The organism is Rhodococcus sp. NPDC056506, assembly GCF_042794945.1.
In the GTDB taxonomy this organism is placed as follows: domain Bacteria; phylum Actinomycetota; class Actinomycetes; order Mycobacteriales; family Mycobacteriaceae; genus Rhodococcus_F.
In genome coordinates this window covers 1-92,567 of sequence record NZ_JBHTSW010000022.1, presented here as the reverse complement: position 1 = coordinate 92,567, position 92,567 = coordinate 1, and the positions used below count along the sequence as shown (strand labels likewise).

Sequence of the window (92,567 nt, the reverse complement as noted above, 5' to 3'; positions counted from 1 at the left end):
ACTCAGGAAAGCTTGGAAACCCAGTCGCTGCTGCGCGTGTCAACAATCTTGCCGTTCGCCACTACGGTGGGGGTCCCGGTCGATCCGGCATCCTTGAGCGCCTGGCTCGCGGCTGCGGCGTTTGTTGCGGCGGCCTCGACGTTGGTGCCGGAAGAGATGCAGGTTGCCACATCCTCGGATGCTCCCGCATCCCGAGCGATCTGGGCGAGGTCGTCGTTGGTGTGATCGCTGCTGCCGCCCTCCGCAGGCTGCGTGTCGGTCGCGAAAAGCTTTGTGTGGAATGCGGAGTACGCGATCGCGTCGCCACCCTGAGCGACGCACAGCAGAGCGGCGCCGGCCCGTGTGGAGTAGTCACCGCTGCCCGACGCCCGATTGAGGAAATTCAGCATGTGGTAGCGAACGGCGACGTCACCGTTGTCAACGGCAGCCGAGAGCGCTTGGCCACTGAGGTGCTCGAGAGCAGCACAAGCCGGGCACAGCGGATCCTCGAAGAGATCAATGGTCGTTGCGGCGCTGGGCTTGCCGAGCAGCACCACGCCGTTATCCTGCACTGTGACGGCAACTTCGGAATTCTGCACGGAGCCGTAGCCGTCGTTCTGGGGCTTGTTCTTGTTGTTCGTCCACAAGACACCGCCGATGACGAGGGCCGCGATCACGAGCACTGCGAGGCCACCGATGATGTAGGTGGAGCGGCTCGAGACCGGTTCCGGCGAGTATTTGTTCTTGCTGCTCTTGGTGCTCACGCTGATGCAGTCCTTCGTGCGTCGAAACGATTTACCGATTGCTTACCTTGCCACTGAAGACTGAGTATCCACTGAGAACGCCGCGCGTGATCCGGGGCCCAATGCCAACGGCGAACGCGGGAACACGAGCAGCCACACGGCAAGCGCCATGAAGCCGAGGTCCCGGAGAATCTCCTTCAGATAGTCCCAAGCACCGACGTCAGCAGCACCGCCGCCGCCGAAACATCCACAGTCGATGGACAATCCCCTGGCCCACACCGAAATGATCACCGCGATGAGGACCGTGAGAATCACCACCGAGACTGCGGCGGATACTCGAACCGCCAGACCGACGAGGATCAGCAGTCCCAGGACTATTTCGACCAGAGGAAGAGCCGTCGCCACCGGACCCACCAGTGACTCGGGCAACAGTTGATAGGCACGCACCGCGATCTTCGTCTGCACGGGATCAAGGAACTTGAGCCCGCCGGAAATCAGCCAGACGGCCGCCAAGCCCAATCGGGCTACAAGACTCACGATACGAATTGCCACCCGATCGAGAGTACAGAATGCCCGGTCAGTCCAGGTTTGTCCGCGCAGGCGTATCCGTAAGCACCGTCACATCAGTCAGATCTTCGACGACGGATTCGACTGTCTTCGTTCGCGACGGGACGAACAACCAACCCGTAGCCGACACGACGACGACCGCTCCCATCACCGCGAAGGCCGCAGAGTACGACACATGCTGGGCGATCAGCCCGGCACAAATCGGCGCCACTACCCCACCGATGTCCGACATCATCTGGAATACCGCCAGGACGGGTCCGCCGCGAGCCGTCGACCCGACCACATCGGCAACCGCTGCTTGCTGAGCCGGGCTCATGAGCCCTGAACCGACGCCCGTCACGGCAGCGATGACAAAGAACACCACGAGGTTGTCCGTGAATCCCATCGCGATGGTGCCCACACCACAGATGAGCAGGCCGCTCACGACAAAGGGCTTGCGTCCGAAGCGGTCCGAGAGTCGTCCGGAAACGATCAACACCAACGCATTGCCGACGGCGAAGATCGTCAGGGCGTAGGCCGCAATCGACGGATCCCGATCGAGGAACTCCACGACGAACAGGGGGACCATGGCAACGCGAACTCCGAAGATGACCCCGCCGAAGGCGAGGTTCGATCCGAGCGCTGCCCGGTACACCGGCGACTGGAGGCCTTCTGTGAGAGTCATCGACTTCACATCGACAGCCTTGTCCGGTGACGCCAAATGAGATCCACGCAGGCTCACGAAGACAACGAGCGCGGCGATCACCAACGCAATTGCGTAGATGATGAACGGCATCCGGAGACCGAACTGCAACAGCGCACCGCCGACCAGCGGGCCGCCGATCGATCCCATGAGAAAGCTTGTCGCGTACAGACCCGACACGCGGCCGCGACTGTCCGGCGGTGACATGCGAATGATCAGCCCGAGAGCCGACACGGTGAACATGGTCGACCCGATGCCGCCCAACGACCGGAACAGCAGAAGTTGCCAGTACTCCCCCGCGAAAGCGCACGCGCCGGTCGAGACCGCGACGATCAGAAGGCCGACGATGTAGACCGGTCGCTCACCGAGTTTCTGTACCAAAGAGCCGCTCATCGGCGCGAACACCAATCGCATGAACGCGAAAGACGAGATCACGATCGTCGCGGCGGTGACCGATACGTCGAAGCTTCGCGCGAACTGCGGTAGCGCCGGAGCGACCAATCCGAATCCGAGGGCGATGACGAAGCTGGCGGCGACCAGTACCCAAATTTCCTGTGGCAGCTTGGCTGCACGAGTTTTCATGTCGCCCGGAATTCTAGCCGGGCGACATGAGGGGTCCGCGGGCTAGTTCGCCTTCAAGACTCCGGACACCAAGTCCTTGGCCGCTGCCTGAACCTGAGCCAGATGATCGGTGCCCTTCATCGACTCGGCATAGATCTTGTACACGTCCTCCGTGCCGGACGGCCTCGCTGCAAACCACGCATTTTCCGTCGTCACTTTGAGACCACCGATCGCCGCACCGTTTCCGGGCGCCGCTGTCAGTGTCGCGGTGATCGGCTCACCCGCCAGTTCGGTTGCACTCACCTGATCAGGAGACAGCTTTGCCAGGACTGCCTTCTGTACGCGTGTTGCGGGCGCATCGATACGTGCGTACGCGGGGCTCCCGAACTTCTCGGCCAACGCGGCGTAGTGCGCTGACGGAGACTTTCCCGTCACAGCGGTGATTTCCGATGCGAGCAGCGCAAGGATGATGCCGTCCTTGTCCGTCGTCCAGACAGAACCGTCGTGTCGGAGGAAGGACGCGCCGGCGCTTTCCTCGCCGCCGAATCCCACAGACCCGTCGAGCAATCCTGGAACGAACCACTTGAACCCGACCGGAACCTCGAGCAATTCGCGGCCCAGGCCGCTGACCACACGGTCGATCATCGAGGAACTCACGAGGGTCTTGCCGACCTTGGTATCTGCGCCCCACCCTGGCCGGTTCGCAAACAGATACTCGATGGCAACGGCGAGATAGTGATTCGGGTTCATCAAACCGCCGTCGGGAGTGACGATGCCGTGGCGGTCGGAGTCCGCATCGTTTCCGGTCGCGATGTCGTAGCGATCTCGAATCCCGATCAGCGACGCCATCGCGTCGGGCGACGAGCAGTCCATGCGGATCTTGCCGTCCGTGTCCAGCGTCATGAACCGCCAGGTCGGATCCACGAGAGGATTCACCACTTCGAGGTCGAGTCGATGAGTGTCGGCGATCGCGCCCCAGTAGTCGACACTTGCCCCGCCGAGGGGGTCTGCACCGATCCGGATTCCGGCGTCGCGGATCGCATCGAGGTTGAGGACAGAAGGGAGATCTTCGACGTAGTAGCGGAGGAAGTCGTAGCGTTCGACGCGGTCCAGCGCCTGCGCTGCCGTGACGCGCCTTACCCCGGAAAGCCCTTTGCGCAGTAGCTCGTTCGCTCGGTCGGCGATAACCGACGTCGCATCCGTGTCCGCGGGTCCGCCGTGCGGCGGGTTGTATTTGAAGCCGCCGTCACGAGGCGGATTGTGTGACGGTGTCACGACGATACCGTCGGCCTTGGCCTCCGGCCCCGTCGAGTTGTATCGCAAGATCGCGTGGCTCACAGCCGGGGTGGGCGTGTAGGCGTCGCGCGAGTCGACAAGAACGACGACGTCGTTGGCGACGAGGACCTCCAACGCGGAGAGCCAGGCGGGTTCGGACAGCGCGTGTGTATCCCGGCCGATGAACAGCGGACCGTCGATACCCTGCGAAGCGCGGTACTCGACGATCGCCTGGGTTGTCGCCAGGATATGAGCTTCGTTGAAAGCCGAGTCGAGACTGGAACCGCGATGTCCGGAAGTGCCGAAAAGTACCTGCTGCATCGGGTTCTCGGGATCGGGAGTGCGCGTGTAATACGCGGTGACCAGATGAGGAACGTCGATCAGATCCTCTGGCAGAGCCACTTGTCCTGCTCGTTCGTGCGCCACGAATCCCCCTCGGCCCGGTGGTCGACCACTGTGTCGACGCGACTGTGGACAATTGTCTACCCTGGCCGCGTGGCGTGCACGCTCGACGCCGAATACGTCAGTCCGTGATCTGGATTCCCACCCACGCAGCGGACAAGCCGACGATCAGACTGACGACGATGTAGATCAGCGAAAGCATCGTCTGACGCCGCTCGACCATGCCCACATTCTCGGTCGCGAAGGTCGAGTAGGTGGACAGGCCGCCGCAGAAGCCAGTCGCCAGGAGCGCGGCCATCTCGGTGGAAAGAGCTGCCCCGGTGAACAATCCGAGCAGAAAGCAGCCGATCACGTTCGCGGCGAAGGTTGCAGCCGGGAATCCCCTGTAAGCGGGCACATACCGCGCCAACAGGTACCGGCCGCTCGCACCCGCGCCGCCGCCGAGTGCCACCAGGAGAACCGTCATGCCGACACCCCGTCCCGCGCACGGATCCAGCGTTCACCGAGCCCTTTGCCCAGCGCTGCGGCGAGGATGGCAGGAATCAGCGTCCCGAGTACATAGAGAATCGATCGCCACGGACTCTCCGTCACCGCGTGAACCGCGAATGACGAGAAGGTCGTGAAGCCGCCGCAGAACCCGGTGCCGAGAAAGAGGTACCCCACCTTGTTGTGGACCAGCAGGGCCGCGAGTATGCCGAGAACGAACGAGCCGACGACGTTGATGACCAGCGTCGTCCAGATGTGGGGGAACAGCTCTCCCAGACCGTATCGGCTCAGTGCCCCCAATGCTCCACCGACGGCAACCGCGCTCACTGCAGCCGGCAGCTTCAGATCACCCATGCTCTCGCCTCATCCGAAAGAGCCTACGTCCCGGATCGGGCTTTCGGCGGGCGCGGAATGAAGTAGCTTGTCCGCTGCTGATATTCGCGATAGCCCGGGCGCTGTTCCATGTGTCGCTCGAGCAACCGCGCTCCGGTGGCGAAGACCAGGAAGTACGTCATCGCGATCGGCGAGAGGACGGTCAACACCCCCGGCCACACCGAGGCCGAGACGAGGAAGATCCCCCACCACACGCACGCGTCGCCGAAGTAGTTGGGATGACGCGTCCACGCCCACAAACCTTGATCCATGATGTGGCCACGGCTGCCCGGATCGGATTTGAACTCCTCCATCTGCCGATCGCCAACCGTCTCGAACGTGACGCCGACAATCCACAGCGCGATACCGAGTACAACAAGAAGCCCGAAGCTGCCGTGCGAGACCGCAGCGACCTGGATCGGCAGGGAGACGAACCACAATGAAATCCCCTGCGTGAGATAGATCTTGCGGATCGCGTAAAGCGTTCGATTGCCCGTCGTCCGTCCGAGCATTTCCTCGTACCGCGGATCTTCACCCTTGCCACGCGATCGGATCGCCATGTGCGTCGCCAACCGCAGACCCCAGATCGCCACCAGCGCAAGCATCAGCAACCGGCGCCAGAGGTCGCCGGTTCCCACTATCGCGGACACGAGCGCGATGAGAACGAAGCCGGCGCCCCACGACACGTCGACAACATTGTGGCGCCCGATCCGTACACCGATCGTGGCTGTCACTGCCATTCCGATGGCGATCGCCAGCAGACTCGTGAGCGTGACCACTCCGAATGCGCCCCAGTCGAATCCGTTCATCGCCGCGACACCCACTGCGGCCGTACCGGTTCCATACCCGATCGACCATCACCGAGCGGCCGGACCGACAAAATCTGATCGACGCCCATCCTGCCGTCGCGAAAAGCCATTCCCCCGCCGACGAGGTAGAGACGCCACACCCGAGCGACTTCGACGCCCACGAGTTCCACGACGCGGTCCCAATTCGATTCGAAAGTCCCGATCCACGCGTCCACCGTTCGCACGTAGTGCTCACGCAGGGCGTGGACGTCACGGACTTCGAGTCCGCCTTCCTCGATCATCGCAACGGTCCGGCCCACAGGCCTCATGTACATGTCCGGCGCGATGAACGACTCGATGAACGGACCTCCCCCGGGATGCGCGCCCGTGCGCGACATCTGCTGAATCAGAACACGCCCACCCGCAATAACATTGTCGTGGAGCGCTTTCACGTACTTCGAATAGTTGCCTTCGCCGACGTGCTCACCCATCTCGATCGACGCGACCGCGTCGAACGGGCCGTCGGGGATCTCGCGATAATCTTGTAATCGGATCTCGACCCAGTCTTCCAAACCGAGTGCGCGGATCTTCGCGTCGACAAATGCCTTCTGCTCAGCCGAGATAGTGATGCCGACGACCCGAGCGCCGTACTCCCGCGCTGCATGCAGGCTCAGCGAGCCCCAACCACAGCCGACGTCGAGAAACCGCAGGCCTCGCGCCCGATCAAGACCGACTTTGCGGCACACCAGGTCCAACTTGTCTGTCTGCGAGTCTTCGAGCGTGTATTCCGGTGCATCGGAAGTCCAGTATCCCGAGGAGTACGCCATGTTCTCGTCGAGAATCAGCTCGTAAAAATCGTTCGACAAATCGTAGTGGTGCCCGATCGCCTCGCGGTCGCGAGCGAGACTGTGCAAGCGGCCCTTCACTTGGGCCTGCGACGCCGGTGGAGCCAAAGGTCTCCCGAAAGCATCGAAGGACCGCGCGGCCTTGACCGCAGCGAGGACGAGCGACGGCGTCGGGGTGATCGACCCGAGTCCCCGCTCGGCAGACACCTTCCACACGTGTGTGAGCGCATCGCCCAGATCACCCTCGACGTCGAGTTCGCCGAGAACATATGCCTGCGCAGCTCCCAACTCGCCGGGATTCCAGAGCAGGCGTCGCAACACGTTCGCGCTGTAGAGCGTCACCTTCGGAGCGTCCTCCGGTCCTGCTGTGCTGCCGTCCCACGCAGTCAACCGCACCGGAAGCTCGCCGCCGACAAGTGGACTCAGAATTTCCGACAGTCGGCCCGCAACACCGGTGCCTTGGATCGCTCGATCCATCGTGGCGGTCATCGCTGGTTCCTCCGATCGAGAACAATTTGCTGAACGTCGAGATACCCCGATCGGAAGCCCGCCTCGGAATAGCAGAGATAGAAATGCCACATGCGCGCGAACACTGCGTCGAACCCGAGTGCAGACGCTTCGTCGGTGCGAGCGCTGAAACGCTCGTCCCACAGCCGCAACGTCTGCGCGTAGTGATCGCCCATCGACATCCGCTCACGCACCCGGAGCGTCGTCAAGCGTTCGGTGACATCCTCGATCGCCCGCACCGACGGGAGAAATCCACCGGGGAAGATGTATTTGTGCACCCAGGTATAGGTGTTGCGAGTCGCGAGCATTCGATCGTGCGGCATCGTGATCGCTTGAATCGCCGCGCGCCCACCCGGCGCCAACAAAGCGTCGATCGTCTGGAAGTAGCTTCCCCAGTATTGGTGTCCGACGGCCTCGATCATCTCGACCGACACAACGGCGTCGTACTCCCCCTGCACCTGCCGATAGTCGAGGAGGTCGACCTGAACGCGATCTGCCAGTCCCGCAGCGCTTATCCGCTTCGCTGCCAATTCCTGTTGTTCGACCGAAAGGGTCACCGAGCGCACCGTTGCGCCGCGCTGGGCCGCCCGGATCGCCAATTCGCCCCAGCCTGTGCCGATTTCGAGCACTCGCGAACCTGGACCGACGCCCGCGCCGTCCAGCAGGCGATCGATCTTCCGGTGCTGAGCAGCTGCGAACACATCCCACGACGGGGATGCTCCTACCGACAGATCCTCGAAGAGTGCACTGGAATAGGTCATCGTGTCGTCGAGGAACAGTTCGAACATCTCGTTCGAGAGGTCGTAGTGCCTGGAGATGTTCGAGCGCGTGTTCTGCGTCGAATTCCGCTCACTGCGAGGCTGCTTCGGAATGTACAGGCCTCGCAACCGCTGCAGGAAGTCGGGAATCAGCGTCGCGACGCGGGAGGCGAAGACTTCCAGGACCGCAGTGAGGTCGGAAGCTTCCCAGTCGCCCGCCATGTACGACTCGCCGAATCCGATCAAACCACTGTCTCCCACACGAGCGGCGAAGTCGTCCGGGCGATGAATGACCATCAACGGCGAATCCGGACTACCACCGCCGGAGAACTCACCATTCGGCATCTGAACACGCAGCGGCAAGCGCGCGACCGCCTTGTGGAACAGAGAGCGGGCAACCGGCGACGCAACCCGCACTTTGAATCCGCTGGGCACTGTGGCAACGCCTGGCCACCGCTCGGTTTCGATCGTGTGAGCGGGAGGTTCGGTGCCGAGGGTAGTTGTGGTCATTGCACTGCCTCCTGCGGGTGATGTTGCGGTCGGGGAACGATGGGTAAGCGCCTGGCCCACAGCCGGATTCCTTGAAATCTGATCTGCGCGGCGACTCGGAGCGGAGCCAGCGGGACGGAGAGCGCACTGCGGACGATCTCGCGCGTCGTTGCGGGCACGCATCGACCTGACACCGTGGCTACGAATGGCGCCTTGCCGTCTCGGGCCAGAACTATCGAAAGCGCGAGCGCGGTGTCGGGTAGTGGGAGTCGCATCCGGTACTCGCCGTCCAGATCGTTGAACGGAGACACGTAGAACTCTTTGGACGTGCGAGCGGCGCCACGTTCGTCGGGTTCGAGCAGGTAACAGTGCCGCTCGCCGTAGGTGTTGTGAACCTCTGCGACAACGCAACGCTGAGTTCCGTCGTCGTTCAAGCACCAGAACACGCTCAGCGGGTTGAAAACATGGCCGAACACACGTGCGTTCGCAAGCATAAGGATCCGGCCGCCGGAGAAGTCGAATCCGTTGGTCGCCAGAAAAGTCTCGACGTTGGTACGAATCGATCGGGTGGGGTCGCCGAGGTGATCCCCGGCGTCGAACGTAGCCAAGGGGCGCAATGCCTTCGGGAGCTCGGGCAATTCGTCGACGTCGACCAGCCAGCTGTAGCTGCGGTACTCGAACTCGTTGTGCAACGGCTGCGTTCGTACATGCCGAATGTTCGTGTGAACGATGGACGGTGTGATGGGTGCGGACGGCGTGATGGGTGCGGGCGGTGTGATGGGTGCGGTCACGGCCACCGACCTCCGACGCGTTCGGCGGCGCGCAGGCCCGACAGTGCACCGTCCTCGTGAAAGCCCCATCCGTGGTACGCGCCGGCAAACGCGAGTACGTTCGAGTCCAACTCGGGAAGCCGTCCCTGAGCTGCGACGGAAGTCGGCGTGTACTGCGGATGCTCGTAGGTCATCTGATCGATCACCGACTCCGGCGACACCATCTCGCCTCCCCCCAAGGTCACTATGTATCGCCGGCCCGTATCTGGGAGCCGTTGCAACCTCGTCATGTCATAGCTGACCAGAACGTGATCGGGCTTCGCGTTGCATTCCGGGATGTAGTAGTTCCATGACGCGCGCGCATTGGTGTTGTCGGGCAGCACATTTTCGTCGGTGTGAAGTTGGGTGTGGTTGACGGAGTACGGCATTGCGCCGAGGACCTGCGATTCGACGGCCGTCGGTTCGGCCAAGATCTTCAGCGCTTGCTGCGGATGCGTTGCGACCACAACTGCGTCGAAGGTCTGGATTTGGTCGTCGCCGTCGCGAATGTCGACGCGATCGCCGAACCGGTGGATGGCGCGCACCGGGGTGTTCAGCCTGATGTCGCCGATACTCTTGGCAACCAGGCGAACGTATTCAGCCGATCCCCCGGTAACCGTCCGCCAGGTCGGAGATCCCGTCACGCTCAACATTCCGTGATGATCGAGGAACGAGAACAGATACCGCGCAGGATATTTCAGCGCCGAGCCGGGATCACACGACCAGACTGCCGACACCAGCGGCGTCATGAAATGAGCGGTGAAGTAGTCGGAGAACCGGCCGCCGCGCAGAAACACTCCCAGTGTCTGGTCGGGTGCCGACGGATCCGTGTTGTCGAGCAAAGCACGGGCACGGCGATGGAACCGCTTGACCTCCATCAGCATCGACAGAAAACTGCCATTCACCAGCAACCCCGGCGTCGGAAGAACGCCGCGCAACCCTTGCCCTCCCGAGTACTCGAGCCCGCAACCCCCACACCTGACCGACATACTCATATCGGATTCCTGCGTAGGCACGTCGAGTTCTGCGAACAATCGCAACAAAGTCGGATAGGTGCGATCGTTGTGGACGATGAACCCCGTGTCGATGGCGAGGCTTCGCCCTTCCGGGTCGGTGACCGAATGGGTGTCCGCGTGCCCACCGAGCCGTGAATCCGCTTCGTAGAGCGTCACGTCACTGTCCTTACTCAGCACCCACGCCGCTGTCAGACCCGCGACGCCACTGCCGACGACTGCAACCCTGCGCTTGTCGGAACTCATCGTCGTTCTCCCGTCTTCGTCGCGGCTACCCCGCGGCTCATCCCTGCAACTGCATCGGCGACGAGGCGATGCCAGGTCGCCGCCCGGCGGAGCATGAAGTGCCCGGCGCCGTCGATGCCGAACCATTCGGCGCTCTTACCAGACTTCTGCAGTTCGTCAACTTTCCGACGAGACGCTGCCGGGTCAGTCCAGGAGTCGGCCGTGCCGTGGAGCACCACCAGTGGTGTGTCGGAACGCAGATTCACCGATGTTCCTTCGAGCGTTCCTTCCGGCCACCACGGCGCCAGCGCAACCACACCGACCACCGCCGGATCACCACACAGTTCAGCGGCAACTCGTCCACCCATCGAGTGCCCGAGCAGGATCACCCGAGCTTGTGCATCACGTCTCGTGATCGCGTCGAGTGCGGCTCGGGCATCGGTAACCGGACTGCGCTCGGCGCCGTTCCAACCACGGACCCGGTACCGAACCTGCACCGCTGTCACACCGGAGCGGCGAATCCGAGCAGTGAACGGGCGCATCCGAAGGTTGGACAGGTGCCACGCGCGGGCAGGGCGATGGCTCGAGACCTTTCCTCCAGGCAGCACGAGCACCACCAGGTGCTGGTCACCGTCCTGCTCTTGCCGTCGGTTAGGCGTCATGCAAGGCATTCGGAGCCGAAAACCATTTGGATGGGGTTCGTAGAATTTCTTTTGTGAATCGCGAAGCACCCGTCGGCGACGTCCTCGTCGCCATGGACGCCAACTTGGTCTCCCATGCCTGCCACCTGCATCAACACTTACCGACGGCGTCGGTCACTCTCGCTGCAGATGTTGTCGTCGCAGACAGCGGCCTCGCCGACGACACTTTCAACATCATCGCCGGCGCTCGCTTAGCCGTACCTGATGAAGGCCCTGATGAAGGCCCTGATGAAGACCGACGACTGCTCGACATTCTCTCGTCGATTCGAGCAACGGGACGTCCGTTCTCCTGGTGGACGGGTCCGCGCGACAAGCCCTCAGACCTCGGCGCTCGCTTGTCAGCCCTCGGCTGCGTGCGCTCCGAGGAAGAACGCGCGATGACGGCAGACCTAGACGTCGTCCCGCGCCCAACGCCTGTCCCAGAACTCTCCGTTCAGCGAGTGACGACTCGTTCACAGCTCGCCGACTATGCCGCCGTGATGGCCGCTAATTGGACGCCGCCCTCGGCGGCAGTAATTGGCTTCTTCGAAGAAACTGCCCATGCCGTCCTCGATGAGCGTTCGTGCAGTTCGTTTGTCGTCGGGTACGCGAACTCCCAGCCCGTCGCCGGAGCCGAGGTCCATTTTGCTGCCGGCGTCGCCGGACTGTACGGCGTCGTCACACTCGACGCGGCCCGCCGACGCGGATTCGGCTCGGCGGTCACCCTTGCCGCGCTCGACATCGCCCGCGAGCGGGGCGCCCGAATCGCCGTACTTCAGGCGTCCAGCGACGGCGCCCAGCTCTATCGAAACCTCGGCTTCGAGGATGTCGGCACCTACGCCGAGTACTCGATCGGCTGCGGTTAGACGTCCCCGCGGGGACGCTTTCAGTCCGCATCCATGGATGTCGGTACCCACATCTAGTATCGAACGTACATTCGAAACGATGTCGGACGCGAGCCGGGGGCAACCATGAACGCAGCACTGATCAACAACGCAGCACTGACCGATGAAGAGACGCGGGGTTCCGCCCGAGAGGATGTGGAGGAACTCGGCTCCGAAATCTGCGCTCTCGCCGGCCAGATCGCCGCGGCCACCGCCCGATTCCTCACCCTCCTGTCGAAATTCGACGAAGACCGCGGCTGGACCGGCCCTGGACTGCACTCGTGCGCCCACTGGCTGTCGTGGAAATGTGGAATGAGCCTGCATACCGGCCGGGAATACGTTCGCGTCGCCAAAGCACTCCGACCATTACCTGAGATGCGGAAGGCCTTCGAGCAAGGCCGGCTGTCCTACTCGAAGGTTCGCGCACTCACTCGGGTCACCACGCCGTCCAACGAAAAGCAGATGGTTCGGTTCGGCTGTGAAGCACCCGCAGCCCAGATCGATCGCCTAGCCGCCGGTCTGCGTAAAGCAACCGACAACGAATCCGGTAAAAGCAAAGCACCCGAACACCTTCAGGTCCGGTGGCATTGGGACCCGGATACGGGCGAATTTGTCATCAAAGGACGCCTGCCCGCGCAGGACGGCGCCCGAATCCTCGCAGCGCTGGCGGTGGCGGAACGCGAACGCACCCGAACCGCTGCCATCCGCCCTGTCGACGAGACGGCCACAAAGAACCCAGTCGGAAACATCGGGCCAGGCCTGGTCGCCATGGCCGAGCTCGCCACCACCGTGGTCGCAGACCGCGCGTCCAAAGCCGCCACCAACGAAGTTGTGTTCTTCCACGAAGCGAACACCGTCCGAGTACCGAGTGGACCCGCGCTCCCACGAAATGCCGCCGAGGAAGTGCTCTGCAACGCGAAACTTCGTCTGGGAACGACAAAGGAGGGATGCGTTCTGAATCTGGGCCGACGGACCCGTGTCGTCAGCGCCAAACAAATGCTGGCATTGAATTATCGCGACGGGTGTTGCCGCACACCAGGTTGCGGGCGGACTCGTTTCCTGCACGCGCACCACGTCAAATTTTGGGGACGCGGCGGCACCACGGATCTGGACAACTTGATCATGCTTTGCGGAACCTGCCACCGCGCGCTGCACGACGGCCAGTTCACCATCACTGCACTCGGCGAGCAGAAGTTCGAGTTCCTTTACGCCAATGGTGACGTCATCGACCCAGCACCGCCGACCGAAGGATTCGCCGATGGCCTACTGCGCGGAGAGATACCCGACGATGCGATCACCGCGACATGGGACGGCGAACCTCTCCACCTCGATCACGCGGTCAGCGTCATCCTCGACGGCTGGGCCGCCTGAGGAAACATTGGTCTAGTCCAATCTGAATCTGCCGTGAACAGCAGGACAACCCTCACATCCAGGTAGTGCAATTGGTCTAGTCCTATCGCAAGATGCTTAGCGTGACCAAGAAAATCGCACGCACCTCAGCCGCCATCACACTCCTCCTCGCCGGAGCGGTAGCAGCCGGAACTGCAACCGCTGCAGCAATTCCCGGATCATCCGACCTCAATCCGTCGGCCGCCGAGAAGACAGTTGTCATCGGCCTCGACGGCACCATGCTCAGCCACATCAAGACCGCCGACGCTCCCCGTCTCCAGAGGCTGATCGCCGAAGGAACCAGCGGAGAATCTTCCATCCTCGGCCACACCACCATCTCCGGACCGTCGTGGTCGACGATCCTGACCGGAGTCTGGGACACCAAGCACGGCGTCAAGGACAACACGTACGCGGGCGCCCGCTTCGACCTCTACCCGAGCGTCTTCACCCGATTGGAAACAGCAAAGCCCTCCCTCCTCACCGAATCGATCTCCACCTGGGGCGGCATCGACAACATCGCTTCCAGTGGGACACCGAAAGCTGACGTTGTCGTGACCACTGCCGATGCAGGTTCCGAAGCGGCCACCGACGCTGCAACGGCAGACGCCGTCGCCCGGGACATCACCGACAAGGGACCTGACCTGATCTTCACCCAACTCGATCAGGTGGACGGCGCGGGGCACAGCGGCGGCACCAACGGCGCTGCGTACGACGAGTCGATAGCGTCGGTCGACGCCCAGGTGGGCAAGATTGTCGATGCTGTCGATCAGCGCGCAGCGAAGACCGGTGAGAAGTGGACTGTACTGGTCACTGCGGATCACGGGCACAAGCCCGCCGGTGGGCATGGCGGTCAGACACCGGCGGAAGCAACGACATTCGTCATTGCACGCGGCGCGGGATACGCGGCTGGCAAGACCACCGACGCGTACACGATCGCCGACATCACTCCGACAATCCTCCAGAGCTTGGGCGTTGCATTGCCTGCCGATCTGGACGGCAAGCCACTAGCCGAGGAAGCTCCCGGCTTCGTCGGCTCGGTCGACCTGGGATTCTTCGGCTCCTGATCGCAAGAAGTCCCGAGCGCGGCAGCAAAGCGCCGCAACAAAACAGCAGCAAGGCAACAAAAAGGTCGGACCGGAGAGCGTGTGCTCTCCGGCCCGACCTGTTGTGGAGCTGCCGGGAATTGAACCCGGGTCCTACGTTGAATCGCTAGGGCTTCTCCGTGTGCAGTTCGCTAAGTCTCTACTTGGATCTCCCAGTCTCGCGAACAAGCCAGGATGACGATCCCAGTCACTGTTTGATGTCCCATTCGACTCCGTGACCGAGCCGAACAGTAAAGCCCTCTAGCTGATGCCAGGAACCGGGTCGAGGGCAACCCCGGGCTGACAGACACGCTTCGCTACTTAGGCAGCGAGAGCGTAGTCGCGCTGATTGGAATCGGCGCTTATAGGTTTGCAGCGACGCTTACGGTGGTCTCTTGCCTGCACCGACACGCTTCCCCTAACTCAACACACGCAGTCGAAACCGTTCAGCCCCGTGTGTGCCCCGCGTCTTTCGTGGGGCTATTCACTATAACGCGCCGAAGTTCGGAAGTCATACCAATTAATCGGCGGCACTTTCCGTGTCCCTCGCCCCAGCCGTGTCCTTCGCCCCAGCCGTTTCCTGCACTGCAGCCATCTCACGCTCGGCAGCACCGGTGATGTTGGTGATCATGCCCTGAAAGACAACTCCGTGGAAGGGCAGGATCGAGTACCAGTACGCCCGGCCGGCGAGCCCACGCGGAAAGAAGACCGCCCGCTGATCGAGGTGCGAACCCACCGGTCGGCCGTCCGCGCCCGTCGGACCTTCCGATACTCGCAACTCCAACCATGCCCCGCCGGGAACCTTCATCTCGGCGCGCAAACGGAGCAACTTGCCTCGATCGATCTCTTCGACGCGCCAGAAGTCCAGGGCTTCACCGGTGTTGAGTCGCCGGGGATCGCGTCGACCTCGGCGTAGGCCGACACCGCCAACTGCTCGATCCATCCACCCCCGGATCGCCCACGCCAAAGGGAATGAATACCAACCATTCTCACCGCCGATCGACTCGACGACCGACCAGAGGGTTTTCGGATCGGCAGCACAGTCCCGTTCGCGATGATCGACGTAGACCGCTTCACCAGCCCAATCCGGGTCGGATGGAAGAGGATCGGAGGGTGCTCCCGCGATCGTTGCACCGGACCACGCCGTCTCCACCTCACCGGTCTCGATCTTGTGAAGTGCCAAACGTACCGCTTCCCGATAGGGCGTGAGGCCACCGGCGGGAGGCGGGATGAACTCGTCGATGTCGTGATTGTGCATCACCGCGTCGTTCTGCAGTGACTCGATCAACGGCATCGCCAAGCCTCGTGGGATCGGGGTGACCAATCCCACCCAGTGACCTGCCAGCCTCGGCGTGAGAACAGGCAAGACGAGGATGCGGCGACGTACCAGTCCTGCAACGTCGGCGTAGGTGTTCATCATCTCGCCGTACTGCATGACATCCGGCCCACCGATGTCGAAGGCGCGGTTGACCTCCGGCGTTGTTGCCGCGGCTGCGGTCAGATAGTGGAGTACGTCACGCACCGCGATCGGCTGGATGTTGTTGTGCACCCACTTGGGGGTGGTCATCACCGGAAGTCGATTGGTCAAGTGGCGCACCATTTCGAAGGACGCCGAACCCGAACCGATCACCACTCCAGCTTGGAACACAACCGTCGGAACCTCGGAGTCGAGCAGGATCCGACCGACTTCGAGCCGAGACTGCAAGTGAGTCGACAGCTCTCGGTCGGACGGATGAAGACCACCGAGGTAGACGATCCGGCGCACCCCCGCATCGCGTGCGGCGGCGGCGACGTTCTGCGCACTCCGCTTGTCGATGTCAGAGAAAGAGCCTCCCCCGCCCATGGCGTGAACGAGGTAGTAGACCACGTCGATGTTGTCGAAAACACCTGTGAGTGAATCACTGTCGGTCAAATCCCCGCGTTTGATCTCCACCGAATCATGCCAGGGCACATCGCGAAGCTTCTCGGGACTTCGCACCACCACCCGCACGTGGTGTCCCTCTTCAACCAGGCGAGGGGCAAGACGTCCGCCGATGTATCCGGTCGCACCCGTGATCAACACTCTCACTGCGTCCATCACCCCACGCTACGCAGAATTCAGCTCCGAAGCGCGAGTGCAACCTCGAGGTCGTCGTTCGTCAGCATCATGTTGATCCCCGCCCCGGCCTTCGCCCCGGCGGCTGCGGCCATGATGACCTGGGCACCCGGATCGACGACGTTGCCGGCGGCGAACACGCCGGGCACACTTGTGGCCCCCATCATGTCGACAGTGACGAAATCGCCCATCATCGTCTCTGCGCGCTGCGCGCCGAAGGTACGCAAGATCGCATCGTTGGGATCCATCGTGAGGACGCCGCCGACAAAAACCGCCGAACGCGCAACCACAGTGCCGTCCACCAATCGCACGCCCACCAAGCGATCGTCCTCTACGGCAGGACCGGCGACCTCACCCTCCACGATCGAAATATCTCGGGCTGCAAGCTTTTCCCGATCTTCGGCACTCAGTTCGGTGATTCGATGGAGGAAGAGAACCACGTCGTCGGACCACTGGCGCACCATGAGTGCCTGGTGCATCGCAAACTCCGCGCTCTTGGCGATCACGCCGAGCGGCTGATCACGCACGCTGTACCCGTGGCAGTACGGGCAGTGCAACACGTCGCGGCCCCATCGCTCACCGAAGACTTCGAGTTCTGCCGGTAGACGGTCCGTCAGGCCCGTTGCGACAAGGACTTTGCGTACCTGAATCTTGCTGCCGTCAGCGAGTTCGACGGAGAAATCGGCCGAAGGATCCTCACTGTCCCGTGTCACGGAGACGACCGTGCCGTCGTGGAACTCGCCGCCGAATTTGCGGACCTCACCTCTGCCGATGGTCAACAGTTCGGCTGGGTTCATGCCGTCACGGGAGAGGAATCCGTTCATGTGGTCGGCGGCCGCGTTTCGTGGCGATCCGTTGTCGAAGACGATCACGGACCTGCGTGCCTGACCGAGAATGAGTGCGGCGTTGAGGCCTGCCGCACCGGCTCCGATTACTGCTACGTCGAATGAGTTCTGCGTCATGAATCCAGAATGACAAGAGAACGCAATCTTGACAAACACTGTTGCCACTTTGGCAAAATGAATGCATGACCGAGACATCGTTCGAAGCCGTGCTAGCCGGCATCGGCCCTCGCCTACGTGCGCTGCGCCAACAGTCCGACATGACCCTGGCCGATTTGTCGGAGGCCACCGACATCAGTGTGAGCACACTGTCGAGACTCGAATCAGGTACTCGCCGAGCCAACTTGGAGCTTCTGCTGCCGATCGCCAAGGCACACGGCGTCCCGTTGGACGACCTCGTGAACAGCAAGATCAAAGATCCGCGCGTGCGAGAAGAACCTCGGACGGTCGGATGTATGACGGTCATTCCGCTGACGAGCCAGCCCGGCAATCTGCAGGCCTACAAGATGATCATCTCCCCCACCGACGACGATCGCGAGCCAGGATCTCACGAGGGTTACGAGTGGGTCTACGTTCTGTCCGGGCGCATCAGACTCCAACTCGGCGACCGTGATTTCATCATGGGTGCCGGCGAGGCAGCCGAATTCGATACACACATCCCGCACCGCATCAGTGCTGCCGACGGTCGACCGGCCGAGGCGATCAGCCTCTTCGGAAAACAAGGCGAGCGGGTTCACCTACGCGCTGCACCGGCCGACAGACGCGGCTGAAACACTGAGCCTGAAAACGCTGGGACGGAAAACGCTGGAGCTGAAAAGAATCTAGGCGCCCGCGACGGCAATCATGCCGACTGCCGCGAGCGCCAACAGCATTCCCGCTTGTTGCACGCGGCTGACCCGCTCGCCCAGCATCACCATCGCGAGCAGAACCGTCGCAGCCGGGTACAGCGAACCGATCACGCTGACGAGCGAGAGCATTCCGCCTTGGAAGGCGTAGATCATCGTCCCGTTGGCGACGACGTCGAGGACGCTGACGTACACCGCGAGCTTGAGTGGCTCACCTCGCGGGAGAACGAAGTGACCGGCCGCCAACGCGACCAACCACACCACGACGGTCGCGGCGCCGCGAGATACGGCCAACGCCCACAGCCCACTACCCTCGCCGATCTGGTGAAGTGCGATGAACGAGAGTGCAAAAGCCCCACCGCTTCCGACGGTCAGCAGCGCCACCTGTCTGGTGAAGCGGAGAGTGATTCCGCCGGCAACTTCACCCGCGGTGTCGTCGGGCGACTCGCGACTGACCAGAACGACGGCGACCAACGCGACGGCGATACCCAGGTACGCGATCAGTCCCGGCCGTTCACCGAAAGCAAATCCGACGAGCACCGGAATACCCGCCACCAGAACGGCGGTGAGCGGCGAGACCACTGACATGGGGCCGGTCGCCAACGCGAGATAGAACCACCACACCGCCAGACCACTCGTGATGCCGGCGATCGCACCCCAGATCAACCCGTTCAGCGTCAGCGTCCCGGAAACGAAAGGTGCTGCGATCAACACGGTGACGAGCGAAAGCGGATACGAGACGATCACCACGCGCAGAGCGGCAACCCGTCGTGACGCAACTCCACCGACGAAGTCGCTGACTCCGTAGGCAACTGCCGCCACGAGGGCAAGCAGGATGGAGGTCAGCGCATGCCCTTGATACGACGACCGAGCTCGCGAGTCACCTCGCGCTCGGCGGTGCGCTTGGCCATGTCCTGGCGCTTGTCGTAGTCCTGCTTACCCTTTGCCAGCGCGAGTTCGACTTTGACCTTGCCGTCGTTGAAGTACATCGACAGCGGGACCAGCGTCTGGTTTCCCTCGCGGGTCTTGCCGACGAGGTGCTCGATCTCACGCTTGTGCAGCAGGAGCTTTCGGGTACGACGCGGCGAATGGTTGTTCCACGTGCCTTGCGTGTACTCCGGAATGTGCAACGAGCGCAGCCATACTTCGCCGTTGTCCACGGTTGCGAAGGCGTCGACGAGCGATGCCTTGCCCTCACGCAAACTCTTGACCTCGGTCCCGACGAGAGCGATGCCGGCCTCGTAGGTGTCGATGATCGTGTAGTTGTGGCGTGCTTTGCGATTGGTCGCAATGACCTTGCGGCCCTTTTCCTTCACTGTCCGGGCCTCTCAGTCCGCTGTCTTGCTGTCGAATACTGTCTTACCGTCAAATACAGTTCCAGCATAGAAGCTCGTGCAAACCGATTATTCGCGGACGTACAGACGCAGCGTCACATACGCCGTCACCGCGGCCATTCCGACTCCGGCAAGCACGAGGATCGGCGAGACGAACAGCACGTCGCTGTTGGAAATCCGCGCCACGATGTTGGCTTCGTAGACGTCGGCCAGGACCCCGTCGATGAAGACGTTCTTCGCGGTGAACAGTCCGGCGATGGCGAGCACCGCACCGATCAAGGCCGCGACGACGGCTTCGAGGAGGAACGGAAGCTGGGTGTACCAACGCGTCGCGCCGACCAATCTCATGATGTTGACCTCGGTCCGACGCGTGAACGCCGCGATCTGGACCATGTTGGCGATCAGCAGGATCGCTGCGATCGCCTGGACGATCGCGATCGCGAATGCCGCGTTGCGCACTCCGCCCAGCACGCTGAAGAGTCGGTCCACCAACTCGCGCTGATTGAGCACACTCTCGACGCCGGGCCTCGAACCGAAGGTGTCGTTGATGACGCCGAACCGCTCCGGGTCACTGAGCTTGACCTTGAACGACGCCGGGAAGCTGTCCGGGCTCACCAGCGCTGCCAGTTCGGGCTGGTCCTTGAACACGCGCTCGGTGGCGTCCTTCACCGCGTCTTCACGGTTGAGGTACTGAACCGCGACGACGGACGGAGTCTGCTCGAGTTCCTTGCGCAGCGAACTGCAGATCTCCTGCTCGCAACCGGGATCGGCCGAAGAGATGTCGTCGGTCAGGAAGATCTGCACCTCGACGCGTTCGAGGAAGATCTGCTGGGTCTTGCCTGCCATCTGCACGACCAGCAGACCACCGCCGAAGAGACCGAGGGAGATCGCCGTCGTCAGGATCATGGCGATGGTCATCGTGATGTTGCGGCGTAGGCCGGTCAGTACTTCGCTGAAAATAAAGCTGGCGCGCATCGGGGAATCCGATTCCTTTTCGAGAGGCCGGTTGCTTCACGACAACCGGTGGGCGTACGGGACGTGTGGTCGTAGTCGGCGCTACCTGCCGACGCCGTACACACCCCGCGCTTCGTCTCTGGTCACCTTGCCGAGATCGAGTTCGATGACGCGTCGACGCATGGAGTCGACGATGTGGTGATCGTGGGTCGCCATGACGACGGTGGTGCCCGTGCGGTTGATCCGCTCGAGCAGCAGCATGATGTCCTGGCTCGTTTCGGGGTCCAGGTTGCCGGTGGGCTCGTCGGCGAGCAGGACGAGTGGGCGGTTCACGAATGCACGAGCGATGGCGACGCGCTGCTGCTCACCGCCGGAGAGCTCGGTGGGCAGTCGGTCGGCTTTACCGGCCAGACCGACCATGTCGAGCACCTCGGGAACAGTGCGCGCGATGACGTTGCGGGGCTTGCCGATGACTTCCAACGCGAAGGCGACATTCTCGGAGACCGTCTTCTGCTGAAGCAAGCGGAAGTCCTGGAACACACAGCCCATGCTCTGACGTAGCTTCGGCACACGGCGGGCCGCCAACTTGTTGACGTGGAAATCTGCGACCTCGATATCGCCGGACGTGGGCGACTCCATCTTGAGCAGCAACCGCATGAACGTCGACTTGCCAGAGCCGGAGGGGCCGATGAGGAAGACGAACTCCCCCTTCTCCACCTCCACGCTGACTTTGTCGAGCGCCGGCCTGGTGGAGGCCTTGTAGGACTTCGACACATTCTTCATGCTGATCACAACTAGCCAGTCTAGCCGTTATCTAACGGTGACCTTGGCGCCACGCGCGAGCACCCTCGTCCTTATCCGGTACCGGTGGTCGCAGGTGACTGCGGCACCGAGGTCGGTGCCTGCATCGCCGCGCCGGGTTGCGGGACGGTCGTCGTCGCAGGAGTGGTCGGCACGGTGGTCGCGGACTGTTCGGCGTTGCCCGGCGCAGGCGCGGGACCCGAAGTCGGCGTCGGAGAACCGGAACTGCCCGTACTCGTTTCCGAGGACGGGGTCTCGGAGGTGGTCGTCGGCTCGGTCGACGACGGTGCCGGGGTTGTCGTCGACGGCTTGACCGACGGAGCGACGTACGGCTCGGTCACCGACGTGTCTGCGCTCGGTGGCGGAGTCGCTGCCGGAACTTCCGGATTGAGGTACGTGTACAGCAGATACGTCAGTATCCACGCCACGATGAGGATGAAAGTCGAAGTTCGCATCCGGCCGCCGAAGATCCGTGACGGTAGCCAGTCCAGGTGAATCAGTCGGTCGAGTCCGCGACGCGGTTCCTGATCGGTCATTCGCTCGCCTCCTCGGTCCGTGCGGTGTGCAGATCCGGTGACACCGTGATCCCCTGACGTCGCAGCGCTGCCGCGACGCGGACGCGAAGTGCGCGTCCGACCTGGAATTGTTTGCCAGGAAGCGTGCGCGCAACCATCCGCACGTTGACCTGATCGACCTCGAGGCTTTCGACGCCCATGACGGTGGGCTCGTCGAGCAGGAGTTTCTTGAGTCCGCGGTCGGCCATCGCGTCGACTCCGACCTGACGAAGTACCTCGTTGACCCGGGTGAGGTCGGCAGTCGCCGGTACCGGAACGTCGATGACGGCGCGGGCCCAGTCCTTGGACAGGTTGGTCGCTTTCACGATCTGGCCGTTGGGGACGGTGATGACCTCGCCGTCGGAGTTACGCATCCGCGTCACTCGCAGGGTCACGTCCTCGATGACACCTTCGGCGTCGTCGGAGGATCCGGTGATCGCAAGCCGGACGGTGTCACCGAAGCCGTACTGGCGTTCGGTGATGATGAAGAAACCGGCAAGGATGTCCTGCACGACGCGCTGCGCGCCGAAACCGAGCGCCGCACCGAGAACGGTCGCCGGCGCGACGAGACTACCGATCGGCAGGTTCAGTTGGTCGAGAACCTTCAGCGTCGCGATCACGTAGATGAACGTGATGACCACCCAGGTGATGACCTGCGCGACCGAGTGACGATGCTTGGTCGCCTCCGAGCGAACCAGCGCATCGCCCAACTGATAGTTGGAGTCGATCTGGTCGGTGACCTTGTTGCCTCCCCAACTGACCAACCGGGCGAGAATCATCGCGCCGAGCACGGTCATGAGGACGGACAAACCGGTGGTTTGAAGCCAATCGAGCAGGTTCTGCCCAGGTCTGAGTAAAGTCATCGTGCCTTTCGATATCCGAACGCTATGCGGACTGGTTCTCGCTCATGCGCCAACGGATGCCGGCCTCGAGGAACCCGTCGATGTCACCGTCGAGCACTGCCGACGGGTTGTTGACCTCGTACTCGGTACGCAGGTCCTTGACCATCTGGTACGGATGAAGGACGTAAGAACGCATCTGGTTGCCCCACGAGCTGCCGCTGTCGCCCTTGAGCGCATCCATCTCGGCGCGCTCCTCCTGGCGCTTGACCGCGAGCAGCTTGGCCTGCAGAACGCGCATCGCCGACACCTTGTTCTGGAGCTGCGACTTCTCGTTCTGACAGGTGACGACGATTCCCGTCGGGATGTGTGTGAGTCGAACTGCGGAGTCCGTGGTGTTCACGGACTGACCACCGGGACCGGACGAGCGGTAGACGTCGACTCGGATGTCGTTCTCGTTGATCTCGATGTGGTCGGTGGTCTCGACGACCGGCAGGACCTCGACCTCGGCGAACGACGTCTGGCGGCGGCCCTGGTTGTCGAAGGGACTGATCCGGACGAGCCGGTGAGTGCCCATCTCGACGGACAGCGTTCCGTAGGTGTACGGGCCCTTGATCGCGAACGTCGCGCTCTTGAGTCCGGCTTCTTCGGCGTACGACGTGTCGTAGACCTCGACGCCGTAGTCGTGCTTCTCAGCCCAGCGGATGTACATGCGCATGAGCATCTCGGCCCAGTCCGCGGCGTCGATTCCGCCGGCACCGGAGCGGATGTTGATCAGTGCGTCGCGCTCGTCGTACTCGCCCGAGAGCATGGTCTTGACTTCCATCGCCGCGATGTCTTCACGCAGGCTGGCTCGCTCGGCGTCGGCATCGGCCAGCGCGTCTGGTCCTTCGTCTTCGGCCAATTCGTAGAGGATCGGCATCTCGTCGAGCCGCTCGCGCAGTGCCACGATGCGCCGCAGTTCGGCCTGCGCGTGGGAGAGCTGGCTGGTGACCTGCTGGGCGTGTTCCTGGTCGTTCCACAGACCCGGGTCGGCTGCCTGGTGCTCGAGCTCGTCGATGCGTCGGCGCAGCTCCTCGACGTCCACAACCGATTCGCAGGTGCGAAGGGTGGTGTCGAGGGCGTTCAGGTCTGCAATTACGTCGGGATGCACGGTTCTCAAGGCTACCGGGTGCCGACCTCGGCTCTGCCGTGCGTCACCTTCTCAGGTCCACCGCGCGTCACGTATTGAGATCACCGGGACTCGAAGCCTTGCCAACGTCGGCCTGAGGGAACCTACTGGAACGATGACTGTCACCGACGAATACCTGCAGAACAACGCCGCCTACGCCGAGCAGTTCACCGGACCGCTCCCCCTCCCACCCAGCAGACACGTCGCCGTTCTCGCCTGCATGGACGCCCGCATCGACGTCTATCGGGTGCTAGGAATCAAGGAAGGTGAATCGCACGTCATCCGCAATGCGGGTGGAGTCGTCACCGACGACGAGATCCGATCCCTGGCCATCAGCCAGCGGCTGCTGGGAACCACCGAGATCATCCTCATCCATCACACCGACTGCGGAATGCTGACGTTCACCGACGACGACTTCAAGCGTTCGATCCAAGACGAGATCGGCATCAAACCCAACTGGGCCGCCGAATCGTTTCCCGACATCGACGAGGACGTTCGTCAGTCGTTGAAGCGCATCGAGAACAGTCCGTTCATCACCGCGACGACGTCCCTCCGCGGATTCGTCTTCGACGTCGCGACCGGAAAGCTGAAGGAAGTCCTCCCCGTTTGAGCCGGTAGGTTGTGTACCCGTGACCGATCGCGCATCCGACCTCGCACTCGCCCTCCGTATCGCCGACGAGGCTGACGCGATCACTCGCGCCCGCTTCGGCGCACTCGATCTTCGAGTGGACGACAAGCCGGACCTCACCCCCGTCTCCGACGCCGACCTCGCTGTCGAGCGGGCAGTGCGCGCGACGCTCGGTGCGCATCGGCCTGCAGACTCCGTGCTCGGCGAAGAATTCGGCGGCGACGCAGTCTTCGAGGGCAGGCAGTGGGTGGTCGATCCCATCGACGGGACCAAGAACTTCGTCCGCAACGTACCGGTGTGGGCCACTCTGATCAGCTTGCTCGAGGACGGCGTCCCGGTCATCGGCGTCGTGAGCGCACCGGCACTGAATCGGCGATGGTGGGCTGCAACAGGATTGGGCGCACATACGTCTTTCGGAGACGGCGATGCGCGGGCAATCCAGGTATCCGCCGTCGATCGCAGCGAATCTGCGAGCCTGAGCTTCTCGAGCCTGTCCGGCTGGAAGGACCGCGGAATTCGCGACCAGTTCGTCGAACTCACCGACCATGTGTGGCGCGTGCGCGGTTACGGCGACTTCTTCTCCTACTGCCTCGTCGCCGAAGGTGCCGTCGACATCGCTGCCGAACCCGAGGTTTCCCTGTGGGATCTGGCAGCGCTCGATGTTCTGGTCCGTGAGGCCGGCGGTGCGTTCACTGATCTGGACGGCGGCGCGGGTCCTCACGGCGGCAGTGCGGTCGCCACCAACGGCCTGCTGCACGAAGACGTTCTGACCCGCCTGCGGTAACCCCGGTACCAGAACATCCCACCCGCCGCAAGGGTCCGAGGGAGGAGTCCCGACAGGCCCGTCGGCAGGATTCGGCAGCGCGCCGCGACCCGTTGACTGGAAGTAGTTGATCACGCACTACTTCCAGGAGAACGATGAACCGGATTTCCAGGCGCACGATTCTGTTCGGTCTTGCCGCCGCGCCCCTCGGGCTCGCAGTGGGCTGCGGGGCCAACTCGGCAGCACGAAGCGCCGCACAGGCGGTACCCGGAACCTCTCGCCCGCTACCGGTTCCGCCGCTGGCCGAATCGACGGTCGACGACGCCGGCGTTCGCCACTTCACACTCCGCGCCGGAGCCGCAGCCACCGAGATCGTCGCGGGAAAGATCACCGACACTTGGGGTTTCAACGGATCCATCCTTGGACCGACCATTCGAGCCACACGCGGAGAATCTGTCGCATTCACGATCGACAACACACTGGCCGAGCCGACGACCGTCCACTGGCACGGCATGCATCTGCCGGCAAAGTTCGACGGTGGCCCGCACCAGACCATCGAAGCCGGCGGACGCTGGGAACCAGCGTGGACGATCGACCAAGCGGCTTCGACGCTCTGGTATCACCCACACCCGCACGGATCCACCGAGCGGCACGTGCAGCGCGGACTCGCCGGACTGTTCCTGATCGACGACGCCGATACCGACAGGCTGGACGTCCCCAAAACCTATGGGGTTGATGATGTTCCGTTGATCATCCAGGATCGTCGATTCCTTGGCGACGGCAGTTTCGACGAGTCCGACCCGACCGACATCGGCCTGCTCGGCGACACGATCGTCACCAACGGCATCTCCGACGCCTACCTCGACGTCACCACCGGGATCGTCCGGCTGCGCATCCTGAACGGCTCTTCCGGTCGTCTTTACAACCTGGGGTTCCCCGACGACCGGACCTTCGATCTGATCGCCACCGACGGCGGACTGCTCGAATCACCGATTGCGGTCAAGCGGATTCAGCTCAGCCCCGGTGAAAGAGCTGAGATCGTGGTTCGAGTCGACCCCGGTGCGACGACCACATTGGTGTCGTTCCCGATCGAGGACGGCGGGGGCGTGAACTCATCGGACGCAGAGAACTTCGGCATGAACGACCGCTTCGACATCGTCGAACTGCGGGGCGTCGGCACTCGCGCGTCGCGGTCGACTCTCCCGCCGCAACTGGCCGCCCTGGCGCGCCTCGACCCGTCGAAGGCACGCGTTTCCCGAACCTTCGATCTGCAGTGGTACATGATCAACGGGCAACGAATGGACATGAACCGCATCGACTTCGAGGCCGAGGTCGGCGCGATCGAAGTGTGGACGATCACCAACAAGGACAACTGGCCGCACAACTTCCACGTCCACGACGTGCAATTCCAGATCCTCGACGTCGACGGCCGCACTCCTCCGCCTCACTTACGCGGACCCAAGGACACTGTATACACACCGCCGGGCAGCAGGATTCGCGTCGCGCTGCAGTGGTCCGAGTACACCGACCCCACCTTCCCGTACATGTTCCACTGCCACCTGCTGATGCACGAGGACCAAGGCATGATGGGCCAATTCCTCGTCCTCGAGCCGGGACAGAAGGCGGCTCCGATGCAGATGGACATGCCGATGGACATGCCGATGCCGTCTTCTGGTGCGCACTCCGGTCACTGACGGTTCTGCAGGTGGTACACCGCGAGGCGAACCCGATTGTCACAGCCGGTCTTCGACATCAGGTTCGCCACGTGCGTCTTGACCGTGGTCACACCCAGATGGAGCGCGTCCGCGATCTCCTGATTGCTCTGCCCTTCCGCCACCAATGCGAGGACCTGTGATTCGCGCTCGGTCAGCGGAACCTTCTCCGTCACAGCAGTGTCGGCGTCTGCGCCGATCACCGCCCGATCCACGACGCGGCGGAGCAGTTCCGGGGAGAACACCATCTCTCCCTCGGCGATCCGTCGAATGGCGCTGAGCAACTCGGTCGGTTCGGTGTCTTTCACCAGAAACCCGGATGCCCCGGCGGCGAGCGCGGGATACAGGTGATCGTCGTCGTCGAAGGTTGTCAGCACGAGAATGCGTGCTCGCCGACCGGCCTTGACGATCTGCTGTGTGGCACCGATCCCGTCGAGCCCGGGCATCCGCAAATCCATCAGGACCACGTCGGGATCCAGTTCGGCAGCAAGCGCTACCGCCTCGACCCCGTTCGACGCCTCACCCGCTACGGTCATGTCTTCGGCTGCCGTGCACAACATCCGTAAACCCGCACGCACCAGTCGCTGGTCGTCGACGATCAGCACCCTGATCACGAGGCACCGCCTGTGGTGACGAGTGGAATACTCACGTGGACTTCCCATTTCCCGTCGCTGTTGATGCCGGCAGTCATCTCGCCGCCGACCAGTTCTGCACGCTCACGCATTCCGACCAGTCCGTGTCCGGCACTCCTTGCCGATCCCTCGCAGCTGTTGATCACCCTTACGTCCACCCGACCGTCGAGACGACGAACCGAGACCGAGACCGACCCCTTCCGATCGCCATGCTTCATGACGTTGGTCAGTGATTCCTGAATCACCCGTAACAACGTCAGCCTGCCGATCGCATCGAGATCAGCTGCGCCTGACTCGACATTCCCCTGAACATCGAAGTCGGCCTGCACCTCGAAACCCGCTGCACGCACACGATCGACCGCCGCCGCGATTTCCGCGTCGACGGCATCCGGCTCGACCAGAGCAACCTCGCCGAGCGAGGGATCACGAAGGGCTATCAGAAGGCGACGAATATCGGTCAGCGCATCCGACGCCGTGGCACGCACATCCGCGAGGACCTCACGCACGGCCTCGTCCTGGGGCGCCAAGACATGCTGAGCCACACCGATTCTCAAAACGATCGACGCCATGTGGTGCGCAACGAGGTCGTGGAGTTCGCGGGCGAGCGCGCTCCGCTCCGCAGCGCGGGTCTGCGCAAGATTGTTCGCGGCCAATTCACGCTGCGAGCGCAAATACAGCCCGAGCAGCAGCGGCAACCCCACGTAAGCAAGCACTTTCACAGCAGTGGTGACCGACCAGAGTGCTTCGTGAGATTCGAACCAGATCCCCGCGAGCACCGAACCGCACCAGCCTGCTGCCGAAACGGCGACCCACTCTCTGCGATCGGCCCGCATCGTGACGTCGACAACCGCTACCGCGCCGAGGTACGGGACAAGTTCGGACAGCCCCCAGGCGTCGGCGACGAACATCGGAATGGCCAGCGCCGAGACGATCAGGGACGCGAGGACCGGCCATCGACGGCCGGCGACGAAGACGAGCGCCGCCAGCATCGAGAAGATCCAGTAGGTGAGTGGGACTCGATACTCCCCGGGATACGTGCTGGCGATCAACAGGCACGGAACAACCACCAGCGGCGCGTAACGCACGTACCGCTGTATCCGATCTGGCACCTCTGTCCGGTTCACCCGTCGAGCCTATGACGCGCATCATTTTGCCGTTTCTCGACAACAGACCTTACTGATGAGTAAGATAAGAATCGTCCAACACCCCAACACCGAGAAACAGCTGGTGATCATGACCAAGCAAGACAGTGTTGCCCCCGACAAGAGCGCTCAGCGCAGCGAATCGGGCGCGCAGCGCGGCGGCGCCAAGGGTGCGCCCCGCGACACGTCCGCCGTCGGCCTGAACCCGATCAAACGCGACGCCATGGGCGCAGCCATGCGCGTGCTTACCAAGATCACCGGTTCGGAACTGGCCGAGAAGTTCAATCTGCGTCAGACCATCGATCGCGTGACCTACGAGGGCACCAAGACGGGCTTCAAAACCCTGGGCGCCGCTACTCGCGGATTCCAGAAGGTCTCGGGCAACGGTGCACCCAAGCGCCTCCCCGACAACCCGAGCAAGAACGCCGACTACTTCGACCTCACCCCGGACGACGATCAGAAGATGATCGTCGAGACCGTGCGCGAGTTCGCGGCCGAAATTCTGCGTCCCGCGGCCTATGACGCCGACGCTGCAGCGCAGGCACCCGCCGATCTCTCCAAGCGTGCGGCCGAGCTCGGTATCACGCTGATCAACGTTCCCGAAGAACTCGACGGAGCGGCCGCCGATCGTGGCGCGGTCACCAATTCTCTTGTTGCCGAGGCACTTGCGCACGGAGACATGGGTCTGGCACTGCCGATCCTCGCACCCAGTGGTGTTGCAGTCGCACTGACCCAGTGGGGCACCGACGCGCAGCAGAAGACCTACCTCCCGGCGTTCACCGGCGAGCAGGTACCCGGCGCAGCAGTGGTGGTCAACGAGCCCCGCGCTCTGTTCGACCCGTTTGCCCTGCAGACCAAGGCAGTTCGCTCGCCCAGCGGCTACAAACTCAACGGCGTCAAGAGCCTGGTGCCGGCAGCGGCCACATCCGAGCTCTTCGTCATCGCCGCAGAACTCGACGGCAAGCCGTCCTTCTTCATCGTCGAGTCCGACACCAAGGGACTTGTCGTCGAGGCAGATCCCAGCATGGGTCTGCGCGCCGCCGGTCTGGGTCGCCTGATCCTCACCGACGTCGCGGTGCCGGAATCCGCACTGCTCGGTGACGGTGACGCCGATCAGCGCAAGGCCGAATACGCCGACGCGATTCGCCTGGCCCGCCTCGGTTGGGCGTCCATGGCCGTCGGAACCAGCCAGGCAGTTCTCGACTACGTGATTCCGTACGTCAACGAGCGCGAAGCGTTCGGCGAGCCGATCAGCCACCGCCAGGCGGTTGCCTTCATGGTCGCCAACATCGGCATCGAACTCGACGGACTGCGTCTGGTCACGCTTCGCGGCGCTTCACGCGCCGAGCAGGGCTTGTCCTTCGCCCGCGAATCCGCTCTGGCCCGGAAGCTGGCTTCCGAGAAGGGCATGCAGATCGGCCTCGACGGTGTGCAACTCCTCGGTGGACACGGGTTCACCAAGGAACACCCGGTCGAGCGCTGGTACCGCGACCTCCGTGCCATCGGCGTTGCCGAGGGCATCGTCCTCATCTGACGCCGCTGAACTTCCAGGAGAACCACGATGATCAACCTCGAACTTCCCAAGAAGCTCAAAGCATCAGCGAACCAGGCACATCAGGTCGCGGCGCAGATCTTCCGACCCATTTCACGTAAGTACGATCTGGCCGAGCACGAGTATCCCGTCGAACTCGACACCATGGCCGCCATGGTCGAAGGCCTCTCCGATTCCGGTGGAGACATCGGCGGTGCCAGCGGCGGACGTTCCGACGCGAGCGCCAAGGGCGGCAACGCCAACGGCGGCAACATGTCCGCGCTTCTCAACTCGCTCGAAACATCTTGGGGCGACGTCGGACTCATGCTCTCGATCCCCTACCAGGGACTCGGCAACGCCGCGATCGCCGCAGTGTCCACCGACGAACAGCTCGAACGTTTCGGCAAGGTGTGGGCCTCGATGGCCATCACCGAACCGAGTTTCGGTTCCGACTCCGCTGCCGTCACCACCACCGCTGTTCTCGACGGCGACGAGTGGGTCCTCAACGGCGAGAAGATCTTCGTCACCGCTGGTGAGCGTTCGACGCACATCGTCGTGTGGGCGTCGGTCGACAAGTCGAAGGGCCGCGCGGCCATCAAGTCGTTCGTCGTACCGCGTGACGCCCCGGGCCTGAGCGTCGCTCGTCTCGAGCACAAGCTGGGCATCAAGGCTTCCGACACCGCCGTCCTCCTACTCCAGGATTGCCGCATTCCGGCAGACAACATCCTCGGCAGCCCGGAGGTCAACGTGGAGCAGGGCTTTGCCGGCGTCATGCAGACGTTCGACAACACCCGCCCGCTCGTTGCAGCCATGGCCGTCGGCGTCGGACGCGCAGCTCTCGAAGAACTGCGCGCCATCCTGACCGAAGCCGGAGTCGAGATCTCCTACGACACACCGGTCTACAACCAGCATGCAGCTGCAGCCGAGTTCATCCGTTTGGAAGCCGACTGGGAGGCCGCATACCTGCTGTCTCTGCGCGCGGCGTGGATGGCCGACAACAAGAAGCCGAACTCGCTCGAAGCCTCGATGTCCAAAGCGAAGGCCGGCCGCACCGGCACCGACGTGACGCTCAAGGCAGTGGAGTTGGCCGGCACATACGGCTACTCGCAGCGCCCGTTGCTCGAAAAGTGGGGCCGCGACTCGAAGATTCTCGACATCTTCGAGGGCACCCAGCAGATCCAGCAGCTGATCGTCGCACGCCGCCTGCTCGGAAAGTCGTCCGCCGAACTGAAGTGACGGTCCCGTAGGTCGAATACCAGAAAAACAACATCGCACACGCTCCGCCCCGCCACCTTCCGAGATGGCGGGGCGGAGTCCTCGGTCGCCATCCGGAAATTCCACCACCGAGCCGTGTTTGCGCATTAGTGTGTAATCAGTCCTACAACGACGCTCGGAAGAGGTTCACGTATGCCCGGATTGGTCACCAAGGTCACTGACACCATCGGCGCGGCGGGGGTCATGTTCCGAGCCGGGCTCGTTCCGTTCCCTCGCCTCGATCGCGGACTCAAATCCATTGCAGCGGTAGACAAGTACGGGCCCTTCGCCGGGCCGGTCCACGCGCACGCCGAGAACGGCTACGACGCGGTGGCGATCATCGACGAACGTGGACCCATCACCTACGCCGAACTCGAACGTCAGAGCAACGCGTTGGTCCGAGCATGGCAGGCGGACGGCATCACGTCCGACTCCGTCATGGGCGCGATGTGTCGCAACCATCGTGGCTTGGTGCTGACCATGCTGGCTGCGGCAAAGAACGGAACCAAGCTCGTACTCATGAACACGGGCTTCGCTCGGCCCCAACTTGTGGACGTCGCCGCGCGCGAGAAGGTTGTCGCCTTCGTCTACGACGACGAGTTCGCGAACGTCGCCGATGCCTTGCCAGGCGACGTCGTCCGGTATCGCTCGTGGCCGGAGACGGACGCGTCGGCCGAAAGCTCCTCAGCGACGACTCTCGACGAGGCCATCGCCGGTCGCACCACGTCGTCGGTGCCGGCTCCCGAGAAGAACGGTGGCTTCGTTCTCCTCACCAGCGGTACGACTGGAACTCCCAAGGGTGCGCCGCGTGGCCACACCTCCCCGCTCGCTTCGGCGCAGTTCCTCGACCGCGTTCCGTTGCGCCGCGGACAGACCATGATGATGGCCGCCCCGGCCTTCCACGGCACCGGCGTCTCGCAGTTCGCTCTCGCCTTGGCGCTCGGGCAGACCGTGATCATGCATCGAAAGTTCGACCCGGAGAACACGATCAAACTTGTCGCGCAACACAAGTGCGACAGTCTGGTAGTGGTCCCGACGATGCTCGCTCGTATCATCGACCTCGGCCCCGAGGTGCTGTCCAAGTACGACACGTCGAACCTGAAGATCATCTTCTCGGCAGGTTCGTCGCTCTCCCCCGACTTGTGTAAGCGAGTCACTGCCTCGTTCGGATACGTCCTCTACAACCTGTACGGATCCACCGAGGTCGCCGTGGCTACGGTCGCGACTCCCGAGGACCTGACCATCGCTCCGGGAACCGCGGGCCGAGCTCCAGTGACGTGCCACGTCGAACTCTTCGACGAAAACAACAAGAGAATTACCACTCCCCACACGATCGGCCGAATCTTCGTCGCGAGCGGACTGAGCTTCGAGGGCTACACCGACGGACGGGACAAGGAACGTATCGACGGACTTCTCTCCACCGGCGACGTCGGACACTTCGACGCCAACGGCCTCCTCTTCGTCGACGGCCGCGACGACGACATGATCGTTTCCGGCGGCGAGAACGTCTACCCCCTCGAAGTCGAGAACCTCCTCGCCGACCGCGAGGACGTCCTGGAAGCCGCCGTGATCGGAGTCGAAGATGCCGACTTCGGCCACCGCCTGCGAGCCTTTGTCGTCGTCGCTCACGGCGCCGAGCAGAACTCCGACGAATTGAAAGACCACGTTCGGTCCAACCTGGCCCGTTACAAGGTTCCCCGCGAGATCGTCTTCATCGACGAACTTCCCCGAAACGCCACAGGAAAGTTGTTGCGCCGCGTCCTCATCGAAATGGAGGTCAGTGAGGACTGAGCGCAGTCACAATGCGCTGAGCGTCCGGATCAATTCCACCTCGTCGACGCGGGTCGAATGCCCGTCGCGAATCACGACCTCGCCTGCAACCAACACCGTGTCTACGATCTGACGACTTCCCGTCGTGAGAATGGACGCACCCGGATCTCGTACCGGGAGGCAACCGAAGTCTCGTTCGAACCGAATCATGGTGAGGTCAGCGGGATCACCGACGGAGATTCCGCCGGACCTGGCGGGCAGACCGAGCGCTGCGTTCGCGCCGCCGGACGCGATGTCGATCATGGCTTCGAAGCCTAACAGGTCGGCGCGACCGCGGGCGGCTCGCTGCACGTAGGCGCCCGTGCGCAGCGTCTCCAGCATGTCCTGGGTGTCGTTGCTGGCCGCACCGTCCACGCCCAACCCCACCGCGATCCCCGCGTCGAGGAAGCTCGGGACCGGTGCGATCCCACTGCCGAGGCGCATGTTGCTGACCGGGTTGTACGACACTCCGACGCCGCGCTCCGCCAACACTTTCTGGCCACGGTCGTCGAGTTCGACGCAATGGACCGCCAGCACCCGATCCCACAGAAATCCGTGGGAATCGAGGTAGTCGACAGCGTTCACGCCTGCATGTTCGGTACACATCGTGTTGTCGGTCTGCGTCTCGAGCAGGTGGATCGAGACCGTCATGTCGCGAGACTGCGCGAATTCACGCACTGCCGACATCCCCTCCGGGGTCAGCGATCGCGGATTCGGTACCGCCACTGCCACGTCGACGCGGGAACCAGTCACGTCGTGCATCATCTGATCTGTATGTGCGAGAACATCTCCGAGTGGCTGCATCAGCCGTGGATCAAACCCCCACTTCCTCGTCGGATCCGCCCTGTCTGCGGCCCCGCGCCCCAACACTGCTCGAATCCCGGTGTCGCGCAACGCCCGGATCACAGCGTCGTGAACCTCACTGGACGGGTGCGGCCACATGTGTTCGACCAGGGTCGTCGTACCGCTGCGCAACGCTTCCAACGATGCTGCGACGGCGGCCGCGTACGCGCGCTCCGGAGTGATCTGGACGGACTCTTCCGCGACCGCAAGCAACCATTCGAGAAGCGGTGTCCCTTCGGCGATCCCACGCATCAGTGACTGTTGAAGGTGCGTATGGGTGTTGACGAACCCCGGGATCAGATACGCCCCCGATCCGTCCACACTGCCTGCGCCGGCGCTCCCGGCGGAAACCTCGATCGATTCGACAACGCCGTTCGAGACGACGACATCGCGGCCGCTCAGCCATTGGCCGCCGCTGTAGAGCGTGACGTCCGTGACGATCGTGTCGGCCGAGTTCCGGTGTGCGGTAGTCATCGACAATTCTCCTGAAAGTGTGTGACGGAACGGGTGCGGATCAACGTGCGAAGTTCGCGCGTACTCGCTGGTCGATGTAGCCCTCCGCGGTGATCGGAGGGTACTTGCCCGCGGGGCCCTCGATGGTCACGTCGCGGTTCGCCTGAGCGAAGAACGCGAGACTGTAGCGAGGTCCCCGGTAGTCGGTCACGCCGGGACTCTTCACCCGATGAAAGTTCGACGGCAGGACGTCATCACTCCATCTCATCAGCATGTCGCCGATATTGCAGGTGATCGCTTCCTCGGCCGGCACCACCGACGTCCATTCCTGGGTGTCCATCTCCTTGCCCGGGCACAGTTGCAAACCACCCTGACCGTCACGCTGGAAAAGCAAAGTCAGGCAATCGAAATCGGTGTGCGCACCGGCGCGCCACATCCCTTCGACATCCGCGTCGGCGGCAAGGGGGAAGTAATGCAGCAGCCGCAGTGTGCTCTGGTAGCTCGCCACCGACGGATCGTGCGCCTTGGTGAAGAAGTCTCGTTCGAATCCGAGCTTCTCGGCGAAGCACGAGAGCAGATCCATCGCAATGCCCCAGCACTTGGCTTCGAAGTCCAGGATCGTCTCACGGAACCCGGCCAATTCGTCTGCTGTGGGCCACAGATCTCCCATATGCGGGCGGGTCACCTGGTAGGACTCTTTCTGATCAGGTGTTCCGATGGACGGACGCACCTGCGTCATACTCTCCCAGCCGGAGTTGAAACCCTTCTTGAGCGGATACTGCGCTTTGACCTCGGCGGGGAGCGCAAAGAATCCCTCGGCCGCCGCGAAAGCCTCGCGGACCTGGTCCAGATCGATTCCGTGATTGACGATTTGGAAGAACCCGATGTCGGTCGCTGCCGACCACAACTCCTCGGCGATCTCGCTGCGCCGGTTCTCGAAGTCCGCGAGATCGATTCTTCGGACCTCGCGGTCAGTCGTCTCGGTACCCAGGCCACCCATGCGGGTCTCGCGGTTGAGTTCTGTCATGTCGTAAGTCATTTACTGTCAGCTCCTTCAGCGGATTCCGATGGACGGATCGGTGAACTTGTCGGTGTAGATATCTTCCGCGGTCAGTGACTGCGGTATCGCCGCACCCCCGGCGATCAGGATGGGCTTGAGTTCTTCGACGGTATGGGCGACTCGGGTCATGTCGAACGTCCCGACGGAGCCGTCCGCCTCATTCGCGATCAGGCCTTTCTCTTTCAGGAGCTGGGCACTGAACGCCGCCTCACCCTCGGTGTACGGCGAGAACGACACGTCCTGCGAGACGACGTCGACAATGGCGGCATTCGCGGTATCCGGCGCGGTGATGTAGTCGGCCGTGGCCTGCTGAATGATCGGAACCAGCTTGCTCAAGCACGGCGAGAGTGTCTCGACCTTGTCGGCACGGACGGAAACATTGGAGGCATAGATGTCGAAACCCGAATCCTTCAGCAGGTCATAGGAAACCGGCTTGTCCCATGCCGGCGTCTCCTTCTCGTACGTGTACGGTTCCGAATTCGCGAATCCTTGCTGAGCAATGGTCGGGTCACCGACAAAGCGCGACGGAGCTCCGTCGTAGCTCGTGTCGAGCTGGGACTGCTTCAGTAGTCCTTTTGCCACGAGCCACTGCGGGAAGAGCTGTTCCTTCGAAACGACGACACTCGCGTCGGACTTACCGATATCGGCGACACTCGTCCAGTCCGGATAAGACTCTTTGTCCCACATGAGGATTGCCGGACTGTATTTGAGCAGTGGAGTAACGGCCACGACGGGCTGACTTGCTGCCGCCGCAATCACCTGATCGCCGTGCACGAGTCCGAGGGTGATCGAATCGTCGACGTACATCTGGGAGCTCACGGACTGGAACCCGATTGCCGGTCCCCCGGCTCGCAAGGTCAGGTCGACTCCGGTGTCCTTCCCTCCCGCAACGAGAGTTCCACTGACCGACTTGTCATCGGTGTCGACCGAGTACCCGGGACCCAGCATCTCGAACAGTGCTCCCATGTCCGACTGTGGCTGCCATTGAAGTTGAACCACAACGTTTTCCGGACAGAGCCCCGCCAGGTTCTGAGCCTCGGCGGCGGGTTCGAGCGATTCGGCTGTGGCCGTATCGGCTTCGCTGGAGCTGCAAGCAGTCAATCCGATGGCCGCACACATGGCCAGTGCCACGCCGGCCACTCCCACACTCTTGCGATTGGAATACACCTTGCGATTCGAATACACAGCGTCTCCTTCGTGAAAACAATTGGGATGGGGGCGAACCAAGAAGGGTGATCCGATGAGCACACTCTGCAGCACTTGGATTACATGCAATCGCCTGGTTGTTTCCATCAGGTAACGCAGGCCAAGATCCTTTCCTTACCTGCAATGTCACCTCACATTTACATTCAGCAATCTCGACGACATACATGCAATCCAAGATATGTCGTAGATCTTGAAGAACGTTTGCATGCATTATTGAACCGGAGGCTCAGATGGAACTCGCGAACACGATGCAGGATGCCGACGCTCGCAAACTCACCGCGCCGATGCAGATGGTCTTTTCCGACGTCGTCAAGAAGTTCGACACCGGCACAGTCGCGCTGGACGGCATCGATCTGGACGTGGAGCGGGGAGAATTTGTCGCCGTGGTCGGACCCTCCGGCTGTGGCAAGTCGACCTTGTTGCGCATGGCGGCCGGCCTCGAACGACCGACGAGCGGCGCGGTTGCCCTCGACACCGAATCAGTAGGCTTCATCTTCCAGGAGCCGACCCTTCTCCCCTGGCGGAATGTGCAGGCCAACGTCGAATTGTCAGCCGAACTCGGTGGCGGCGACAAAGCAGCGCGAAAGTTGCGCGCCGACGAGGCAATCCGCGCGGTAGGCCTTGCGGACTTTGCACAGCAACTGCCCAATGCGTTGTCCGGCGGAATGAAGATGCGCGTGTCGTTGGCTCGCGCCCTCACGCTCGCACCCGCTGTGATGCTCCTCGACGAACCTTTCGGCGCACTCGACGAGATGACCCGCCTGGAGATGCAGGTGGAGCTTCAAAGGTTGTACACCGAAAAAGGATTCACCTCGATGTTCATCACGCACTCGGTATCCGAGGCCGTGTACCTGGCAAGCAAGGTGGTTGTCATGACCGCCAGGCCCGGACGAATACATTCGGTCGTCGACATCGATTTCCCTTACCCACGTAGCCCGGAACTGCGCTACGACGCCCGCTACACCGAATACGTCGCCGATATCTCGGCCAGTCTGCAAGGGAGCCTACGATGACCGAAGTTCTTGCAGTTGGGCGAGGCAACACCACACGCACGACCGCGGTTCGCTCTGACTCTGCGACCACCACACAAGCAGAGGCACAGAACGGACGGAACTCGCGAATGAGAGCGCTCGGCGCCCTCGTCCTTTATCCGCTGCTCTCCCTTGCCGGCGCGGTCGCGGCCTGGTCGATCGTCAGCTATCTCGTCCTCTCTCCTGAACGTCGGTTTCTCCTCCCGCCACCGAGTCAGGTGCTGACCAAGTCGCTGCTCGACTGGAAACATCTCTCTCCCATGCTCGAAGCCCTCGCCGTGACGGCGCAGGTTGCGCTGGTCGGCTTCGTCGTCGCGGTGGCAGTCGGCGTCGGAACCGGTGTGCTGATGAGCCAAGCCAAGTGGATCGAGCGGATCGTCTATCCGTACGCCGTTGTGCTGCAAGTCATTCCCATCCTCGCCGTCGTGCCCCTCATCGGCCTCTGGTTCGGCTACGGCATGACCGCTCGTACTCTGGTGTGTGTTCTCATCGCAGCCTTCCCGATCATCACCAACACACACTTCGGATTACAGTCGGTCGATCGCGGATTGCACGAACTCTTCACCCTCGGACGAGCGTCGCGGTGGGATCGACTGGTGAAACTCGAACTGCGAGCGGCAATGCCGGCCATTCTCACCGGTATCCGTACCGCATCCGGCCTCGTTGTCGTCGGCGCCATCATCGGCGACATGTTCTTCGCCAAAGGACAACCCGGGATCGGAACGCTGCTCGACGTCTACCGAAGCCGCCTTCAGTCCGAGGATCTGATCGCCGCGATCGTGATCGCGTCGGTGTTCGGCGTCCTCGTCTTCTCTGCCTTTGGATTCCTCTCACGTGTGCTCGTCGGTAAGTGGCACACGTCCGGCCGCAAGGACTTTAAATGACCCACGAAACTCCTGTCTTCGAAATTCCTACGATCGATATCAGCCCGTACCTCCGCGGCGAGGCAACGGTTACAAACGCCACCAACAGCACTGCCTGTGCGGAAGTGGCAGCTCAACTCGATCGCGCGTGCCGGGACGTCGGCTTCATACAGATTGTCGGACACGACATTCCACAGTCAGCGACCGACGGCCTGGCCGACGCCCTCGACGAGTTCTTTGCGCTCCCACTTGCGCTCAAGAACAACTATCGCCGCCCCTCGTCCGAGAACCGTGGCTACTCACCGCCGAAGTCGGAATCACTCAGCATGAGCCTGGGCGTCGCGTCTGCAAACCAGATGAACGACTTCTACGAAGCGATAGTCGTCGGTACGGAGGTGAGCGATTATCCGGGCGTCGAGCTACCCGAGTCCAGCTACGCCGCCAACACCTGGCCCGACGCTGCGCCCGGCTTCCGACCGGCAATCGAAGAGTATTTCCGCCAGGCACAGAGTTTGGCACGAATCCTGATGTGTGCCTTCACCGACGCCCTCGGATTGCAGCCCGGGTACTTCGATTCGATGCTCGACCACTCGATCGACGCGATGAAGATGAACAACTACGCACTGCCCGAGGGCGAGATCCGGATCTCCGGCGACATGACGGGAATGGGCGCTCACACCGACTTCGGAATCTTGACCATCCTGTGGGCAGATCAGGTTCCGGGCCTACAAGTTCTGAGTACCGACGGCGTGTGGCACGACGTCCAACCTGCCGACGGCGCACTCTTGATCAACCTCGGTGACGCGATGGCGCGCTGGACGAACGACCGATGGCGCTCGACAGTGCACCGAGTCGACCCGCCGATCGTCGACGGCCAGATCATCCGACGTCGCTCTGCCGCATTCTTTTTCGACGGAAACTACGACGCCGTCATCGAAGCACTGCCAGGAACTCTCACATCGGGCGAAGTGGGATACCCGCCGATCACGATCGCCGAGAACATCGCGGCCAAGGTGGCCGGACTGAAAGGCGCGACGGCGCCCGAGGTCGACCGTCGCAGCGCTGACCGGGTGCGCGCCGCCGGGTGACGGTGCCGGGTGGCGCTCCCGGGTACCGTCGATATCGTGCAGGATCGAAGTGAGGACAAGATGACCACCACCGAACGAGCGTTGCTCACCGAGTCCGTGCACGAGACGCTTCGCGAACTGATCTTTTCGGGAGAGCTGGCGCCGGGGACACCGCTGAGTGTTCCCGCGCTGGCGAGCAAACTCAATGTCAGTAGAACGCCGGTCCGCGAGGCCGTGCAGCAGTTGATCTACGAGGGCATCGCCGTCCACACCCGAAATGCGGGTGCAAAAGTCGATTCGCTGGACGCGGAGTCGCTGCGCGCTGTTTTCGAGGTGCGTGAGGTGCTCGACGGTCTCGCAGCGTTCAACGCGACGGCGAATGCCACTCACGAAACCGTCTCGCAGCTCAGCAAGATGGTGCAGGTGCAACGCGAACTTCTCGAGAGTCCGCCGGATCAGCGTCGGGATTCGAAGCTGGACCTCGAGTTCCACACGTTGATTCGTGAGACTGCATGCAATCACCCACTCAGTAAAGCCCTGCACCGTCTGGATGGGCAGTCACATCTCTACCGTTCGGACATGTGGAGCCTCGAGCTCAATCGCCGGATCGCTGTCACCGAGCACGCTCGTATAGTCGCGGCCATCGAATCTGGTGACGCCTTGGGAGCGAGAACCGCCGCGAGCGCGCACGTGGCCGGGCTACTCGTCCGAACAACCCGGACCTGAAGCTTTACCGGAAGGACGGGAACAACGTGTCCGGCCACGTGATGTCGCCGTCGTTCTCGTCCACGAAAGTGCCGACACAGTCGCGCCCCAACGCGCTGATCGCTCCCGAGATCACCTCGGGGTGCTCGAGCTCGGTCAGGTGGTCTGCTCCGGTTCCGGAACCGGGAACGCCATCGACGTACACCCGGCACTGGCCCCCGTCCAGCCGACCGTCCGCCCACTCGCCCGAGCTCTGCACCACCGAATAGTAGGCAGGACCAGGAGTGTCCTCACCTGCATTGAGCTTGGTGAGAACTTCGGAGAACATACAGGTGTCGTAGCCGTCGGCGGGGCCCTGCACGCAGCCACCGGGGCTGCCGTACTGCGGAGCGCCAATAGCGACGTATGAATCCACGATGTCCGAGCCACCGAAGAATTTCGCGTAATACCGGGCGCTCAGTCCGCCCGCACTGTGCGCGACTACGCCGACGTATGTGGCGTCAGCAGCGTAGGTGCGAATCGACTCGGCGATCAGTTCGGCATCTTCGGCAATCGTTTTGCCGGGTGCATCGACGAAATGCGTCTCGTAGCCCGCATCCTGCAGTGCCTCGTCGAGGGCGCGGTAAGGCGCTTGATGGGCTTCACCTGAGCTGTAGAGCTGCTGGCCCGGAACGATGAAGACCACGCGCTTCCCCGCCTCGACCCATCCACCGGCTGCAGCATTGCTCGCAGAGAGCACCGACGCCGCAATCGCCAGAAAAGCGGTGACGACCGATAACAGGGGCACCTTCGAGAATCGCACGTCGCAACCCTACGACGGACGCACGCAAAAAAGGACCGCCGCACTGGAATCCAGTACGGCGGTCCTTTTCTAGTAGCGGGGACAGGATTTGAACCTGCGACCTCTGGGTTATGAGCCCAGCGAGCTACCGAGCTGCTCCACCCCGCGATGCATGGACAAAGTTACACGAGCAGATGAACGGAACGCAAATCGCCTGCGCTGGAGTGAAATACACGCCTGAAAGTCGCAAATCCGAGTGACTGGCTTCACAAAATGCCCGTGAGCATCAACACATAACAGGCATGTAACGAACGTACCTCGAAACCGCATCGGAAAGGCTCTACCAGCGTAAACGTCGGAGTTCGCCAGTGGGAGCAGACCAGAAGGTCCGGAAATTTGCGAATCGACCCTCGTTCAGCGCTCCCGTACGGTCGGTCCCGGCCCGAATCAACCGGGCGAACGCCGACCCGCCGCTGCTCGACTCTGCCCCGCGGGATCGGAACCCCCGAAACCTTCGAGGGGCAGAGACACGGAGAGACAAGCGCCCGGGAAAGCCAGCACCACCGCCGACCCGCAGGCCCGCCGATGTCAGCAAGCGCGGAGAGGATTTACCCCGACATGACGTACACCAGCATCAGCAAGCGTGCACTCGGCACATTGGCAGTAGCCGGCGCACTTGTCGCAGTGCCCCTCACCATCAGCACCGGCACCGCTTCCGCAGCCACCCACAATTGGGACGGCGTCGCACAGTGCGAGAGCGGTGGCGACTGGAACATCAACACCGGCAACGGCTACTACGGCGGCCTGCAGTTCTCGCAGAGCACCTGGACCGCCAACGGTGGCAGCGGCTCGCCCGCCAACGCTTCCAAGGAAGAGCAGATCCGCGTCGCCGAGAACACCCTGCAGAGCCAGGGCCCCGGCGCATGGCCCGTCTGCGGCCAGCGTCTGACCGTCGCGAGCGAGCCCGCAGTCGAAGAAGCTCCCGCAGCGGCACCGGCTCCCGTCGCCGAGGCACCCGCAGTTGCACCCGCCCTCGAGATCCCGGCCGAGCTCAAGCCCGCCGCACAGCAGGCCTACGACACCGCTCGTGACCTCGCCGGCCAGTACGGCTTCGCAGCACAGTTCCAGCAGCTCTCCGATGCCAACGCACCGATCGTTGCAGCACTGCGCTGATTCAGCTCGTACAGTTTCACCTGAGCACACAAGAAGGCCCACCATCCGAACGGATGGTGGGCCTTCTGCTGTTCACGAACTGACGCTGTTCACGAACTGACGCTGCTTACCTCGGCAGCGCCTGGTACGCGTCAACAGCCTTCTGCAGGCGGTCGAGCGCAGCACCGTAGCTGGTGAAGTCACCGCTCTGTTGCGCCGACTTCAATGCCGCCATTGCCGAATTGACCTCGGCCAGTGCCTTCGTGACGTCGTCCGAAGAAGCCGGCGGGGCCGGTGCCGTCGGAGTTGTCGGCGTTTCCGGTTGCGCTCCGGTATCCGGATCGGGTGCCGGCTGGGTGACCGTCGCTGCCGAACCCGCGCCCGGCCAAATCTGACTGATCGCCTCGGAGACGGTCGGTGCATAACCGATCCGAATGCCGTTGGTGTCGCTGAAGCTCACCAGCACACGCGCCAACTGAGGGAACGCGTTCTGCGAGTTTCGCTGCGAATACAAGGGCTCGACGTAGAGGATTCCGCCCTCGGCAATCGGCAGAGTCAGCAGGTTTCCGTACTGAATCTTGTTCGACTGCTTGAGTAGTGACACTTCCGAAGCAACACGCGAATCCGACGTCATCGCCGACTGCGCCTGCTGTGGACCCTGAGTCTGCGTATCGGTTGGCAACTGCAGCACCGTGAACTTGCCGTAGTTCTCCTTGTCGTTCGCCACCGAAATGTAGGCCGACAGCAACTCACGACTGAACCCGACCATCGGACTGGTCAGACGGAAATCCGCCTTCGCGGTGTCCTTGTCGCCCACCAGCACGTAGTACGGCGGCTGGTTGGCGGTCGTGTCGATCGTCGGATCGCTCGGAACCGACCAGAACGCGTTGTTGGTGAAGAACTCACTCGGATCGTCGACGTGGTACTTCGCCAGCATCTCGCGCTGGACCTTGAACATGTCTTCCGGGTACCGGAAGTGCGCCTGCAGGTCGTCCGAAATTTCGCTCTTCGGCTTGACCGTGTCCGGGAAGACCCCCATCCACGCCTTCAGAACCGGATCCTGCTCGTCGACCTGGTACAGCGTGACGGTGCCGTCGTAGGCATCGACCGTGGCCTTCACGGAGTTGCGGATGTAGGAGAACTCCTGGCGCGGAATGAGGCGCCCGGTCGTCTGGTCGATACTGTCCTCGACCAAACCGTCGAGCGAACTGCGCTGCGCGTACGGGTAGTCCTGGGCAGTGGTGTAGCCGTCGATGATCCACTGCATCTTGCCGTCGACCACTGCGGGGTAAGCAGCGCCGTCAGTCGTCAGCCAAGGCGCGACCTCCTCGACCCTTTCCTTCGGATCACGCTTGAAGATGATCTTGGAGTTCGAGCCGATTGCACTCGAGAACAGGATGTTGCGCTCGGTGTACTTCGCCGCGAATGCAAGACGGTTGAACCAGTTGCCGATCGAAACGCCACCCGAGCCTGTGTAGGTGTACTTCGAGGTGTCGGTGTCGTACTCCCGCGGTCCCTCACCGTCGACGGAACCGACGATCGAGTAATCGGCATCCGACTGACTGATCACCTCGCCGTAGTACGAACGAGGATTGTCCACCTTGAGGTTCTCGTTCTCGGGTGTGGTCGTCAGGTCGCTCACCGAGTAGATCGGGTAACCACCGGTGTTGTTCTGACTGTCGCCCTGCACGGCCGTGACTTCGTTTGCCTGGGCCGCGACGAAGCCGTTGCCATGCGTGTAGACCGTGTGCTTGTTGATCCAGTCCGTCTGGTTGCCGGAAAGGTTGTTCGGCGACAGCTCACGCGCTGCGACAACGAAGTCGCGCAACTGTCCGTCTTGTTCGTAACGGTCGACGTTGAGCGTCTGCGGGAACCCGTAGAAGTTCTTGAGCTGACGCTGAGCGGTGAACGTCGGCGACAGGATCGTCGGATCCAACAGTCGTGTGTTCGCGATCGTGGTCCGGTCGGCCGGAACATCTTGGGGCTGCTTGGTGCCGATGCCCGGGTAGTCGACGTAGTCGACGTTCTCTTCGGTGATCCCGTACGCCTGACGAGTCGCTTCGATGTTCCGCTCGATGTACGTGCTCTCCTTCTGCGCCGCATTGGGCTTGACGGAGAACTGCTCGACGATCATCGGGTAGACCGCACCGACGAGCACCGACGAGAGAACCAGGAGAGCGACTGCCATGGCCGGTATCCGAAGATCCCGCGTGAAGATCGACGCGAAGAACGCCAAGGCGCAGATGACTGCGATGGACAACAGAATGAGCTTCGCCGGCAGCACCGCATTGATGTCGGTGAAGCCCGGACCGGTGAACGTCGGTTCCTTACGACTGCTCGACATCAACGAGTATCGATCGAACCAGTACGCAACCGCCTTGAGGAGCACGAAGGTTCCGGCGATAACTGCGAGTTGAATACGAGCGGCAGTGGTGAATGTCCCAGCGCGCCCGGCCAATTTGATTCCACCGAAAACGTAGTGGGTGATCAGATTCGCCACGAATGCCAGCAGGATCGAGACGAACAACCAGTTCAGAACGAAGCGGTAGAACGGCAGATCGAAGGTGTAGAAGCCGACGTCCAGATGGAACTGGGGATCGGTGATGCCGAACTGCTGACCGTTGAGGAACAACTGGATGGTGACCCAGTTGGCCTGCGCGATGAGACCGGACAGGATGCCGATCGCTACCGGAATGATCACGCCGAACAGACGAAGTCGCGACATGACGGTGGTGCGGTAGCGCGCAATCGGGTCATTGGGTCCGGAGACCGGGACGAACACCGGACGTGCACGGTACGCGAGAAGCATCGCGAGCCACACGATGGCTCCGACGACAATTCCGACAACGAGGAAGAGAACGAATCGTGTCAGCAGAACCTTGGTGAACACACCACGGAAGCCGACTTCGCCGAACCACAACCAGTCCGTGTACATGCCGATCAGTCGCGGCCCCACGAGCAGCAAGGCCGCCACAACGACAGCCACCACCAACAAGATTCGACTGCGTCTGGACAGAGAGGGTAAACCTGCGGGGGGCCGCATGCCCACGTGCCACGCTCCAAGATTTGGCGACGCCGTGGCGTCGCAACCGATTGCATCGATCACTGCGGCCACGCCCGAGTGGACTTGGCCGTTTCCGACCACTCTACGTAACAACGGTCACGGGTTGACAACACGGAGAGCGGGAAGCCAGGCAGAAGGTGCGAGGATGAACGTGTGAGTGAAGAGAATATGAGCAGATCACCGAGTGCCCTCGCCCGGTGCGTTCATGAAGTAGTCGACCACATCGACGCCGAAGGCTGGGATCAACCGCCGAAGCTGTACGCGTTGGTACCCACCGAAATGCTCGCCGCAGCCGAACCCGGACTGCTGGACCAACTCGCCGAGGGTGCCGAATACACACCGATCGAGCAGGAATCGCTCCCCGAGGACATCATCGGCGGTTCACGGGCACTCGACGAGTTCCTGGCAACGACGCATTGGCCCGAGTCTGTGCAGGGTTGCATCCTGGTGCAGGAAATCGTCGTCCTACCGCCCGAGGCGGAATCTGATCTCGACCACGCCACAGCGCCGGTGTTGACCGATCAGCACGCGGCGGACGAGGTCGCTCGACTGACTGCCAACGCGCATCCCGATCGACGCGAAGCTCGACTGTTCGTCGGCGTGCTGCGTGACGGTCCTTCGCTGTCGCTGTTGCAGATGCGTCCCGACGAAGATGCGGATCCGTACGGCGACCTGGAACTGCTCACCTACGACGGTCTCGCACCTCACCTCGTGCACGCGCTGTACGCGACGCTCGACGAGGTCGAAGAAGACTGACAGGGACTGCTTTCAGCAGCGGGGTGCGTCGCCGCCGGTGTTGAGGCTCTCGAGTGAGTCCACTGCGCCGGGCAGGTTGTCGACCTTGACGAGTCGAAGCCCGTCCGGCGCATTCTGTTTCGCCTCGTCACAATTCTGGGCCGGCACGAGGAACGTCTCCGCACCTGCTTCGGACGCGGCGATCAACTTGTACCTGATACCGCCGATCGGACCCACTTCACCGGCGGAGTCGATAGTGCCCGTTCCGGCCACGAACTTTCCGCCGTTGAGCTCCCCCGGAGTCAGCTTGTCCACCAAGGCCAGCGTGAACATCAGTCCGGCAGAAGGACCACCGATGTCGGCGAGGTTGAACTGCACCGTGAAGGGGACGTCCGGGACCTCGTTCGGAGTGACGCCGAGGTAACCCGATTCGGGCTTGTTGGGCCGCGCCCCGACGGTGACCGGCACAACGGTCTCCACGCCCGCGCGAATGACGGTGACGTTGATCGGAGTGCCGGGCGCAATCGCCCCGACCGTGTCCTGCACGCCGCTGATCGTGGTCACCGGAGAGTCACCGATCTTGACCAGGACATCACCTTCTTGCAGCGCACCCGCAGCGGGACCGTCGGGGGTCACCTTCGAAACAGTCAGTGCCACCGGCTTGCCGAGATAGTGGAGTGCGGCCAACTCGGCACTGTCCTCGGACTGCTGGAAGTCGGCGGTGTTGGCCTGCTGGATCTCTTCCTTCGACTTCTCGGGCGGATAGATCTCCGAGCGCGGGACGAGTCCGTTGCTGCCACTCGCCCACAGTCCGAATGCTTCGAAGATGTTGAGGCCGTCGCGAACAGACACCGTTGTCATGTTGAGGTTGCCGTCGGTGGGATCGACCTCGGCCCCCTGGATGTCGACAACGGGCTTACCGTCGACGTCGCCGAGCGTGTTGAAGGTGGGGCCCGGACCGAGCGCGACATAAGGAACAGTGACCATTGTTCCGACGACTCCCAACACGACGATGGGTGCGAGTGCGGCCAAGAGCGTCACTATCCGTCGATTCACCTGATCCAGAGTAAAGCGCGAAGGCGCCGGAGCACCGATCGCACCGCCTGAGCGCACTGCGTGTTCGCCGTCAGCGTGACTCGGAGGGCGACTCCGACCGCTCGAGCCTTGTACCGTTGAGGTATGAGCAATATGCCGTTCGGCTTCTCCAACTCCGACGACGATCCCGATCGCGACAAGAACGCGGCGGGTGGCAATCCGTTCGGGGGTGGTGACATGCCGTTCGGGTTCGGCGCGGGCGGTGAGGGATTCGATCCGGCTCAACTCGGCCAGATGCTCACCCAGTTCGGTCAGATGCTGAGCGGAATGGGCTCGTCGATGGGCCAGAGCGGTTCGTCCGGCCCGGTGAACTACGACATCGCCAAGAAGCTGGCACGCCAACAGATCGGGTCGGTCACACCGATCACCGAGGGCAACGTCAAGGCGATCGCCGACGCAGCGCACCTGGCAGAGATGTGGCTGGACGCCGCGACAACGCTCCCCGCCGGAGCGAGCCGGACCCTCGCATGGACTCCGAACGACTGGCTCGACAACACGATCGACACGTGGAAGCGACTCTGTGATCCGGTAGCCGAGAAGGTAGCTGGCATGTGGGTCCAGGGACTTCCCGCGGAAGCACAGCAGATGGCGGGCCCGATGCTGGGCATGCTCGGCCAGATGGGCGGACTCGCGTTCGGCTCGCAATTGGGCCAGGCACTGGGTCAATTGTCCACCGAGGTGCTCTCCTCCACAGACATCGGCTTGCCCCTCGGACCCGAAGGCACCGCGGCCCTTCTCCCCGCTGCGGTTCAGGCTTTCAGTGAGGGCCTCGAACAGCCGCATCAGGAAGTTCTCGTGTTCCTCGCCGCGCGGGAAGCAGCTCATCAGCGCCTCTACAGTCACGTTCCGTGGCTGCGCCAGCGCGTCCTCGCGACAGTCGAAGAGTACGCCCGCGGGATCACGATGGACTTCTCGGCGATGGAAGAATTCGCCAAGGACCTCGACCCGTCTGCTCTCACCGATCCGAGCAAGCTCGAAGCGCTGATGCAGCAGAGCACGTTCGAGCCGCAGAACACACCGGAGCAGAAGGCCGCCCTCGAGCGTCTCGAGACACTGCTTGCGCTGGTCGAGGGTTGGGTGGAGACGGTTGTCACCGCCGCACTCGGCGAGCGACTGCCCGGTGTCGCCGCGATGAGCGAGACGTTGCGGCGTCGCCGTGCCACCGGTGGACCGGCCGAACAGACCTTTGCGACGCTCGTCGGACTGGAACTTCGTCCTCGTAAGGTCCGTGAAGCGGCCGGATTGTGGCAGAAGCTCACTGCGGAAGCCGGTATGGATACTCGTGACGGTGTCTGGTCACATCCCGACCTCATGCCCGATTCGAGCGATCTCGACGCACCGGACGGGTTTGTCGCCCGTGTCCTCGGCGGCGGCGAAGCCGGCAATTTCGACGACCCGATCGCCCAGCTCGAAGCCGTCGAGGCAAAAGAGCGTGCGGCTGAGGCAGCGATGGACAAGACCCGCGAGGACGACGAAGAGAAGTAATTCCTTCTCGACACATTTTCGCAGTTCAGCCAAGCTGACGGCCTGTGGATAACTGCCGCTGAAGGGGACTCGCCGGCCGCGCGTCATGCCAGCATCGAGCGATGACCGGTGACACGCAGAACAGCGCGATACACAACAGCACGACACAGAACACACAGCGATCCGTGGGACCCCGATGGGATCCACGGATCGCTGTTCTGTCACGCCCGGACGGTCGGCTGCAGCTGGGATGGACACCGGGACGCGCCGTCCTGCTGACGCTGCCTGTCGGGGTCGATGCGCGGGCGGTGAAGTCGATCCTTCGCACGATGGACGGCTCGAGATCACGCGCCACCATCCTCTGGGAAGCGTCGAAGCGCGGGATTTCGACGTCGGTGACGGAGGCGTTGCTCGAGCAACTCGCCGATTCCGGATTCGTCCACACTGCCGGCACAAGCGCCGCGTCCGTCCGGATCCACGGCGTCGGCCCTCTCTCGGACGCCGTCGAGCGCGCCCTCGTCACCGGCGGGATCAGCACGCGACGTTCGCGGGGCTACCGCAATACCGACGTCGTGCGCACGTGGAACGAACAACTGGTGGTCTTGGCCGACGACGTCGTCACAGATCCTCGCTTGGTCAGCGATCTCGTTCGATGCGGACTCCCCCACCTTTCCGTCCGCATCCGGGACGGCAACGGTGTGGTCGGCCCTCTAGTCCTGCCGGGTCAGTCGAGTTGCCTGCGGTGCGCCGACATCATCCGATCCGAACTCGACCCTCATTGGCTTCACCTGTCCGCGCAGCTACTCGGCAGCGCGGGCCACGCGGAATCGGCGATGATCCATGCAAGCGTCGCGCTGGCCCTGGCCGAGATCGACGCGGCTCTCGGTGTGGCGGACCGGCGCGGTGCTTCATCCGCAGCCAGTCTGTCCTCGACGCTCGAGATCGCGCTCCGTCCGTATCGAATCACAACGAGGCGCTGGCCTCGGCAAATATCCTGCAGTTGCCAATACCTGGCACCTGTTTCGGGCAAAGGGCGCCCCAGTCAGACATGATGGTGTGGTGTCCGAGATCCCACGCAAGAGTTCTGCCCGTACTGCCAAACTCGCGAGCATCCCCCTGGGGATGGCCGGTCGCGCCGCCATGGGCTTCGGACGCAAGCTCGCCGGCGGCGACAAAGGAGAGATCGACGCACAGTTGAGCGCGAAGGCTGCCGAGCAATTGTTCGCGGTGCTGGGCGAACTCAAGGGTGGCGCGATGAAGCTGGGGCAAGCGCTCAGCGTCATGGAGGCGGCTATTCCGGAGGAATTCGCGGAACCGTACCGCGAGTCGCTGAACAAGCTCCAGGCCGCTGCCCCGCCGCTACCGACCAAGCAAGTACACAAGATGCTCGACCAGCAACTCGGAACCAAGTGGCGCGATCGATTCCAGTCGTTCGACGACGAACCGACCGCGTCGGCAAGCATCGGGCAGGTTCACCGAGCCGTCTGGGCGGACGGCCGTGACGTAGCTGTCAAAGTTCAATACCCCGGCGCCGACGAAGCTCTTCGCGCCGATCTCAAGACCTTGGGCAGATTTGCCGGCCTGTTCGGTTCGGTCATGCCCGGTGTCGACGTGCGACCCGTGATCGAGGAGTTCACCGCCCGCACGGAGGAAGAACTCGACTATCGGATCGAGGCGAACAATCAGCGAGCATTCGCGAAAGAATTCGACGGGGATCCGCAGTTCGTGATCCCGCACGTCGTTGCGAGCGCGCCGAAAGTAGTCGTGACCGAATGGATGACGGCAACCCCGTTGACCAGAATCATCGAGAGTGGAACGCCGGATCAGCGCAATGCTGCCGGTGCGCTACTCGCCGAGTTCCACTTCGCGTCTCCGGCACGCGTCGGCTTGCTCCACTGTGATCCGCACCCCGGCAACTTCATGCTTCTCGAGGACGGCCGACTCGGCGTCATCGACTTCGGTGCTGCAGCGCCGTTCCCGAACGGACTGCCACGGGTTCTCGGGACGATGGTGCGCTTGGCGGTCGAGGAACAATTCGACGAGTTGACGGAGTTGTTGCGCGCCAACGGTTTCGTGATCCCCGGGCGCACGGTGACCGACAAGGAGATCGCAGATTACCTGCGCCCGTTTACCGACCCGATCCAGACCGAGTCATTTCACTTCACTCGGTCATGGCTGCAAAAGGCCGCCGGAACCGCCACTGACTTCAACAGTGCGCAATTCCGAACGGCCCGTGCACTCAACCTTCCGGCCGAGTATTTGATGATCTTTCGTGTTCTTCTCGGTTCGGTCGGCATATGCGCCCAGTTGGACGCATATGCCCCGTACATGGAAATCCTGACTCGTTGGTTGCCAGGGTTCGCGGAGCCGGTTCTGGATGAAACCGGCTCCGCCGAATAGAGCTCTCACGCGCACACGAGTTGCTTGCGTGGGCGCCCCCTCGGCCTCTTGCGCGCTATGACGGCCCCCTGATCGAGGATTTCGCCTCCCCACACCCCCCAGGGCTCGGCGCGGTCGAGAGCCGCACTGAGACAACGGGAACGGATGGGGCACTGCGCGCACAGTGCCTTGGCCTGCTCGAGTTCGGCCGGAGCTTCGGCGAACCAGAGATCGGGGTTGGATGCCCGGCACGGCAGGTCGCGGCGGGTGGAGGCGACCTCGATGAATGTCACTGCAGCCGAAGTGACGTCGGTGGATGTTGCTGCAGTGGTGGAGTTTTCGGATTCCACGCGGATTGTCTGGGCAGACAACTCGGTCTCCTAGTGCTCGGATGCGAAACTGTGTCGCACGATATGGGTTCGATGGGTGCGAACCTGAGCCGAGTCGGAAACCAGATCAAGAGGGGTATCCAACACAAAGGCCACGGTCCGCAGGGGCTGCGGGTCCGTGGCCGTAAGTGAACGGATGTGTCCTACCGAGAAATACCTCGATGGCTTAAGAACACGGACTCGACAGCTGCTTTCTTTGCTGCTGCTTGAGGGCGCAGGCGGAACGCATGCTGCGCCCATCCCGCTGCACGCGGCAGCATGGGGGCGGCAACAGCGAACTTTGCGCTTGCGCACGCTTCGTAAGAGATCAAGTTCGTCATTTATTTGCCACCTCCATTTCGTGTCGGTCCGGATAGTTTCTGCGCACAGGTTGCCCCGTAACACTGAAAACCAGAGTAGAGAATCTCTCGAATCTGCACAACCTATTTTTGACCTGCGGTTATGTAACTCACGGTTGTCGATTCAGATGTGTTGTCAGATATCGAGTGTTGCCGCTCGCAGTTCGCCGCGAATGACAGCAAGGACGTCTTCGCCGAAATTGTCGAGTTTCTTCGGCCCGATTCCGGGAATCGAGACCAGTCCACGATTGTCTTGTGGTCGTTGTTCGGCAATAGCCATCAGCGTGTTGTCACTGAAGACGACATAGGCCGGAACTTTGAGTTCACGGGATTTGTCCAGACGCCAGGCCTTGAGATGTTCGAGCAATTCCAGGTCGACATTGGACGGGCACTTCTCGCAGCGTCCGAGCATTGTCGCCGACGTCCCGATCAGCGGTTTACCGCACACGCGGCAGCGCGGACGCTTCTTGTTCCCCGACGACGGCGCGGCGACGCGTGAGGCAGGCGAGTCCTCCGGGATGAGTCCGTTGAGGAATCTCGACCGACGACGCGACTTGCGTCCGCCCTCGTTGCGCGCCAGCGCCCACGACAGCTGCAGATGCTCACGAGCGCGGGTCACCCCCACGTAGAGAAGCCGACGCTCCTCCTCCACCGCTACGTCGTCGGCGCCCGAATTGGCGTCGCCGAGAACGTGTTGGATCGGCAGGGTGCCGTCGTTGAGGCCGACCAGGAACACCGCATCCCATTCGAGTCCCTTGGCCGCGTGGAGCGAAGCCAGCGTCACACCCTGCACTGTCGGTGGGTGCCGCGCCTCGGCTCGGGCCGTGAGCTCCTGCAGGAGCCCGGTGAGCGTGAGTTCGGGTTCGTGGACGAGTTGTTCTTCGGTCAGCGCCACGAGAGCCGAGAGCGACGCCCAGCGTTCGCGTGCCTGAGTACCCGAAGGCTCCTCGTTGGTCAGGCCGAGCGGAGCGAGCACGGCGCGAACGAGTGAGACCAGCGCTTCGCCGTTGTCTGCACCTTCGGGGAGGTCGTCGCGTCCGGCAGCCTGGCGCAGCGCCGCCACTGCCTGACGGACCTCGGTACGGGTGAAGAAGCCCTCTCCACCGCGCACCTGGAACGGGATGCCGAGCTTGGTGAGCGCCTGCTCGTGCGCCTCGGACTGGGCATTGATCCGGTACAGAACAGCGATCTCGGCGGCGGGGGTGCCTGCCGCGATCAGCCGTTTGATCGCCCGCGCAACGCCGAGCGCCTCGGCCGGCTCGTCGTCGAACTCCATGAACTCCGGCTCGGGCCCCGGTGCGCGCTGCCCGATCAGCTGCAGACGCGTCCCGGCGATCCGCCCGCGCGCCGCACCGATCACGCGGTTCGCCAACGACACGACCTCCGGTGTGGAGCGGTAGTCGCGTTCGAGCCGGACGACGGTCGCCTCGGGGAATTTGCGGGAGAAGTCCAACAGGTAGTTCGGGGTGGCTCCGGTGAAGGAGTAAATGGTCTGATTCGCATCGCCCACCACGGTCAGGTCGTCGCGGTCCCCCAGCCAGGCGTCGAGCACTCGCTGCTGAAGTGGGGTGACGTCCTGATACTCGTCCACGACGAAGCAGCGATAGCGCTCGCGGAACTCGTCGGCGACCGTCGAATGCTCTTCGAGAGCTGCCGCTGTGTGAAGTAGGAGATCGTCGAAGTCCAGGAGCATGCCGTCCTGGCCGCGTGCCTTCAGCTCTTCGTATGCTGCATAAACCTGGGCCACCTTGGTGGCGTCGACCGGTGCCTCACGGCGAATCTTGGCGATCGCCCGTGGGTAGTCCTCCGGCGCGATCAGCGAAGCCTTCGACCATTCGATTTCGCTGGCGAGGTCCCGGACGCTTTCAGTGCTGGTGGACAATCCCACCCGAGCTGCGGCGCTACTGACAACTGCGAACTTTCGGTCGAGCAGACGCCAGGGCGTGTCACCGACAACCTGCGGCCAGAAGTACTTCAGTTGCCGGAGAGCAGCAGCGTGAAAGGTTCGAGCCTGGACCTGCGGCCCACTCCCGCCGACGCCCAGTTCACGGAGACGCCCACGCATTTCCCCGGCCGCACGAGCGGTGAATGTCACGGCAAGCACCTGACCGGCCGACACGTGACCGTCGGCAACCAGATGAGCGATCCGACGTGTAATGGTGCGGGTTTTGCCTGTTCCAGCGCCCGCGAGAACGCACACCGGGCCGCGTGGCGCGAGCACGGCGGCCGATTGTTCTGGATCCAGTCCGGTGTCCGCAGGCATGGGCACCATCATGGCAGGACGTTCCGACACTCCAATCGCCGCGCCCGACGGTATGTGCGCAAGAGAACACGGGCCGATACGGAACAACGCTCTCGGTCGTGGTGTTATATCGGCCGTGACTTCTACCGAAAACGCGCCTGCCCTGACCATCTACTCGACCACGTGGTGCGGCTACTGCCGCCGCCTCAAGACTCAGCTCAACGCGTCGGGGATCGAGTACACCGAGATCGACATCGAGAACGATCCGGCAGCAGCTGACTTTGTCGGCAGCGTCAACGGTGGCAATCACGTCGTTCCGACCGTGAAGTACGGCGACGGCAGCGTCGCGACCAACCCGTCGCTCAACCAGGTCAAGCAGGCTCTGGGTCTGTAGGTCTTCTCCGGCTGCTACTTGACCCAGCCCTTATTTGACCCAGCTCTCGAGCATTCCGCGAGCGATGGAGATCGATCCGGGCAGCAGCAGTGGCGCGTCCGCTTCCGAACCCCAGTCGCCGAGTTCGAGAGCGGCGCGCACCTCGTCCTTGGTGAACCAGGTGCCCTCGGCGATCTCGCCGTCTGCGAACAGCAGCGGAGCGGCGGGATCGCCGATTGCGGCAAAGCCCAACATCACCGATCGCGGGAACGGCCAGGGCTGGCTGCCGAGGTATCGGACGCTGTGCACGTCGATACCGACCTCTTCCTTGATCTCGCGGACAACACACGTTTCGAGCGACTCCCCGGCCTCGACGAATCCCGCGAGAATCGAGAAACGCCGCTGCGGCCAGGTCGGCTGACGCGCGAGCAGAACTCGATCGCCGCCGTCGTGCACCAGGCAGATGACCGCCGGATCGGTTCGGGGAAACTCCTCGTGGCCCGTGGACGTGGAGATGCGAGACCAGCCGGACATGGTGGGCTCACTCGGTGCGCCGTCGAGAGCGCTGAATCCGGCACTGTCGTGCCAGTTGAGAATCGCGACGGCACCGGTCAACAGGCCGGCGTCCGCGTCGTCGAGTGTTCCGCCGAGCATCCGCAATTCGGACAACGTGCCCGCCAGCAGCGACACCCGCACTGCCCACACGTGGCGATTCTCGCGAATTCCCAGGAACACCGCACCGCGCACCGGTTCGGGTCCCAACTCGGTTGCCTCGGCGAAGACCAATTGACCTTCCGGCGACACCTTGACCTGACCCCGTGAATTCACCCGTAGAAGCAGCGCATCCGCCCACCCCGTGGTCAGTGCAGCGGCGTCCGACCGCAATTCCTCGGCGCGGCCGACGCTCGAACGTGAGAGCAGAGGTGTTTCGGTCAGCTGGAAGTCGTTCACGCTCACGACATTACTGCGCGCACGAAGCTCGGTAGCACTCAGTTCGTGACGCGGCGGATGTACAGCAGGCGATCGTTCTCCTCGACGGCGTCCACCTCGGGCGAACCGACGCGAACCAGACGACCGTCGCGAACGACGCCGAGCACGATGTCGGAGAGATGACGCGGAGAGCCACCGACCTCGTCACGCTCGACAGCACGCTCGGCGATCGCGAATCCGGCTTCCGGAGTCAGCAGGTCTTCGATCATCTCCACGACGGTCGGCGTCGTGGTCGCGATGCCGAGGAGTCGGCCGGCCGTCTCCGACGAGACGACCACCGAGTCTGCGCCGGACTGACGCAGGAGATGCGCATTGTCGGCTTCACGGATGGCTGCGGCGATCTTGGCCTTCGGCGCAATTTCCCGAGCTGTCAGCGTCACGAGCACTGCGGTGTCGTCGCGGTTGGTTGCCACGATGATCGACGACGCATTCTGCGCGCCCGCCAACCGGAGTACATCCGATTTCGTAGCCGAACCGAATACCGTCACCAACCCCTTGCTGGCAGCGGAATCCAGCACGGCCTGATCGGTGTCGACGACCACGATCTCCGACGCCGGCACACCGTCCCCGAGCATGGCTTCGATTGCCGTGCGTCCCTTGGTTCCGTATCCGACGACGACGGTGTGATTACGCACGTGCTGCCTCCAACGCTGAATTTTGAACGCCTGACGCGAACTCTCGGTCAGAGCTGAAAGTGTGGTGCCGACCAACACGATCAAGAAGAAGATTCGAAGTGGCGTGATCAACAGGACGTTGACCAGGCGCGCGGACGGCGTGAACGGGGTGATGTCGCCGTAGCCGGTGGTCGAGAGCGAAACCGTCGCATAGTAGATGCAGTCGAGCAGGGAAAGTTCGTTGTCCTGAGCGTCACGGTAGCCCGCACGATCGATGTACACGATCAACACGGCGGCGCCGAGAGCACCCAATGCGATGAGAACTCGCTTGTAGATCGCCCGAGCTGGACTGGTCTGCAGCTGGGGAATTCGCAGCACCCCGACAAGGGCGAAGTCAGGTTGATCGGTCAATGCTTCCGACCTGGTCAAACGCGCCCGGAGCTTACCGGCCATACATCGACTCTCTCACTCGAACTTACGAAATACCTACACGGACATCGGCAGGCAGCGTAACCCTCGAAGATCGACTTCGGAACTCGGGCGCCGAATAGCGGACCGGTAGTGGTGCCGTTACTGGCAAGAAGGTCCACTGTGAGGCAGGCTGGGCAAATGCCTTTCACCAGTTCGACGTCCACTCCCAGCCAAGCAGCCGCTCTTCGTTTGTCGGCCATCCTTCTCGGCGCCGGGACCATGCATTTTGTTGCGCCCTCCTTCTTCGACAGCACCGTTCCCCGCCAGCTTCCCGGTCAGGCGCGCACCTACACGCAGGTGTCGGGCGTCGCGGAATTGGCGATCGGCGCGGCCTTGGCCGTGCCGAAGACTCGCAAGCTCGGTGCGGGCCTTGCCGCCGCGCTCTTTGTTGCCGTCTTCCCCGCCAACATTCAGATGGCGATCGACTGGTGCCGAAGCCCGAAGACGTCCACACCGCAGAAGATCGGTTCGATCGCACGTCTCCCCCTGCAGGTTCCGCTGGTGACCGAAGCGCTCAAGGCTCGTCGAAACGCCGGCTAGTCCTGCGCGCCTGCCGTTCGGATGAGGTGCGCGAGAGCCTCACCGTCCGGCAGGTTCTCGGGGGCGATGGTGCGACCCGATCGCACGTAGTGAAACGCCGCGCGCACCTTGTCTGCCGGGAACTGTTCGTTGCGCCCCGCCGAACGAGCTCTGGCCGACATCAATTCGGCCCAGGCCACTCGATACGCGGCCAACTGCATGACAACCGCATCCTCGTTGGCGGCCGAAGGTTCGGCACCGGTCTTCCAGTCGATCACCGTCCAACCGCCGTCGGGGTCGGCGAACACGGCATCGATCCGGCCCCGCAGTACCGTTCCCGCGATAGAAGTCTCGAAGGGAACCTCCACTTCGATCGGGCTGCGATTGGCCCACGGGGACCGCAGGAATGCATCTTGAAGTTTCACCAGATCGGTCTCGGGGCCCGCGCCGGTATCCGCGGCGCCGGGTAGTTCGTCGAGATCCAACAGCCGGGTCGCACCGAACCTTCGCTCGATCCAGGCGTGAAAAGCCGTGCCTCGCCGAGCGAGCGGATTCGGTGGGTACGGCAGTGGTCTACGCAGTCGTGCCGCGAGTTCGTCCGGGTCGGCTTTGAGGTCGACGAGCTGAGTCACCGAAAGCTGTGCGGGGAGAATCACTTCGGCACGCGCGTTTGCCCGGGCTTCGCGCTCGGCCAAGAGAACGTCGACATCCGATGCCCAGTTTTCCGGATCGTCCTCCGGTTCTTCAGTCTCTTCGCTGTCTTGCGGCAGCGAAGCGAGAGCGGACAGGACGCTCGCGGCTCCCGCCTCGACGGCCCCGCGGCGCGCACCCAGCGGATCGGGTGGCCACTGCGCCGTCCGGGGCGTGGAGGCCAACGGGTTCTCGGTGTCGGGTTCCGGTGCCGGCGCCCATTCCTCCACAACGCCGATCGCACCGCGTGAACCGTCTTCACCGGCGTCGTTTTCGGCAGTGACCATCTGATGCAGCTCGTCCAGGAACTCCGAAGGCCCCTTCGGTTCCGAACCGGATTCCGCCCAATGATGAGCCGAGATGAACAGTGCCCGTTCGGTTCTGGTCAGCGCGACATAGAACAATCGACGGTCCTCGTCCAGTCGACGGTTGGACAGTGCCTTCTTGTGAGCCGCTATCGCGTTCTCGAGGTCCTTGCGGTTGTACAACTCCTCGAGGTCGAGCACTGGCACGCCGTCCGCCGAATCCGCGTCGACCGCCCGGTCACCGCGCAACGACGGTGGCAGTTCGGCGAGCGCACCGAGCCAGGACCCGGACGCGGTGGACGAGGGGAACACGCCGTCGCTGACATGCGGGATCGCGACCACTTCCCATTCCAGCCCCTTCGCCGAGTGCACGGTCAAGATCTGCACGCGATCTGGCGCCACCTCCACCTCGCCCGGGGTCAGGCCCTTCTCGATCTGTTCGGCGGCCGCGAAGAATGCGAGCATCCCGGTCAGATTGGCCGTCGGACGCGTCGCGTAATTGGCGACGACGTCGGCAAACGCGTCGAGATGCTCACGGCCTGCGGTGCCGACGACACCGACTCGGGTCCGCGCTCCCGCCTCGATTCCGATACCGAGCACCCGCTCGACCTCCGCCACCAATTCGGTGAGCGGTTGGCCGATGCGTTCGCGCAACGACGCCAACTCTGCTGCTATCGCGTTGATGCGTGTGTACCCGAGGGCTGAATAGCGTTCTGCCGGACCTGGATCGGAGATCGAGTCGACCAAACCTGCTTGCTCGGCGTTCTCCCCCGGCAATGCATCGTGGACCGCCGAGGTGAGCGCCTCGGCATCAGTGACCGCACCTGCCGTTCCGTATCCCGCGGAGATGGCGAGCTCGCGGGAGCGTTGCGAGAGTGCGGCGAGGTCCTTCGCCCCGATTTGCCATCTCGCTCCCGTGAGTAACCGAACCGCTGCGCTGCCCGCCAGTGGATCGGCGACCACTCGGAGCATGGCGATCACGTCCGCCACCTCAGGTGTGTGCAGAAGCCCACCGAGGCCGACCACTTCGACCGGCAGACCTTTGGACCGCAGAGCTTCGGCCAGCGGGGCAGCGTCCGCGTTTCGGCGGATCAACACCGCTGCCGTGGGTGTCGGGCGGTCTTCGGCACGTGCCGCCTCGTATTCTTCGGCGATCTTCTCCGCCACCCACTGACGTTCCTGTTCGACGTCACCGAGCAACGCCAGTCGAACATCTCCGGCGACGGCTCCTGGCCGCGCACGAAGAGTGCTGACGGCCACGCCGCGTCGACGCAACGGCGCCGAAGACAGGTTGGCCAGCTCGAGAGCCTCCGGCGGGTTGCGCCAACTGGTGAGCAGTTCGAGTGTCGGAGCCGGCTTTCCGTTGGCGAGCGGGAAATCGGTTGCGAACCGAGGCAGGTTGGCCGCCGACGCGCCGCGCCAACCGTAGATCGACTGCATCGGATCGCCGACGGCCGTCAACGCCAACCGGCCGTCTGCTCCCCCACCGAACAACGACGACAACAACACTCGCTGAGCGTGGCCGGTGTCCTGGTACTCGTCGAGAAGAACCACCCGAAAGCGCTCACGCTCGGTCTGCCCGACCTCGGGGTGCTCGGAAGCGACCCGCGCCGACAGCGACATCTGACTTCCGAAGTCCAGTGCTCCTTCGCGCCGCAACGTCTCGCCAAGCCGGGCGACGAGGAGCAGTAGCTCGATGCGTTTGTGTTGCACATCAAGGTAATTCAGTAATTCCTTACTCGGTCCGCCCCGCTGTTTCGGACCGGCAGGCAGAGTGTGAATCAGCTTGTCCAACTCGGTGTGGGCCTCGAGCAGCTGCTCGGGATCGACCAGATGCTCCGCCAACTGACCGGCAAGGGCCAGAACGGTTTCGGTGATCGACCCCGGATTTTTGTCGGTGTCCAGATCGCTGTCCCAGCCACTCACGACGCGGTGCGCAACCTGCCACAGTTCGGTCTCGGACAGCAGCGTCGCCGAGGGTTCGATGGGCAACAGCAGTCCGTGTTCGGACAGCAACCGTCCCGCGTAAGCGTGGTAGGTACTGACTTCGGGTTCCCCGGCCAGAATCCGGGAACGCACTCCGCCGGTCGGGTCTAGTGCCCGCAGCACGTCCGAACCCGCCAGTCGCGCCAAGCGCTTGCGGATTCGCGACGTGAGCTGTTGCGCCGCTTTACGCGTGAAGGTCAATCCGAGAACGGCCTCGGGATCGACGAAGCCGTTGGCCACCAGCCACACGACGCGAGCAGCCATCGTCTCGGTCTTACCGGCACCGGCACCGGCGACCACCAATGTCGGACCGAGCGGTGCGGCGATCACTGTCGCCTGTTCCGGCGTCGGCGGGTGTTGGCCGAGCGCGACCGCGAGGTCGACAGGGTCGATCTTCGGTCGGCGTGCCCTCTGCGTCACGGCAGCCACTTAGTTACTCACCTGTCGTCCCTCGTCGTGTGCCGGGCAACTCGAACGCACCGGGCAATGTCTACATCCGTCGTTGACCCTGGCCAGGTACTCGGGTCCTTGGGTCGCTGCCGCGGCGTTGTGAATGACGTCACGCCACATCTCGACGGCTTCGGCAGTCAACGGCGGCTGAACTCGCTGCGCCGCACCGTCTTTCTTGTTGGACTTGGCCACGAATACCAGGCGTGCGCCGCCGGGTTGTGTCGCCGGTTCGCCTGCTATCGCGCCCTCGGCCGCTGCGACCTGGTACGCCGCCAACTGCGCGTGAGATTGGGCGGCCTCGTTGCTGACGGGATTTCGCGCAGTCTTGACGTCGACGACCACCGGGCGGCCTTCGGTGTCACGCTCGAGCCGGTCGATCCGGCCACGAAGCTTGACTGCAGGCGCTCCTTCTTCGCGCGGTTCGAGGACCCCCTCGACCCCGACCTCGACGCCGACTTCGGTCAGTTCACCGCGAGTCGCGTTCATCCAGGCAGTAAACGTCGCCAGCATCTCGCGCGTTCGATTGAGTTCGCGGCGCGAGTACCACTGCGAACCCAGATCGATCGACTCCCAGGCATTTTCGAGTGCTTTCTCGACCTGCTCCGGTGGAATCCGGCCGGCCAGCGCCTGCACCAAAGTATGGACCAGGGTGCCGGCGATCGCGTGAGTGTTGTCGCCGTCACTGCCCCCATGACGCTCGAACACCCATCGGAGAGGGCAAGTTTCGAGAAGCTCGATGGTGGACGGCGAGAGTGATACCGGTCCGTCCTCGGGTTGCCACATGGGAGCAGCGGTGCTCGGCTCGGCTGTGCCGTACCACTGATCCGGATGAGCGCCTCGTACTCCGGCAGCAGCCAGACGCGCCAACTGGTGTGCGGCACGGGAGTGCTTCTCGGGGTCGAAATGCGCGATGTCGGGATCACACACCACGCTGCGAAGCTGTGCGACCAGCGCCGGCAGCGACAGAACTCGGGTATCTCCGGTCTCCGGTGCAACGACGTCGAGATCGGAAGTCGGGTCGTCCGAGTACGCGTCACCACGGATCAATTCGTCCACGAACCGCGAAGGCACCAGATCGGTGTCTCCCGAAGCCGATTCGACTGCGGTGATCAGCAGACGGCGACGAGCACGGCTGCAGGCGACCAGGAACAACCTGCGTTCTTCGGCCAGCAGGGGCGCGGTTCGCGAGAGTCGTTCAGCAGCCGAGTCACTACCGTCCGAGACTCCGTTGACCAGGTCGATCAGTGCTTCGGTGCGCAGCAGCGATCCGCGTGCCCGCAAACTCGGCCAGAGCCCTTCCTGCACACCCGCCACCGCCACGACGGCCCATTCGCGACCCGCCGCGGCGTGAGCGCTGACCACGGTGACGGCGTCCGGAGCGATGACCGATCGGCTCCGCGAGTCGGTCGGTATCTCCTGGCTGGTCAAGTAGTCGACAAAACCGGCGAGTTGCGAACGCGGCAGCCGGTCGACGTAGTTGGCGGCCGCGTCGAAGAGTGCGACGACGGCGTCCAGGTCGCGATCGGCTTGTGAGCCGATCGGACCCCCGCGCGCCGACGCAGCCGCCCAGCGCCGTTCCAGTCCCGTCGCCTGCCAGGCCGCCCAGAGAACTTCCTCGACCCCGAGACCACGCTCGAGAGGTACCCGGGCCTTGCGAAGGACCGACAGCACTCGATTCAGGGCGGCAGCCTCGACGTCCGTCAGTTTGCCCATGAGCCGCTTGGACTGCGCGCGATCCTCGTCGATCAGGATCAGCCGCAACAACTCCGACGAGTCCCGATCACTTCCCGAGGCCAACTCGACGCGGCGCAGACCACGGCGCAACCGGCGCAGGGTGACCGGTTCGGCGCCGCCGATGGGGCCGGCCATCAGGGCCAGAGCGTCGTCCCCGGTGAACTGATCGCCGCCGAGCGCCCGAAGGACCAGGAGCAGGCCGGACACGCCGTGTTGTCTGGCGAGCGGCAATTCGGTGGCAGCAGTGGTGACGGGTACCCCCGCTGCGAGCAGGGCCCGCCGGAGAGGGGCAAGGGTGCGCGGGACCGACCGCACGACGACTGCCATGTCGGACCACGCAATCCCGTCCAGCAGATGCGCACGGCGCAAGGTATCTGCGACAACTGCCGCTTCTTTGGCCGTCGTGCCGAGAACACGCACCGACGCCCGTCCGGGGTCGTCATCGGTGAGATCGGACGGAACCGCGATGCGGTGAGCGAGGTTGCCGGGCAGCCGCGCAGCGATCTTGGCCGAGATCGACGCGACGTCGGCATTGTTTCGAAACGTGGTGGGCAGGACGATCTGGCGCTCGTCTCCGCGCTCGGCGAGTCCGAGCAGGAACGCCGAATCCGCACCGCGGAACCCGAAGACCGACTGATCCGGATCGCCGGCGATGACAGTGCCTGCGGTTCCGGTTCCGATCAGTCGAACCAGTTGCGCCGCCTGAGGATCCAGGTGCTGCGCGTCGTCGACCAGGAGGTGCCGGATACGGGCGCGCTCGGAGCGGAGCAGCTCGGGGTCGGTGGCAAACGCGGTCAGCGCGGCGCCGATCAACTCAGCTGCGTCCAGTGCCGGCGCTGTGGCCTCCGGAGCCTCGACGCCGACGCTTCCGCGCAGCAGCACACCCTGCTCGTAAGCCTCGGCGAACCGGCCGGCCGCCACCCACTCTGGTCGGCCGCGCTTCTTACCGAGTTTGACCAGATCTTCGGGGCCGAGTCCGCGTTCGTTGGCACGCAGCATCAGGTCTCTGAGTTCGACGGCAAAGCCGTTCAAGCCCAGCGCGGGTCGCAGGCGCTCCGGCCACCGGAGTGCACCGTCTTCGATGTCGCCGCGCAACATCTCTCGCAGCACCGAATCCTGCTCGGCGCCGGTGATCAGGCGCGGCGGCGCGTTGCCGTGTGCTGCGGCTTGAAGTCGAAGAACGGCGAAGGCGTAGGAGTGAACGGTGCGGACCAATGGCTCACGAGTTGCCTGCGGTCCGCGTTCTTGTTCGTACCCGAGCAATCCGGCTGTGATCTGCTCACGGACCTGCGTCGCTGCCCGGCGTGACTGGGTGAGCACGAGGACCGATTCAGGATCTTCGCCACCGGAGATCTTCTGCACTGCCAGATCCACGAGAAGGGACGTCTTGCCGGTTCCTGGGCTGCCGAGCACCTGCCAGGGATTCCAGGCGGCTGCCGAGCCGAACGCGAGCTGGAACAGATCTTCTGACGGCGGAGCGAACAGCCGCGCCGTCCCTTCGTCCCACGTTCGGGGTACCGGAGACGGCGCAGTTCGGTGCACCAACCGCGCCCGCGGAATGGTGACCTTGCTGCGTGTTGCCGTCTCACTCACCCAGGCATTCCACCAGAGCGCACCGACAACTCATGCATCGCCCACATCCGGCATGATTGCTCGTGTGTCTGCACTCCATACGTATCTCTACGGACCCGTCGGGGCGCCGGAGATCCTTTCGCTGCACGGCCTGACCGGTCACGGCCGGCGTTGGCAGTCGATGGCCGAGAACCAACTGCCCGAAGCGCGCTGGATCTCGCCCGATCTGCGCGGTCACGGGCGTTCCACCTGGGCTCCCCCGTGGAACATCGAATCCCACGTGGCCAGCCTGCTGGAGACGCTCGACGAACATGCCACCGGACCGGTGGTGATCCTCGCGCATTCGTTCGGCGGAATGCTGGCGCTGCACCTCGCGGCCACCGCACCGGAACGCGTTCGTGGGCTCGTCCTGCTCGACCCGGCGATCGGTTTGGATCCGACTTTCATGCAGGAAGTGGCCGAACTCACAATCGGCTCACCGGATTACACCGATGCGGCAGAGGCTTACTCCGAGAAGATTCACGGCTCGTGGGGTGAGGTTCCCGCCCCGGATCTCGACATCGAGATGGCCGAGCACCTGATCCAACTGGGCAACGGGCGCGTCAATTGGCGCCTGTCCACCCCTGCGATCGTGACCGGGTGGGGTGAACTCGCTCGCCCGATCGTGCTGCCACCGTCATCGATGCCGACCGTGCTGGTTCAGGCAATGAAGGTTCAGCCTCCCTATGTCACCGACGAGTTCCGCTCAGCGCTCACCGAACGCCTCGGTGAAAATCTGACCAGCGTCGAATTCGATTGTGACCACATGGTCCCGCACGTGCGGGCCGACGAGGTGGCGGCCCTCGTCCGGACAGTGCTCTGACGAGGCCCCGATGGCAGCCACCACGGAAGAGCAGATCGAAGAGGTAAGGCGACTCATCGCCTCGATTCCCGCCGGCTTCGTGGCGACGTACGGCGACATCGCCGACGCCGCAGGACTTTCCAGTGCTCGTACGGTCGGCTGGATCATGCGGACCGACTCTGCCGATCTGCCGTGGCATCGGGTTCTCGGTGCCTCCGGCAAACCGTCGGCGCACCTGGCCCATCGTCAGATCGCCAAGCTCGAACTCGAAGGCGTGCCGATCAAGGACGGTCGGATCGACCTGAAGAAAGCTCGGTATCACTTCTGATTCACGTGTCACCGGTCGTCGTGACCCGGGCGATGGGGCAGCATGGAGGTATGACCATCACGCCGCCGACCGCCGCCGTCATTCTGGCGGGTGGTCGCGGGACAAGAATGGGTGGTGTCGACAAACCTGGCCTGCTCGTTCACGGCCGCAGGCTCCTCGACATCGCGCTTTCAGCGACGGCGCATCTGGACGCCGTCGTCGTTGTCGGTCCGCATCGACCCGAACTGGATGCGCGCATCACCCAGACCCAGGAATCTCCGATCGGCGCCGGACCCGTTGCGGCGATCTGGGCGGGGTTGTCCGCGACCCGATTACCCGACGACGCCGTGGTGGTCATGCTGGCATCCGATCTACCGCACGTCGGGGCCGAATCGGTCGACGCGTTGATCGCTGCGACGTCGACGGACAATCCGGTCACGTGCGCGGTGGACGAGACCAACCGAACCCAATTCCTGTTCTCCGCCTGGACTGTTCGTGAACTCCGAAAGCGCCTCGCCACTTTGCGTGAAAGCTCAGGGCTCGAGAACCAACCGATGAAAGCAATTGTCACCGAACCGTTCTCGACCCTGCGTGTGGCTGGTACCACCGACTGCGACACACCGGCGGACATCGATCGCGCGCGAAGGCATCCGCGCCTGACGATCGATCAAGCCCGCATCGCCGTCGCGAACGCCTTGACACCGCTGTCCCCGCACCGGGCCGACCTCGCCGACAGTCTGGGAGCGACCCTCGCGCAGCCTCTCGTCGCCCTGGGTGATCTTCCTCGATCCGATGTCTCGGCGATGGACGGGTACGCCGTCTCCGGCGAGGGTCCGTGGCGGGTGCGTACCGAGATTCGCATCGCGGGCGCTGACGGGCAACTCGAACTCGGCGAAGGCGAAGCGATCCGCATTGCCACGGGAGCGCACCTGCCCACCGGTGCCACCTCGGTGGTCCGGGACGAGTACCTGTCCCTCGACGAGCCAACTCGGATACTGCGACGTCTGCCGGATGCGCCGTACCGCAACGACGCTCGCCCGCGAGGGGAAGACTGGACCACCGGATTCACGATTGCCCCGACTGGCACCGCGGTGACCCCGTCGGTGATCTCGGCGGCTGCCAGCGGCGAAGTCTTCGCCGCCCTCGTCCGTGGTCCGGTCCGGGCACGCCTGATAGTCACCGGCGACGAGATCCGGCAGACAGGCCCACTGCGTGAAGGTCAGACCCGCGACTCCGTCGGCGGAATTCTTCCCTACCTGCTCGAACGCAACGGCGTACGGTGCGAGTCGAATTCGCACCTGCGCGACACGGCGGACAGTTTCGAGCGTGTGCTCGCGGATGCGACCGAACAGGACCTGATTGTTGTCATCGGTGCGACGGGTGGCGGCGCGGCCGACGAAATGCGCAGTGCACTCGATCGACTCGGCGCTCGCACGATCGTCGGCCGGGTTGCCTCGCGCCCGGGCGGATCTCAGATAACGGCGGTCCTGCCCAGCGGTCGGGTGGTTCTCGGCCTCCCCGGCAACCCCTACGCCGCGGTGACCACCCTGTTGACGATGCTGCCTACCGTCGTGGCCGCCCTGACCGGGCGCGAGACGCCGCCGCCGCTGCTCGGCATCATCGAGAACGCTGCTGCGGTGAGTTCCGATGCGGTACGCCTACTTCCGGTCACACAATCCCCCGACGGTGGCTGGCGAGCCGATCCGTCCGTGCGTACCGCGCACCTTGCAGGGTTGATCGGACGCTCGGCGTTTGCCCTCGTGCCGGCACACGCACAGAACGGCGCCGTTGCCGAATTGATCGTCCTCCCAGACTGATCGGGGCAACACCCCGCAGTCAGAACTCCTGGAGGACGACGCCGCCGGGGCATCGCTGACCCCGAGACTGTTCCGGCGCCTACGCCGGCCGACGCCCGCCAGCACGATCACGGCGACACCCACCGCGAGTACCAGCGAATACACGCCCCACAGCACCACGAACAGAAGCAGCCAACCGGCATCGACGGTCTGACCGCGCGGCCCGACGCAATACAGGGTGAAATTGGTGGACGTACCGTCGCCGTCGGTAAAGGTATCCGAGACGACCATCGCGCTCGATGTCGGATCTTCACAGAAGATCGGCGCCAAGTGAGCCACCTGCCCGGGCCAGATCACCGAAGACAACAGTGCGGCAAAGATTCCCACGACCACAATCACCACCACCGAGATGACCAGCGGAACAATACGGCGGCTCACAGCGGCTGCACCAGAAAGGGAGTTCCGTCCGGGTCGAAGACCACCAGCACCTGAGAGCGTGGGGATTCCACCATCACGGAGGCGTGTATCGCCTCGGTGCGACCGACCGAGATCCCGGTGACTTCACCCTCGTCGATGCCGCTGCTCGCCAGCGCGTCGTCGACCAACTTCTCGACGTTCGCCAATGCCGGCACTTGATCCAACGTGAACGATCGTGCATCAAGATTTTCGGTGACGCTCACTTGCACAGGGCTCGGCTCGCCGAGAATGGCGCCGTCGAAAGAGAACCGGTCGAGCTGCGACGGCTTCCCCGGGTCTCGAACGGTGACGCCGAGCGTCTCGATCGGACTGATGTCGACGCTGGTCACGGACACCGCGTCGACGCCGTATCGCTCTGCGAGGCTGTCGAACCCGTTCCGCACCAGATCTGACGTCATCCCACCGCCACGTCCACGCATCTGACCTTCGAAATCCATCCGGTCGACGGCACCGATGCATCCGCTCAGACTCGAGGCCGTCAGGGCGAGGGCCGCAATCCACAGCACCGGCCGCACCCGCGAGGACGCCAATTTCATGAGCGGAGGGTACCGCGAGTGTCCGGTTCGATCAGGTCGACGGGTTTCTGTCGGCGACTCGTGGGATCATCGCGCCATGAATCGTGTCGACGAAGGATTCGAACCGCCGGACGCATTGGTCGAGTGGTGCCGCTCCCGCACCTTTCCACTGCACGTCCTCGACGACGAAGCGACCGTCGACCTGGACTGGTGGAACGCGCACCTCGAGGATGCCGGCCACACGATCAGCCTGCGCGGGCGCGATCTGGACGGCAAGGTGATCACCGAAGGCCGAGCCATCGTTCAACGCAACGACCTTCGCCCGTCGAGCGATCTCGTCGTCGCCCAGCACGACGGTCTCGGACTGCTGTTCCTCTGCGCAGCCTGGCAGGGCTCGCACGAGAGCAGACGGTTCACGCGGCGGTTCCCCAACGTCTTCAACCCGCATCACCGCGAGGACGAGGATCCGCTGACCCAGATCACAGCCATTCTCGATCACTGTTCGAAACACAAGTCCATGCCCGTCGTTCGGCGTGACACCTGGTCGGGTTGGCCACTCACCCCCGGCGTCGGGGTATCGCTCATAGCCGCATTCATGTGGGCGGTGGGCGTACAGGACGAAGGCCGACGCGCTCAGATGATCGACCAGTACGGCGTCTCGACGCTCATCCACGAGGGCTGGCTCGAGGATCCTTCCGTCACCGGATTCACGACGCGCCGCTACCGCCGGTACTGCGAACTGCTCGACAGTTGGGCCTATGCCGCCGGCACCCAACCCGAGATCGTCGAGATGTGGTTGGTGAAGCGGTGGAGTGCGCGACTGGCCCAAGCGCGCAACGACGTCAGCGCCCCCACCCTGTTCTAACTCTCAGAAAGGCTGTATCTCAGAAAGGCCAGGCAGGCAGGGTAGGCAGCCCCACTCTCGTCGGCCTCCCGACCAACCACGCCAAGGTCTCCGCGTCGGACAGTGACGGCACTCGTACACCCGGAACAGCCGTCTCTAGTGCGCCCAACTGACTGGCGAGTGTGAATTCCACGAACGCGGCCGGCCAATCGTGGCAGGTGTAACCGATGTCGAGGTCGAGCAAGTGAATCTCGATTTCGTTCCAGCGCAGGATCGGAAGATCGAATGCAGAGACAGGTTTGCGCCACGGAACCGGCGTGTCCAGTCGATCTGTCGGGACGTCAGCCAATGCGTCGACCAGTCTCGTCCCCGAGAAGCGATAGTCGAGTGCCAACAACTCCGCCGGGCGATCGGCACCTTCGTCGATTGCAGCGTTGCGCGCGTCCGGTCCCCCGGGGTACATCTCGCCCGACTGACCGCTGTGCACTCCGGCAACAAATCTGCCCAGCGCATCGGCGTTGCGCGAGAGGTGGGTGACGACGTGGCCCCGGCTCCAGCCGGGTAGCCCCGACGGCTCACGTGCCTGCTCTTCGGTCAGCTCACCGATGAGAGCCTGTGCCTTGACGTCGGATTCACGAACCGCTGCGACCAGGTCGGCATACGTCGGTGTTACGGAGTGAGACGTCATGCAGCGATACTAGTTCCCCTCGCGCACTCTCATACCGATTCACGACAAGGTCCACCACTCCTTGGTCGACACCGAGCGGTTCGGTGACACCGTCGGATCCCGCAGCGTGCAACCTTTCGTGAAAAAGTCCGTGCGCGAGGAGGTACGAGGCGACAAAAACTCGCTTCGCGCCGCGAACGCGTGCTACTGCAACAACATCGGCTACCTTCGGCTCTCCGGTCGCGATGTACCCGATATCCACGCGATTTCCCGCCACTTCGGCGAGCATCAGCGCAGCACGCTCGACGTCTCGTAGGGCGCGGGCATCGGAGGACCCGGCAGCAGCAAGCACTATCGCCTCACCCGGGTTCCACCCCGCCTCGGCCAATCGTCCGAGCAGTACCCGCGCCAGGGCCGGATCGGGTCCGAGAGCAGGCGTCACGGTCACGGCCGCGTGCTCACTGATCGCAACTTCGCGTCGAACGTCGGTGTGGACGTGATAGCCCGACGCCAGGAAAGCGGGAACGAGAATCGCTCGGCCCGGAGTGTCCCGGAGAACTTCCGAAGGAGACGGACCGAGCACGTCGACGAAGGCAACGCGAGTACGCCCGACGCGTTTGCCGACGGCTTCGGCAAGTGCGGCAACCATTTCCACGCCGCGTGCACTACGCGTGCCGTGAGCTACCAGTACGAGTACGTCGTCATCGCGTTGCATAGTCACCTGAATTCTGTACGTAGTCGCCGGGGTCGAGGGCAAGTCGGTAGCCTCGTTTGACCACGGTCTGAACGGCTTTGGGTGCGCCTAGGCACGCGCGCAATCGGGCGACGGCGGTCTCGACGGCGTGGGTGTCGCCGCCGCCACCGGGAAGTGAGGCGAGGAGCTCGTCGCGGGAGACGACTCGGCCGGGACTGGCCCCGAGCGTGCGGATCAACGACATTGCCGCCGGCGGCAACTGCTTCACTTCACCGTCTACGACGACGCATCCTCCACGGATACTGATCTCATGTTCACCGGCTTGAATCTTGTTGGCTCGCTGCGGGAGTTCGTCGACGATATGACGCGCGAGCGCCCCGAGACGCGCTCGCGCCGGAGCCGTGGTCGGCACGTTCAACGCCTCGAGCGGCGCTGACGTCACCGGGCCGACGCACATTGCCGCCACCGGACCTCGCATCGCGTCGAGGATGTCGCCGAGGTCGCCGGTCTTGTCGGCTCGCATCAACATCGAGGCTACGGCCGGTGCACTGGTGAAACTGACGGCGTCGATTCCGGCTGAAGCGATGGCGTCGATCATCCGGTCGAGCAGCGTCGGATCCTCCGGCGGTTCCCATCGGTAGACCGGCACCGCTATGACCTCCGCACCCGCCTCGCGCAACACCTGACAGAAATCCGGAATCGGCTCCCATTCGGTGGTTGCACCGTGCAGCTGTACGGCGATTCTCTTGCCCGAGACACCTTCTGCAAGAAGATGTTCGAGCACTTCGGCGGACGACTCGGACGCCGGCGACCATTCTTCACGCAGGTCGGCTGCACGGATTGCGCCTTTGGCTTTGGGGCCGCGAGCAAGCAGACGAGCCGAGCCCAAAGCGGATCCGAGATTTTCAGCTTCGCCCCACCCGTCGGCGGCTTCCAGCCAGCCACGGAACCCGATGCCAGTGGTGGCGACGACCACCTCGGGAGGATCCGAGATGATCTGTTGTGTCACCCTTTCGAGCTCACGGTCGTCGGCCAACGGAATGATTCGAATCGCCGGAGCGTGAACGACATCGGCTCCCCGACGAGTCAGCAACGTCGCGAACTCCTCGGCGCGGCGCGAAGCGGTGATACCTACCGTGAATCCAGCCAACGGCATGTCGTCACTCACGAGACTGCATCGGGGACAGTCGAGCGAACGCCCTGCATTTGTAGGCTGTGTACCTGAACCACACCGGCCCAGACGCGGACCCCGTATATCGGCAGCGCGACTGACGAGTCGTCCAGCGCTCGGCCGTCGAACAGCGAGAACGCCTGCTTGAGCAGCGGCGAGACCACGATCGGTTCACCGTCACGGTCGCCGACGAGTCCGCGCGACATCACCGCGGCGCGTCCGTACGGATCGAAGTTGCTGACGGCTCTCAGTGTGCCGTCCTCGAGCAGGAACAGCGCCACCTGCTCGCCGCCGCGAAGAAGTACGGCGACCCCACGTCCAGGGATGAGATGGCTCAGCGGGCAGGCCGACGTCCATTCGAGTCGATCAGAATCCAGCTTGGCGATCTGCGCATCGATGACACTCATCGAAGTCCTCCTGTCGATCCGGCGACAACGTCGCGCGGGTTCTTGTCTACGTTTCTACGGACCCCGTGTTTCCCACGGGTTACGCGACTATTACCGGCGCGTAGGGATGCTCGGCATACCCATCAGGACTGGAACCTTGCGCACTCCGGTCTCGTCGAACACAACCGTCGGGTCGGCTTCTTCCGGTGCGTTGACAAACGAGACGAACCTCGACAACTTCTCCGGATCACCCAGCACACCAGCCCATTCGTCCTGGTAACCCTCGACGTGCTTGGCCATCAGAGCCTCGAGTTCTTCGCCGATTCCCAGGCTGTCTTCACAAATCACGGCCTTGAGGTGGTCGAGCCCGCCTTCGAGTGATTCGACCCACGGCGCGGTGCGCTGAAGGCGATCGGCGGTGCGGATGTAGAACATGAGGTAGCGGTCGATGTACTTGACCAAGGTCGCGTCGTCGAGGCCGCCGGCAAGCAACTGAGCGTGTTTGGGCGACTGTCCGCCGTTACCGCCTACATACAGATTCCAACCGTTCTCCGTCGCGATGACGCCGACGTCCTTGCCGCGCGCTTCGGCACATTCACGGGCGCAACCCGAGACGCCGAACTTGATCTTGTGCGGCGAACGCAGGCCGCGGTAGCGGTTCTCGAGATCGACGGCCATGCCCACCGAGTCCTGGACGCCGTAGCGGCACCAACTCGAACCGACACAACTCTTGACGGTACGAAGAGATTTGCCGTATGCCTGGCCCGATTCCATCCCAGCGTCGACGAGACGCTTCCAGATCGCCGGCAACTGTTCGACGCGGGCGCCGAACAAGTCGATGCGCTGACCGCCGGTCACCTTCGTGTACAGGCCGAAGTCGCGCGCCACCTCGCCGATGACGATGAGCTGCTCGCCCGTGACCTCTCCGCCGGGCATCCGCGGGACGACAGAGTACGTACCGTTCTTCTGGATGTTCGCCAGGAAGTGATCGTTCGTGTCCTGCAGCGACGCCTGTTGCCGGTGCAGAATGTGATCGGAATCCGTCGACGCCAGAATCGAGGCGACAACCGGCTTGCAGATATCGCAGCCGGCTCCCTTGCCGTACTTGGCGATCAGAGCCGAGAAGGTTCGGGTCTGCGTCGACTGCACGATCTGGAACAGCTCAGCGCGTGACTGCGCGAAGTGCTCACACAACGCCTTCGACATCACGACGCCGGAATCGGCCAGCAGCTGCTTGACCGTGGGAAGACAACCACCACAGGTGGTTCCGGCGCTGGTGCACGCTTTCACCGAAGCGATGTCGCAAGCACCGGCTGCGATAGCGCCGCAGATGGCACCCTTGGTCACCGCGTTGCACGAGCACACCTCGGCGTCGTCGGGCAGCGATCCTGCACCCGGCTTCTCGCCTGCAGGCGAGATCAATGCCGCCGGGTCGCCGGGCAATTCGCGACCGACCAGCGGGCGTAGCGACGCATAGGCTGACGCGTCACCGACAAGAATGCCGCCGAGCAGGATCTTCGCGTCGTCGGAAACGACGAGCTTCGCGTACGTCCCCTTGGATGCGTCACTGAGGACAACTTCGAGAGCGCCCGGCGAGGTCGCCATCGCGTCACCGAAGCTGGCGACGTCGACACCCATGAGCTTGAGTTTGGTGGACATGTCGGCGCCCGGGAAATCCGCGGCACCGCCGAGCAGGCGGTCGGCAACGATCTCGGCCGTCGTGTAACCGGGAGCAACCAGTCCGTAGCAACGGCCTTCCACCGCAGCACATTCGCCGACTGCGTAGACGTTCTCATCCGACGTCACGCAGCCGAGGTCGGTCAGGATACCGCCGCGCTCACCCACCGCGATGCCGGCGTCGCGGGCCAGCTGATCGCGCGGCCGGACTCCCGCCGAGAAGACGAGCAACGACGCGTCGATGGTGGAACCGTCGGACAGCTCGACCACAATTCCGTTGTCGGCCTGAGAGATTCCTGCTGTGCCGACACCGGTGTGGACGGTGAGCCCCAGCTCGGTGACGAGCCGGGCGAGCAGCGCGCCGCCGCCCTCGTCGACCTGCATCGGCATCAGTCGCGCATTGTGTTCGACAACGTGTGCCGTCATTCCCATGAGCGAGAGCGCATTTGCCGCCTCGAGTCCGAGAAGACCGCCACCCACCACGACGCCGACAGCGCCAGGGCCCGCCTTGTCGGCGGCAGCCCGGATACCGTCGAGGTCGTCGAGAGTGCGGTAGACAAAACATCCGTCACCGTCGTGCCCCGGTACGGGAGGTACGAACGGATACGAGCCGGTCGCCATCACCAGAGCGTCGTAGGAGATCGTGTTGCCGGTGGTTGTCGTGACCGTGCGGGCGTCCTTGTCGATCGAGAGCGCGCCCTCCCCGACCCGGAGATCGACCAGGCTGTCGCCGACGTAGTCGTTTCCGGCCAGTGCCAATTCCTTGGGGTCCCACGCTCCGACGTACGAGGACAGCCCGACTCGGTCGTACGCTGCGTACTTCTCGTCGCAGAGCACGGTCACCGACCAGTTGTTCGCTTCGTCGCGCGAACGCAGTGCCTCGACGAATCGGTGTCCGACCATTCCGTGTCCGATGACAACAACCGACTTGCTCATGACGCCTACTTCCTGAGGTACGAGAGAGTTCTGAGATTCTGCGGAGCGGTCGTCATGCCGTGACGGCGACCTTCGTGTCGTCGACGTCCGTGGTCAGCGTCGACGGCTTGCGCAGGAAGACGAACCAGGTGACCGCGATGCAGGCGATGTAGAAGGCGAGGAAGACCCAGAAGGCCATGGTCGCCGACTTCGCGGGGCTGCTGTACGACGCGCGCAGGACCAGGTTGATGCCGACACCGCCCAAACCGCCTACCGCACCGGCGAATCCGATGAGCGCGCCGGAAATGCTGCGCGACCACGTTGCCTTCTCGCTGCGATCCATGTGGTCGAAGCTCTGAGCCTTCGCTTCGAAGATTGCCGGGATCATCTTGTAGACGGATCCGTTTCCGATGCCCGAGAGCAGGAACAGGGCGATGAACCCGAGAACGAACGTCACCATGATCCCGGCACTCGCGACGCCCGCGGTGTTGTCGTCCATCGTTCCGGCCGTCACGAGGATCGATGCCGCGAACGCCATGGCCACAAACGTCCACATCGTGATCTTGCCGCCACCGATGCGGTCGGCCAGTTTTCCGCCGAGGGGGCGAGCGATCGAACCGAGGAGCGGTCCGATGAAGGCGATCTGTGCCGCATGCAGTGCCGCCGCTGCCGGAGTGGCACCGCCGGCGAGGAAGTTGATCTGCAGAACCTGACCGAAGGCGAAGCTGAATCCGATGAAGGAACCGAACGTACCGATGTACAAGAAGCTGATCACCCAGGACTCGGAGAACTTCAGCGCCTTGGCCATCGAGCGCAGGTCCGACTTCTGGTTGCCCAGGTTGTCCATGAACAGTGCAGCGCCGACGGCAGCGGCCGCGATGAACACGAGATAGACAGCGCACACGATCCACGGAGCTCGGTTACCCACGGTGGCGATCACCAGCAGGCCGATCAGCTGGATCATCGGCACACCGATGTTGCCGCCGCCTGCGTTGAGCCCGAGCGCCCACCCCTTGAGGCGCTGCGGGTAGAAGGCATTGATGTTGGTCATCGACGACGCGAAGTTGCCGCCACCTATGCCGGCTGTGGCCGCCACCAACATGAACGTGGTGTACGACGCGCCCGGATTCATCATCAGGTAGAGGGTGAGAAGTGTTGGTACGAAGAGGAACAGCGCACTCATGACCGTCCAGTTGCGACCGCCGAAGCGTGCGGTGGCAACCGTGTACGGAATTCGGAGGACCGACCCGACGAGTGTGGGCACTGCGACGAGGAAGAACTTGCCGGCCGCGTCGATGCCGTAGATGTCCGTCGGCATGAACAACACCATCACGGACCAGATCGACCAGATCGAGAAGCCGACGTGTTCGGCCACCACTGACCAGATCAGGTTTCGCTTCGCGATGTCCTTGCCGCCGGATTCCCAGGCGTCGACGTCCTCTGCATCCCAATGCTCGATGTAATGACTCACCAGGGCCTCCTGAATATGTTGGAGACCCAAAGGTAGAAAACTGTTATTGCGCCGGTGCTGCGCGCGATGACCGCGAAGTCAATTGATCCTCACCCGGTAACAAGGCCGGGTGTGAGCTAGTTTTTCGCGGGTGCGTGCCAGGAATCCTCGAGCATCCGAGGCTTACATGCCTGGTAGGCGCCCAGGAGCACCACGATCACCGCGACGACGAGCAAGCCGAACGGCGCAGCGTATCCACCGGACACGTCATGGAAAACGCCGAACAGGAGCGGACCGAGGCAGGCAACGGAGTAGCCGATGCCCTGGGTGAAACCGGACAGGGCGGAGGAGCCGATGTGCGAACGTGTGCGCAGATTGATCAGTGTGAGTGACATCGGGAACGTACTCGGGCCGAGGCCCAGGACGACAACCCACACGATCGGTGCCGCCATCGGGGCGAAGTAGAGTCCGCCCATTCCGACGAGGTAGCAGACGGCACACGCGATCACGACGGGGAACGGATTGGCCATGCGGGCGCACAGCGTCGGTGCCCCGAAAGCTGCGACGAGCCCGATCACCGAGAACATACCGACCATGGTTCCGCCGAATGCGTCGCTGGCGCCGGCATCACGAAGGATCGAGGGAATCCACGTGAACATCGAATAGGTGATCAGCGAAGTCATGCCGAACATGCCGGCCATCCCCCAGGCCACGGGCGAACGCCAGACCTGACCGCGCGGCTGTTCCGTCACTGCCGCAACAGAATCCGATGCACTCTCGACGGACCCGGCTTCGTTCGCACGAGCCTTGCGTGAGCGAGCGAGGGTGATCAACCACGGCACTGCGGCGGCGAAGCCGAAGGCCGACCACCAGCCGATCGAGAACCTCCACCCGAAGGCGTCGGCAACCGGAACGGCGACGAACGCCGGAACGATGGTGCCGATCTGCACGGCCACGATGTAGACCGAACTCATCGTGGCGAGGCGATCGGAGAAGTACCGCTTGACCAACGGCGGGATCACGACATTGCCGATTCCCATGCCGGCCAGCGCCAGAGCCGACAGAGCCAGCAACGACCACGTCTGAGACATCATGGCGCGCAACAGCATTCCGACGCCCGCCATCAGCATCGCGACGAGGGCGGTGCGTTCGAGCCCGATCCGTTTCGCGATGGCCGGGGTGATGAGACCGAAGATCGCGAACATAGCCGTCGGAACCATGCCGAAGACGCCGACGATCGAGGCGGAGAAGCCGATCTCGTCGCGAATCTCTGCCGCCAACGGCGAGAAGGAGGTCACCGCAAGTCGAAGTACGAGCGCAGACATCGCAATAGCGGCGAAGACGAGCACACGGCCTTGCACCAACGAGCGGGTTTCGGTTCTCTCCAGTTGAGCAGTCACCGGCAAATCATAGGATGACCGGACGAACTCGCACAAGCGCGGTACTCTAACGTCACATTCACACCACGACCCAGAGTCACAACCCGGACCCGAGGAAACACCACGTGCAACCCGTTCGACGCGCAAGCCTCATCTCGCAGGTCACCGAACAACTCCGCAACGAAATCCGGAGCGGAACCTGGCCGATCGGCTCCAAAATCCCCACCGAACCGGAACTGTCGGAGCTGACCGGCACCGGACGCAACACGGTGCGCGAGGCGGTCCAGGCGCTCGTTCACGCCGGAATGCTGGAACGTCGTCAGGGATCGGGCACCTACGTCGTTGCCATCTCCGACCTCGGCGGCACTCTCGGCAACTACTTTGCCGGCGCCCACCAGCGGGATGTGCTCGAACTCAGGCGCGCGCTCGACATCACCGCGGCCACTCTCGCCGCCGCACGCCGAACCGAAGACGACATCGCCGAACTGACGCGCTTACTCGCGCTCCGCACCGCGTCGTGGGAAGGCCAGGACATCGACGCCGCCACCACTGCGGACGTCGCCCTGCACCGGGCGATAGTCGCGGCCAGCCACAACGAGGTCTACCTGGAGTTCTACGACTCCCTGCTCCCGGTCATCGAAACCACGATTCAACAGCACATCGATGCGACCGGTGAGGGATTTCACTCGCAGCACGCGAAGCTCGTCGAGGCTGTCGTCGACGGGGACACGGTGGCCGCCTCGAACGCCGCACGCGAATTGTTCGAGGGCCTGGTCTCGGACTTCGGTGCAGGTGCGGCCCTCTAGAGCAGCAAGCGCACGATGTCGGACGTGCGAGCCAGTCCCGGAAACGCGTCCGCCGTCGAGCGAGGATGAAGAACATGAACGGCCAAGCGGAACATCACCGCACGTAGAAGCATCTGCGGCCACTCAGGTAGGTCTTCCCAACGGCCGACCAACGCCTCGTCGGCACCGCCCCACGAGATCGCGTCGACCACCGCGACGGCGGCCGCCCACGCTGCCGGACGCCAATACGGCGTGATGTCGGTGATTCCGGGCGCCATACTGCCCGAGAACAGCACTGTCCCGAACAAATCGCCGTGCACGAGCTGGTCGGGACTCTGCACCGGCTTACGCAAAGTCGCGAGCCCGGCAATCAGTTCCAGACTCTTGCGGCCGTCCGGCGTAGGCGTCTCGAGCTGCTCGACGCCCTTCGCGATCCTCAGCGGAACCGTCTCCCACGCCGCGCGATCAGCCGCGACGAATACGTCGACCTCGGCCCACGGCGGCACCGGCGGTTGCGCAAGGAAGCGCGGGCGCTCGAGCGAGGCCGTCGCCGCATGCAGTCGGCAGGACATCGAGACCACTTCGTCGTGACGCGGTTCCGGCGATCCGACGATGAATGTGTCGGCGCGCCAGCCCGAGACGACGTACCGACCGTCGGTCGAACGCACCGGCCGAGCCAGTCGAACACCGTCGACTTCGAGGTTCTCTCGCACCTTCGCCGACCACGCTGCGCGGGCATGATCCGCGACTGCTGAAAGGACGACGTCTCCACACAGCCAACCGCCGTCCCAATCCGCACCGAGCGGGATGGGGTCGACTTCACGTAGGCCAAAGGTGGAGCACACGTGCTGGGGAGGTTGGCCTGTGCTCACACCACAACGCTACCGGTGCGCACCGCTGCCTCCCGCGAGGCGCGCCTAGTAGACCGGCAGACTCGCATCCACTTGGTTCGCCCAGGCGATCGCGCCGCCCTGAACGTGAACTGCGTCGGCGAAGCCCGCGTTCTTGAGAAAGGCCAGTGCCTCGGCCGAACGAATTCCGGTCTTGCAGTACAGGACTATCTGCTTGTTCTGCGGCAAGGTCGCCAGGGCTTCACCGGACAGGATGCGGTCCTTCGGGATCAGCACCGCCCCCGGCAGATGCATGATGTCCCATTCGACCGGTTCTCGTACGTCGACCAATTCGATCGATCGACCCTCGCCGATCATGGCCTTCAGTTCCGGCGCCGTGATCGTCGATCCGGCAGCGGCAGCGCTCGCCTCTTCGGACACGACACCACAGAACGCGTCGTAGTCGATCAAAGCGGTGACCGGAACTCTGGTCGGATCACGCTGAAGGCGGATCGTCCGGAACGTCATCGCAAGTGCGTCGTAGATCATCAGGCGTCCGAGAAGAGGTTCACCGATTCCGGTGATGAGCTTGACCGCCTCGGTCGCCATGATCGAACCGATGGTCGCCGGCAGGACTCCGAGAACGCCGCCCTCGGCACACGAGGGGACCATGCCCGGCGGCGGCGCCTCGGGGTAGAGGTCGCGATAGTTCAGTCCCGCACCGTCCGGGGCGTCTTCCCAGAAGACCGAGACCTGCCCTTCGAAACGGTAGATCGAGCCCCACACGTACGGCTTTCCGGCGATCACGGCGGCATCGTTGACGAGGTACCGCGTCGCGAAGTTGTCCGTGCCGTCGAGGATCAGGTCGTACTCGGAGAACAACTCGACCGCGTTGGAGTTGTCCAGGCGGAACTCGTGCAACCGGACGTCGACGTGTTCGTTGATCTCGAGAATGGACTCTTTCGCGCTGATCGCCTTCGGGCGTCCGACGTCGGAACGTCCGTGAATCACCTGACGCTGCAGGTTCGACATGTCGACCTCGTCGAACTCGACGATTCCGATCGTGCCCACTCCTGCAGCGGCGAGATAGAGCAGTGCAGGCGAACCCAATCCACCGGCGCCGATGAAGAGGACCCGTGCATTCTTGAGCCGCTTCTGACCGGTCATGCCGACGTTCGGAATGATCAGGTGCCTGCTGTACCGGGCAACTTCCTCCCGGCTCAACTCGGCTGCCGGCTCCACCAGTGGTGGCAATACGACGGGTGTTGCAGACACCGCGAAACACTCCTAGTTCAAGACGAGATCAGGGGGTTCTTGATCCGGTCACGCTCGGGGGTACGGCCACGGATTGAAGCGGCACGTGAGTCCGTTCATCGGAACGACGCCCTCGGGATCCAGCCTAGCGATGTCGTTGTTCGCGGTTCCGAAGGTCTGCTGCATCATGATCGGCGCGAGTCCGCCCTCGGTCTCGCACGGCTGATGAGCGGCGTAACCGATGGCATGGCCGACCTCGTGATTGATCTGATACTGGCGATACGAACCGATGTCACCCTGGAACGAAATGGCGCCTCGAACCCACCGCGGTTCGTTGAGCAGGACTCGGTCCATGCTCGGGTTGTAGCAGGATCCTTCGAGTTCGATCTCGTAGCCGCAGCCTTCGCGGATAGTCATCTGCGAGGTCAGGGAGATCCGGAAGTCCGGCTCACCCGCGTCGACGCGCCGGAACGCGACCTTGGGATCGTTGGTCCAACTCTTCGGATTGGCCAGTGTCTGATCGACCATGCGTCCGTACGATTCGTCACCGCCGAAGCCTGTGGTGTCGACGCCGTCCTCGATCTCGACCGTGTACGTGAACTCGCGTTCGGTTCCCTGTCCGACCTTGCCCGTCGTACCCGGTACGACATGCCACGTACCACCGCCGGCGACGGTGAACGGACCACCGTCGGGAAGTGCACCGGACGGAATCGACGACGCAAAAGTTCCGTCTCCGGCCGGTGGTGCGCCGATGACGTCGGTTCCGTCGGTGCTGTGCGCGAGGTCGGCGGTGGCCGACGTCTTACTCGCGGACTCGGTGGTGTCCGGACGTACTGCATCGACGATCACGAGGATGGTGAGCACCACGAGGACCGGGATCGCGTAGGCCCGCCAGCCGTACGTCGAGACGAAGCGCCCGAGTTTGCTCTGCTTTCGCGCTGCCCGGTCCGGCCGCGGATTGCGCGGCGTTCGGCCCACTTCTCGTTTGGTCGGATCCCATTGGGCACGCAAAGGCTGATGGGAGGAAATGCCTCGATAGTCGCGTTCGCCGTAGGCACGATCGTCCGGCACCTCCGGCCGACGTTCGTCGCGGGGTGCTCCAGTTCCGCTACGCATTCGAAGTTCCTCACGATCAGGGTTCTGCGTAGTTCGTCCACGCATGCGCGGTCCCCCTGGGTCAGTCACGTCGTCCAGAATCTCACACACGGCAAGTCGCTCGCCCAGGCTGACCGAAACCTGCTGGTCCTGGCGTGTCATGACGACCCCTCGTGTAACGAGAAAGACCGCCGGTCTCGCTCACCGAGGCACACGCGACTCGCCCGGGCGACACACGGTATCGTTCATTCGGCTACGACCGGTGTGACGGAGGATACTGGCGGGTACGCACACGCGACTCGCGGATCCGCGCGCCGACCGACTTTTACTTTTGCTCAGATTGGAAGCGACATGACAGAACTCGCGGATCGGACAGACTCCGATCGCGGTACAACGGCCGGCAAGCCTGCCGGAACACGTCGCAGCACCCGCCTCCCCCGCGATGCGCGCCGCCTCCAGCTCCTCGCAGCTGCAAGCGAGGTCTTCGTCGCGAACGGGTACCACTCGGCCGGTATGGACGAGATCGCCGAATGCGCCGGTGTCAGCAAGCCAGTCTTGTACCAACATTTCCCAGGCAAGCTCGAACTGTACGTAGCGGTTCTCCAGAGCTACGTCGACAGTCTCATCTCGGGAGTGCGCCAAGCTCTGCGATCGACGACGGACAACAAACAGCGTGTCCGCGCCGCAGTCCAGGCGTTCTTCGACTTCGTCGACAACGACTCGCAGGGTTTCCGCCTGGTGTTCGAGTCCGACATCATGGGCGAGCCCCAGGTGCAGACGCGCGTCGAACAAGCCACCGAAGCCTGCGTCGACGCCGTGTTCGACCTGGTCAGCCAGGATTCCGGACTCGATCCGTATCGCGCACGCATCCTTGCCGTCGGGCTTGTCGGTGCCAGCCAGTTCACCGCGCGGTACTGGCTCGAAGCTGCCCGACCCATTCCCAAGGAAGAAGCCGTAGAGATCACGGTGGCACTGGCATGGGGCGGCCTCTCCCACGTGCCGCTGCAGGCCGAAACCAAGTAACCGAACCCCAGAACGAGAATGGGCGGGCAGTCGTAACGACTGCCCGCCCATTCTGCTGTTACAGCTACGCGTCAGACGGTAGGCGCGAACCCGACCTTGCGGATATCGGACGGGCCGATCTCCACGTACGCCACACGAGCAGCCTGCACCAGGAACTTGCGGCCCTTGTCGTCGACGAGTGCCAGAACCGGCTCACGGCCACCGAGGACAGCCGCGACCTGTGTCTCGACCTCGTCAGGGGTCTGTTCGCTGTTGACGATGAGCTCACGCGGGCTGTCGATTACACCGATCTTGACCTCCACGGTCAACCTCCGAACTGTTCGTGAATTACATCCGTTGTCGACGCAAGGCTAATGCAGCAGCGACCGCCCACGCTCCTCTGCACGCTGTGCCCAGAGCGAACAGGCACCTAGACGAGTCCGAGGATCGCCATCCGCTCGGCATGCTTGGCCTGCATACCGTCGAACAACGCAACAACTCCGTTGAGATCGCCGGAGGCCGAGATCACCAGATCCGTGAGGTCCTCACGCTGCGCCAACACGAACTGCGCCTGTGTGATCGCCTCACCGAGGAGTCGGCGTCCCCACAACATCAACCGGTCCTTGGCGCGGGTACTGGCCTCTACTGCAGCCTTCACCTCGAGCACCACGAACTCCGAGTGGCCCGTTTGAGAGAGCACGTCCTCCACGATCTCGGCCACATCCGCCGGGAGTGAATGCCCGATCTCGCGGTAGAAATCGGCAGCGATTCCGTCTCCGACATACGCCTTCACGAGCGATTCCAGCCACGTCGACGGCGTGGTCGACGCGTGATAATTGTCGAGAGCGCGAACGAACGGGTCCATGACGGCAAAGATCTCGTGGCCACGTTCCGTCAACGCTGTTTCGAGAGTCTCGAAGTGGTCCATCTCGGCGGCGGCCATGCTGGCGAACGCCACCTTGCCGCGCAGGTCCGGTGCCATTTGTGCGTCTTCCGCCAAACGGTAGAACGCCGAAATCTCGCCATACGCGAGAACGGCAAACAAATCGATCACGCCAGGGTGATCGGAAGCGACTCGGCCTCCGGTTCCAGCGTCCGTCGAAGCATCAAGATCGTGTGCGCCCATGACTACGAACTGTAGTGCTTCGACGGCCGACGCGACCGCCAAGGACCGCATGTCCGATTCGGTGATCTTCGACATGTCATCGCGAGGGGCGGACAACGTGCAGCTACAATGGTCTTGGGAGTTCGCCAGTTCCCCCGGCTCTTATGGTTAGCCGGGACGGCTGCTTTAGATCAGCCGACACGACTGTGATCACGCGGACCCCACCGATAATGTGCGCGCACCTGCATCGACGGTTGTTGCCCGCTTCGCCGAGATCTCCGGACGGTTCGAATTCGTCCGAGTGGAATTCAGTGCTGAGGCGTAGGCATGACCGAAGAAAAAGAGGGCATCGACATCGGCCGACTTACGGCCTGGCCCCTTACCTTGTGCGTGCGTACCGCCACGAGGAAAGGCTAGTCCCCTGAGCAAGATCACTGTCGACCACGAAGACGAAGCAACCGAGAACACCGTTTCCGTCCAGCTCGACGACACCCACGTACCCCCGACCTTTACCGAACTCGGTGTCCGCGACGAAATCGTCCGCGCACTGAACGAGATCGGCATCGAGCGCACCTTCGCCATCCAGGAACTCACCCTTCCGCTGGCTCTCGCCGGTGACGACCTCATCGGTCAGGCACGAACCGGAATGGGCAAGACCTTCGGTTTCGGCGTCCCGCTTCTGCATCGCATCGTCACCGCCGAGAACGGCACGGCTGTCCTCGACGGCACTCCCCGCGCCCTGATCATCGTTCCCACCCGCGAACTGTGCATCCAGGTCGCCCGCGACCTCGAGAACGCCAGCAAGTACCTCCGCGTCGGCGATCGTGGTCTCCAGGTTCTGCCCATCTACGGCGGCCGGCCGTACGAGGCGCAGATCTCGGCACTCCAGAAGGGCGTCGACGTCGTCGTCGGTACCCCGGGCCGCCTGCTCGACCTCGCCAACCAGTCGCATCTGATCCTGGGCAAGGTCGGCGTCCTCGTCCTCGACGAGGCCGACGAAATGCTCGACCTCGGCTTCCTGCCCGACATCGAACGCCTGATGGGCATGGTCCCTGACAAGCGTCAGACGATGCTCTTCTCCGCGACGATGCCCGGCCCGATCATCACCCTGGCGCGCACCTTCCTGACGCAGCCGACTCACATCCGCGCCGAAGAGGCCGAATCCTCCGCGGTGCACGACCGCACGAGCCAGCACATCTACCGTGCACACGCGCTCGACAAGGCCGAGATGGTCGCGCGCGTCCTGCAGGCCGAAGGCCGCGGCGCGACGATGATCTTCACCCGCACCAAGCGCACCGCCCAGAAGGTTGCCGACGATCTTGCCGAGCGCGGCTTCTCCGTCGGTGCCGTCCACGGTGACCTCGGACAGATCGCCCGTGAAAAGGCGCTGAAGGGCTTCCGCAACGGAAAGGTCGACGTTCTGGTCGCCACCGACGTCGCTGCCCGCGGTATCGACATCGACGACGTCACCCACGTCATCAACTACCAGTGCCCCGAGGACGAGAAGACCTACGTCCACCGCATCGGTCGTACCGGCCGTGCAGGCCGCACCGGCATCGCGGTCACACTGGTCGACTGGGACGACATCCCTCGCTGGCAGCTCATCGACAAGGCCCTTAGCCTCGGAATCCCCGACCCGGTCGAGACGTACTCGAGCTCGCCGCACCTCTACGAAGAGCTGTCGATTCCGGCCGATGCCAAGGGCACTGTCCGCAAGGCGAAGCCTGCGCCCGAGAAGGCCGCAACGGACAAGGCAGACGCACCGAAGTCGACCGACTCGGACGGCACCGAAGAGAAGGCCGCTCCCCGCCGCAACCGGACCCGTCGCCGCACCCGCGCCGGCGCTTCGGCCGACGCCACGACCGGCACCACCGCTACCGCGACCACCGCTCCCCCTTCGGCACCCGCCGCAACCGGTGCCGAGAACACGGACGACGACGGAGCAGCCAAGCCGCGTCGACGTCGGCGTCGTCGCCCCGCGGCTACCGCGACGGCAGGCGCCGCAGAGTAAGCTGCCGATGTGCTGGCTCCTGAAAGGCGTACTCGCTCGGATCTGATCGGTGCGCTGGCTCTCGCGCTGGCCGTAGTCGTAGCGGTGACCGTGGTGTGGTTGCGCAGTGATGCGCACGGAACCACCTCGGTCACCGCTGACACGTCACTCCCACCTCTGTCGACGTCGGTGTTGTTGCCCGACATCCTGAAGCAGACGTGGGAATCCCCCAGCGCCGCCTCGACGGCGCCCATCACCGTCGGAAATGCCGTCGTCACCGCCGACGGTTCCGAAGTGATCGGCCGCGATCCGGCTACGGGCGAAGAAGTGTGGCGGTACGCGCGCAACATCGCTCTGTGCGGCGCGATCGGTTCGTGGGATCGCGTCGTCGGTGTCTACCAAGACAATCGTGGTTGCTCGCAGGTCACGTCGCTGGTCGCAGACACCGGTGCCCGCAAGGACCAACGCAACAGCGACGCCGATTCCGCGGTCAGCCTTTCAGCGGACGGCACCTACCTGATTTCGCGCGGCAGTGAGCGAATGGAACTGTGGCGCTCGGACCTCGTCCGAACCCTCGAGTACGGCCGGGTCGACGCGAAGGTCAACCCCAACAAGCAACCCCGCACCGGATGCACGCTGCTCGATGCTGCGTCGAGCGCCAACCGAGTCTCGGTACTCGAACGCTGCCCCGGTGAAGCCTCCAACAGGTTGACGGTGATGAATCCCGCACCCAAGGACGCCCAGGAACCCGAAGAGTACGGATCCGCGATTCTCCTCGACTCGGAGGGCGCCCGCCTGCTTGCCGTGGCCGGCGAGAAGACGGCGGTCTATCTCCCAGCAGCCAACGGAACCGTTTCTCGCATAAGTATTTTCGACGGATCCGGCAATCCGATCGTCGACTATCCGATCGAGGGAACGGTGACCGAAGGCGCCCGCACCCACGCCGACAAGGCTTCGATCACGTGGTGGACCGGCTCGCAGACCGTCAACCTGCGCCTGAACGATCTCGCTCCGACGTGGATCGTCAACGGAACGTCCGGGCCCGGAAGCATGGTCGCCGGTCAGATGCTCATCCCCGTTCCGGGCGGCATTGCAGCCGTCAGCCCTTCGGACGGAACGGTTCAGCGCATGCTCGCCGTCGACCGAGGTGAGACGACGACACCGATCGTGCTCGCCAGTGCGGGCGAGACGATTCTGGAACAGCGCGGCGACACCGTGTTCGCGCTGCGCTAGAATTTCTCGCTGCGCTCAGAGCGTCAGTTCGGGCGCGAAAGTCACGACTTCGTTTCCAGCCCAATGCTTCAAAAGATTGTCGGCGAGTTCACGATAGGCGTCCGCGCCCTTGTTCTTTCGTCCCGCGAGGACCGTCGCGCCCGAAGCAGAGGCCTCCGCGAACTTGACGGTGCGTGGGATCGGCGGCGCCAGAACGGCCAGGGAGTAGCGGTCGCTGACGTCGGCGAGCACGTCGCGACTGTGAGTGGTCCGAGCGTCGTACAGAGTCGGAAGTGCCCCGAGCAGAACAAGATCCGGGTTGGTGATGGCCTGGACTTCACGAACCGTGCGCAGCAGCTGTCCGACGCCGCGGTGCGCGAGGGTCTCGCATTGCAGCGGGACCAGAACCGACTGCGCCGCAGTCAATCCGTTGAGTGTGAGCACTCCCAACGACGGCGGGCAGTCGATGATGATGACGTCGTAACTACCCAGGAGCGGAGACAGCGCCCGCTTGAGCGCGAACTCGCGACCGGGTCGCATCAGGAGCAGCGCTTCGGCGCCCGCGAGATCGATGGTCGCCGGCAGGAGGTCCATGCCGTCTTCCGTCTGCAGCACGGCGTCAACCGCGTCGAGATCACCCGCCAGGACCTCGTTGACCGAACGCTCGAGGCGATCCGGATTGTGTCCGAGCGAGAACGTCAGGCAGCCCTGCGGGTCGAGATCCACCACCAGGACTCGCTGTCCGAGCGCGGACAAAGCCGCACCGAGGGAGGCGACCGTGGTGGTTTTAGCCACGCCGCCCTTTTGATTCGCCACTGCGAGAACCGTCGTCACACGTAGATCCTTGCGCACTTCGCGCCAGGAGGCGAGCTACACACGCGAGGCAGCCTGCAATGATGGTCCACATGGCTTCCCAGTCCGCCCCCTCGGCTATCCCCCTCAACGCTCGCGTCGTACTCATGCGCCACGGTGAAACCGAGTGGGCGCGCACCGGGAAACACACGGGACGGACCGAGGTTCCGCTGACTCCGCTCGGCGAGATGCAGGCCACCGCGACCGGAAACCGCCTGCGGACACTCGACCTCCGCAATCCCATGATTCTCACGAGTCCTCGCTTGCGCGCTCAGTTGACCGGTGATCTCGCCGGCCTTCCGGAGGAGCGAACCTGGGATGCGCTCTCCGAATGGGACTACGGCGACTACGAGGGCCTCACGACGCCCGAGATCCGCGCAACAGTGCCCGACTGGACCGTCTGGACACACCCGTGCCCCGGCGGCGAGCAGTCGGATCAGATCCATGCCCGCACCGACATGGTGCTGTCGATGGTGCGTTCACAACTACCCGAGCGGGACGTGATCTTGATCGGGCACGGACACTTCTCGCGCGCACTCATCGCCCGCTGGCTCGAGCTCCCGGTGACGGAAGGAAAGCGTTTCGCGTTGTTCCCGGGTGCATACACGGTTCTCGGCTACGAGCACGGCGCCACCCACCTCGTTCATCACAATGTGCCGCCGCTGGTCGAGGCTTAAGATTCTCTCCATGATTCGACGCGCCACGCCCGCAGATGTCCAGCCGATCACCGACATGATCTACGAGTTGGCGGACTACCAGAAGGCCCTCGACGAGTGCACCGTGAAGGCGGAACAGATCGGCGAGGCTCTGTTCGGGCCGGCCGCGACGGCCTTCGCACACGTAGCTGTGAATTCAGCCGACGACGTCGTCGGCATGGCGCTGTGGTTTCGCAATTTCTCGACCTGGGACGGCGCGCACGGCATCTACCTCGAAGATCTGTACGTCAAGCCCAGCCAGCGCGGATCAGGGCACGGGAAGGCTCTTCTGGCCGCACTTGCCAAGGAGTGCACCGACAACGACTACACGCGGCTGTCCTGGTCGGTGCTCAACTGGAACACCCCCTCGATCAAGTTCTACGAGTCACTCGGCGCCGACGCGAAAACCGAGTGGACCACGTATCGCCTGACCGGCACCCACCTCGGAGCTCTCGCCGCCGAAGCTGAGTAGGTCTGAAGCAGAGTCGGCGGTCAGCCTTTTTTGTCCTGCGGCTCTTCGGGCTCGTCAGCGCCGGGATTTCCCTCTTCCGGCGATACCTCGTCTGCGTACGCGCCGTACTCCGCTGCCATCCACCGAGACGTCGGCGCCGAGAACAGGCAGCCGAGGGCGCCGAGAACGACGACACCCAGAACGACGCCGAGCAGCACCTGATGCGAATCGGTCAGCAGCGACCAGGCGACCGGCAGGAGCAGCAACTGGGCGACGACGGCGATTGCCCGGCCCCATCGGCGACCGTTCAGCAGAGCGATACCGGCAGCCAACACCGCTCCGCCGAGAATCGCGACCCAGGCGGCGAAGCCGTACCCGTTGGTGACGCTCTGATCGTGCCCGGTTGCGCCGCGAATCACCGCGACGATCGCGAACCCGGCGGCAACCAGCCCTTGCAGCGTCACGAGGGCACCTGCCCATCTGACTGTCTTGGGCAGGGCGTTCGGACTGGCGGTATTCGGCACGAGGCCAGCCTAGAACACGACACCGGATAGGCTCATGCCCCGTGCGCGCACTGCTGATCGTCAATCCCAATGCCACCTCCACCACCGCCGCCGGTCGTGACCTGTTGGCACACGCCCTCGAGAGCCGGGTGCGACTTACTGTGGCGCACACCACACATCGTGGACACGCTGCCGAACTGGCGCGCGAAGCCCACGAAGACGGCTTCGGCTCGGTGATCGTCCACGGCGGCGACGGAACGGTCAACGAAGTGGTCAACGGACTGCTCGGGGCACCGCATCCCGCGTCGATGAAATCGGTTCCGGTCGGTCCGATCCCGACGATCGCGGTCGTTCCAGGGGGCTCGGCAAACGTTTTCGCGCGTTCACTCGGTATTGCCGCCGACCCGATCGACGCCACAAACCAACTCGTCGACCTACTCTCGGAGCGGACGAGACGCCGAATCGGGCTCGCACATTGCGACAACCGTTGGTTCACGTTCAATGCCGGAATGGGCCTCGACGCCGATGTGTGCGAAGCCGTCGACGCCAGCCGCAAGAATGGTGACGCTGCCACGCCCGCCCGATATGTCCGAACCGCGATCGCAGCGTTCTTCCGCGCGAAGCGAGCCGAACCAGCCCTGACGGTCCACCTTCCCGATCAGGATCCCGTCTCCGGAGTCCACTACGCGTTCGTGTCGAACTCGAGCCCGTGGACATATCTGGAAGAGCGTCCCGTACACACCAATCCGGGGACCACCTTCGACAGCGGACTCGGAATCTTCGCCATGACGAGCACCAAAGTCCTACCGTCCCTGCGGGTTGTGCGGCAGCTCCTCGCGCGCGGCGCAGAGCCGAAATCGAAGGTCCTCCTACGCACCGACGACGTCCTGACAATCACCATCGAATCGTCGCGACCGATCGGACTCCAGATGGACGGCGACTACATCGGACTTCGCGAAAAGGTCGAATTCACCTCGGTCCCGGATGCACTGGAAGTGTTCGCGCCGATTACGACGTGAGTCAGGCAACACGTTTGACCTGCGAAAACTCTGGTGCCGAATAACCAAAATCGGGTAAAATGCCGGTGACGACCAGGTGGCCGTCAGGTGTGTCACAAATTAGTGAGTTGGCCCACGAACCCGTTCAAACCTATTGACATACCGCGAGTTCGTGAAAGCATTCACAAGTAACAGTGCGGAAACGTTGATGACGCACACACAAACTCATTGGTACCAAATGGTGTGAATACACACCCAATTAAGGAGCGAAAAAAGATGGACTGGCGCCACAACGCAATCTGTCGCGACGAGGATCCCGAACTGTTCTTCCCCGTGGGAAACAGTGGACCGGCCCTCGCTCAGATCGCTGATGCCAAGGTTGTCTGCAACCGCTGCCCCGTCACCGCCGAGTGCCTGTCATGGGCCCTCGAGTCCGGTCAGGATGCAGGCGTCTGGGGCGGAATGAGCGAAGACGAGCGTCGCGCACTCAAGCGTCGTAACGCACGTACCCGTGCACGCACTTCCGTCTAGGTAGAACCGAGACGTTCGACTCGCGGCGGAGAACAGCCCCTCCACACAGTCGAAGACGACAGCCCGGCACCACATGGTGCCGGGCTTTTTGTCTGCTCGAATTAACAGCGCTGCTCGAATTAACAGCGCTGCTCGAATTACTGGCGCTGCTCGAATCAGTAACGCGCAGTACGTCTACCGAGCGGCACACGCAGAACCGCGTCGGTGCCGCCGCCACTTCCCGGGTGCAGTCCGAGCGAGCCACCGAGTTCGGCGCCCAGCAGAGTCCGCACGATCTGAAGTCCGAGGCGATCGGACTTCTCGAGGTCGAAGTTCTCCGGCAGGCCGCGCCCGTTGTCGTGGATGATCACGTCCAACCAGCGCGCAGAACGCTCGGCGCTGAGTGTGACCGTGCCGGTGAGTCCCGGATCGAAAGCGTGCTCGATCGCGTTCTGCACCAACTCGGTCAGCACCATGACCAGCGGGGTGGCGCGCTCGGCGGAGAACACTCCGAAACTTCCCTCGCGCCGAATCGTCACCGGCACACCCACTCCCGCGACATCGGAGAGCATGGGAACCAACCGGTCGATCACCTCGTCGAGATCCACCTCTTCGTCCACCGACATCGACAGGGTGTCGTGGACGAGGGCGATGGACGTCACGCGTCGCACCGATTCCGTCAATGCTTGTCGCGCTTCGTCGTTGCCGGTTCGTCTGGCCTGTAGACGCAGAAGTGCCGCGACGGTTTGCAGGTTGTTCTTCACTCGATGGTGAATCTCGCGGATGGTCGCGTCCTTGCTCAGGAGCGCGCGATCACGACGCTTGACCTCGGTGACGTCGCGAACCACGACCGCAGCACCGACGTGCCGACCACCCGGCTTGAGTACCAGAGCGCGCAGCAGAACGGTCGCCCCACGCGCCTCGATCTCCATCCGACGGCCAGGCTTGTCCGCCAACGTATCTCGGATGTAACCCGCAGCTTCCTGAGACTCGAACGGGTCGGTGACCAACGAACGGGTCAATGCCGCGAGATCTTGTCCCACCAGATCCGAACTCAGACCCATCCGGTGATACGCCGAGAGAGCGTTCGGGCTCGCGTAGACGACGGTGCCTTCGGTGTCGAGACGGATGAAACCGTCGCCAGCACGTGGGCTCGAGTTCGTGTCGGAGCGCGATTCTCGGATCGGGAAGGTTCCGTCGCTGATCATCTGACACAGGTCTTCAGCGCAATCGAGATACGCGAGCTCGAGCGGACTCTGCGCTCTCTGGTGTGAGAGGTTGGTGTCGCGGCTCAGAACCGCGATGACTCGCCCGTCCAGACGCACCGGAACCGCTTCCTTACGCGGCGGCATTCCTTTACGCCACGTCTCGTCTTCCCCACGCACGACGCGCCCCTCGACAAGAGCGCGAAGGACCTGAGGATGCTCGGACTCGGAAACGACCGTTCCGACCGCGTCCTCCGGGAAAGCCGTCGATGCCGTGGTCGGCCGGCAGTGCGCTACGCAGATGACCGTCCCTTCGGATCGGTTCTTCTCCGATTCGGTGCCCACCCACAGGAGAACGTCTGCAAAAGAGAGGTCGGCGAGCAGTTGCCACTCCCCCACGACGCGCTGGAGATGGTCGACCGCCGCACCCGGCAGATCGGTGTGTTCGGCGAGGAGGTCACTGAGAGTGGACATCGGCTTACTTAGGAGATCACGGCGATCAGATCGCCTTGCTGAATCACGTCGCCGACCTTGACGCCCACCGTCGTCACCGTTCCCGGAACCTCGGCCAGGACGGGAATTTCCATCTTCATCGATTCGAGGATGACCAGGGTGTCGCCGTCCGCAACGACGTCTCCCTCGCTCACGACGACCTGGTAGACCGTCGAAACCATCTCGGCGCGCACGTCTTCTGCCATCGTGAACCTCACTTCTGTCGGAACTGCACTCTGACCACGAAAATACGTCGACGGATTACTCGATCGACCTGCCAATGGAACCACACCGGCATCGGCGTGAAACAATGACGCGAAAGAAACAGAAGGGAGACCAATCATGGGTAAGCGTGGTCGTAAGAAGCGCAGCCGTAAGGGTAACGCCGCTAACCATGGCAAGCGTCCAAACGCCTGACATGTAGCGCAACAAAACGTCCGAGGGGCGGGGAAGCAT

Annotated in this window: 86 protein-coding genes, 1 tRNA gene and 1 other RNA gene; 34 read left to right on the top strand and 54 right to left on the bottom strand. The window is 63.4% G+C overall.

Translation table 11 applies throughout. The features are described 5' to 3' along the window. Positions 1 to 2 precede the first annotated feature (2 nt). The 12 genes from ACFQ6H_RS18540 to ACFQ6H_RS18485 form a co-directional block, all read right to left on the bottom strand. A complete protein-coding gene (locus ACFQ6H_RS18540; RefSeq protein ID WP_378533917.1) occupies positions 3 to 743 on the bottom strand; it encodes a thioredoxin domain-containing protein in 741 nt (246 codons plus the stop codon). A gap of 42 nt (positions 744 to 785) precedes the next feature. Then, positions 786 to 1,274: a MauE/DoxX family redox-associated membrane protein gene (locus ACFQ6H_RS18535; protein ID WP_283303651.1), complete on the bottom strand. Its 489-nt coding sequence runs from the start codon at positions 1,272 to 1,274 to the stop codon at positions 786 to 788. Positions 1,275 to 1,299: 25 nt separating this feature from the next. Next, positions 1,300 to 2,553 carry an MFS transporter gene (locus tag ACFQ6H_RS18530; protein WP_378533919.1) on the bottom strand — a complete coding sequence of 418 codons (1,254 nt, stop codon included), beginning with the start codon at positions 2,551 to 2,553 and terminating at the stop codon, positions 1,300 to 1,302. 42 nt (positions 2,554 to 2,595) lie between these two features. Beyond that, positions 2,596 to 4,233, bottom strand: coding sequence for a phosphoglucomutase (alpha-D-glucose-1,6-bisphosphate-dependent) (pgm, locus tag ACFQ6H_RS18525; protein WP_378647781.1), 1,638 nt, complete (start codon positions 4,231 to 4,233; stop codon positions 2,596 to 2,598). Between the two features lie 97 nt (positions 4,234 to 4,330). Then, positions 4,331 to 4,675, bottom strand: a complete 345-nt coding sequence (gene crcB / locus ACFQ6H_RS18520; protein ID WP_378533923.1) for a fluoride efflux transporter CrcB — start codon at positions 4,673 to 4,675, stop codon at positions 4,331 to 4,333. Then, entirely contained in the window at positions 4,672 to 5,049 is a 378-nt protein-coding gene (locus ACFQ6H_RS18515; RefSeq protein ID WP_378647779.1) for a fluoride efflux transporter FluC, read from the bottom strand. The genes crcB and ACFQ6H_RS18515 overlap by 4 nt, the downstream gene beginning before the upstream one ends. Before the next feature lie 23 nt (positions 5,050 to 5,072). Continuing rightward, the gene (locus ACFQ6H_RS18510; protein WP_378647777.1) at positions 5,073 to 5,876 is read right to left on the bottom strand and encodes a DUF1295 domain-containing protein; all 804 of its coding nucleotides are present in this window, start codon (positions 5,874 to 5,876) and stop codon (positions 5,073 to 5,075) included. After that, complete coding sequence (locus tag ACFQ6H_RS18505; RefSeq protein WP_378647776.1) at positions 5,873 to 7,189, bottom strand: class I SAM-dependent methyltransferase; 1,317 nt, start codon at positions 7,187 to 7,189, stop codon at positions 5,873 to 5,875. Before ACFQ6H_RS18505 ends, ACFQ6H_RS18510 begins: the two co-directional genes overlap by 4 nt. Further along, on the bottom strand, positions 7,186 to 8,475 hold the full coding sequence (locus ACFQ6H_RS18500; protein WP_378647774.1) for a class I SAM-dependent methyltransferase: 1,290 nt from the start codon (positions 8,473 to 8,475) through the stop codon (positions 7,186 to 7,188). Before ACFQ6H_RS18500 ends, ACFQ6H_RS18505 begins: the two co-directional genes overlap by 4 nt. Then, a complete protein-coding gene (locus tag ACFQ6H_RS18495) occupies positions 8,472 to 9,215 on the bottom strand; it encodes a DUF1365 domain-containing protein (protein WP_378647792.1) in 744 nt (247 codons plus the stop codon). The genes ACFQ6H_RS18500 and ACFQ6H_RS18495 overlap by 4 nt, the downstream gene beginning before the upstream one ends. A 26-nt stretch (positions 9,216 to 9,241) precedes the next feature. After that, on the bottom strand, positions 9,242 to 10,522 hold the full coding sequence (locus ACFQ6H_RS18490; protein ID WP_378647772.1) for an NAD(P)/FAD-dependent oxidoreductase: 1,281 nt from the start codon (positions 10,520 to 10,522) through the stop codon (positions 9,242 to 9,244). Continuing rightward, positions 10,519 to 11,163 (bottom strand): alpha/beta hydrolase, encoded by a 645-nt coding sequence (locus ACFQ6H_RS18485; protein WP_378647770.1) that lies wholly within the window; start codon positions 11,161 to 11,163, stop codon positions 10,519 to 10,521. The genes ACFQ6H_RS18490 and ACFQ6H_RS18485 overlap by 4 nt, the downstream gene beginning before the upstream one ends. Before the next feature lie 53 nt (positions 11,164 to 11,216). On the opposite strand from ACFQ6H_RS18485, the gene ACFQ6H_RS18480 reads away from it, so the two are divergent. The 3 genes from ACFQ6H_RS18480 to ACFQ6H_RS18470 all read left to right on the top strand — a co-directional run bounded on the left by ACFQ6H_RS18480 (position 11,217) and on the right by ACFQ6H_RS18470 (position 14,518). Next, positions 11,217 to 12,047 (top strand): GNAT family N-acetyltransferase, encoded by an 831-nt coding sequence (locus ACFQ6H_RS18480; protein ID WP_378647768.1) that lies wholly within the window; start codon positions 11,217 to 11,219, stop codon positions 12,045 to 12,047. A 105-nt stretch (positions 12,048 to 12,152) separates the two neighbouring features. Continuing rightward, a complete protein-coding gene (locus ACFQ6H_RS18475; protein WP_378647766.1) occupies positions 12,153 to 13,436 on the top strand; it encodes a DUF222 domain-containing protein in 1,284 nt (427 codons plus the stop codon). A 101-nt stretch (positions 13,437 to 13,537) separates the two neighbouring features. Beyond that, positions 13,538 to 14,518: an alkaline phosphatase family protein gene (locus ACFQ6H_RS18470; protein ID WP_378647764.1), complete on the top strand. Its 981-nt coding sequence runs from the start codon at positions 13,538 to 13,540 to the stop codon at positions 14,516 to 14,518. A gap of 101 nt (positions 14,519 to 14,619) precedes the next feature. Here the strand turns inward: ACFQ6H_RS18470 and ssrA are convergent. The 3 genes from ssrA to ACFQ6H_RS18455 all read right to left on the bottom strand — a co-directional run bounded on the left by ssrA (position 14,620) and on the right by ACFQ6H_RS18455 (position 17,593). Next, positions 14,620 to 14,990, bottom strand: a transfer-messenger RNA (tmRNA) gene (ssrA, locus tag ACFQ6H_RS18465). 66 nt (positions 14,991 to 15,056) lie between these two features. Further along, positions 15,057 to 16,613: an SDR family oxidoreductase gene (locus ACFQ6H_RS18460; protein WP_378647762.1), complete on the bottom strand. Its 1,557-nt coding sequence runs from the start codon at positions 16,611 to 16,613 to the stop codon at positions 15,057 to 15,059. A gap of 20 nt (positions 16,614 to 16,633) precedes the next feature. Continuing rightward, positions 16,634 to 17,593, bottom strand: coding sequence for an NAD(P)/FAD-dependent oxidoreductase (locus ACFQ6H_RS18455; RefSeq protein WP_378647760.1), 960 nt, complete (start codon positions 17,591 to 17,593; stop codon positions 16,634 to 16,636). Positions 17,594 to 17,658: 65 nt separating this feature from the next. Between ACFQ6H_RS18455 and ACFQ6H_RS18450 the strand changes: the two genes are divergently transcribed. Then, entirely contained in the window at positions 17,659 to 18,243 is a 585-nt protein-coding gene (locus tag ACFQ6H_RS18450; protein WP_283303635.1) for a helix-turn-helix domain-containing protein, read from the top strand. A 51-nt stretch (positions 18,244 to 18,294) separates the two neighbouring features. On the opposite strand, the gene ACFQ6H_RS18445 is transcribed toward ACFQ6H_RS18450, so the two are convergent. The 7 genes from ACFQ6H_RS18445 to prfB all read right to left on the bottom strand — a co-directional run bounded on the left by ACFQ6H_RS18445 (position 18,295) and on the right by prfB (position 23,953). Continuing rightward, positions 18,295 to 19,152, bottom strand: a complete 858-nt coding sequence (locus ACFQ6H_RS18445) for an EamA family transporter (RefSeq protein WP_378647791.1) — start codon at positions 19,150 to 19,152, stop codon at positions 18,295 to 18,297. An 8-nt stretch (positions 19,153 to 19,160) separates the two neighbouring features. Beyond that, positions 19,161 to 19,634 (bottom strand): SsrA-binding protein SmpB, encoded by a 474-nt coding sequence (gene smpB, locus ACFQ6H_RS18440; RefSeq protein ID WP_003942330.1) that lies wholly within the window; start codon positions 19,632 to 19,634, stop codon positions 19,161 to 19,163. Positions 19,635 to 19,721: 87 nt separating this feature from the next. Further along, positions 19,722 to 20,627, bottom strand: a complete 906-nt coding sequence (gene ftsX / locus ACFQ6H_RS18435; protein ID WP_378449174.1) for a permease-like cell division protein FtsX — start codon at positions 20,625 to 20,627, stop codon at positions 19,722 to 19,724. 81 nt (positions 20,628 to 20,708) lie between these two features. Continuing rightward, positions 20,709 to 21,389 (bottom strand): cell division ATP-binding protein FtsE, encoded by a 681-nt coding sequence (gene ftsE / locus ACFQ6H_RS18430; protein WP_020969258.1) that lies wholly within the window; start codon positions 21,387 to 21,389, stop codon positions 20,709 to 20,711. 71 nt (positions 21,390 to 21,460) lie between these two features. Beyond that, on the bottom strand, positions 21,461 to 21,943 hold the full coding sequence (locus ACFQ6H_RS18425; protein WP_378647758.1) for a hypothetical protein: 483 nt from the start codon (positions 21,941 to 21,943) through the stop codon (positions 21,461 to 21,463). Beyond that, positions 21,940 to 22,824 carry a mechanosensitive ion channel family protein gene (locus ACFQ6H_RS18420; RefSeq protein WP_019747849.1) on the bottom strand — a complete coding sequence of 295 codons (885 nt, stop codon included), beginning with the start codon at positions 22,822 to 22,824 and terminating at the stop codon, positions 21,940 to 21,942. Before ACFQ6H_RS18420 ends, ACFQ6H_RS18425 begins: the two co-directional genes overlap by 4 nt. A 22-nt stretch (positions 22,825 to 22,846) precedes the next feature. Beyond that, a complete protein-coding gene (prfB, locus tag ACFQ6H_RS18415) occupies positions 22,847 to 23,953 on the bottom strand; it encodes a peptide chain release factor 2 (protein ID WP_058038579.1) in 1,107 nt (368 codons plus the stop codon). A 133-nt stretch (positions 23,954 to 24,086) separates the two neighbouring features. Between prfB and ACFQ6H_RS18410 the strand changes: the two genes are divergently transcribed. The 3 genes from ACFQ6H_RS18410 to ACFQ6H_RS18400 all read left to right on the top strand — a co-directional run bounded on the left by ACFQ6H_RS18410 (position 24,087) and on the right by ACFQ6H_RS18400 (position 27,056). Then, a complete protein-coding gene (locus ACFQ6H_RS18410) occupies positions 24,087 to 24,581 on the top strand; it encodes a beta-class carbonic anhydrase (RefSeq protein WP_378647756.1) in 495 nt (164 codons plus the stop codon). Positions 24,582 to 24,600: 19 nt separating this feature from the next. Then, positions 24,601 to 25,383: a histidinol-phosphatase gene (gene hisN / locus ACFQ6H_RS18405; RefSeq protein WP_378533960.1), complete on the top strand. Its 783-nt coding sequence runs from the start codon at positions 24,601 to 24,603 to the stop codon at positions 25,381 to 25,383. A gap of 134 nt (positions 25,384 to 25,517) precedes the next feature. Then, positions 25,518 to 27,056, top strand: a complete 1,539-nt coding sequence (locus ACFQ6H_RS18400; RefSeq protein WP_378647755.1) for a multicopper oxidase family protein — start codon at positions 25,518 to 25,520, stop codon at positions 27,054 to 27,056. Here ACFQ6H_RS18400 and ACFQ6H_RS18395 read toward each other — a convergent pair. Further along, positions 27,050 to 27,688: a response regulator gene (locus ACFQ6H_RS18395; RefSeq protein WP_378647753.1), complete on the bottom strand. Its 639-nt coding sequence runs from the start codon at positions 27,686 to 27,688 to the stop codon at positions 27,050 to 27,052. The genes ACFQ6H_RS18400 and ACFQ6H_RS18395 overlap by 7 nt on opposite strands. Then, positions 27,685 to 28,830 carry a sensor histidine kinase gene (locus ACFQ6H_RS18390; RefSeq protein WP_378647751.1) on the bottom strand — a complete coding sequence of 382 codons (1,146 nt, stop codon included), beginning with the start codon at positions 28,828 to 28,830 and terminating at the stop codon, positions 27,685 to 27,687. The genes ACFQ6H_RS18395 and ACFQ6H_RS18390 overlap by 4 nt, the downstream gene beginning before the upstream one ends. Positions 28,831 to 28,933: 103 nt before the next feature. On the opposite strand from ACFQ6H_RS18390, the gene ACFQ6H_RS18385 reads away from it, so the two are divergent. The 3 genes from ACFQ6H_RS18385 (at position 28,934) to ACFQ6H_RS18375 (ending at position 33,424) form a co-directional block, all read left to right on the top strand. Beyond that, positions 28,934 to 30,382, top strand: a complete 1,449-nt coding sequence (locus ACFQ6H_RS18385; protein ID WP_378647789.1) for an acyl-CoA dehydrogenase family protein — start codon at positions 28,934 to 28,936, stop codon at positions 30,380 to 30,382. Between the two features lie 27 nt (positions 30,383 to 30,409). Then, complete coding sequence (locus ACFQ6H_RS18380; protein ID WP_378533968.1) at positions 30,410 to 31,615, top strand: acyl-CoA dehydrogenase family protein; 1,206 nt, start codon at positions 30,410 to 30,412, stop codon at positions 31,613 to 31,615. Between the two features lie 171 nt (positions 31,616 to 31,786). Further along, the gene (locus ACFQ6H_RS18375) at positions 31,787 to 33,424 is read left to right on the top strand and encodes an acyl-CoA synthetase (RefSeq protein WP_378533970.1); all 1,638 of its coding nucleotides are present in this window, start codon (positions 31,787 to 31,789) and stop codon (positions 33,422 to 33,424) included. 6 nt (positions 33,425 to 33,430) lie between these two features. Here ACFQ6H_RS18375 and ACFQ6H_RS18370 read toward each other — a convergent pair whose 3' ends face one another. From ACFQ6H_RS18370 to ACFQ6H_RS18360, 3 genes are read right to left on the bottom strand one after another with little or no spacing between them, the layout of a single operon-like run. Then, positions 33,431 to 34,759, bottom strand: a complete 1,329-nt coding sequence (locus tag ACFQ6H_RS18370; RefSeq protein ID WP_378647749.1) for an amidohydrolase family protein — start codon at positions 34,757 to 34,759, stop codon at positions 33,431 to 33,433. A 40-nt stretch (positions 34,760 to 34,799) separates the two neighbouring features. Then, positions 34,800 to 35,777, bottom strand: a complete 978-nt coding sequence (locus ACFQ6H_RS18365) for an isopenicillin N synthase family dioxygenase (RefSeq protein ID WP_378647747.1) — start codon at positions 35,775 to 35,777, stop codon at positions 34,800 to 34,802. 15 nt (positions 35,778 to 35,792) lie between these two features. Beyond that, the gene (locus ACFQ6H_RS18360; RefSeq protein WP_378647745.1) at positions 35,793 to 36,983 is read right to left on the bottom strand and encodes a nitrate ABC transporter substrate-binding protein; all 1,191 of its coding nucleotides are present in this window, start codon (positions 36,981 to 36,983) and stop codon (positions 35,793 to 35,795) included. Between the two features lie 251 nt (positions 36,984 to 37,234). Here ACFQ6H_RS18360 and ACFQ6H_RS18355 point away from each other — a divergent pair, with 251 nt between their 5' ends. From ACFQ6H_RS18355 to ACFQ6H_RS18340, 4 genes are read left to right on the top strand one after another with little or no spacing between them, the layout of a single operon-like run. Then, a complete protein-coding gene (locus ACFQ6H_RS18355; protein ID WP_378647743.1) occupies positions 37,235 to 38,017 on the top strand; it encodes an ABC transporter ATP-binding protein in 783 nt (260 codons plus the stop codon). Then, on the top strand, positions 38,014 to 38,919 hold the full coding sequence (locus ACFQ6H_RS18350; RefSeq protein ID WP_378647741.1) for an ABC transporter permease: 906 nt from the start codon (positions 38,014 to 38,016) through the stop codon (positions 38,917 to 38,919). Before ACFQ6H_RS18355 ends, ACFQ6H_RS18350 begins: the two co-directional genes overlap by 4 nt. After that, entirely contained in the window at positions 38,916 to 39,986 is a 1,071-nt protein-coding gene (locus tag ACFQ6H_RS18345) for an isopenicillin N synthase family dioxygenase (RefSeq protein WP_378647739.1), read from the top strand. Before ACFQ6H_RS18350 ends, ACFQ6H_RS18345 begins: the two co-directional genes overlap by 4 nt. Positions 39,987 to 40,046: 60 nt before the next feature. Next, the gene (locus tag ACFQ6H_RS18340) at positions 40,047 to 40,691 is read left to right on the top strand and encodes a GntR family transcriptional regulator (RefSeq protein ID WP_378647787.1); all 645 of its coding nucleotides are present in this window, start codon (positions 40,047 to 40,049) and stop codon (positions 40,689 to 40,691) included. Positions 40,692 to 40,695: 4 nt separating this feature from the next. Here ACFQ6H_RS18340 and ACFQ6H_RS18335 read toward each other — a convergent pair whose 3' ends face one another. Both ACFQ6H_RS18335 and ACFQ6H_RS18330 read right to left on the bottom strand, forming a co-directional pair. After that, positions 40,696 to 41,472 (bottom strand): esterase/lipase family protein, encoded by a 777-nt coding sequence (locus ACFQ6H_RS18335; protein ID WP_378647737.1) that lies wholly within the window; start codon positions 41,470 to 41,472, stop codon positions 40,696 to 40,698. Positions 41,473 to 41,545: 73 nt separating this feature from the next. Then, positions 41,546 to 41,619, bottom strand: a tRNA-Met gene (locus ACFQ6H_RS18330). A gap of 450 nt (positions 41,620 to 42,069) precedes the next feature. On the opposite strand from ACFQ6H_RS18330, the gene ACFQ6H_RS18325 reads away from it, so the two are divergent. Continuing rightward, positions 42,070 to 42,624, top strand: coding sequence for a transglycosylase family protein (locus tag ACFQ6H_RS18325; protein WP_347872101.1), 555 nt, complete (start codon positions 42,070 to 42,072; stop codon positions 42,622 to 42,624). A gap of 106 nt (positions 42,625 to 42,730) precedes the next feature. On the opposite strand, the gene ACFQ6H_RS18320 is transcribed toward ACFQ6H_RS18325, so the two are convergent. After that, positions 42,731 to 45,646: a UPF0182 family protein gene (locus tag ACFQ6H_RS18320; RefSeq protein ID WP_378533989.1), complete on the bottom strand. Its 2,916-nt coding sequence runs from the start codon at positions 45,644 to 45,646 to the stop codon at positions 42,731 to 42,733. Between the two features lie 174 nt (positions 45,647 to 45,820). On the opposite strand from ACFQ6H_RS18320, the gene ACFQ6H_RS18315 reads away from it, so the two are divergent. Then, entirely contained in the window at positions 45,821 to 46,423 is a 603-nt protein-coding gene (locus ACFQ6H_RS18315; RefSeq protein ID WP_019747831.1) for a PPA1309 family protein, read from the top strand. A 12-nt stretch (positions 46,424 to 46,435) separates the two neighbouring features. Here the strand turns inward: ACFQ6H_RS18315 and ACFQ6H_RS18310 are convergent, their stop codons facing one another. Beyond that, positions 46,436 to 47,458 (bottom strand): PDZ domain-containing protein, encoded by a 1,023-nt coding sequence (locus tag ACFQ6H_RS18310; RefSeq protein ID WP_378647735.1) that lies wholly within the window; start codon positions 47,456 to 47,458, stop codon positions 46,436 to 46,438. Positions 47,459 to 47,581: 123 nt separating this feature from the next. Here ACFQ6H_RS18310 and ACFQ6H_RS18305 point away from each other — a divergent pair, with 123 nt between their 5' ends. The 3 genes from ACFQ6H_RS18305 to ACFQ6H_RS18295 all read left to right on the top strand — a co-directional run bounded on the left by ACFQ6H_RS18305 (position 47,582) and on the right by ACFQ6H_RS18295 (position 51,361). Next, entirely contained in the window at positions 47,582 to 48,982 is a 1,401-nt protein-coding gene (locus tag ACFQ6H_RS18305) for a zinc-dependent metalloprotease (protein ID WP_378647733.1), read from the top strand. Between the two features lie 101 nt (positions 48,983 to 49,083). Next, the gene (locus ACFQ6H_RS18300) at positions 49,084 to 50,013 is read left to right on the top strand and encodes a hypothetical protein (RefSeq protein WP_378647731.1); all 930 of its coding nucleotides are present in this window, start codon (positions 49,084 to 49,086) and stop codon (positions 50,011 to 50,013) included. 4 nt (positions 50,014 to 50,017) lie between these two features. Next, complete coding sequence (locus tag ACFQ6H_RS18295; RefSeq protein ID WP_378647729.1) at positions 50,018 to 51,361, top strand: ABC1 kinase family protein; 1,344 nt, start codon at positions 50,018 to 50,020, stop codon at positions 51,359 to 51,361. A gap of 5 nt (positions 51,362 to 51,366) precedes the next feature. On the opposite strand, the gene ACFQ6H_RS18290 is transcribed toward ACFQ6H_RS18295, so the two are convergent. Both ACFQ6H_RS18290 and ACFQ6H_RS18285 read right to left on the bottom strand, forming a co-directional pair. Beyond that, positions 51,367 to 51,633, bottom strand: coding sequence for a WhiB family transcriptional regulator (locus ACFQ6H_RS18290; RefSeq protein WP_269590699.1), 267 nt, complete (start codon positions 51,631 to 51,633; stop codon positions 51,367 to 51,369). A 570-nt stretch (positions 51,634 to 52,203) separates the two neighbouring features. After that, the gene (locus ACFQ6H_RS18285) at positions 52,204 to 54,342 is read right to left on the bottom strand and encodes an ATP-dependent DNA helicase UvrD2 (RefSeq protein ID WP_003942300.1); all 2,139 of its coding nucleotides are present in this window, start codon (positions 54,340 to 54,342) and stop codon (positions 52,204 to 52,206) included. Between the two features lie 103 nt (positions 54,343 to 54,445). Here ACFQ6H_RS18285 and ACFQ6H_RS18280 point away from each other — a divergent pair, with 103 nt between their 5' ends. Continuing rightward, complete coding sequence (locus ACFQ6H_RS18280) at positions 54,446 to 54,703, top strand: mycoredoxin (RefSeq protein WP_003942350.1); 258 nt, start codon at positions 54,446 to 54,448, stop codon at positions 54,701 to 54,703. Positions 54,704 to 54,733: 30 nt separating this feature from the next. Here the strand turns inward: ACFQ6H_RS18280 and nudC are convergent, their stop codons facing one another. Both nudC and ACFQ6H_RS18270 read right to left on the bottom strand, forming a co-directional pair. After that, the gene (gene nudC, locus ACFQ6H_RS18275) at positions 54,734 to 55,633 is read right to left on the bottom strand and encodes an NAD(+) diphosphatase (protein ID WP_378647727.1); all 900 of its coding nucleotides are present in this window, start codon (positions 55,631 to 55,633) and stop codon (positions 54,734 to 54,736) included. Positions 55,634 to 55,671: 38 nt separating this feature from the next. Continuing rightward, complete coding sequence (locus ACFQ6H_RS18270; protein WP_378449194.1) at positions 55,672 to 56,739, bottom strand: potassium channel family protein; 1,068 nt, start codon at positions 56,737 to 56,739, stop codon at positions 55,672 to 55,674. Positions 56,740 to 56,895: 156 nt separating this feature from the next. Here ACFQ6H_RS18270 and ACFQ6H_RS18265 point away from each other — a divergent pair, with 156 nt between their 5' ends. Then, on the top strand, positions 56,896 to 57,297 hold the full coding sequence (locus ACFQ6H_RS18265; RefSeq protein ID WP_378449195.1) for a hypothetical protein: 402 nt from the start codon (positions 56,896 to 56,898) through the stop codon (positions 57,295 to 57,297). Here ACFQ6H_RS18265 and ACFQ6H_RS18260 read toward each other — a convergent pair. Together ACFQ6H_RS18260 and ACFQ6H_RS18255 are read right to left on the bottom strand one after the other, a co-directional pair. Next, positions 57,294 to 60,686: an ATP-dependent helicase gene (locus tag ACFQ6H_RS18260; RefSeq protein ID WP_378647725.1), complete on the bottom strand. Its 3,393-nt coding sequence runs from the start codon at positions 60,684 to 60,686 to the stop codon at positions 57,294 to 57,296. The two genes, ACFQ6H_RS18265 and ACFQ6H_RS18260, sit on opposite strands and share 4 nt — an antisense overlap. Then, entirely contained in the window at positions 60,687 to 64,034 is a 3,348-nt protein-coding gene (locus ACFQ6H_RS18255) for an ATP-dependent helicase (RefSeq protein WP_378647723.1), read from the bottom strand. A gap of 52 nt (positions 64,035 to 64,086) precedes the next feature. On the opposite strand from ACFQ6H_RS18255, the gene ACFQ6H_RS18250 reads away from it, so the two are divergent. Genes ACFQ6H_RS18250 through ACFQ6H_RS18240 form a run of 3 tightly spaced genes read left to right on the top strand, consistent with a single transcriptional unit; the run spans position 64,087 to position 66,978 of the window. Further along, positions 64,087 to 64,875: an alpha/beta fold hydrolase gene (locus tag ACFQ6H_RS18250; protein ID WP_378647721.1), complete on the top strand. Its 789-nt coding sequence runs from the start codon at positions 64,087 to 64,089 to the stop codon at positions 64,873 to 64,875. 10 nt (positions 64,876 to 64,885) lie between these two features. After that, complete coding sequence (locus ACFQ6H_RS18245; protein ID WP_003942322.1) at positions 64,886 to 65,182, top strand: MGMT family protein; 297 nt, start codon at positions 64,886 to 64,888, stop codon at positions 65,180 to 65,182. A 50-nt stretch (positions 65,183 to 65,232) separates the two neighbouring features. Beyond that, complete coding sequence (locus ACFQ6H_RS18240) at positions 65,233 to 66,978, top strand: NTP transferase domain-containing protein (RefSeq protein ID WP_378647719.1); 1,746 nt, start codon at positions 65,233 to 65,235, stop codon at positions 66,976 to 66,978. 413 nt (positions 66,979 to 67,391) lie between these two features. Here ACFQ6H_RS18240 and ACFQ6H_RS18235 read toward each other — a convergent pair whose 3' ends face one another. Continuing rightward, a complete protein-coding gene (locus ACFQ6H_RS18235) occupies positions 67,392 to 67,970 on the bottom strand; it encodes a hypothetical protein (protein ID WP_378647717.1) in 579 nt (192 codons plus the stop codon). A 76-nt stretch (positions 67,971 to 68,046) separates the two neighbouring features. On the opposite strand from ACFQ6H_RS18235, the gene ACFQ6H_RS18230 reads away from it, so the two are divergent. Continuing rightward, positions 68,047 to 68,814, top strand: coding sequence for a hypothetical protein (locus ACFQ6H_RS18230; protein WP_378449202.1), 768 nt, complete (start codon positions 68,047 to 68,049; stop codon positions 68,812 to 68,814). Positions 68,815 to 68,833: 19 nt separating this feature from the next. On the opposite strand, the gene ACFQ6H_RS18225 is transcribed toward ACFQ6H_RS18230, so the two are convergent. The 7 genes from ACFQ6H_RS18225 to ACFQ6H_RS18195 form a co-directional block, all read right to left on the bottom strand. After that, positions 68,834 to 69,481, bottom strand: a complete 648-nt coding sequence (locus ACFQ6H_RS18225) for a maleylpyruvate isomerase family mycothiol-dependent enzyme (protein WP_378647715.1) — start codon at positions 69,479 to 69,481, stop codon at positions 68,834 to 68,836. Next, complete coding sequence (locus ACFQ6H_RS18220; RefSeq protein WP_378647785.1) at positions 69,426 to 70,175, bottom strand: sirohydrochlorin chelatase; 750 nt, start codon at positions 70,173 to 70,175, stop codon at positions 69,426 to 69,428. Before ACFQ6H_RS18220 ends, ACFQ6H_RS18225 begins: the two co-directional genes overlap by 56 nt. Continuing rightward, a complete protein-coding gene (locus ACFQ6H_RS18215; RefSeq protein WP_378544857.1) occupies positions 70,162 to 71,322 on the bottom strand; it encodes a uroporphyrinogen-III synthase in 1,161 nt (386 codons plus the stop codon). Before ACFQ6H_RS18215 ends, ACFQ6H_RS18220 begins: the two co-directional genes overlap by 14 nt. Continuing rightward, a complete protein-coding gene (gene nirD, locus ACFQ6H_RS18210; protein WP_378647713.1) occupies positions 71,319 to 71,732 on the bottom strand; it encodes a nitrite reductase small subunit NirD in 414 nt (137 codons plus the stop codon). The genes ACFQ6H_RS18215 and nirD overlap by 4 nt, the downstream gene beginning before the upstream one ends. 90 nt (positions 71,733 to 71,822) lie before the next feature. Next, positions 71,823 to 74,324, bottom strand: coding sequence for a nitrite reductase large subunit NirB (nirB, locus tag ACFQ6H_RS18205; protein WP_378647686.1), 2,502 nt, complete (start codon positions 74,322 to 74,324; stop codon positions 71,823 to 71,825). Positions 74,325 to 74,376: 52 nt separating this feature from the next. After that, positions 74,377 to 75,777, bottom strand: coding sequence for a nitrate/nitrite transporter (locus tag ACFQ6H_RS18200; RefSeq protein ID WP_317553415.1), 1,401 nt, complete (start codon positions 75,775 to 75,777; stop codon positions 74,377 to 74,379). Positions 75,778 to 75,890: 113 nt separating this feature from the next. After that, positions 75,891 to 77,153, bottom strand: coding sequence for a CynX/NimT family MFS transporter (locus ACFQ6H_RS18195; protein WP_378647684.1), 1,263 nt, complete (start codon positions 77,151 to 77,153; stop codon positions 75,891 to 75,893). Positions 77,154 to 77,257: 104 nt separating this feature from the next. Between ACFQ6H_RS18195 and ACFQ6H_RS18190 the strand changes: the two genes are divergently transcribed. Beyond that, positions 77,258 to 77,938, top strand: coding sequence for a FadR/GntR family transcriptional regulator (locus tag ACFQ6H_RS18190; RefSeq protein ID WP_378647682.1), 681 nt, complete (start codon positions 77,258 to 77,260; stop codon positions 77,936 to 77,938). On the opposite strand, the gene ACFQ6H_RS18185 is transcribed toward ACFQ6H_RS18190, so the two are convergent. From ACFQ6H_RS18185 to ACFQ6H_RS18175, 3 genes are read right to left on the bottom strand one after another with little or no spacing between them, the layout of a single operon-like run. Continuing rightward, positions 77,935 to 78,789 (bottom strand): TIGR02569 family protein, encoded by an 855-nt coding sequence (locus tag ACFQ6H_RS18185; RefSeq protein ID WP_007731227.1) that lies wholly within the window; start codon positions 78,787 to 78,789, stop codon positions 77,935 to 77,937. The genes ACFQ6H_RS18190 and ACFQ6H_RS18185 overlap by 4 nt on opposite strands. A 45-nt stretch (positions 78,790 to 78,834) precedes the next feature. Further along, entirely contained in the window at positions 78,835 to 80,022 is a 1,188-nt protein-coding gene (gene moeZ / locus ACFQ6H_RS18180) for an adenylyltransferase/sulfurtransferase MoeZ (RefSeq protein ID WP_378647680.1), read from the bottom strand. Positions 80,023 to 80,070: 48 nt separating this feature from the next. Next, positions 80,071 to 81,117: a DUF3152 domain-containing protein gene (locus ACFQ6H_RS18175; protein ID WP_374227984.1), complete on the bottom strand. Its 1,047-nt coding sequence runs from the start codon at positions 81,115 to 81,117 to the stop codon at positions 80,071 to 80,073. Positions 81,118 to 81,447: 330 nt separating this feature from the next. Here ACFQ6H_RS18175 and ACFQ6H_RS18170 point away from each other — a divergent pair, with 330 nt between their 5' ends. Continuing rightward, a complete protein-coding gene (locus ACFQ6H_RS18170; RefSeq protein ID WP_230812633.1) occupies positions 81,448 to 82,119 on the top strand; it encodes a TetR/AcrR family transcriptional regulator in 672 nt (223 codons plus the stop codon). Between the two features lie 71 nt (positions 82,120 to 82,190). Here the strand turns inward: ACFQ6H_RS18170 and ACFQ6H_RS18165 are convergent, their stop codons facing one another. Next, on the bottom strand, positions 82,191 to 82,421 hold the full coding sequence (locus ACFQ6H_RS18165) for a DUF3107 domain-containing protein (RefSeq protein WP_230812632.1): 231 nt from the start codon (positions 82,419 to 82,421) through the stop codon (positions 82,191 to 82,193). 107 nt (positions 82,422 to 82,528) lie between these two features. Next, complete coding sequence (locus ACFQ6H_RS18160; protein WP_029255047.1) at positions 82,529 to 83,224, bottom strand: ferritin-like fold-containing protein; 696 nt, start codon at positions 83,222 to 83,224, stop codon at positions 82,529 to 82,531. 400 nt (positions 83,225 to 83,624) lie between these two features. Here ACFQ6H_RS18160 and ACFQ6H_RS18155 point away from each other — a divergent pair, with 400 nt between their 5' ends. Together ACFQ6H_RS18155 and ACFQ6H_RS18150 are read left to right on the top strand one after the other, a co-directional pair. Then, on the top strand, positions 83,625 to 85,214 hold the full coding sequence (locus tag ACFQ6H_RS18155) for a DEAD/DEAH box helicase (RefSeq protein ID WP_378647783.1): 1,590 nt from the start codon (positions 83,625 to 83,627) through the stop codon (positions 85,212 to 85,214). Between the two features lie 9 nt (positions 85,215 to 85,223). Beyond that, positions 85,224 to 86,426, top strand: a complete 1,203-nt coding sequence (locus tag ACFQ6H_RS18150) for a hypothetical protein (protein WP_378449210.1) — start codon at positions 85,224 to 85,226, stop codon at positions 86,424 to 86,426. Positions 86,427 to 86,441: 15 nt separating this feature from the next. Here ACFQ6H_RS18150 and ACFQ6H_RS18145 read toward each other — a convergent pair whose 3' ends face one another. Then, a complete protein-coding gene (locus tag ACFQ6H_RS18145) occupies positions 86,442 to 87,239 on the bottom strand; it encodes a ParA family protein (RefSeq protein WP_378534032.1) in 798 nt (265 codons plus the stop codon). A gap of 71 nt (positions 87,240 to 87,310) precedes the next feature. Between ACFQ6H_RS18145 and ACFQ6H_RS18140 the strand changes: the two genes are divergently transcribed. Together ACFQ6H_RS18140 and ACFQ6H_RS18135 are read left to right on the top strand one after the other, a co-directional pair. Next, positions 87,311 to 87,934 (top strand): acid phosphatase, encoded by a 624-nt coding sequence (locus tag ACFQ6H_RS18140; RefSeq protein ID WP_230812622.1) that lies wholly within the window; start codon positions 87,311 to 87,313, stop codon positions 87,932 to 87,934. Between the two features lie 10 nt (positions 87,935 to 87,944). Continuing rightward, a complete protein-coding gene (locus ACFQ6H_RS18135) occupies positions 87,945 to 88,424 on the top strand; it encodes a GNAT family N-acetyltransferase (RefSeq protein WP_003940724.1) in 480 nt (159 codons plus the stop codon). Between the two features lie 20 nt (positions 88,425 to 88,444). Here the strand turns inward: ACFQ6H_RS18135 and ACFQ6H_RS18130 are convergent, their stop codons facing one another. Next, a complete protein-coding gene (locus tag ACFQ6H_RS18130) occupies positions 88,445 to 88,927 on the bottom strand; it encodes a hypothetical protein (protein ID WP_378449212.1) in 483 nt (160 codons plus the stop codon). A gap of 41 nt (positions 88,928 to 88,968) precedes the next feature. Between ACFQ6H_RS18130 and ACFQ6H_RS18125 the strand changes: the two genes are divergently transcribed. Both ACFQ6H_RS18125 and ACFQ6H_RS18120 read left to right on the top strand, forming a co-directional pair. Beyond that, positions 88,969 to 89,925 carry a diacylglycerol/lipid kinase family protein gene (locus ACFQ6H_RS18125; RefSeq protein WP_378647678.1) on the top strand — a complete coding sequence of 319 codons (957 nt, stop codon included), beginning with the start codon at positions 88,969 to 88,971 and terminating at the stop codon, positions 89,923 to 89,925. Between the two features lie 255 nt (positions 89,926 to 90,180). Then, on the top strand, positions 90,181 to 90,435 hold the full coding sequence (locus ACFQ6H_RS18120) for a WhiB family transcriptional regulator (protein ID WP_003940950.1): 255 nt from the start codon (positions 90,181 to 90,183) through the stop codon (positions 90,433 to 90,435). 155 nt (positions 90,436 to 90,590) lie between these two features. On the opposite strand, the gene ACFQ6H_RS18115 is transcribed toward ACFQ6H_RS18120, so the two are convergent. Both ACFQ6H_RS18115 and ACFQ6H_RS18110 read right to left on the bottom strand, forming a co-directional pair. Beyond that, positions 90,591 to 92,093 (bottom strand): sensor histidine kinase, encoded by a 1,503-nt coding sequence (locus tag ACFQ6H_RS18115; RefSeq protein ID WP_230812615.1) that lies wholly within the window; start codon positions 92,091 to 92,093, stop codon positions 90,591 to 90,593. 8 nt (positions 92,094 to 92,101) lie between these two features. Next, a complete protein-coding gene (locus ACFQ6H_RS18110; protein WP_007731208.1) occupies positions 92,102 to 92,317 on the bottom strand; it encodes a biotin/lipoyl-binding carrier protein in 216 nt (71 codons plus the stop codon). Positions 92,318 to 92,453: 136 nt separating this feature from the next. Between ACFQ6H_RS18110 and ACFQ6H_RS18105 the strand changes: the two genes are divergently transcribed. After that, on the top strand, positions 92,454 to 92,528 hold the full coding sequence (locus ACFQ6H_RS18105) for a 50S ribosomal protein bL37 (RefSeq protein ID WP_022597109.1): 75 nt from the start codon (positions 92,454 to 92,456) through the stop codon (positions 92,526 to 92,528). The last annotated feature ends 39 nt before the right edge of the window (positions 92,529 to 92,567 follow it).

Coding starts and splice junctions, on each gene's coding strand:
- ACFQ6H_RS18530 (WP_378533919.1), bottom strand. CDS start 2,553: ATGAAAACTCGTGCAGCCAAGCTGCCACAGGAAATTTGGGTACTGGTC.
- crcB (WP_378533923.1), bottom strand. CDS start 4,675: ATGACGGTTCTCCTGGTGGCACTCGGCGGCGGCGCGGGTGCGAGCGGC.
- ACFQ6H_RS18515 (WP_378647779.1), bottom strand. CDS start 5,049: ATGGGTGATCTGAAGCTGCCGGCTGCAGTGAGCGCGGTTGCCGTCGGT.
- ACFQ6H_RS18510 (WP_378647777.1), bottom strand. CDS start 5,876: ATGAACGGATTCGACTGGGGCGCATTCGGAGTGGTCACGCTCACGAGT.
- ACFQ6H_RS18505 (WP_378647776.1), bottom strand. CDS start 7,189: ATGACCGCCACGATGGATCGAGCGATCCAAGGCACCGGTGTTGCGGGC.
- ACFQ6H_RS18500 (WP_378647774.1), bottom strand. CDS start 8,475: ATGACCACAACTACCCTCGGCACCGAACCTCCCGCTCACACGATCGAA.
- ACFQ6H_RS18490 (WP_378647772.1), bottom strand. CDS start 10,522: ATGAGTTCCGACAAGCGCAGGGTTGCAGTCGTCGGCAGTGGCGTCGCG.
- ACFQ6H_RS18485 (WP_378647770.1), bottom strand. CDS start 11,163: ATGACGCCTAACCGACGGCAAGAGCAGGACGGTGACCAGCACCTGGTG.
- ACFQ6H_RS18475 (WP_378647766.1), top strand. CDS start 12,153: ATGAACGCAGCACTGATCAACAACGCAGCACTGACCGATGAAGAGACG.
- ACFQ6H_RS18460 (WP_378647762.1), bottom strand. CDS start 16,613: ATGGACGCAGTGAGAGTGTTGATCACGGGTGCGACCGGATACATCGGC.
- ACFQ6H_RS18455 (WP_378647760.1), bottom strand. CDS start 17,593: ATGACGCAGAACTCATTCGACGTAGCAGTAATCGGAGCCGGTGCGGCA.
- ACFQ6H_RS18450 (WP_283303635.1), top strand. CDS start 17,659: ATGACCGAGACATCGTTCGAAGCCGTGCTAGCCGGCATCGGCCCTCGC.
- ftsX (WP_378449174.1), bottom strand. CDS start 20,627: ATGCGCGCCAGCTTTATTTTCAGCGAAGTACTGACCGGCCTACGCCGC.
- ftsE (WP_020969258.1), bottom strand. CDS start 21,389: ATGAAGAATGTGTCGAAGTCCTACAAGGCCTCCACCAGGCCGGCGCTC.
- ACFQ6H_RS18425 (WP_378647758.1), bottom strand. CDS start 21,943: ATGACCGATCAGGAACCGCGTCGCGGACTCGACCGACTGATTCACCTG.
- ACFQ6H_RS18420 (WP_019747849.1), bottom strand. CDS start 22,824: ATGACTTTACTCAGACCTGGGCAGAACCTGCTCGATTGGCTTCAAACC.
- ACFQ6H_RS18410 (WP_378647756.1), top strand. CDS start 24,087: ATGACTGTCACCGACGAATACCTGCAGAACAACGCCGCCTACGCCGAG.
- ACFQ6H_RS18400 (WP_378647755.1), top strand. CDS start 25,518: ATGAACCGGATTTCCAGGCGCACGATTCTGTTCGGTCTTGCCGCCGCG.
- ACFQ6H_RS18380 (WP_378533968.1), top strand. CDS start 30,410: ATGATCAACCTCGAACTTCCCAAGAAGCTCAAAGCATCAGCGAACCAG.
- ACFQ6H_RS18375 (WP_378533970.1), top strand. CDS start 31,787: ATGCCCGGATTGGTCACCAAGGTCACTGACACCATCGGCGCGGCGGGG.
- ACFQ6H_RS18370 (WP_378647749.1), bottom strand. CDS start 34,759: ATGACTACCGCACACCGGAACTCGGCCGACACGATCGTCACGGACGTC.
- ACFQ6H_RS18365 (WP_378647747.1), bottom strand. CDS start 35,777: ATGACTTACGACATGACAGAACTCAACCGCGAGACCCGCATGGGTGGC.
- ACFQ6H_RS18355 (WP_378647743.1), top strand. CDS start 37,235: ATGGAACTCGCGAACACGATGCAGGATGCCGACGCTCGCAAACTCACC.
- ACFQ6H_RS18350 (WP_378647741.1), top strand. CDS start 38,014: ATGACCGAAGTTCTTGCAGTTGGGCGAGGCAACACCACACGCACGACC.
- ACFQ6H_RS18345 (WP_378647739.1), top strand. CDS start 38,916: ATGACCCACGAAACTCCTGTCTTCGAAATTCCTACGATCGATATCAGC.
- ACFQ6H_RS18340 (WP_378647787.1), top strand. CDS start 40,047: ATGACCACCACCGAACGAGCGTTGCTCACCGAGTCCGTGCACGAGACG.
- ACFQ6H_RS18325 (WP_347872101.1), top strand. CDS start 42,070: ATGACGTACACCAGCATCAGCAAGCGTGCACTCGGCACATTGGCAGTA.
- ACFQ6H_RS18320 (WP_378533989.1), bottom strand. CDS start 45,646: ATGCGGCCCCCCGCAGGTTTACCCTCTCTGTCCAGACGCAGTCGAATC.
- ACFQ6H_RS18305 (WP_378647733.1), top strand. CDS start 47,582: ATGAGCAATATGCCGTTCGGCTTCTCCAACTCCGACGACGATCCCGAT.
- ACFQ6H_RS18300 (WP_378647731.1), top strand. CDS start 49,084: ATGACCGGTGACACGCAGAACAGCGCGATACACAACAGCACGACACAG.
- ACFQ6H_RS18285 (WP_003942300.1), bottom strand. CDS start 54,342: ATGATGGTGCCCATGCCTGCGGACACCGGACTGGATCCAGAACAATCG.
- ACFQ6H_RS18270 (WP_378449194.1), bottom strand. CDS start 56,739: ATGGCCGGTAAGCTCCGGGCGCGTTTGACCAGGTCGGAAGCATTGACC.
- ACFQ6H_RS18265 (WP_378449195.1), top strand. CDS start 56,896: ATGCCTTTCACCAGTTCGACGTCCACTCCCAGCCAAGCAGCCGCTCTT.
- ACFQ6H_RS18250 (WP_378647721.1), top strand. CDS start 64,087: ATGATTGCTCGTGTGTCTGCACTCCATACGTATCTCTACGGACCCGTC.
- ACFQ6H_RS18245 (WP_003942322.1), top strand. CDS start 64,886: ATGGCAGCCACCACGGAAGAGCAGATCGAAGAGGTAAGGCGACTCATC.
- ACFQ6H_RS18240 (WP_378647719.1), top strand. CDS start 65,233: ATGACCATCACGCCGCCGACCGCCGCCGTCATTCTGGCGGGTGGTCGC.
- ACFQ6H_RS18235 (WP_378647717.1), bottom strand. CDS start 67,970: ATGAAATTGGCGTCCTCGCGGGTGCGGCCGGTGCTGTGGATTGCGGCC.
- ACFQ6H_RS18230 (WP_378449202.1), top strand. CDS start 68,047: ATGAATCGTGTCGACGAAGGATTCGAACCGCCGGACGCATTGGTCGAG.
- ACFQ6H_RS18225 (WP_378647715.1), bottom strand. CDS start 69,481: ATGACGTCTCACTCCGTAACACCGACGTATGCCGACCTGGTCGCAGCG.
- ACFQ6H_RS18220 (WP_378647785.1), bottom strand. CDS start 70,175: ATGCAACGCGATGACGACGTACTCGTACTGGTAGCTCACGGCACGCGT.
- nirD (WP_378647713.1), bottom strand. CDS start 71,732: ATGAGTGTCATCGATGCGCAGATCGCCAAGCTGGATTCTGATCGACTC.
- nirB (WP_378647686.1), bottom strand. CDS start 74,324: ATGAGCAAGTCGGTTGTTGTCATCGGACACGGAATGGTCGGACACCGA.
- ACFQ6H_RS18175 (WP_374227984.1), bottom strand. CDS start 81,117: ATGCGTAGCGGAACTGGAGCACCCCGCGACGAACGTCGGCCGGAGGTG.
- ACFQ6H_RS18170 (WP_230812633.1), top strand. CDS start 81,448: ATGACAGAACTCGCGGATCGGACAGACTCCGATCGCGGTACAACGGCC.
- ACFQ6H_RS18160 (WP_029255047.1), bottom strand. CDS start 83,224: ATGGGCGCACACGATCTTGATGCTTCGACGGACGCTGGAACCGGAGGC.
- ACFQ6H_RS18140 (WP_230812622.1), top strand. CDS start 87,311: ATGGCTTCCCAGTCCGCCCCCTCGGCTATCCCCCTCAACGCTCGCGTC.
- ACFQ6H_RS18135 (WP_003940724.1), top strand. CDS start 87,945: ATGATTCGACGCGCCACGCCCGCAGATGTCCAGCCGATCACCGACATG.
- ACFQ6H_RS18120 (WP_003940950.1), top strand. CDS start 90,181: ATGGACTGGCGCCACAACGCAATCTGTCGCGACGAGGATCCCGAACTG.
- ACFQ6H_RS18115 (WP_230812615.1), bottom strand. CDS start 92,093: ATGTCCACTCTCAGTGACCTCCTCGCCGAACACACCGATCTGCCGGGT.
- ACFQ6H_RS18110 (WP_007731208.1), bottom strand. CDS start 92,317: ATGGCAGAAGACGTGCGCGCCGAGATGGTTTCGACGGTCTACCAGGTC.